Genomic DNA, 115,343 nt, shown 5'->3' on the forward strand with positions numbered 1-115,343 from the left:
TATTTCACGCTGACCTTCGACCTGCACCTGGAGCCGCTGACGCCGTACGCGCTGGCCGCCTCCATGCTGGACGAGGCCGCCATGACCCGCCTGGACACGCTGGAACCCACCCGGTTCGCCGGGTAGGCGCGCCGGACAAGGACATACGATGAGCGACACCCCCTATCTCGGCCAGACCACCGACGTGATCCTGGGCCAGGAATTCCTGACCTGGCTGTGGTACCGCAGCGAAACCGCGCCCGGCTCGTTCCGCATGCCGGACGGCAGCCCCTTCGGCGTGCACATGGAGCAGCGCATTTCGGTGCAGGGCGGCGAGGGCGAAAGCCTGGAAACCGCCACCGTCTCCGGCTCCATGTCCCCCCTGCGCGAGGCGCGCATGGGCCTGACCACCGGCAAGAAGGTGACCCGCGCCCTGCTGCGCTTCGAGCGCGAGGCCGATTCGTGGCAGGTAAGCCTGCGGGCAGAGGACTTTTCCCTCAACAGCCTGAAGACCCCCACGGTGGAGAAAGACGGCGAGGGCGGCGACGACGACCCCGACGCCCGCCTGCTGGAAAATATCTACCTGATCGAAACCTGCCTTGGCTTCCTTGACGAGGTGTACCGCCAGTTCATGGAAGTGCGCCTTTCGAAGGGCTGGGCAGAGGAAGTGCGCGACCTGCGCGGGTGGATGGAGCACGAGGCGTAGGGCGCCCCCTGGCCCCCGCCTCCACAAGGCTTTGAGGACATCGACGCCGTGACCAGCGACCCTCGCGATATACCGCCACCAGCGCCCGCCACCGGAGACACTCCGGTGGATGGCGCCGCGCCTTCGACGGAGGCGCTCGCCGCTACCCACGGCCAGCCCGCCGGGGGCGTCAATTCCGCCAATTCCCCCAGTCCCGGAGATCCCGCCAGTCCCGGCGCTTTTTCCGACGACGACGGTGCCAGCCACACCGCGCAGCAGCCCAGCCGCATGGCCGCCCTGCTGCGCCGCATGGCCCGCAAGCTGGCGTGGATGCTCTTCGTGTTCTGGGGCATCACGATCATCAGCTTCTGGGTCATCCATCTGGCCCCCGGCTCGCCCACGGACATGCAGACCACCATGAACCCGCTGGCCGGGGCGGAAACCCGCAAGCGGCTGGAAGCCCTGTACGGCCTCGACAAGCCGCTGCACGTGCAGTACGTGCAGTGGCTGGGGCGCCTGGCCCGGCTGGACTTCGGCAATTCCATGTCCAGCGACGCGCGCCCGGTGTGGGACAAGATCAAGGAACGCCTGCCGCTTACCGTGGGCATGAACGCGGCCTCGCTGGTGCTCACCCTGCTGTGCGCCATCCCCATCGGGGTGGCCTCCGCCCATTGGCAGGGCAGGCTGTTCGACCGGGCCATGACGGTGCTGGTGTTCATAGGCTTTGCCATGCCCGGCTTCTGGCTGGCCCTGCTGCTGATGCTGCTGTTCGGCATCCATCTGCAATGGCTGCCGCTTTCCGGCCTGACATCACTGGACCACGCCGCCATGTCGCCGTTGGGCAGGGCCTGGGACATTCTGGCGCATCTGGCCATGCCCATCTTCATCTATACCTTCGGGAGCCTGGCCGGGCTTTCGCGGTTCATGCGCGCTTCCATGCTGGAAGTGCTGCGGCAGGATTACATCCTTACCGCGCAGGCCAAGGGACTGCCGGTGCGCACGGTCATCTTCCGCCACGCGCTGCGCAACGCGCTGCTGCCGGTCATCACCATCCTGGGATTGTCGCTGCCAGGCCTCATCGGCGGCAGCGTGATCATCGAATCCATCTTTGCCCTGCCCGGCCTGGGGCAGCTGTTCTACCAGGCGGTCATGGCCCGTGATTACCCGCTGATCATGGGCAATCTGGTGCTGGGCGCGGTGCTGACACTGGTCGGCAACCTGCTGGCAGACCTGTGCTACGGCCTGGCCGACCCGCGCATCCGGCTCACCGGGGGCTCGGGCGGCGACGGCGGAAATGGGGGGGACAACGCATGAGCGCGGCCACCCTGTTCTCTCCCCGCCACTGGCTGCATTTCTGGATGCGCCACCCCATGCTGGCCACCGGCCTTTCGCTGGTGCTGGCCATGTCGGCGGCGGCCCTGCTGGCCCCGTGGATAGCCCCGCACGACCCCACCGCGCTGGACCTGACGGCCATCCTGCAACCGCCGTCTTCCGCGCACCCGCTGGGCACCGACGCCCTGGGCCGCGACGTGTTCTCGCGCATGCTGCACGGGGCACGGGTGTCCTTGTGGGTGGGCTTCGTCTCGGTGGGCATCTCCGTTGCCATCGGCCTCGCGCTGGGGTTGGCGGCGGGCTACTTCGGCGGGCTGGCGGACGAACTGATCATGCGCTGCGTGGACATCATGCTGTGCTTCCCCTCGTTTTTCCTGATCCTTGCGGTCATCGCCTTCCTGGAGCCCAGCCTGCTGAACATCATGGCGGTGATCGGGCTCACCTCGTGGATGGGCGTGGCCCGGCTGGTGCGGGCGGAAACCCTGTCCCTGCGCGAACGCGACTTCATCGCCGCCGCCCGGCTGGCCGGGGCGGGACCGGTGCGCATCCTGTCGCTGCACGTGCTGCCCAACGCCGTGGCTCCGGTGCTGGTTTCCGCCACGCTGGGCGTGGCCGGGGCCATCCTGACCGAATCGGCCCTGAGCTTTCTGGGGCTTGGCGTGCAACCGCCCATGCCCAGTTGGGGCAACATGCTGCTGGAGGGCAAGGACGTGCTGGAGATCGCCCCGTGGCTGTCCGTCTTTCCGGGCTGCGCCATCCTGCTCACCGTGCTCGGCTACAATCTGCTGGGTGAAAGCCTGCGCGACCTGCTGGACCCGCGCCTGAAGCGCTAGGCCATGCGCATCGCCTGCGTCGGCACGCACCTGGCCGCCAGCCTCCGGCGCATGGGGCACGAGGTGCTGGACCTGCACCCCCACGGCGGCATCGTGGACATCGCCGCCCTGCTGGACGCCCAGGGCTTCGCCCCCGACCTGCTGGTGCAGCAGGAAACGCTGGGCGCGCGGGTGATCCTGGCCGGGCTGGAAACCCTGCGTTGCCGCAAGGCCTACTGGGCCATCGACAGCCACCTGAACATGCACTGGCACCGCCACTACGCGCGGCTGTTCGACGTGCTGTTCACCCCCCACCTTTCGCTGTTCCGGGCGCTGCCGCCGCAGTGGCGCCACCCGCAGGCCACGCATCTGCCCATGTACGGGCACGCCCGCCCGTGGCTACCGCACGCCGGGCGCGGGCACGACATCTCCATGGTGGGCGTGCTGGACAAGCACCGCCCCCTGCGCGGCTGGCTGGCCGAACTTCTGCGGGACCGGTTCGGCGTGCAGGCCCGACAGGGCGTACCCTTTGCCGACATGCTGCGCCTGTACGGCGACACGCGCATCATCCCCAACGAATCCATCGGGTTCGAGGTCAACTTCCGTCTCACGGAAGGGGCCTCGTGCGGGGCCTGCGTGCTCACGCCCGACGTGGGACCCGACCAGGACGCACTGTTCGACGACGGCCACGAAATGGTGGTCTACGCCGATGGGCTGGACATGCTGGAAAAACTGCGCTTCCTGCTGCGCAGGCCGGATGTGGCCGAACGCATCGGCCATGCCGCGTGGCAACGGGTGCAGACGCAGCATTTGCCGGACCACCGGGCGGCCACGGTGCTGGATGCCGTGGACACGGCATCGGGCCATGCCGCCACCGGCACGGCAGGCGCCGAGGCCCTGTGGCTGACGCTGTTCCACCGCATGCGCTCCGGCGTGCTGGATCTGCCGCCGGACGCGGTGTCCACCGCTCTGGACAACCTGCCCGAAACTTCGGCGAACATGGCCGCGCGGCTGCGCGTTGCGGCGGAGCCGCCCAAGGGCCAGCCCACCCTGCCGGTGCGCGAAACACCGGCCCTTGCCGACCTGCTCGACCGGCTGCTGGCCACCGGGGCCCACGCGGACGATGTGGACGTCAACGTGGCCGCCGCAGGGGCAGCGCTGGTGCGCGGCGACCTGAAGGCCGCCAAGCCCTTCTGGTACCGCCTGCACCAGGCGAGACGCCTGCGTGAACCGGAAAAACCGCAGTCGGTGTACCACGCCTGCCTGCTGTGGGCGGAACTGCTGCGCCGCGAAGGCCGCGACGCCCAGCCTGGCTTCACCTATGACCCGGAGCGCCACTGTCCCGAGGCCGCCTTCGAGATGCTGGTGCTGGCGCAACGTCACAATGGCAACGACCTTGAATGGATGCGGGGGGTTGAGCGCTTGACTTCGCGCCGCAAGGCGCTCACCTTTTACAGGCTCGGCATTCTGGCGCGCCTTGCGCTGGAACCCGGTGCGCCGTGGCGTACCCAGGCGGAATACGGCCTGGCCTGCCTGCGTGCCTACCGTGTCGAACAGGGGCTGCACGAACTGGCCGAAGCCGGGCGACGCGCCACGGCGGAAGACCAGGAACGGGCCTTCCTGCGGCTGCTGGACGGGAACGGCCCCGGCGGGCACCTGCGCCGGGGGCTGGATGTGGCGCCCACTGCGCCTTCCGCCCACCTGCGTGTGGCGAAACCAAACGCCGAAGCCGACATTTCACCGGACGCCACCGCCGCTCCCCCGGCGGACGACGGCGACCGGACCTGAGCAAGGACACCTCATGCTGGAATACCTGCGCATTCGGGATCTCGCGCTCATCGAGGACATGGAACTGGACTTCGCCCCCGGCCTCAACGCCCTTACCGGCGAGACAGGCGCGGGCAAAAGCTTCATCCTCAAGGCGCTCAATTTCCTCATCGGCGACCGGCTGACCGCCGACATGGTCCGCCCCGGCAAGGAAAAGGCCCATGTCGAGGCCCTGTTCGCCCTGGCCGACGGCGACATGGTGCTGCGCCGCGAACTGACGGCGGACACGGGTCGCAGCCGTCTGTTCATCAATGACCGGCTCAGTTCGCAGGACACGGTGCGCGACATGCGCGCCTCGCTGGTGGTGCACACCAGCCAGCACGGCCAGCAGAAGCTGCTGCAACCCGCCTTCCAGGCCCGATTGCTGGACGAATTCCTGAACCGGCCCGACCTGCTGACCGCCCGCGATGAGACGCTGAAAGGGTTGCGCGAGGTGGCCGCGAAACGCGAGGAACTGGCGGCCCGCGCCCGCTCGCTGGAAGACCGGCGCGACGTGCTGGAATTCCAGCAGCGCGAGATCGACAAGGTGGCCCCCGAAGCAGGAGAGGAGGACCGGCTGGAGGAACGCCGCCGCGCCCTGCGCGACGTGGAGTCTGCCCAGCAGGCCCAGGAGCGCGCCCTGGCCGTGCTGCGCGGCGAGGACGGCCCCGGCGTGGCCGAGGCGCTGGGCCTGCTGGAGCGGGCGCTGGACGGGCTTGCCCGGCTTGGCGTCACGGGAGACGGGTCCGGCTGGTCCGAGGATGTGGCCTCCATCTCCGCCTTCCGGCAGGGATTGGCCGACCTGGAACGCCGCCTGCGCCGCCGCCCCGCACCCGCCGCTTCCGCCACGTCCGATGATGACGACGACATGGACGTGGAGGCCATCGAAAAGCGGCTGTACGAACTGGCCCAGCTGAAACGCAAGCTGCGCCGCACCCTGGACGAGATCGTGGATATGCGCCGCGAGATCGAGGAGAATCTTTCGTTTCTCGATGCCTGCCGCCTGGACCTGCGCACCCTGGAGCGCGAGGAAGATGCCCTGAAGGAACAACTGTGCGCCGTGCTGGCGGAATTGAACCCCGCCCGGCACGAGGCCGCGGCCCGGCTGGCCCAGGCGCTGGAGGGCGAACTGGCGGGCCTGGGCTTTTCCGAGCACGTGCGCGTGGCCTTCGACTTCACCCCGTCCGAGCCGTGGCCCGGCTGCGTGGAAGACCGGGCGCGCCTGATGTGGGTGCCCAACCCCGGCCAGCCGCCGCAGCCGCTGGACCGCATTGCCTCCGGGGGCGAACTTTCGCGCTTTCTGCTGGCGGTGGTGGGGCTGATGGCCCGCGACGAAACCGCCACGCTGATCTTCGACGAAGTGGATTCCGGCGTGGGCGGGCTGACCCTGAACCGCGTCTCGGACCGCCTGGCCGCGCTGGCCGGGCGCAGACAGGTGATCCTGATCACCCACTGGCCGCAGTTGGCCGCCCGCGCGGGGCGGCACTTCCAGGTCAGCAAGGAAGTGGCGGACAACGCCACCTTCACCCTGTGCCGCAGGCTGGACGGCGAAGACATCCGCAAGGAACTGGCCCGCATGGCGGGAGGCGGCGGACAGGGTGATGCCATGGCACGAGAGCTGATTTCATGATATCGTACAGGAACTGACGTCATGATATCTGGTTGACAATTCGCCATTCAGCGGACAGAGACGTGGAGCGCCCCCATGTGCGAATGGGGGATTACACCCAGTTTCGCACCCGCAGAACGCCCCACGCAGGAACCTGCCATGACCGACGCGCGCAACCACGATCCGACGCAAGGCCCGCCGCCCGATGAACGTCTGGCCACCTATGTGGCCTGCCTTGCCGCCACCAAGGACCGCCGTGCCGTGCGCGAAGTGGTGGAGCGCGGGGTGCTGCTGTGCCTCATCCGCACCAACAGTGACCGCATCAACGAATATCCCCTGCTGGAAACGCAACAGCGGTCCATCATCGAAATCGTCGCCGCGCGCGGCGCGGTGGACCCGCTGCACGCGCACATCCGCAAGCTGGTGGGCGAATTCGTGGCCCAGTTGGGGCAATATGCCAAGCCCGGCGGGGGCGATTCCAGCCAGTTGCGCACCCGGCTGGTGAACACGGAAACCCTGCTGCTGAAGTGCGTGCAGGGCGTGGTGTACACCACCGCCCTGTGCACCGACAATTTCATCGAAACCCTGGTCCGTGCCTACGGCGAAGAAGCCCTTGGCCCCTCGGACGCGGTCACCGAATCCACCGAACTCGACGAGCAGTACTGGCGCAAGCACTTCGAGCACTTCGTGGTGCGCATGGTGGACGAGGCCTACGACGCCATCATGACGCAGGAAGCGTTCACCCTGTCCAAGGAACGCTCGCTGCTGGTCATCCGCTACCCCTTCGACGCCCTGCTGGAACGGCTGTGCCGCACGCCGAAGCCGCTGGACAAGACGCGGGTGCAGACCCTGTTCGAATTCGAGACGCGCGACTTCGCCAGCCGCAAGGCGCGCAAGCTGGTGCACGACATCCTGCTGGGCATGGCCGCCCGGCCCGACTACCCCTTTGCCTCGGGCGACATCGACTTCATCAGCCAGATCGTGTGCATCGACCCTGCCGCCAGGGAAATGGAAAAGCTGCAAACCCTGCTGCTCTCCGGCGGCCTGACGGGTGATACGGCGGGCGACGCTGCAAGCGCTCCCTCCGTCCAGACCGAGGACGCCGCCGCCGGGGCGGAAGCCGAAACCGTCGCGGCGCCCGCGCCCCCCGCGCCCCCCGCGCCGGAGGTCAACGCCGAGCAGGTGCAGTTCCTGCGTGAACAGGTGGTGGGCATGGCATGCAGCGTGGCCATCACCCTGAACCTGCTGCGCGAGGACTTCCTGCGGGCGCTGGACGGCTTTTCACCCAAGGAGACGGCCATCGTCCGCCGCACCCTTGGCGATTTTTCGCTGCCGTGCCTGGGCAGGGCCCTGCAATCACTGCTGGAATTCCAGTTCGTCACCCTGCTGCGCCGCCGCGCGGGCGAGGACATGGGCAAGATCCACATCCGCACCCGCAAGGAACGGCGCACCTCGGTGGCCGCCGTGGAGACACTGTTCGACTCCGGGCTGACGCGCATCCGGCGCAACAAGCTGTGGCAGCCGGACCCCGGCAGGGCCACCATGCAGTTGTTCCGCCCGCAGACGGCCACGGAACTGGAATCGCTGCTGCACCTGTTGCAGATAGAGCCGCAACTGGCCCGCGAAATCGGATCGTTGTGGACTGACGCCTCGTTCCGGGTGGAATTCGCGCTGTACATCAGCCTGGACCTGCTGTCGCGCTCCACCACCAACCTGAACCAGCGCCTGGCCGAACTGCTGTCGCGCTTCGGCATCACCCGGCTGTAGCCCGGGCACGGCGGCAAACCGCGCCCGGCACTGGTCCCGTTCCGCAGTTCCGCAACAAAACGCCGCCCCGGAGGATACCCTCCGGGGCGGCTGTTTTTTCATGTACCGGGTGCAAGGCGCGGCTAGGCCTCGCCACCACCACTGGTCTTTCCGGATTTCACGGCCTTGGCAGGCTTCGCCTGGTCCGGCTTGTCCCCCCCGGATATGGACGCCTTGGCCTTGGCGGGTTTGGCATCACCCGCCTTCTTCGGGGTGGCCTTGGCCGGGCCGCGCTTTTCGGATGCGACGGCCTTGCCGGAGTTGGCAGTCTTGTCGGCCTTGCCGGAATTGTCGGGCTCGACGGGCTTGGCCGGTGCGGCGGCCTTGCCGGAAGGCTTTCCCTTCGGGGCGGATTTGTCCTTGCCGGACCTTGCGTTGCCAGTCGTGCTTTCCTTCGACTTGGCGGAATTACCGGGTTTTGCGGATTTGGCGACCTTTTCCTCCCCGGCGTTCTGCGGGGCAGAGGCCTTTCTGGCGGACGGCTTCGGACCAGCAGCCTTCGGGGCAGCCCCCTTGCGGGTGGCGGGCTTGGAATCAGCCTTGCCGCCCCGCCCCTTGCGCGGCGCGTTCTCGAACGGTTCCGGCAGTTCCGTGGGCATGGGATCATCCCACCCCGCATCGGTGGTGGAACGCGCCCTGGCCTTGCGCGACGTGCGGTCGGCCTGGGCGGCGGCAGACGGAGCCGGTGCCGGTGCGCGGTCGCCGCGACTGATATCATCACGCGTACCGCGTTTGGCATCATCACGCGTACCGCGATTCGCGCGGGGGGCTTCGTCACGGCCATAGCCGCGCCCGCCGCGTGCGCCCCTGCCTCCACGACCTTCGCTACCGGCACGACCGGCATTCCAGTCCCGCCCGGCGGGCCGGGGCTTCTTCGCGCCCGTGGAGGCCACGGCATCCGGCCCGGCCAGCGCCAGGTTCACTTCCAGCCGGGCCACGTTGACCTCGGCCAGTCGCACCGTCACGGCCTGCCCAAGCCGGAAGCTGCGGCCCGTGCGCTCGCCCACCAGTTCCTGCCGCTCCGGCAGGTAGCCGTAATAATCGTCGTCCAGCGACGACAGGCGCACCATGCCCTCGGCCATCACCTCGTTGAATTCCACGAAGAAGCCGAAGTCGATGATGCCGGAAATGACCCCGGTGAATTCCTGTCCCACCCGTTCGGCCAGGAACAGCACGGTGATGCGCTTGAGTATCTCGCGCTCGGCCTCCATGGCCACGCGCTCGTTGGTGTTCAGGGTGTCGGCGATGGTCAGCAGCGCCCGTTCGCCCGGCAGCGGTCCGTTCACCGGCAGCCCCAGGGTGCGGCGCAGGGCGCGGTGCACGATGAGGTCGGCGTAGCGGCGGATGGGCGAGGTGAAGTGGCAGTAGCATTCCGAGGCCAGGCCGAAGTGCCCTTCATGGTCCGGCGCATAGCGGGCCTGCATCATGGTGCGCAAGGCCATGCGGTTGACCACGAATTCCTGATCGGTATCCTTGGCCGCCTGCAGCACGCCCTGCAGCGCCTTGGCCGACGCCTTGCCGGGCAGGTGCTGCGCCAGCGAGGTGCGCGCCAGCACCTTGAACAGCCCTTCCAGCTTTTCGGTGTCCGGCTCCGGGTGCACCCGGTACAGGAAGCGGGCGTTCTTTTCGGTCAGGAAGCGGGCCACCGCCTCGTTGGCGGCGATCATGAATTCCTCGATGATCTGGTGGCCGAAGTGGCGCACCTTGCGGCCAATGTCCACCGTCTCGCCGTAGATGTTGAAGATCACCTCCGGCTCGGGCAGGTCGAAATCCAGGCTGCCGCGCTCGTTGCGCTTGGCGTTCAGCAGGCGGGCCAGCGCTTCGGCGCGTTCCAGCAGGGGCAGCACCGGGGTGAGCAGACGGCGCTCCTTTTCGTCCTTCTCGATGATCGCCCGGTTGACCTGCCCGTAGGTCAGGCGGGCCTTGGACTCGATGATGGCCGCGTAGAACTTGCTGCGGCCGGGGGTCCCGTCGGCATAAAAGAAGGTTTCCGCCACCATGGCCAGCCTGGGCACGCGCGGATTCAGGCTGCACAGCCCGTTGGAAAGGGCCTCGGGCAGCATGGGTTCCACGGACTGCGGGAAATAGTACGAGTTGGACCGGGTCTGCGCCTCGCGGTCCATGGCCGAGCCGGGCCGCACGTAGTGGGCCACGTCGGCGATGGCCACCCACAGGCGATAGCCGGTGCCCTGCTCTTCCACGTACACGGCGTCGTCGAAGTCGCGGGCCTTGGCCCCGTCAATGGTGACGAACTCCAGGTGGCGCAGGTCGATGCGGCCTTCCATGTCGTCGCGGCTGGGCACGGCGGGCAGGTCGCGGGCTTCTTCCAGCACCTCGGGCGGAAAGTCGGTGGGCACGTCGTGGTTGATCTTCACCAGCCGTTCCTGCACCAGCACGTTGTCGTCCGCGCCCAGCACGGCAAGCCCGGTGGCCGCCCACAGGCCGTCCTCCACCTTTTCGCCGGGGGCGGCCACCACCAGGTCGCCCTTTTCGGCCTTTTCTTCCACGGCGCTCATGTCCACAACAAAGCTGACGGCCATGCGCGGGTCGGCCGGGCGGCACAGCAGGCTGTGCCTGCCCATGCGGCGCACCACGCGGGCGGGTATTTCCTTGCGGCCCCGCTCCAGCACGCGCACGATGCGTCCTTCCGGATTCTTGCCGTGGCGGCCCGGCAGCAGGGCCACCACCACCTTGTCGCCGTGCCAGGCGTCGCCCATCTGGTAGGGGTGCACGTAGATGTCGTCGCGCCCCTTTTCCTCGGGCAGCACGAAGCCCATGCCCGAACGCTGGATGGACAGGGTGCCCGTGACCAGCCGCAGCTGTTCCACAAGGCCCCAGGCCCCGCCGCGCAGGCGGATGATGCGGCCCTGCCGGACAAGGTCGTCCAGGCGGTCCTCCAGTTCGTTCTTCATGCGGCGGTGCAGGCCCAGCATGCGCATCAGCGCGTCGATCTTCAGCGGGCGGTGCGCCTCGCGGAACAGGGTAGCCAGGTCATTCGCGTCGGGCAGCACGTAGCTTTCGTCGCGTTTCTTCTTTGCCATTATGGATGTCCTTTCCGGCCATGCCGGAGTGAAAGATGTCGAATGCGGGCGGGCTGCCGGGGAAGGCCATCGGAGCGGGCCAGACGCCCCCGGCAAGGGGCGGTCAACCACGCGGGCCAGTTGCAGGCCAGGCCAGCCGGACGGCGAAAGCTCAGCCCCGCCGGGCCGCGGAAAGCCCCGCCCAGCGGGCGGCCCACCATTCGGGAAAATTGGTCGCGGACCACAATGCAGGTCCGAATTCTGTCGTCAGATCGAAGGCCCACAGGTCCGGTTGGTTGGCGTTCTCATGTCCGCCTCCCTCATGCCGGGCACCTTCGCCGCATAACGGCGCCAGTTTGACGGCGTCCTTGGGGGTGCACACCACCGCGCATCCCTCGCCCGCCAGCAGGCGCACATCGCCCGGGCCGTACGGGTGATGGTCGGGAAAGATGCGGTGGCGCAACGGCGGATAGCCGAAAAAACGCGTGGCCGTGGCGTGCACCTGCGCCGGGTCGCCCACGCCGGTGGCCAGCACGTAGGGTGCGCCGTCCAGGTGCGCACGGGTGGCCGCCCCCTGCTCCGCCGGGCGCGGGTCCAGCCCCCGGCCCACCCGCACAAGGCCGCGCGGCGCAAGGCGAAAGCTGAACACCGGCATGCCGTAGCCGATCAGGCGGCGTTCCAGTTGGGGGCCCAGCGCATCGAACATGTCCGGTTCCGCCTTCATGCAGAAGGCGTGCGCCCGGCCCAGCGCACTCGCGCCCTCGCGCCACGCCCCCGCCGGGATGGTCCGTCCCCATTGGCCGGTCAGGTCCGCCGGGCGCAGCACCACGATGTCCAGGTCGCGGCGCACCGCCAGGTGCTGAAACCCGTCGTCCAGCAGGTACAGGTGCGGGGCAAGATGCGCCTCTGCCCAGTGCCCCGCCCTGCGTCGCACCGGGTCCACCAGCACGGCGGCATCGGGGTTCTGGCGGGCCAGCATCAGCGGTTCGTCGCCCGCCTCCGCCGCCGTGTTCCCCGGCCGCACCAGCAAGGGACGTTGCGGCGGCCTTGCCCCGTAGCCGCGCGTGAGCACGGCGGCGGACAGGCCGTGCGCGCCGCACCAGCGGAGCAGCCAGTGCACCAGCGGGGTCTTGCCCGTGCCGCCCCAGCAGATGTTGCCCACCGAGACCACCGGACGCGGCGGGGCAAAGCGCGGCAGCACGCCCGCCTCGTACGCGGCGCGGCGCGCGGCCATGCACGCGGCGTAGGCCGCGCCCAACGGGCGCAGAAGAGGTGCGCAGGCCTTCTGCACGGCGGCGATGTTCATGACGCCACCCGGATCGATCGGGGAAAGGGCAACGATGTGCGCATGAAAGCGAGTCTACCATGCGCGGGCGCGCTTGTCGCCGGGGGAATGCGGACGGCGGGCCGGACGGCTCGGCAGCACGGCACGAACAAGACGGGCACGACAGGCGGGCAAAACACGGCAGGACAGGCCCGAATTGGGCCGAATTGGGCGGGCAGGGCACGGCGCGCAGCCGCCATGCAAAAAGAGGGGCTTGCGCCAGTCATGCAAAAGGGAGGCTTGCGCCAAGCATGCAGAAGGGGGGCTTGCGCCCCCCTGGCAGTCACTGTCGATCACGCAGGCGATGCCCGCGGCTAGTCGCGAGAAGAGCCGAACAGCCGCAGCAGCATCAGGAACAGGTTGATGAAGTCCAGGTACAGGGTCAGCGCGCCCAGAATGGTGCCGCGCCGGATGGCCGTGGCATCGTCCATGGGGGCGGTTTCGCCCATCATGCGCAGCTTCTGGCTGTCGTAGGCGGTCAGGCCCGTGAACACGATGACGCCGATGGCGCTGATGGCCAGCGACATGGCCGAACTGCCCACGAACATGTTCACCACGCTGGCGATGAGAATGCCGATGAGGCCCATGAACAGGAAGCTGCCCCACGAGGTGAGGTCCTTCTTGGTGGTCAGACCGTAGATGGACATGGCGCCGAACATGCCCGCCGCCGTGGCGAAGGCCTGAAACACCGTGCTCATGGTGTAGGCCAGCAGGACGGCGGAAAGGGTGATGCCGTTCAGCGCGCTGTACAGCACGAAAAGCCCGGTGGCCGCGCCGCCGGAAAGCCGTGCGATGCCCGCGCTGATGCCCATGACCAGGCCGAGTTCGGCAAGGATCAGGCCGATCAGCACGAAGCTGTTGCCGAACACCAGTTGCAGCATGGCCGGGCTCGACGCCGTGAACCACGCGGCGGCGGCCGTCACGGCAAGCCCCACGAACATCCAGTTGTATACACCGCGCATGAAGGCGTTGACGGTTTCAGCCCGCGCCCTCGTGGGTGCGGAGACCGTGCGTCCGAGCATGTCGAAACCTCCTGTAACGTTTGTGCGAAGCGGCCGTTCCGGCGGGGCCGGGAAAAGCATCCAGATAATAATACGCCGCTCCAGCCATGATAGGTAACAATCCTCTGGCACTCTGACAAGGGCGGCACCGCCATCTTTCCGCGAAGCACTTCACGCGCCGCACCCCGGAGGTCCGCCATGCCCCCTGCCCTTCCCCCTGCCGGTCAGACACCGGGCAACAATCCCCCGGCACGCCGCGAGCCCCCCGACGCAGACGCAGCCCCAGGCGCCGCCGTCTCGCCGGGCCCGCCGCCGCCCCCGGCAAGCCCCCTCGCTGCCAGCCATCATCGACCGGTGCGCGTATTGTTCGCCTGGTTCCTGCTGGCGTTCATCGCCTTTCAGTCGGCCTGGGCCTACTGGCTCACCCGCGTGCAGGCACGCGACACCATGGCCAGCCTGCGCGCCGAAACCCTGGCCGACGAAGCCACCGTGTACGCCGCCCTTGTGGACAGGTACCTGAACAACCGCAGCCAGATGCTGGACAGCTACGCGGCATTCCCGTCCCTGCGCCGCGCCCTGGAACCAGCGGCACAACAGGCCGGACAGGCACAACAGGCCGGACAGGAGCAATGGGGACAGGCGGGACACGCACCGCCACAGCTTGCGGAAACCATGGACCTGTTCGCCACCGTGGGGCGCGGGGCCTGCACGGCCCTGTACGGAGCCGACGGCAAGCCCGTTCTGGTCAACGGCGCGCCGTGCGACAAGGACGGCATTTCGCCGCCGTGGCTGGAACAGGCCCTTGCCGCGCCGCAGGCGGTACTCCTCCAAAGCGAGGTGCGCGACGGCGCGGGCGCCACGGTCGAAACCGGCGGGGCGAATCAGAAGGCCGCATACTGGCGGCTGGCCCGGGCGGTGCTGCGGGACGGCGTTCCAGTGGGCGTGCTGAGCGCGCTGCTGCCCGTGGACATCACCTTCCTGCCACACGACCCCACCGACCACAGGCTGCGCAAGGTGCTGCTGCGTGACGGACAACCGTTGGCCGTCATGGGGCCGGACATGCAGGTGGCCCTGCGCACGGAGCACGCCCTTTCCGTGCCGGGCATGCGCATTGCCCTCGAAACGGACGATTCGGGCATACAGGCGCGCTCGACGGGCCTGCTGCTGCGCATCCTGCCGCTGCTGCTGGCGGGCACGGCCGGGCTGGTGGTGGTGTTCCATCTGCTGGGGCACCGGCTGTTCGTGGCCCCGCAGGAGGCGCTGCAATCGCTGCGGCGTGAACTGGAAGACCGCAACCGCAAGCTGGAACGGGTAATCCAGGAGCAGCAGCAGGTGGATACGCTGCTGGAAACCAAATCGCGCCTGCTGGAAGAAAGCGAGGCCCTGCTTTCGGCCATCATCAGCGACCAGACGGAACTGATCTGCCGCTACCTGCCCGACGGCACCATCACCTTCGCCAACGACGCCTTCTGCGCGTTCTTCGGGGTGGAGCGTGAACAACTGGTCGGCACCGTATTCAGGGCGCGCACCGCTCCGGGGGCGGAGCGGGACCTTTTCACGGACGCACTCGATCCCGGCCCGCCGACCATCACCACCTTCGATCACTGGGTCATCGCCGGGTCGGGCGAAGAGCGTCGCCTGCAATGGACGCGGCGCCACCTGCACGACAACCGGGGGGCGCTGGTAGGGTTTCAGGGCGTGGGCCGCGACGTGACCACGGAATACGCGCTGGAAAAGGCCCTGCGCACCGCCAACGAGGAACTGGAGGCGCGCATCCGCGCCCGCACCCGAGACCTGGCGGAGCGCGAGGAACTGCTGTCGCGCATCTTCTCGGGGTTGCGGGCGGCCATCCTCATCGTCCGCCCCGGCGACTGCACCGTGGCCGAGGTCAACACCGTGGCCCGCGACCTGCTGGGCTGCGGCGACGATGGGGCAGGCTGCGCCGACCTGTACCGGCAGATCACCCAGGGAACCTGCCTGCTGCCCGGCGAGACCGGGTTCGCCCCGGCGCTGGACCGGGAACACGTGCTGCGCCGCCCCGACGGGCGCAACATTCCCGTGCGCTGGAGTCTGCTGCCCGTGCCCTGGCAGGGCGCGCCGCACCTTGCGCTGGTGTTCTTCGACGCCACGGCGCAAAAAACCATGGAACGCCGCCTGACCCAGGCCCAGAAGCTGGAATCCATCGGCCAGCTGGCGGCCGGGGTGGCGCACGAAATCAATACCCCCATCCAGTACGTGGGCGACAACCTGCGCTTTCTCGGCGGAGCCTTCGAGGATCTGCTGCGGCCCCTGGCCGAGTGCGGAGCCCTGGCCGGGACATCCGCGAAAACCGGGAATGCGCCGGAAAAGGAAGAAGAGAAGGAAAACGGGGACGGCCAGCCGGGCGGGGAGGACAGCGGAGACATGGGAACCGGCAGTTCGACCGCTGCCGGGCCGACCACGCCAGCACCGGACGCCGGAGAACGCCTTGCCCGCCTGCGCGATACCCTGGCCGCCTCGGATGTGGACTTCCTGGCCGACGAGGTGCCCCGCGCCATCACCCAGGCGCTGGAAGGGGTGGAACGCGTGGCCTCCATCGTGCTGGCCATGAAGAAGTTCTCGCACCCGGAAACGGCGGAAAAGCGCCCTGCCGACATCAATCAGCTGGTGCAGGACACGGTGACCGTGTCGCGCAACGAATGGAAATACGTGGCCGAGGTGGAGACGCGCCTTGCGCCCGACCTGCCGCTGATCCCCTGCCTGCCCGGCGATCTGGCGCAGGTGCTGCTGAACGTGGTGGTCAACGCTGCCCACGCCATCGCCGAGGCACGCCAGGCTGCCGAAGTGATGCACGGCGACGAGGCCGGGGCCACCGGGGTGGCGGACGGCACGCCACCGCCGCCGGGGCACATCACCATCACCACGCGCATGATGCCGGACAGCGACCCCACAAGCGCCCCCACCGGGCGCGGCCATGTGGAAATCCGCATCGCGGATACGGGCGCCGGCATCCCGGAAGCCCTGCGCGACAGAGTGTTCGACCCGTTCTTCACCACCAAGGAGGTGGGCAGGGGCACCGGACAGGGGCTGGCCATCGCCCACGACATCGTGGTCAAGAAGCACGGCGGCACCATCGATTTCACCAGCACTCCGGGCCGGGGCACCACCTTCACCATCACCCTGCCCGCATAGCCGGACGGGCCGGAAATGCCGGGCGGGGGAGTGGAGCGGATGGCGGACGGTGCGCGACGGATGCGCAGGTCAAAGGCAGGACGGCAGGGCGCGGCTACGGGGCCACCCGCACCGCCACACGTCGCTCCAGCACCGTGCGGGCCTTGGCCCCGCCGCAACTGGAGCGGGCCACCAGGGTCACCGTCAGGTCCAGTTCGTAGCGGCCCGGCGCGCTGAAGCGCACTTCGGAATCCGGGTACCCGGTGGTGGAAGACACCCGCCCGCCATCCGGCCCGGACACCTTGTCGATGTTCACCACCGGAAACACGCCGGAAGGCAGGAGCGGCCCTTCCAGCGCCACCACCACCGCAAGGGGCGCTCCCACGCGGGCCGAGGCGAAAGTGTCTTCCTGCGCCCCCTGTGTTCCTTGCCTTCCCTGCTCTCCCTGCCCTTTCGGTCCTCTCAAACCAGGCAAGGCGGGCGTCACCAGCCGGGCGGTGTGCTCCGGCGAGGTAAGCGGGCACGGCGCGCCCACGGGGGCGGTATCCCGCGCGGGGGCAACGGCGGGGGCAGCCGCATCGGCGGCCAGGGCCGGTGCCGCTCCCACCGGTCCGCACCACGTTCCTTCCAGTGCTCCGACCAACGCTCCGGCAATCACCGCCGCCAGCAGCCAGACGCACGGTCTCGGCGCGGCGGGCAATGGCCCACGGCCACGGCGCGCAAGCGGCCAGACCATCAAGGACCGGAACCACCCGACCGACCCGACTGGCCCGACCGGCCCGACCGGCCCGACTGGCCCGACTGGCCCGACTGGCCCGACTGGGCTGACCGGGCTGACCGGCGGGCATCCCGCCGCGTTCCCGGTCAATCCTCCGGCCCCTGCATGTTCCCCGCGTTTCTCCACCACGGCCTCCGCTCGCTTTCCGCCAGACACGCCCTTGTGTCCATGCGTGACTTGGGTAAAGAATAGCATACCCGCGCGGGGGCGCAACGCACCGGGTACCCATCGGGTATGCCCGTGCGGCCCGCTTCCGCTTCTCCCGCGCCAGTCGGCCTTCCCGTCATGCCCCCGTCATGCCCCCGTCAGGCCCCGTCGTGGCCCCGTCATTCCCCAACCATTCCCCCAACCAGTTCTGATGACTTCAAAACCGGACGCGCACCTTCCGGAGTTTCCATGACCACCCATCACACCCGTACCCCCGCCGCGCCCTCGGCCAAACCCGGAACCGACGCGGACATCGCCGACAAGGCGCTTTTCACGGCAGCCCGCCCCGTCCTTCTGGCCATCGAAGGGCAAATGGACCCCTTCCTGTCCCGCTGGTCCGAACGCATGCGCGAGGCGGGCTACCTGCGCCACACCACGGCCAAGCGGCAGGACTGCATCGATTCGCTGCTGGGATTTCTGCATCCCCTGCGCGATGCCCTGCACGCCGGGCTTGCCCCCACCTTTGGCGACCTGGTGCGTGAAATCGAAAAGGGTGCAGCCACCCACGCCCCGCGCGGCTGGGGCCATGAACTGCTGGCCTCTGCCCGACGCCACCGCATGCGCGGCGTTACCGAGGCCATGTTCCTGGGCTGCTTCCACACCCTCGTGCATGCGGTGCTGGACGTGGTGGAGGCCATGCCCGCGACCCGTCGCGCCCGCGATGCGGCCGCGCAGGTGGTGCGCCTGTACGGCGACGCCTTTTCGGTGCTGTTCACCCGCCACTGGGAATCCCGCCGGGCAGAGGTGGACACCACCCAGTTGGACGATGCCAACCGTCTGCTGACGCTGGAAAAATGCAAGGTGGAAAATTTTCTCGATTCCACCTCGGACATGGTGCTGGCCATCGACGCCGCGGGCATCATCACCAGCGTCAACCGCGCCGCGCACCAGCACCTGGCCGGACGCGCGGTGCCGGGGTTGCCCGTCTGGGCGGCGCTGGGGCTGGAGGGCGAAAGCATGCAGGATCTGCTGCGCTTCTACCCTTTGGGGGTCTCGTGCGAGATCACTCCCGCCGCGCACGATGACGCCGCCACCGCAGTGGGTAACGCTACCCCCGGTGCGCCCCGCAAGCGCGCAGGAACCGCGCGGTCCGAAGACGCCACGTCGGGCGTGGCGCTTCCCGCCGCCCCCAACCGTCCCGAAGTTGGGCCGCCCCACGCCGCGCAGGTCTTTCGCATGCGCATCTCGCCGCTCAACGCCGTCAGCCTGGCCAGCGACGGATACCTGGTCATGCTCACCGACGTGACCAGCCACGTGCACCAGCGCGAGGCGCTGGAACGGGTGGTGGCCGAACGCACCGAAGCCCTGCGCGAGGAAAAGACCCACCTGGAGGAAATGAACATCACCCTGCGCACGGTGTTGCGCAACATCGACGGCGAACGCGCCGAAATCAACCGAGAGGTGGCGCGCAAGGTGCACGCCATGCTGCTACCCGCGCTGGACCACCTGGAGGCGGACATGGAGCCGGAAGTGCGGCGCGGCTACCTGACCGTGATCCGCGACCAGTTGCTGCGCCTGGCCCCCGACGATGCCGGGCCGGACCCGCTGTTGCTGCGCCTGAGCCCGGCGGAAATGCGCATCTGCCAGTTCATCCAGGCGGGCAGCCCCACCAAGGACATCGCCAGCGCCCTCAACCTGTCCGTGGAAACGGTGCAGACCCACCGCAAGAACATCCGCCGCAAGCTGGGCCTGCATGGCAAGGACGCCAGCCTGTGCGCCTTCCTGCGCAGCGCCCCGGGGCCGCGCTCTCCCTCCGGCGCGGAGTGACGCGGGATGATTTTCTTGCGGCGGACATGATTTTTCCGCCACGGCCCGGCAGCCGCCAGGCCCGGCAATTCCCCCTTGCGACCGGCGTGGCACGCCGCCCCCCATGCCGCCGCCCGACGATGCAGCCGCCCGAACTCCTGCACGCGCAACGGGTTGCCCCTTCCAGCCCGGCCACGGCCTTCGCCACTCCTCTCCCCATCTGGACGTTTCCGCTCTGCATCGGGTAGTACCCCCTACCCATTATCACCCCATTTCATAGCCTTGTGACAACAGCGCTCCCGGACTAGCCTGCATATGTCCAAAAACAGGCCACTGTCCGCATCCGCCTGCATCCGCGTTGCGGCCCGGACAGATCGAGGAGACGCAATGGATCACATTTCCCCCACGCCCGGCGCGCCCGGGGTGCCCCTTCGGGGCGGGCAGTCCGGAAGGGGCAACCGGGCAGGCAAGGCTGACGGCACCGCCCGCGATGCATGCCTGTTGCGCGCCCTGCGCGACCTGTTTTCCGCGCGGGGTGCGGACGACCTGCGTGCGGCCTCGCTGGCGCTGGATGCGTGCCGCACCAGGTTCGGGTGCTCCCGTGCCACGCGCGGCGCTCCCCCCTGCACCCCATCCGGCTCCCCATCTGGCCCCTTATCTGGCCCCCCATCTGGCCCCCCATCTGGCCCAGACACCATAGATACCCCCGACCACTGGCGCGCTACCGAGTACGCCTTCAACCGGCTGTTCGTGGGCCCCATGGCCGTGCCCGCACCGCCCTACGCTTCTGCATGGCTGGAAACGGAGCCCCGCCTGATGGGTGAAGCCGCCATGGACATGCGGGCCTTGTACCACGCCCTGGGGCGCGCCGTACCCGGTGAAGGCGCCACGCCCGACGACCACCTGAGCTTCGAACTGGATGCGGCGCTTGCGCTGCTGGCCCTGCGAGAGGCGGCAGGCGCCGCGTCGCCATCTTCCGCTCCAGAGCCTTCCCCCTCCACACTCGCCACCGACACACAGGAAGCATGGCGCTGGCTTGTGGCCGAGCACATGGGGGCATGGGTGCCGCGCTTCGTGCAGCACGCCCTGGCCGAACCCGACGTGCCGCCCGCCATCGCCCGTGCGCTGGCCATGCTGCTGTGCTGGCAGGAAGACGCAGCCGCAGCCTGCGCCCCACCCCGCACGGAAGTGACAACCACCGGAACGCAAGACCGGCAGGACGCATAGTCAACGAACTTCCGCAAATCATGAACACCACGGAGGTCACCATGTCCGATTCCATCGGCGCCCCCTCGCGCGGAGCGCCATCCCGCGCGCCATCCTGTTCCATGACCAGACGCAGCTTCCTCAAGGGGCTCATCGCATCCGGCGCGCTGGCCACGCTGCCCTGCGGGCTGCTGCTGCCCCGCAGCGCATCCGCCGCACCCTTCAACAAGTCAGATTTCCAGATCTTCCGCAACGCCTGCCCGCGCAACTGTTACGACACGTGCAGCATCGTCACCTACGTCAAGGACGGGGTGGTCCAGTTCGTGGAAGGCGCGCCGGAATCCACCTACACGGCGGGCGGGCTGTGCGTGAAGGGCTATGCCTACCCCCGCCGCGTCTACAGTCCCGACCGCATCAAGTACCCCATGGTCCAGGACGGGCGCGGCAGCGGCAACTGGCGGCGCGTCTCGTGGGACGAAGCCATGGAGCGCATCGCTCGCAAGCTGTTGGAGATAAAGGAAAAGGACGGCAACCTGCTGGGGCTTGCCCTTACCAAGTATTCCGGCAACTTCGGCATCACCAACTACGGCGTGGAAGGCATGATGTCCTCGCTGGGCTACACCACCCGCCTCGTGGGCACGCCCTGCTGGCCCGCCGGCATCGACGCCCAGAACTACGACCTGGGCGACATGTGGTGCAACGACCCGGAAGACATGGAAAAATCGCGCTATGTCATCATCTGGGGGGCCAACCCCGCGTGGTGTTCGGTGCATTCCATGAAGTACGTCTACGCCGCCCGCGACCGGGGGGCCAAGATCGTGGTCATCGACCCGGTGCTGACCCAGACCGCCGCCAAGGGCGACGTGGCCTGGCAGCCGGAAACCGGCAGCGACGGCGCGCTGGCGCTGGGCATGGCCCGGCACGTGCTTGACCTGGGTCTGGTGGACCGCGACTTCGTGACCAACAACGCCGTGGGCTTCGAGGAATTCGCCGCCTACCTGCGCCAGAACGTCACCGTGGAATGGGCGGCGGAAAAGTCGGGCATTCCCGCCGACGAGATCCGCCGCGTGGCCGAGGAATTCGCCACCGCCAAGCCCGCCACCATCTGGATCGGCTACGGCATGCAGCGCCACGTCAACGGAGGGGCCGCCGTGCGCGCCATCGACGCGCTGGTGGCCATGACCGGCAACGTGGGCAAGGTGGGCGGCGGCGCGCGCTACGGCCACCTGCAGACCTGGGGCTTCAACTACCACGCCATGATCCAGAAGGCCCCGGAAGGCTCCATCGGCTTCGTGGGCAAGGCGGGCCCCAAGGGCGAATTCGACGTTACCGCCGGAGCGGCTGCCGCCACCGCCTACACCGACCGCGCCCTGAACATCAACAAGACCGCGCAGGAACTGCTGGACGCCCAGAACCCGCCGGTGCGCGTGCTGTGGTCGTCGTGCAAGAACCCCTTCGCGCAGGACTTCGACCGCAACAAGCTGGAAAAGGCCTTCAACAAGCTGGAAATGGCGGTCAGCGTCGAGCAGTTCTTTACCGAAACCGTGCGCCATTCCGACATCGTGCTGCCGGTGACCACCCTGTTCGAGGAATGGACAGTCAACGCATCCTACTGGCACTACTGGGTATCGCTGAACGAGCAGGCCATCGCCCCCATGCACGAGGCCAAGTCGAACATCGAGATCGCGGCGCTGCTCTCCAGGCACATGAACCGCCTGTCGCCCGGTTCCTGCACCTATCCGCAGGACATCGACACCAGGGAATGGATGGAGAAGGAGTTCAACAAGGGCGTGTACGACCTTTTGGGCATCACCCACTGGCAGGACCTGCGCAAGGGACCGGCCAAGGCCAGGATGCCGTCGTCCGCCTCGTGGAGCGACCACAAGTTCAAGACGCCGTCGGGCAAGTACGAGTTCCGGTCCGACCTGTGCGCCAGCCACGGGCACAAGGCCCTGCCGGAGTACAAGGAAGGCCGCAAGGCCTACGCTCCCTATCGCCTGCTGACCCCGCACAGCAAGTTCGCCATCCATTCGCAGTTCGCCAACCTGGACTGGATGGAGGAGTTCCAGAAGGAACCCTTCGTCTACCTGAACCCCGTGCTGGCCAAGGCCAAGGGCATCGCCGACCAGGACACCGTGCGGGTGTTCAACCCCACCGGCGAGGTGAAGCTGCGCGCCAAGATCACCAATACGGTGCCCGGCGACTGCCTGCTGGTGTACGAGGCCTGGTTCCGCAAGCTGAACTTCAACGTGCAGAACCTTGTGGATGACGAATCGGCCGACATGGGCGCCTACAAGACCGGCGCGCCCGGCGTGGCCATTCACGACCAGTTCGCCGACGTGGCGAGAGCATAGGAGGCGGACCATGACCGCACAACAGACATCCCTTCCCCGGCAGCGCGCATTTCTTGTCGACGTGGAGCGCTGCATCGGCTGCTTCACCTGCGCCATGGCGTGCAAGAACTACTACCATCAGGAAACCGGCGTGGTCTGGCGGCAGCTGTACCCGCTGGACGAAGCCATCTACCCCCACCGCGAGCGGGCCTTTTTCTCGCTGGCCTGCAACCACTGCGAAAACCCGGCCTGCCTCAACGCCTGCCCGGTAAAGGCCTACGAAAAGCGCGAGGACGGCGTGGTGGTGCACCACCAGGACCGCTGCATCGGCTGCGGCAACTGCATCCGTTCCTGTCCCTACGGCGCGCCGCGCTACAACCCGGTGCTGCAAAAGGCGGAAAAGTGCAGCCTGTGCCACGAACGGCTGGACGCCGGGGAACAGCCCGCCTGCGTGCAGAGCTGTCCGGTGCGGGCGCTGCGGCTGGTGGACATTACCGCCATGACCACCGCCGATGCCGCCAACGCCGTGCAATACCCGGCAGGGTACCCGGAAATGCCGCAGGTCAACCCGTCCACCCGCTTCATCATGCCCAGAACACCCCGTGTGGTGAGGAGGTAACCATGCAGAACATCGAACTTCCCCTGGTGCTGTTCACCGTGCTGTCGCAAGCCGCCGTGGGCATGGCCCTGCTGCTGGCCGTGCGTTCGTGCGGTTGCGCGGGTGGCGCCTGCGCTGGCGCACCCGGCACGGCCACAGCGGGTGACACCTCCGGCAACCGCACGGAATGGCTGACCGCCACCATCATCATGGGCGTGGCCCTGTTGGTTTCGCTGTTCCATCTGGGGCATCCGGAAGGGGCGGTGCGCACCCTGGCCCATCTGGAAAAGGCCTGGCTGAGCCGGGAGATTCTGGCCTTTGGCGCGTTCGCCGCGCTGCTGGCCGTGGCCGCCCTTACCGGCAAGGCGGGCGCGGGTCTGCGCGCCGCAGCCGCGCTGGTGGGCCTGGCTGCCCTGTATACCTCGGGCATGACGTATGCCCCGCCTGCCATGCCCGCCCTGCACAACGCCGCGCCGCTGGGGTTCTTTCTGCTGTCGGCGCTGCTGCTTGGGGCCTCGTTCGGCAGCTGGTTCGCGGGCGAGGGCAGCCAGCCCACGCTGCGCGCCATACTGCTCGGCAGTCTGGCGGCGGCGCTTGCTGTGTATGTCATCGTGCCCTGCGTGTGGGCATCGGGCGGTACGGTCATGCAGATGACCGCCCGCGCGTGGCTGGCGTCGCCCCTGTACTGGGCGCGGCTGGTGCTGGGCATCCTCGTGCCGCTGGTGGTGATGATCCGCAGCCCGCGCATCCCCCGCTGGATGGGGCCGCTGGTACTGCTGGGCGAACTGGCGGGCCGGGCGGTGTTCTTCGGGGCCACCGTGCATGCGGCCATGAATCTGGGCGCACCGTATTAGGGGCGTCCCCGAATTCCCTGTCGCCTTCACCTGAATGAAAACGGGGCGGTGTTCTTCCAACACCGCCCCGTACCATTTTCATGAACCGCAATACCCTTGCAGCTAATAGCCTTCCACACCGTCGGTCAATGCCTCCGGCACGTCGCACGGGTCGTTCAGCAGAAGTTCCTGCGGCATGTCCATGGGGTGCCCCACCTCACGGCCCTTGCGCACGGCGATGATGGCGCGCAACTGCTGCCCTTCCTCCAGCCGGGGGTTCAGGCTCAGGGCACGGCACAGAAAGCCGTTGGCCTTCTCGTAGTCGCCGGACTCGAACAGGGTACGGGCGATGTTGTACAGCAGGTGGTCGTCCTTGGGGGCCAGCTGCGCGGCGCGGGCGTAGAAGCGCAGCGCCTCTCCGAACATACGGCTCTTGCGCAGCTTGATGCCGAAATCGTTGAACATGTGCTTGTGACGCGGGTCAAAGGCGCCGGGCAGGGCAATGAGCCGCTGGAACACTTCGCGCGCCTTGTCCAGGTCTTCGCGGGCAAGGTAGGTCAGCCCCAGCCCGAAGGTGGCGCGCACATTCTGCTCGTCGATGGCCAGGGCGTTCTGGAACTCGAACTCGGCGCTCCAGGTCTCGCCACGTTCGCGGTGGCGTTCGCCACGCGCGATGTGCCCGGCCAGTTCGCGCATGGCCGGATACACCTTCTCGTGATAGATGGCGGGTTCGGGGATGTAGTCCAGCACCAGATCCTCGTAGGTGAGGATGGTGGTCTCGCCGGTGGGCACGTGATTGTCGTTCAGCGCCTGGGCGTCGTAGCGGCCGTCCTCGCGCTGGTTCACGTAGATCATCACGTTCTGCTGCACGGTACGCCGCGTTCCGCCGAAACCGATTTTCATATCGGCCGTCGTGGAAAAGACCCCGCGCCTGGGTTTTTCACCCAGCACGGGGAAATCTTTCACCATTTCCGTATCGACGTTCACGGCGAACCCCCGGTTGTCTACGGCATGATGATAGCCTTGCATCGTGCCCCCGTAAACCCTGCTTGTGCCCCCATAGTCGGGTTGGGCACCTTTCCCCGTTGCGCAGGGCGGTGTATCCTGCCGGAAACCAGGAGGTCCCCATGCCCCGCAGCCTGTGCATTCACGGCCATTTCTATCAGCCCCCGCGCGAGGATCCGTGGCTGGATGATATTTTGCCTGAAGGCAGCGCAGCCCCCGCCCCAGACTGGAACACCCGCATCCTGCGCGAAAGTTACGCACCGCTGGGGTGGGCGCGCCGCCTGGACCGCGAGGGGCGCATCGGCGACATCCTGAACTGCTACGAATGGACCAGCTTCAACGCCGGGCCCACCCTGCTGCGCTGGATGGACCGCCACGCCCCGGACACCCTGCGCCGCATGGTGGAAGGCGACCGGGTCAGCGCGGCGCGCTGGGGGCACGGCAACGCCATGGCCCAGGTGTATCATCACGTCATCATGCCCCTGGCCACACCGCTGGACCGCGAGGTGGAAACCGCGTGGGCCGTGGCCGACTTTGCCGCCCGGTTTGGCCGCGCGCCCGAAGGCATGTGGCTGCCCGAGGCCGCCGTGGACACCCCCACGCTGGAAACGCTGGCGGCGGCGGGCATCGCCTTTACCGTGCTGGCTCCGCGCCAGGCCCGCGCCGTGGCCGCGCTGGACGGCATCGACCAAGCCAATGCCGCATGGCAGCCGGTGCACGAAGGCTCGCTGGACATCGGCCTGCCCTACCGGGCGGAACTGCCCTCCGGCCGGAGCATCGACATCTTTTTCTACGACGGCCCCATCTCGCGGGCCGTGGCGTTCGAGCAACTTTTGCGCGACGGCGAAGTCTTCTGGCGCAGGCTGGCCGATGCGGCCCGCACCCTGCCCGTGCCCCCCGGCGAGGAACAGGGCGGAGACGCCGGAAACGCAGGCAACGTGGATCGCCTGCTGGCCGTGTGCACCGACGGCGAAACCTACGGCCACCACTTCACCTTCGGCGAAATGGCCCTGGCCCACGTGCTGGCCCAGGGCTACGCCGGGCGCGACGGGGTGTCCCTGACCAACTTCGCCGCGTTCCGCCACCGCAACCCGCCGCGCATGCGGGTGCTGCTGCACGAACCGTCGTCGTGGAGCTGCGCCCACGGCGTGGAGCGCTGGCGCTCCGACTGCGGCTGCACCGACGGCGGGCACCCCGGCTGGAACCAGCGCTGGCGCGGCCCCCTGCGCCAGGGGCTGGACGCCGTCAAGCAGGGGCTGGACGCCCATTTCGCCGCCGTTGGAGCCGCGCTGTTCCGCGATCCCAAGGCCGCCCTGCTGGCCTACGGCCAGGTGCTGGCTGCTCCCGGGGACATCGAGGTACGCGAGGCCTTTGCCGCCGCGCATCTGGCCCCCGGCATCGCCGGGCGGCAGGCAGATGCGGCCTGGAAGCTGCTGGCCATGCAGGAGGCGGGTCTGGCGTCCTTTGCCAGCTGCGCCTGGTTCTTCGACGAAATTTCGCGCATCGAACCGGTGAACGCCATGACCTATGCCTTGCGCGCGCTGGACCTGTGCACCGCCACCGGCGGGCCGGACCTGTTGCCGCACCTGACGGAGCATCTGGCCCACGCCGTTTCCAACAAGCCGGAGGAAGGCGCCGGGGCGGACATCCTGTCCCGCACCGTGCTGCCCCGGCGCGGCACCGACGCCAGCCTGGTGCTGCAGGCCCTGTGGCGACTGCGCGCGGAACACGGACTGCCCGCCCCCGGAGCCATGGCAACCCACGCCTGGCCGGGCGCCGAAGTGGACGTGACCCTTGATGCACGTGATGCCCATTCCGCGCCCGAGGGAGCTGACGGATCTGGCGGAGCTGACGGATCTGGCAAAACTGGCGGATCTGACCCGGACAGCATTGCCGGCACTGCCGCCCTGCGCCTGCCGCTGGAAACGGAAGGCCGCGCCGTGCGCTTCACCTGGCAGCCGCCAGGACCATCCACGTCCGCCCGTGCCTCGCGCATCACCGTTCGCCCCGTGACGGAGCCCGATGCCGCCGCAACGTCCCTGTCCGTGGCCGACCTGCCGCTGAACGCCCGCCAGGCCCTGCTGCTGTCCCTGCTGCACGGCGAGGAACGGAGCCAGGCCCCACGGCGCGCGGCGCTGGCCCGTCAGACCCTGGCGCTTGTGGACCCGTGGGAAGAGGCCCAGCACGACATGCCCGCCAGCCACCTGTGGGCCGACCTGGCCCCGCAACTGGGGCTGGCGCTGGTGACGGAGCCCCCGGCAACCGACGTGCCCGGCGGCGAATCGTCCGGCAGGGAATCCCCCGGCAAGGCCGCATGGCGACAAGGGCTGGAACTGCTGCGTTCCCTGCAACCATCCCCCCGGCAACGGGACGGGCTGCATCAACTGCTGCGAAATCACCTGCTGGAACTGCTGGCCGCACCCGCGCCGGACTGGGCCGGGCTGTGCGGTGCCGTGGAACGCACCCGCGAGGTAGCGCCCGACTTCGACTGGTGGGCCGTGCAGAACCGCATGTGGGAACGGTTGCAAACCAGCGGCGCAATGGCCGAGGCATCAACCCGGCATTGCGCAACCCTGCTGGGTTTTCGGGTGTAACGCTTCCTGCTCTGAAAACGGAAAAGACCCCGGGCACACCATGTGCCTGAGGCCTTTTTCATCACAACGATAACGAATGTCAATCGCAGAAAAACACGGCAGGTTCGAAAAAGGCCTCGCCAGAGCCGCATGAGGACGGGACGGCAAAAAAATGGGCGGGGCGGGCTATACGGAAGTCTGGATCATGGGCGTGCCATGCACCAGGGAGGCGGAGCGGGCATAGGCGCGGGCGCCTGCGGCGGGGGTACGGGTGGGGGGTGCCTCTCCGGTCAACGCAGCCTGGGGGTTCCGGGCGGCAACATCCGGATTGCCGCCGAGCGATGTCGTAGCACCGGAATCGCCGTCCGGCGCGGTTTGCGCGGGAGCCAGTTCCGCCAGCAGCTGCTGCGTCTGCAGGCTGTCGGCGAAGTTGAAGGCCCGCATGCGTTGCAGCGATTCGGCGGCCTGTACGGCGGCGTCCTGCGCCGTGGGGGCGGTTTCGGTCTCGTAGCTGACCGTCAGCGGGCCGAGGGAAAAGGCCGTCTTCGTTCGCTTGGCGGAAAGCAGCCCCAGCGCATCGCCCGCATCGCGGGTCAGTGCGCGGCTGTACGCGGCAAGGCCGCGTGACGAGGTTGCGTCGCCGATGTCCATGGCCGATCCCTGGCTATGGGTTCTGCATATGCGCCGCGCCGGTGCGTCGGCCTTGCGGACCTTGCCGCGAGAGAGCCGGAAGCGTCACCGCCCACCGGACTTTCGGACTACGCCCGTGTGCACCATATGCAACCGCTGGTCTGATACAATAACTTACATACGGATCGCCAACCGCGCAACCCGCATTTTTCTTGCATTGAGCGGGCGCAGAACTTACGAAGGTCGCTGACCGTTCAACCGGTTGCGGCCATTTTCCCATGGCCCCCGGCAACCGTCGTCCGCCCGGCGCGGCCCGTACCTGCATGCCATACCGCAGACTTTGCGTCGGCACTGGCAGACATCACCGGGCGGACAGCCAATCCCCGCAAGGAAGGAAGCACGCGCATGCCCTGCAAGATACTGGAAAAAGAGCGCCTGATCCCCGGCCAGACCAGCAAGCTGGTCATTGACGCGCCGCACATCGCCAAAAAGGCGCAGCCGGGCAACTTCGTCATCCTGCGCGTCTGCGACAAGGGCGAGCGCATCCCGCTCACCATCGCCGACGCCGATCCCGAACGCGGCACCATCACCATCGTCTATCTGGTCATGGGCAAGTCCACCGCCCTGCTGGAAACCCTGGACGCGGGCGATTCCATCCTCGATGTGTGCGGCCCGCTGGGCAAGCCCACCCACATCGAAAAGGCGGGCACGGTCATCTGCGTGGGCGGCGGCACGGGCATCGCGGCCATGCACCACATCGCCAAGGGGCACCACAGGGCGGGCAACCACGTGGTGGCCGTCATCGGCGCGCGCAGCAAGGACCTGCTGCTCTTTTACGACGAACTTTCGTCCTTCTGCCCCGAAGTGCTGGTGTCCACCGACGACGGCAGCTTCGGCCACAAGGGCCTGGTCACCGACCTGCTGCGCCAGCGGCTGGAAACGGACAAGACCGTGTCCGAGGTGGTGGCCGTGGGCCCCGTGCCCATGATGGCCGCGGTGGCGAAGACCACCGAACCTTTCGGCGTGAAAACCACGGTCAGCCTGAACTCCATCATGGTGGACGGCATCGGCATGTGCGGCGCCTGCCGCGTGAGCGTGGGCGGCGAAACCCGCTTCGCCTGCGTGGACGGCCCCGAATTCGACGGCCACAAGGTGGACTTCAACGAACTGCGCCAGCGCCTTGCCGCCTTCAAGCCGCAGGAGAAGGCATCGTACGATCACCACTGCAAGTGTACCTGCGCGGGGGAGAAGTAAGACCATGACCGCCACCGCCGAACGCAAGCCCGCCGGGGGCCGCAAGATCGCCCCGCGCGTGGACATGCCCTGCCAGCCCGCCGGGGAGCGCATCCGCAACTTCGAAGAAGTGGCCCTGGGCTACACGCAGCAGATGGCCACGGAAGAGGCCCGGCGCTGCCTGCAATGCAAGAACCCCAAGTGCGTCAAGGGCTGCCCCGTTGAAGTGCCCATCAGGGACTTCATCGGCCAGCTTGCCAAGGGTGACCTGGAAGGCGCGTACCGCACCATCAAGTCCACCAACAGCCTGCCCGGCGTATGCGGCCGGGTGTGCCCGCAGGAAAACCAGTGCGAGGGCGCCTGCGTGCTGAACGCCAAGGGCCAGCCCGTGGCCATTGGCCGTCTGGAACGCTACGTGGCCGACACCTACATGGCCCTCGACGCCTGCGACCATCTTTCCGCCAGGCTGACCTGCCCGGCGGTGGACCCGGAACTGCGCGTGGCCTGCATCGGCAGCGGCCCGGCCAGCCTGACCGTGGCGGGGTACCTGTCCTCGCGCGGGATCAAGGTGACCGTGTACGAGGCGCTGCACGAGGTGGGCGGGGTGCTGGTGTACGGCATTCCCGAATTCCGCCTGCCGAAATCGGCCATCGTGGAAAAGGAAGTGCAGGCCCTGCGCACCCAGGAAGTGGACTTCGTCACCAACTGGGTGGGGGGCCGCACCTTTTCGATCGACGACCTGTTCGCGGAAGGCTACCGCGCCGTGTTCATCGGCGTGGGCGCGGGGCTGCCGCGCTTTCTCGGCGTGCCCGGCGAGAACCTGACCGGCGTTTTTTCCGCCAACGAATACCTTACCCGCGTCAACCTGGGCCGGGCCTACGCCTTTCCCGACTACGACACCCCGGTCTACCAGGGCCGCAACGTGACGGTATACGGCGGCGGCAACGTGGCCATGGACGCGGCCCGCACGGCGCTGCGCCTGGGTGCGGAATCGGTGCGCATCGTCTATCGCCGCACCCGCGACGAACTGCCCGCCCGGCACGAGGAACTGGAACACGCCGAGGAAGAAGGCGTGATCCTGGAACTGCTGGCCAACCCCGTGGCCTTCCACGGCGACGAGATGGGCCGCCTGACCGGCGTCACCCTGCAACGCATGCAGCTTGGCGAGCCGGACGCATCGGGCCGCCGCAGCCCGGTGCCGGTGGAAGGCGACACCTACGAACTGCCCACCGACCTTGCCGTCATCGCCGTGGGCACCCGGCCCAACCCCATCCTGCTGGAAGCAACGCCGCAGCTGAAGCTGAACCGGCGCGGCTACATCGAGGTGGACGAGACCACCGGCGAAACCTCCATCCCCAACGTGTTCGCCGGGGGGGACATCGTTACCGGCGCGGCCACGGTCATTCTGGCCATGGGCGCGGGCCGCAGGGCGGCCAAGGAAATCCGCAACCGCCTGAAGGGCGGGGAGTAACGGGAAACGGCGCGGACACGGCAGGCGGAACGCTGCATGATGCCGCAAGGCGGAAAGTGAGCGCCGCACCGCCTCCACGCTCTCAACGGCACGCGCATCCCCCCATAGACGCCCCCCCCGCAGGCGCATCGAACGCATGCCGCCGTCCTTTCGCCCGCACGGGCCGAAGGGGCGGCGGTTTCGCATTGCGGCAGAGCCACGCGCGCTTGCGACCAGCCCGCGCCGTTGCTATGTTCCTGAGAGCGGCATGTGCCGCCCGCATGGCGAGGAATCGCGCGCACGATGAAAGCCGCGCCCGCCATCAGACACCATCCCCCACCGAGGAGGCCCGCCCATGGCGCCCAGAAGCGAGAAGTACCGCATCGGCGACATCGACCTGACCGACATCCGCAACCGCAACGAACAGCGGGTCATCAAGGCCATCGAACAGGTCCTGCGCGAGCCCCCGGTGTACACCCCCGACCCCAAGGACATTCAGGACATCTACGCGCTGGCGTTGAACAACCTCACCCCGCGCTATGCCCAGACCGGCACCATCGTGCTGCGCGACCCGGTGCGCGACGACCAGATCGTCGAATCCGTGCGCAACGCCTTCGTGCGGGTCATGGAACGTCCCAAGGAATAACCGCGCCCGCGCGGGCCGAACGGATCAACCGCCAGCCCCGTATGTCCGGCCTGTCTGCCCGACCTGTCTGGGCCGCGCGCCGCCTTTCACAGCAACCCGCCCCGCCACCACGGGGCGGCCATGGACACACCGCCGTGATCACCGTCGATCTGCACACCCACACCAGCCACTCCCACGGGCAGGCCACCGTGGAAGAAATGTTCGCCAGCGCCATGGATCGCGGCATGGAAGTCTTCGGCTTTTCCGAACACTCGCCCCGTCCCCTCGCCTATTCCTATCCCAAGGACTACCGCGAGAAGCTGACGGCGGGCTTTCCCCGTTACGTGGACGAGGTGCGCGCCCTGTCCGATGGACGGCAGGACGGCAAGACCGTGCTGCTGGGCCTGGAAATGGACTGGCTGCCGGGGCAAGAGCCCTTCACGGCGGAAACCATCCACCGCTACCCGTTCGACTACATCATCGGGGGCATCCACTTTCTGGGCACCTGGGGCTTCGACTGCACCGTGGACGACTGGAAAGACCTTGCGCCGGAACAGGCCAACGACGCCTTCGAGCGTTACTTCGACAGCCTGCGCCGCATGGGGGCATCGGGCATGTTCAACATCGCCGCCCACCCGGACATCATCAAGATATTCGCGGTGGATGCCTTCCACGAGTGGCTGGACCGCCCGGAATCGCGCCAGCGGGTGCGCGACGCGCTGGCCACCCTGCGCGCGGCGGGCATGGCCATGGAGATATCCTCTGCCGGGTTGCGCAAGCTGTGCAAGGAAATCTACCCCTGCCCCACCATCATGGAAATGGCCCGCGAACTGGAACTGCCCATCACCTTCGGCTCGGACGCGCACTGCACCTCCACCGTGGCCTGGGGCTTTGACCAACTGGAAGAATACGCCCGCCGCTTCGGCTACACGCACAGCGTGTGGTTTCAGAAGGGTGTGATGCATCAACGGCCCTTCTAGGGGGCAAGGACACGTTCCGCCCGTAGCGCCGGGGTGCCCTGAGCCCCGGCGTGCGTTTTTCATCCTCCAGCATCAGGCCGATGACGCCGCCATTCCCCCATCATGCCCACCACACCTACCCACCATACCGACCACGCCGCCCCGCTGGCGGTGCTGGACAACGTCCGCGTCAGCTTCGGCGGACGCCGCGCCCTGGACGGCGCAAGCTGGACCCTGCGCGCCGGGGAATGCTGGGCCGTGCTCGGTCGCAACGGCGCGGGCAAGTCCACCCTGTTGCGCGTGGTGCGCGGCACCACCCGGCCCGACCAGATCGACGGCGGTCAGGTGACCTGGTACCCGCCCGTGAGCAGGGATGAAAGCACACCACACGGCGAGGCATCCCCCGGAGAAACCTCTGCACTGACCGGGCGCGCCCTGTGCGCCAGCGTTTCCTCGGCCCAGCAGGAACGCTACATGCGCCAGGGCTGGCTGCTCACCGGCGAGGAACTGCTGCTTACCGGCTATTACGACACCCCCCTGCTCTACGAAGACCCCGGCGCGGAGCGCATCGCTGCCGCGCGCGACCTGGCGCGCCGCCTGGGGGCCGCGCACCTGCTGGACGTCAAGGTGCCCGCCATGTCGCAGGGCCAGCTGCGCCTGCTGCTGGTGGCCCGCGCCCTGGTGCGCCAGCCCGCCGTGCTGCTGCTGGACGAGGTGTGCGAAGGGCTGGACGCCACGGCCCGTGCCGCCGTGCTGGGAGCCGTGGACCACGCCGCCGCGCTGGGGGTGACCGTGCTGTTCGCCACCCACCGCACCGACCAGTTGCCTGCCTGCCTCACCCGCGCCCTGCTGGTGCAGGGCGGGCGCATCATGGCGGAAGGCCCGCTGGATGAAGTCATGTCCAACCTGCCCGCCGACTCCGGCGTGTGCGGGGGGGATGGACTGGACATTCCGGATGTCGGCATGCCCGGCCTGAACGGCCAGAGTACATTGGACGGCAGCGCCGCCCCGGCCCGCCAGCCCCGCGACCCGGTCCCGGCTTTGGCCCCCGTACTGGCCCGCATCGAGCGCGCCGACGTGTACGTGGAGCGCACGCATGTGCTGCACGCCATCGACTGGACCATCCGGCGCGGCGAGAACTGGTGCGTCATCGGCCCCAACGGCTCCGGCAAGTCCACCCTGCTGCGTCTGCTGCACGGCGAGGAAAACGTGGCCGTGGGCGGCGACATCGTATGGTTTGCGGACGAGGCATCCTGCGGGGTGGCCCGGCGCGAACCGCCCCAACAGGCATCCCTGCGCGACCTGCCCCTGCTGCACCGCCGCGTGGCCCTGGTGTCCGACCAGTTGCAGGCCACCTACGGGTACGACCTGACCGCCGAGGAACTGGTGCTCACCGGTTTTTCCGGCACCATCGGCCTGTACGACGAGCCGGACGACGACCAGCGGGCAGAGGCCGCCCACTGGCTGCGCATGCTGGGCGCGGCGGGCCTTGCCGGGCAGCGCATCCGCACCCTGTCCACCGGACAGTTGCGCCGAGTGCTTCTGGCCCGTGCCCTTGCGGGCGCACCGGATCTGCTGCTGCTGGACGAACCCTGCTCCGGGCTGGACCCGGCCAGCCGTGCCGCCTTCCTGAGCCTGCTGGGGCAACTGGCCCGCGCGGGCGTGCAGATGGTGCTGGTCACCCATCACGAGGACGACCTGATTCCGGAAATCAGCCACGTGCTGCGCCTGGCCGATGGCCGCGTCACCGAATGCGGCCCGCGCAACGGCAGCGGCAACGTGGAGCAGGGCGCGCCCGCGTGACCGGTTCCACGCATTTCGCTGCGCCCCGGTTGGAGCACGGCGCGCCCTTTGCCGGGCTGATCCAGGTGGCGGGCGTGCACGACATGGCCGAGGCCCTGACCCTGCGCGAAGCCGGGGTGCACGCCATGGGCCTGCCCCTGCGCCTGCCGGTGAACGCGGAAGACCTGACCGAGGCCGAGGCCGCCCGGCTGGTGGCCGCTGTGGAACGTCTGCCCGCGCCGCCCCTGCTGCCCGTGGGCATCACCTACATCGCCGATGGGGCCGAGGCGGCGGAATTCTGCCGCGCGCTCGGGCTGCGCCGCCTGCAATTGCATGGCCCGGTGGCAGCCTGTGAACTGGCCCGGCTGCGGCGCGCGATTCCGGACCTGTTCCTGATCAAGAGCCTGGTGGTGCGGGCAGACGGCAACCTGCCGGAACTGCTGGACACCGTGCGCGAACTGGCCCCGCTGGCCGATGCCTTCATCACCGACACCCACAACCCCGCCACCGGTGCGGACGGCGCCACCGGCCTTACTCACGATTGGTCCGTGAGCGCGGAACTGGTGCGGCGCTCGCCCCGCCCGGTGATCCTTGCTGGCGGCCTGACCCCGGACAACGTGCGCACGGCCATCCTGCGGGTGCGCCCGGCAGGGGTGGATGCGCACACCGGCGTGGAAGGCCCGGATGGCCGCAAGTGCCCGGACCGGCTGCGCCGCTTCGTGGCCGAGGCCCGGCAGGGTTTTGCGGAGGCGAGGCCGGGCCAAGCCCAGACGTGGCCTGATCGGGCCGGGGCCTGACGGGGTTTCCGCGTCTTCGGAGACTTCCGGCGGCCCTCTGCGTCCGGCCAGCCTCCCAGCCCCGATGCCCGGCGCTTGCCACATCCCATTTGGCACATCCCACCTGGCGCATTGCACCGGCACATCCCACCCGGCGCGTGCCGCCGGTCGCGCATCCCCTCCCCCCTCCTGCGGCAAGCCCCTTGAACTTCCTGATTCTTTCCGCTACACCTCGGATTGAGGATTGGGAAATTGCGCACAACCCGCGCGCGTTCCGCGCCGGGGCACCAGAAGGAGGCTGTCATGGATTTCGCATGGTTCATCGCGGGTATTCTGGGCGTTGCCATCGCGCTGCGCTACATCAAGTGCACTACCCCCAACGACGCGCATCACCACTAGGATACGGTTTTTGCCCATACGGGCATGCGGCCTGCGCCAGGTTCACACCCGGCCACGGCCCGCGCAGGAAACGGACGGCCCCGGCCGTCCGTTTCGCATTTTTCCGGCGCGCCTCTCTCCCGCATATACCGTCCTGTGACGCATCCTCCTGCGCTGCCCGAACCATTGCTGTCGGGCCATGGCTGCCGGACCATGACTGCCGGGCCATGCCGTTCAGCCTTGCCCGACATGGCGGTTTTCGCCGCCGTTACGGCATGGACGCACCGCCACGCGTGATGCACCGTGACCCACGTCACGGACGGGGCCGCCACCACGGATCATGGTGGCGACAGGCGCGCCGCCGTCGCCTTTGCGCTGCGCAGCCTTCACTCCCTTGCGTATCCGGACTGCCTGCCGCAATTGTCGGCTGCCCGACGGACACCCCCGTCCACAGGGTGCAGAACCGCCGCATGGGGCACTGTTTTCCGCAGCCGGACCGCAGTTGCACGCGGCAGATCGGACAGGCTCCGGCCCCGCCCGGCTGCCCGGCGCGCGCCGCACCGCAAACCGTCCGCCAGTCAAACCCTCGGCCATTTTCGCCAGCTTCAGTCCCAAGGAGCATTCCGTGTCGCATTCCCCGTTCCGCCTGCTGTCCCCCGCCCGTGTCCGCCTTGGCGTGCAGGCCGCCTATGCCCTGTTCCTGCTGTATGCCGGTTGGCGCTTTTTTCTCTACGTGCGCTGGGCCATGGGCGAATCCGAAGACTTCGTGCCCAAGCCCCCGTCCGTGGAAGGATTTCTGCCCATCAGCGCGCTGATCGCCTTCAAGCGGCTGCTGTTCACCGGCCAGTGGGACCCGGTGCACCCCGCCGGGCTGTTCATCTTCATCGCCGTGCTGGGCATGGCCCTGCTGCTGCGCAAGGGCTTTTGCGGATACATCTGTCCCGTGGGTTTCGTCTCCTCCTTGCTGGCCCGGCTGGGCACGCGGCTGGGCATCGCCCGGCGCACCGGGCCGCGCGCAGCGCGCCTGCTCTCGCTGCCCAAGTACCTGCTGCTGGCGCAGTTCGCCTGGATTTCCGTGGTGTCCATGGATGTGAAATCCATAGAAGGCTTCCTGCTTTCGCCCTACAACTTCGTGGCGGACACCCGGATGCTCCAGTTCTTTCTGGCCCCCAGCAACACCGCGCTGACCGTGTTCGCCGTGCTGGGCGTGGGGTCGCTGGTGCTGCCCTACTTCTGGTGCCGGGTGCTGTGTCCGTACGGCGCGCTGCTTTCGCTGCTGGCGCGCCTTTCTCCGGTGGCGGTACGGCGCGACCCGGCCACCTGCGTGGACTGCGGACGCTGTTCGCGCGCCTGCCCCGCAGCCCTGCCCGTGCAGCGGCTGGAACGCGTCTCGTCCGGCGAATGCGTGGGCTGCACCGAATGCATCGCCGCCTGCCCCGTGGATGGCTGCCTGTCGGTTACCCTGCCCGGCAAGCGCCGCCTGCCCGCATGGTCCATCGCCGCAGGGTGCGTGCTGATGCTGCTGGCGGCCTGGGGCGTGGCGCAGGCATTGGGCATGTGGGATTCTCCCTTGCCGCAGTCCATGGCGCGCCGCTTCCACATGATGCTGCGGGTTGGCATGATCACCCATTAGGCAATCCACTGCGGATTCGCCCTGCCTGCACTTTTGCGTTGTGCAAGTCCGCGACGCTCCATTCGCAACGCATCCCGGCATTCCTTCACGGTGGCCGGGATGCACGCATTGGGCATTCATCCCCCGGCCTGCACGCCGCCGCACCCCGTCCATGGCGAAACCACAGGGTACGGCGCACGCCGACATTCCTTCCCCCCCCCGTCGCACGACGAAAGCTCCACCCTCTTTCTCCCCAGCCCCCTGCCGCAGTATTGCGGCGTCGCCCCCCTTGTCATCTCCCGCAGCGATATTACATAGTTGCGCAGGCGGACAGGCGACCAGATGGCAAGACGACCAGACGTTACGACGTGCCCCATGGCCATGCGGCCCGGCACGCCCCATCCGCCGCACATCCAACCGCGCGGTCCATCCCGCGCCTACCCCACGCAAGGAGCACAGACCGTGACCAGTCAGATCAAGACCGCCATGCTGCTTGCCCTTCTTTCGGGCATCATCATCGTCCTTGGCGGGGCCATGGGCGGCAAGACGGGCATCATGATCGCACTGATCCTGGCCCTGGTGATGAACGTCGGCAGCTACTGGTATTCCGACAAGATCGTCCTTTCCATGTACGGCGCGCAGGAAGTGGCCCCCCAGGACGCCCCCATGCTGCACGCCATGGTGGAAGAACTGGCCGCGCGCGCGGGCATTCCCAAGCCGCGCGTGTGCGTCATCCCCGAAGACGCCCCCAATGCCTTCGCCACCGGGCGCGACCCGGCCCACGGCGTGGTGGCGGTAACACACGGCATCATGCGCATCCTCTCGCCCGAGGAACTCAAGGGTGTGCTGGCCCACGAGATCGGGCACATCGCCAACCGCGACATCCTGGTGCAGACCGTGGCCGGGGTGCTGGCCTCGGTCATCGTGTCCATCGCCAACATGATGCAGTGGGCGGCCATCTTCGGCTTTGGCCGCAGCGACGATGAAGAAGGCGGCACGAGCCCGCTGGTGGCCATCCTGATGGCCATCGTGGCGCCCATCGCCGCCTCGCTGATCCAGTTCGCCATCTCGCGCTCGCGCGAGTATCTGGCCGACGAGACGGGGGCATCGCTGTCCGGCAACCCGCTGTACCTGGCCGGAGCCCTGGCCAAGTTGCAGGCATGGTCGCAGAAGGTGCCCATGCAGCACGGCAGCCAGGCCACCGCGCACATGTTCATCGTCAACCCGTTCAGCGGGGCCAGCATGGCCAGCCTGTTCAGCACCCACCCGCCCATGGAAGAGCGTATCGCCCGCCTGCAGGCCATGGCCGCGCGCCGCTGAACGGACTCCGCATTCGGCCTGAACGGCCAGATCCGATAAATCGGCCAGATCAGGTAAACCGGGCAAACAGGCAACCCGGGCAACGCGGGCCGGAGCGCCAGCGCAAGATCGAAACGCGCAGCCGGGCCGTTGCCTGCAACTCCCCCAACAGCGCCGCCACCAGTGGCGCGCATGACACACATCGGCTATACAAAGGGGCGGGGCAATGTTCCCCGCCCCTTTTGCATGCACTACACCAGGAGGCTCCGTGAGCACCGTCCATGAAGACCTTGTCGCCTTCGTCGAACAGCACGTGGACTGGCACCGCCACCTGGGCATCCGGGTGGAGGAGGTGCGCACCGGCTACGCCCGGCTGCGCCTGCCCTTCCGCGAGGAATTCGCGGGCAACAAGTCACGCGGGGCGCTGCACGGCGGGGTCATCTCCACCCTGGCGGACATTTGCGGCAACGTGGCCCTGTGGACCCACTTCGGCCCCAACGACATGGTTTCCACCGTGGACATGCGCGTGGACTTCCTGCGCCCCGCGCCCTTCGCCGACCTGATAGCCGAGGCCGACGTGCGCTTGCAGGGCTACCGCATCGGCAATATCTTCGTGCGCATCGCGTCCGAATCCACGCCCGGCGTGGCCGTGGCCGAAGGCCGCATCGTCTGCTACGTGAAGCGCGCGGAATAAGCCCGCCCGTGCGGGAGTAAGCCTCTGGAGCCGTCAACGGCTCCATTCCATGTCCGGCCGCTAGCGCGCCCGCTCCTATCGCGCTTACGCACCGCGCATCGGCACGGCCCTGCCTCACACTTCCCTTCTCCCGATACCGTTCGCACTCCTCCCGCCTGCCGGATCCTGCCACACAGGGTCTGACTTTTTCGCATCCCTGATCGGACGCAGTTTTCATTTCTTGCAGAGCAAAACCTCCATATACATTTCATAATGGAGAAATATTTATCGTTGATTTTTTCCCATGACTTGCCTTATTCACAAAAAGCGACATATTTCGAACAACTACGAAGAAAGCATATATTTATGAATCGAAATATATGTACTGCGCCGCAACATCCACAAAACACAAAAATATACAGGTACAAGGAGATGGCAAATGTCTGCTTTCAGATCAATGAGCATTTTCTCAAAATTGGCTGTCTCTTTTTCGATCATCATCGTTATAATGATCTTCATAAGCATGTTCGGCGTAACAAGGATAGACAGCGTCAACAGCATATCTACAGAAATGAACGCCATATATACTCCATCTATACGATATGTTAACAGGATGATCCAGGATATTGCGATATTCCGTCAGCTTCAGTTTCAGCACAACATTTCCATCGACGCTAACGCCATGCGCACTGCGGAAGATGAAATGAAGGGAACTTCCGAGGCCTTTGAAAAGAGCATGCGGGATTATGAAAAACTGCCGCGGGTCATGGTGGAACAGGAGAATTATGCACTGCTGAAAGCCGATTGGTCCCGTTACCTTTCGCTGCACGAAAGCTTTCTGCAACTTTCGCGCGCCAACAAGAATGAAGAGGCCCTGGCACTGCTGGGCGGAGAAATGCTGCCCCTGTACCGCAAGATGATCACCACCGCCCGCACGACCATCGAGGCCAACAACACAAAGTCCACCGCCGCCAGCGACGAAGGCGACCGCACATACACCATGTCACGCAACGTCATGTACGGCCTGACCATCGGCGCCACCCTGGTGGCTGCCGCCATAGCCCTGTACATGGGCCGCCTGATCGCCCGCCCCGTGACCGAACTGGCGTCTTCGGCAGAACGCATCGCCGGCGGCGCCTATGACACCCCCCTGCCGCCCGACGCCCTCTTTCATGGCGAACTGGTGACCCTGCACCGCGCCTTTGGCGAAATGGTCAGCAGGATCGTGGCCGCGCTGAAGGGCGCGGAGCAGAAGTCACGCGAGGCCGAGCAGGAGGCGGAACGGGCCCGCAAGGCCATGGCCGAGGCGGAAGTGGCCCGCAAGGACGCGGAGGCCAAGGGCGGGGCCATCCTGGCCGCCGTATCCCGTCTGGAGGTGGTCATGGAACAGCTTTCCAGTTCGTCCACCGAACTGGCCGCCCAGGTCGAGCAGGCCAGCCGGGGGGCCGAGGAACAGACCCGCCGCGTGAGCGAGACGGCCACCGCCATGGAAGAAATGAACGCCACGGTGCTCGAGGTGGCCCGCAACGCCACCGAGGCGTCGGACAACTCCCGCACCGCGCGGGCCAAGGCGGAATCGGGCGCGCAGGTGGTCAACAAGGCGGTGCACGCCATCGACGCGGTGCGCCGCCAGGCGGAATCGCTGAAGGACGACATGGGCCGCCTGGGCAGCCAGGCCGAATCCATCGGCCAGATCATGAACGTGATCACCGATATCGCCGACCAGACCAACCTGCTGGCGCTGAACGCGGCCATCGAGGCGGCCCGCGCCGGGGATGCCGGGCGCGGTTTTGCCGTCGTCGCCGACGAGGTCCGCAAACTGGCCGAAAAGACCATGAACGCCACCAAGGAAGTGGGCGACTCCATCCGGGCCATTCAGGAAAGCGCCCGCGCCAGCATGCAGAGCGTGGACGGGGCGGTGAACACCATCGGCGAGGCAACGGCGCTGTCGGGCGAATCCGGGTCGGCCCTTGGCGAAATCGTCAACCTCGTGCAGGTGGCGGCGGACCAGGTCAACGCCATCGCCACCGCATCGTCGCAGCAGTCCACGGCCAGTGACGAGATCAACCGGTCCATAGAGGACATCAGCCGCATTTCCAGCGAGACCTCGCAGGCCATGCAGCACTCGGCGCAGGCCATCGGCGAACTGGCCCAGCAGACCCAGGAACTGGAAAACCTGGTGCGCGCGCTGCGCAACGGCTGATTCGCGGCGAGGCGGGGTGTACGGGGTCGCAAGGGCCCGCCTTCCCGCCCGCAGCAACCACCGGACATGGAAAGGGCGTCCCTGCCGGATGACGGCGTGGACGCCCCTTTTCATGGACGAACGAGCAATGCACAGACAACGTGCGGAAGTTGCGGGCGGCCCGCATCCCGATCGTCAGCGGTCGTCGCCCCGGTCGCGTTCCAGAATGCCGAGCATCCGGGTAATCTCACGGCGCTTCACCTGTTCCGGCACGGCGTCCATCCGGACGATGTCCTTCCCCTTGGCCCAGTCGCCGCCGGGCCGTTCCAGGCGGAAGGCCTGTTCCGCCCGCGCCTCGAAGGCCGCCAGTGCGGCAGGATCGTCCAGCACCGCCGGGCGGCCGAAACGCGGCGCATCATCCGCACCTTTCCCGTCACCGCCAGGCAATGGTTCCCGGTACTCCACCACAAGCTTCACGTGACGCATTTCCGCAAGCCCGGTGAACCGACGCACCAGCGCGCCGGAACGCCATGGCGCGGGGTCGTCCCCAAAGGCCGGGGCCAGCGCGTCCCGGTCCGTAGGCAGCGCGAAGGTGGCGGCGTGCACGGTCATGCCCGCCAGTTGACCGGTGGCGCTACGCGCCCCGACCACCATCACGTCGGGCCCCGGCGCCACATCCAGTGGCCAGCGGTATTCGCTGGAAGCTTCCGCCAGCAAGGCCGCCAGGCGGACCGGAGTGCCGCCGCTCCCTCCGCGCGTGGGGCTGGCATGCAACGCGTAGTACACCCGGGCCGAGCCGGTGGCGCTGGCCGTATCCGGCGCGATATCGGCCACACCCGCACCCGCGGGCGCCAATGCGGACGCCGGGCGCACCAGCAACGCGGGCCGCGCCGACGAGGCCAGCATGTCCCCCGCAAGGCCCCTCCGGACAGGGTTGCGGTGCATGAGGGCGTAGATGAAACCGGCCAGCAGCACGACAAGGGCAAGGACAATCAGCTTGGGCATGGGTCACCTGCAGTTGAGGGGGATACGCGCCGCATGGGCTGCGCCGTACGAGATGCCGGAGCAAGGGATGTACGCTCCCGAGTACGCGGGGGCTGACCGGGTACCCAGGTCAGCCCCCGCGCTCGCGGATGTCCGCTGCTATCTGTCGTCACTGGGCAGATTGCGGATGGGTTCCATGCGCCCGGCCATGCCAGCCAGGTTGCGCACGTGCACCCGGCTGGCATCATACACGAAGTTTTCCGCCGTCACCCCACCGTCCGGATAGGTCACCACCGAGAACGCCGCGCGCGACCGCGCCTCGAACTCTCCCAGCAGGGCGGCTGCGCGTCCGGAAGGCTGCTGCCCCGCGTCCAGCGCGTCGGCCAGTTGTTCCCCCACCCCGGCGGGTATGGGCTCGCGGTATTCCACCACCAGCTTCACCGCCCGGAAGTCGGACAGTTGCGTGTAGCGCCGCACCAGCCAGCGCCATTCACCCTCGTCAGCCTGCAGCGTGGGCGGCGCGGGCAGCATGGTTGCGAACGGGTCGGCGGAAGCGGGCATCAGAAAGGTCGCACCGGCGAAACGGGCGGGGCCGGAGGCGTACACGCCGCGCCGCACCTCGCGCCAGGGGCTGGAAACGTCCAGTTCCCACTGCCAGCCGTCTGGCGCTTCGCTCAACAGCACGGCCAGTTGGCGTTCGCGCGTGGCATCGGCGTAGAAGGCCCAGCCCACGTCGGCATGGCGCAGCCCCAACTCGGTATCCAGCATGGGTGAGGCGGCGCCGCTGCCCAGCAGGTCGAACCCGGCAGCCGGGCGTACCAGCAGCGGCGGGCGCGACGACGACACGACGGCATCACCGCTCAGGCCGCGCGTAAGCGGCGCGCAGGCGGCCGCAAGAAACGCCAGCAGAACCAGCGAAAGAAACAGTGAATACCGAGATCCTGTGGGAGTGGAGTCCACCCCGAAACGACGCAACGTCACCATGGTTGTCTCCTTTGCGGACCACGCCACCAACGGCAGCACCGCGCATATGCACAGGCGGCCGCATCGTTCCTGCTGCCGGATTGCCACTCCGGCGTGCACGCGCACGCTTGGGGTTTTCACGGTTCTCTATACGGCAGGCACGCTTGCAGCGTGCAGTCACGCACGGCATACAGCGTAACCACTGCCACGAAAAAATCCAGCCCCGCAAACGAGAAAAGGCCACCCCCTTGGGGGCGGCCCTCCCGTAAACCGTGCCGGGATGGAGAGGCGTCTTCTTCGTCCCGAGCGCGGGGTCTATCGTGCGCGCATGGCGCGTGGAACCCGGTACCTGCGGTGTACCCCCCCGGTTGTACGCCGGTTCCGCAGGGACGGGGGCCGCGTTCGTCCTGCCGCGTGGGCAGGAAGGGAATGCGGCCTGGCTTCCGTCCGCTAGTCCGCCTGCTTGCGGATGAAGGACGGAATCTCGAACTCGTCCTCGTCGAAGATGAAGTCTTCTTCGCCGGGGGCGTGGGTGTTGATGCGGTTCACCGTGGCCTGCACCTGGCCCTGCTTGCGCAGGTAGGCGGGAATGTTGCGGTCGTCGTCGGAGAAACCGCCAAGGCCGCGCGGCTGCGCCTGTTGCGGGGCGGGCTTGGCCTGCTGCACCTGCTCGGCGCGCGGCTGCGCGGCAGATCGGGGAGCGGGCTGGGCCTGACCCATGGAACCGCCCTTGCGGAACGGGGTGACGGTGCCCGACTTGCCAGCGCCTTCAACGCCCACCATATCTGCGTCGATGCCGGTGGCAATGACGGTGATGCGCATTTCCTCGCCCGCCGCGTCGTCGAACACTGTGCCGAAGAAGATGCGCGCGTCTTCGTGCGCGGCTTCCTGAATGATGCCCGCGGCTTCACTGACTTCGTCGATGGTCAGGTCGGGCCCGCAGGTGATGTTCATGAGCACGCCGCGCGCGCCGTCGATGGACACGTCTTCCAGCAGCGGGCTGGTGATGGCCTTCATGGCGGCCTCGCGGGCGCGCGATTCGCCGCGTGCGATGCCCGCACCCATCATGGCCAGCCCCGATTCACCCATCACCGCCTTCACGTCCGCGAAGTCCAGGTTGATGAGGCCGGGCACCATGATCAGGTCGGAAATGCCCTTCACCGCGAAGTACAGCACTTCGTCGGCCTTCTTCAGCATTTCCACGAAGGTGGCCTTCTTGGGCGCAAGCGACAGCAGGCGGTCGTTGGGAATGGTGATCAGGCTGTCCACGTGCTCGCGGAATTCGGAGATGCCCACTTCGGCCGCTTCAAGGCGCTTCTTGCCTTCGAAGAAGAACGGCTTGGTGACCACGCCCACGGTCAGCGCGCCCAGTTCCTTGGCAGCCTGCGCGATGACGGGGGCCGCGCCGGTGCCGGTGCCGCCGCCCATGCCCGCGGTGACGAAGACCATGTCGGCCTCGCCGATGGCGTCCTTGATGGCGCCCATGCTTTCAAGGGCGGCATCGCGACCGATGCCCGGGTTGGCGCCAGCGCCAAGGCCCTTGGTCAGCTTGTCGCCGAGCTGGATCTTGAGTTCGGCGGAAGACCGGCTGAGGGCCTGGATATCGGTGTTCGCCGCGATGAAGGTAACGCCCTTCAGCGCGGAGGATATCATGTTCTGGACCGCGTTGCCGCCACCGCCGCCGACGCCGATGACCTTGATCTTTGCAGTGCTTTCGGCATCGATCTCGTGAAATTCCATACGCCTCTCCTTGTCCGAATGACTATTCCGTTGGACCCACGGTTTACGAGATGTCGGAGAACCATTTGCGCATGCGCGACAGTACGCGGTTGAACACGTTTCCGTCGCGGATGCGGAACTTGAGTTCAAGGCCCTCCTTTTCGGCGCCGTAGCGCAAAAGCCCCACGGCGGTGGCGAACTTCGGGCTGTTCACCACGTCACGCAGCCCGCCCACATTCCGGGGGTAACCGATGCGGGTAGGCATGTTGAAAATCTGCTCGCCAAGTTCCTGGCACCCTTCGATGAGGGCCGTGCCGCCGGTCAGCACCACGCCCGCCCCGATCATGCTCTTGAAGCCGGAGCGGACGAGTTCCTGGTCCACCAGCGACAGGATTTCCTCCATGCGGGGTTCGCAGATTTCGGCAAGCACCTGGCGCGACAGGCGGCGCGGATCGCGCCCGCCCACGCTCGGCACCTCGATGAGGTCGTCGTTGCGCACAAGGTCGGCCATGGCGCAGCCATACTTGACCTTGATCTTTTCGGCCGAAACCATGGGGGTGCGCAACCCGAAGGCGATGTCGTTGGTCAGGTTCTGGCCGCCCAGCGCAAGCACGCCCGTGTGCTTGATGGAATCGTTGGAGAACACGGCGATGTCGGTGGTGCCGCCGCCAAGGTCGACAAGGGCGACGCCAATCTCCCTTTCTTCCTCGGTCAGTACGGCCTTGCTGGAGGCCAGCGCCTCGAGCACGATGTCCGACACGTCGAGCCCGCTCCTGTGGCAGGAACGCACGATGTTCTGGGCGGACGTCACGGCGCCCGTCACGATGTGCACCTTGACCTCGAGCCGCACGCCCGCCATGCCGAGGGGATCGGCAATGCCGCGCTGGTCGTCCACGATGTATTCCTGCGGAAGGATATGGATGACCTCGCGGTCCAGCGGAATGGCCACGGCTTTCGCCGCGTCCAGCGCGCGCTCTACGTCTTTCGGGCCCACCTCGCCGCCTTTGACGGCGATGACGCCATGACTGTTGAAGCCCTTGATGTGGCTGCCCGCGATACCCGCATAGACCGAACGGATTTCGCAGCCGGCCATCAGCTCGGCTTCTTCGAGAGCTTTCTTGATGGACTGGACGGTCTGCTCGATATTGACCACCACGCCCTTGCGCAGGCCGGTGGAGGGACTGGTGCCGATGCCGACGATATCGACCCCGTCGGGCGTGGCTTCTCCCACGACCGCGCAGATTTTGGTGGTACCGATATCAAGGCCGACAATCAGATCCGACTTGGGCATCTGCTACTCCTGTTTACGCGATGCCGAACGGGTGCCATGGGGCTGCCCGTGCGGTTTCGCACTGCCGGGTCAGCCGCCGAGGGCGGCGTCCTTCTGTACCCAGACGTTGACGCCCCCCGCCTTTACCTCGCGCACCTGCTTCAGTTCGCCCCGACGGGCAAGGTCGTCGAGCACCTTACCCAGCCTGTCGAGGTTGCCGCGCCAGTCTTCCAGCGCGATGCTGAGCCGCAGGTCGCTGTTTTCCAGATACAGTTCCACGCCCTTGCCGGGGCTGAGGCGTACCCACGAAACCAGCGCGATGTCCACGGGCAGCCTGGCCCGCTTCAGGTCGCCGGTTATCTCGGGCAGCCGCTCCAGCGCTTCCTCCGCCCCTGCTTCCACTTCCAGCGTGGGCAGCGAGGTGAACCGGCCCGCCCCCACCGGGGCGATGATGTTGCCGTGTTCGTCGGCGTAGAGCAGCTCTGCGCCGCGCTGTACCCAGAACTTCGGTTCCCGTTCAGCGACTTTTATCGCAAATCCGGCAGGAAGCAACCTTTTTACGGACACTTCCGTAATCCATGGATTGCGCAGCAGCCCCGACTCCATGTCCGCGATGTTTACCGCAAGGCTGTTCGTGCCGGGGGCAATGCCTGCCAATCCCAGGATTTCCTCTTGTCTTAACCTCAAATTGCCGGAGACTTCAATAGTCTTGACTGCAAAATATTCAGATTGTGTCGCATACCTGTAGATATACAACAAACCTATGCTTACACCAACAAGCAGAGAAACGGAAATGATCATGGTGAACATCCACTTGGCGAATGACAGCAGCCCGTTACCGGGATCCAGCGTGCTTTTCTGTGGCTTCACGCTTTTTCTGCTGTACGCATTCTTCGCGCCTTTTTTTCCGCGCGACAACGCTATCGCCATGACCAGACCTTCACTTCCAGTTCGAGATCGATTCCAAAACGTTCACTCACGGCAACTCTTGCAAACTGCAATAAACTGAAAGCATCTTTTGCAACACCATAACCTTCATTGATCATGAAGTTGGCATGCAGAGTCGAGAACGCCATATCACCAATGCGGTATCCCTTCAGGCCTGCCGCGTCCAGCAGCTTGCCCGCAGGATTCATGGGCGACGGATTGCGGAATACGCACCCCGCGCTGTGGGACAGCACAGGTTGTGTCGCTTTCTTCTTCAGGTAGTTACCGCGCATGGCGGCATGCACCACCGCGCTGTCGCACCGCGTCAGGGCAAAGGTGGCGGCGGTGACCAGATACCAGCCGCCCAGCGGCGCTCCAGCCTCGTCCAGCACCTCGAAGTGCCGGTAGCCGTAGCGGAACCGGTCGCGGCCCAGGGTCATATGCCCCAGCGCGGGCGAAAACACGGAAACGGCATGCAACGCGGCGCCGCTTTCGCAACCGTATGAACCCGCGTTCATGGCCACCGCGCCGCCCACCGCGCCGGGTATCCCCGCCAGCCCCTCCATGCCGCACAGCCCCCATGCCGACAGGCGCGACACCAGACGCGGCAGCCGCTGTGCCGCGCCCACGCGCACCAGCACGCGGCCGTCTTCCGTTTCGCCGGTCACTTCCGGGATGGCATCGAAGGGGCCGCCGCCTTCCAGCGCCACCACCACCACGGGCAGTTCGCCGTCGTCGGCAAGGATGTTGCTGCCGCAGCCCAGCATGCGCGGTTCGCCGCCAAGGCGGTCCAGCGCACCGGGCAGTTCGTCCAGGTCCTGCGGCCCGGCCGCGCGCACCTCTGCCAGCGCCCTGCCGCCAAGGCGGAGCGTGGTACGGTGCGCAAGCACGGGGCCGTCGAGAACCTTGAGCATGCTATTCCCTTTCCAGGTAGCGGGGGCCGATGGTGGTCACGTTGCCAGCGCCCAGCGTCAGCAGCAGGTCGCCTGGTTGCAGCACCTCGGGCAGTGCCGCCAGCACGGAATCGAAATCCTGGTGGTAGGTCACGTCGGTCTTGGACACCTGACGGATGCCCTGGGCAAGGCTTTGCCCGCTCACGCCGGGAATGGGCTTTTCCGACGCCGGGTAGATTTCCGTCAGCAGCAGCTTGTCCACCCCGTCGAACACCTTGCAGAATTCGCCGAACAGGGCCTGCGTGCGGCTGAACCGGTGCGGCTGGAACACCACCACCAGCCGCCGGTGCGGAAAGCACTGGCGCGCCGTGGCCAGCGTTGCCGCGATTTCCGCCGGATGGTGCCCGTAGTCGTCCACCACCAGCACGCCGTCGCGCTCGCCCTTGCGCTCGAAGCGCCGCCCCACCCCGCCGAACCGTGCCAGGCCCGACACGATCTTCTCGGGCGCGATGTCGCATTCCAGCGCCACGCCGATGGCGGCCAGGGCGTTCAGGATGTTGTGGCGGCCCGGCTGGGCCAGGCGCACCTGCCCGATGTCGTCGCCGTCGACGATGACGTTGAACAGGCTGGTATCCGCGCAGGCCAGCACCTCTGCCCTGATGGCGTTGCCCTCGCCGAAGCCGTAGGTGACCACCGGGCGCTTCACGCGGGGCAGCAGCCGCCGCACGCCGGGGTCGTCGCCGCAGACCACGTTCATGCCGTAGAACGGCACCTTGTTCATGAAGTCCACGAAGGCGTCGTCGATGGCCTGCTGCGAGGGGTAGTGGTCCATGTGGTCCATGTCCACGTTGGTGACCACGGTGACGATGGGGAACAGGCACAGGAACGAGCCGTCCGATTCGTCGGCCTCTGCGATCAGGTAGGCGCCGTCGCCCAGGCGCGCGTTGGCGCCATAGGCGTTCAGCCGCCCGCCGATGATCACCGTGGGGTCGGTGCCCGCCTCGTCGAAGATGGCCGCGGCCAGCGAGGTGGTGGTGGTCTTGCCGTGCGTGCCCGCAATGGCGATGCCCGTGCGCAGGCGCATCAGCTCCGCCAGCATCTCGGCACGCGGAATGATAGGAATGCCGCGCCTGCGCGCCGCCGCCACCTCGGGGTTCTCGTCGCCGATGGCCGTGGACTTCACCAGCACCTGAGCGTCCGTCAGGTTGCCCTCGCCATGGCCGATGTAGATCTCGGCACCCAGCTTGCGCAGGCGGCGCACCACCGTGCCGTCGGACATGTCCGAACCGCACACCTCGTACCCCAGGTTCAGCAGCACCTCGGCAATGCCGCTCATGCCCGAGCCGCCGATGCCGACCATGTGTATTTTCTTGATCTTGTTGTTATTCATAACTTTTACGTCGCATTTCGCTGTGTTGCATTCACTGACTGCGGCACACAAAAAACTTCAGCCTACCTGCGCCCCGCGAGAATCGCTTCCATGCCATCCACCACGGCGGCGGCGGCCTGCGGGCGCCCCATGGCGCGTGCGGCGCGGCCCATGTCGGCCAGACGCGCGCGGTCAGCCAGCAGTTCGACCAGCACGCGGTCCAATGACACGGGCGCCACGGCAGGCTGGCCGTCGTGGCTGCCAGCACCGGGGGTGATGTCCTTCTGTTCCACCACCAGCGCCGCCCCGGCGTCGGCAACGTGCCGGGCGTTGTGCAACTGATGGTTGTGGGTGGCGAACGGAAACGGCACCAGCACCGAGGGCTTGCCCGCCACGGCCAGCTCGGCCACGGAAGTGGCCCCGGCGCGGCACAGGACAAGGTCGGCCCAGGTGTAGGCGCTGGCCACATCGTCGATGAACGCCTCGACGCGGGCCTCGGAGATTCCGGCCTGCTTGTAGCCCGCGCGCACGCGCTCCCAGTCGGCCACGCCGGTCTGGTGCCACAGTTCCACACCGGCATCGCGCAGGGCAGGCAATGCGGCCACCACAGCCTCATTGATGGCCCGTGCGCCAAGGCTGCCGCCCATGACCAGCAAACGTCGCGAATGGGCGGAACGCAAAGCGCCGCCCCCCTCCGCCGCCCCGGCGTCGACAGTCGCCCCTGCCGCCACGATGGCCGCGCGCACCGGGTTGCCGGTGGCCACGCAGCGCCGCGCGGGGAACACGCCCGCCGTATCCGGCAGGGACAGGAACACCCGCTGCACCATGTGGCCCAGCAGGCGGTTGGTCAGCCCGGGAATGGCGTTCTGCTCGTGGATGGCGGCAGGCCTGCCGCACAGCCGGGCGGCCAGCACACCGGCAAAGGCAGCATAGCCGCCGAAGCCCACGGCGATGTCCGGGTCGAACCGGCGCACCACGGATACCGCGCGCCACACGCCAAGGCCCATGGCCCCGGCGGCGGCCACGGCACGCAGGCCGCGCCCCATCACCCCGCGCACCGGCAGGCCCACATACTCAAGCCCGGCGCGGGCCGCAAGGTCGGCTTCCGGCCCGTACTGCCCGCCCAAAAACAGGATGCGGGCCTTGGGGTACCGGCGGGTGATCTCCTCGGCCACGGCCAGCGCCGGGAAGATGTGCCCCCCGGTTCCGCCCGTGGTGAGGATGACGCGGCGCATGGTGTTTCCTCCGGTGTCTTGAACGGTGGCAGAAACGTGCGAAGGCACGCCGTCAGCGTGCCGTCCGCGAATAGTTCAGCAGCAGCCCCACGCAGGTCAGGGTGGTCAGCAGGCTGCTGCCCCCGTAACTCAGGAAGGGCATGGGCACGCCCTTGGGGGGCGCCACGCCCATGACCACGGCCATGTTCAGCACGGCGCCCAGCAGCAGCACCAGGGTCACCCCGAAGGCGGTGAACCGGTCGCGCAGGTCCTCCTGCCGGGCGGCGATACGAAAGCTCCGCCAGAACAGCATGCCCATCAGCACGAAGACCAGCGACATGCCGATGAAGCCCAGTTCCTCGCCCAGCACGGCGATGATGAAGTCGTTGTGCGCTTCCGGCAGATAGAACAGCTTCTGGCGGCTGGCGCCGATGCCCACGCCGGTGATGCCCCCGGAGCCCAGCGCGAACAGCGACTGCACCAGCTGATAGCCGGAATCCTGCGCATCGGCGAAGGGGTCGAGAAAGGCGGTGAACCGGCGGAAGCGATACGGCGAATGCACCACCAGCATGATGGCCCCGGCCACTGCCGCAGCGCCGGACACGGCCAGATAGAAGAACCGTGTGCCGCCCACCAGACACATGAAGAACAGGATCATGGCCAGCACCGCCGCCCCGCCGAAGTCGGGCTGGCGCAGCAGCAGCAGGCAGAACACCCCGGTCACGGCAAAGGGCGGAATGACCCCCCGGCTGAAGGTCTTGATGATGTCCTGCTTGGTGCTCATGAAGTAGGCCAGGTACAGGGCCAGGGCGATCTTGGTGAACTCCATGGGCTGCAGGGCCACCGGCCCCACCTGGATCCACCGGCGCGCGCCGTTGACCTTGTTGCCCAGCGGAGTCAGCACCAGGACGAGCATGGCCAGCACCCCGAACAGGATGGGGTACTGCAGCTTGTACAGCAGGTTGCGCGGCACCACGGCGGCGGTGAACATGGCCACCCCGCCCACGCAGGCAAAGATCAGCTGGCGCTTGAAGAAGTAGTACTTGTCGCCGTTGAAGCGCTCGGCCACGATGCCGCTGGCGGACAGCACCATCAGCAGGCCGATGCCCAGCAGGGTCAGGGCGATGGCGAACAGCCACCAGTCCACGCCGCCCTGCTGGCCGTGGTCGCCATGGGCGATGCCGCCGAAGCTGCCGCCGTGGCGCAGGTCCGCCAGTGCGGCGGAAGGATGGGCGTCCGCGTGCGCGCCGAACCTCATGGCAGGGCCTCCACCGCGCGGCGGAAGGCGTGGCCGCGCTCCTTGTAGTTGGCGAAGAGGTCGAAGCTGGAAGTGGCCGGGGCCATCACCACCGCGTCGCCCGGCTGGGCCAGCGCGGCGGCCTGGGCCACGGCGGGGTCCAGCGTGTCATGCCAGGACAGGCTGAAGCGGTGGCCCGGCAGGGGCAGCCCCGCCTCGGTGTCCCTGGCGTTCGCAGGGCAACCGGCGTGGCATTGCCATGCGGCCTCGAAATATTCACGGCTTTTGCCAAAGCCCACCACGGCCCTCACACGCCCGTGCATCAGGGGCAGCAGCGACGCAAGGTCGCCTCCCTTGAACTTACCGCCCACCATCAGCACCACGGGACGGTCGAAGGCTTGCAGGGCCACGCGCAGGGCTTCCACCGTGGTGCACTTGGAATCGTTCACCCACAGCACGCCGTTGCGCTCTGCCACGGCCTCCAGCCGGTGTTCCAGCGGGGCGAAGTCCGCCACGGCCCTTTCCGCCGCCTCCGGCGTCACGCCGAACTCGCGGCAGGCCTGCCATGCGGCCTCGATGTTGGCCTGATTGTGCCCGCCCAGCAGGCGGGTATGCGGAAAGCGCCGCGCCGCCGCGTCGAAGAACAGCGTGCGGGGCTTCAGCTCGCGCGCGGCCACCAGGTCGCGCACGCCCTGGCCGAAGATGGCCAGATCGCCTTCGTCCATGCAGCGGAACAGCCGGAACTTGGCGTCGATGTATTCCGCCATGTCGGCGTGGTAGTCGAGATGGTTCTCGCTGATGTTCAGCAGCATGGCCACGCGCGGGCGAAAGGTGGTGCAGGCTTGCAACTGGAAGCTGGAAATTTCGATGACCAGCACATCGGCCCTGGGGCTGCCATTCGCCCCACCATGCGCTACGGACAGCACGTACTCGCTGAGGGGGGTGCCGATGTTGCCGCCCAGAAACACGGAAAGCCCCTGCGCGCGCAGCATGGCCGCGCACAGCGAAACCGTGGTGGTCTTGCCGCTGGTGCCGGTGACGGCCAGTACCGGCTCGCCGTCCAGCTGTCGCCAGGCAAGCTCCATTTCGGCCAGTATCTCGGGGGCGTCCGGCCCCTGCGGCAACAGCGGGCGCAGCGTGGCCACGGCCATGCCGGGGCTGGGCACCACGGCCCGCGCACCCTCGAACTGCGCCGGCGCATGGTCGCCAGTGGCGATTTCCACACCGGCATCGGCGGCCCAGCGCACAAAGTCGGCGGGCACCCCATCGGCGTTGCGTTCCAGCAGGCGCACGCGCGCGCCCATGCGGTGCAGCAGCCGCGCGGCAGCCATGCCGGAGCGGCCCGCGCCCACAACCACCACAAGGTCGCCCTTGCCGATGGTTTGCGCCGTGTGCTTGTCGCAGGTCATTGCCGTATCCTTCCGTCCTCAGGGCGCTGCTTCCGAAGCAGGATTTTCGTTCGCTGGCAAGGAAAACAAGCCCGCCATGAGGGAGTATACTCTTATGGTATTCGACCGTAATGGCTGGCGCAGTTTGACGCCGCCAGCGGACGAAAAGACAATTCGGAGCCAGCGTCCTAGCGGAGCTTGAGGACAGACAGCGCCATCAACCCCAGCAGCGCCGACATGATCCAGAACCTGATGATGATCTTCGACTCGGGAATGCCCTGCAATTCGAAGTGATGGTGCAGCGGGGCCATGCGGAAGATGCGCTTGCCCCCCGTGAACTTGAAGTAGCCCACCTGCAGGATCACCGACAGGGTTTCCACCACGAACAGCCCGCCCACGACGAGCAGCAGCAGTTCCTGCTTGCACAGCACGGCCAGAAAGCCCAGCGCGCCGCCAAGGGCCAGCGAGCCCACGTCGCCCATGAACACCTGGGCCGGGTAGGCGTTGAACCACAGAAAGCCCAGGCTCGCGCCCACCAGCGCCCCGCAGAACACGGTGACCTCGCCCACGCCGGGCACGTAGGGCACTTGCAGGTAATTGGACATCTGCACGTTGCCCGCCACGTAGATGAACACGGCAAAGACCATGCCCGCGATGATGGTGGGGCCGATGGCCAGGCCGTCCAGCCCGTCCGTAAGGTTCACCCCGTTGGACGAACCCACCATCACCGTCACGGCGAAGGGGATGTACAGCCAGCCGAGGTCGGGCGCGAGGCCCTTGAAGAACGGAAACGCGAGGCGCGTGGAATACACCGGTTCGCTGACCACCATGTACATGGCCACGGCGGCCACAATCACCTGCCCCAGAAACTTGGCGCGTGCGGACAGCCCCTTGTTGTTGCGGCGCCGTACCTTGATGTAGTCGTCCAGAAAGCCCACCAGGCCGAAGCCGAGAAAGATGAGCATGGTCAGCCAGACGTACTTGTTGGTCAGGTCGGCCCACAGCAGCACGCTGATGGACAGCGAAAAGGCGATGAGCAGGCCGCCCATGGTGGGTGTGCCCGCCTTCTGCATGTGGCAGGTGACGTCCTCGTGAATCTGCTGGCCGCACTTGATGCGTTGCAGCCATTCAATGAACCGGGGCCCCATGAGGATGGACAGCAGCAGCGCCGTCAGCAGCGCCCACACTGACCGGAAGGTGATGTAACGAAAGACGTTGAGGACCGTGAATTCGGCACTGAGGGGATACAGCAGGTTATACAGCATGGCGCGCCCCGGTGTCGTGCCCCGTCATGCGCGCGCCAGGAACGGCACGGCGGAACACGGATATCCCGGCAATGCCGCCGGTCGTGAAGGATGCGGCGCGGCCCCGCGCGGCGTGGCGCATGGCGGTGAACATCAATTGCACCCCAGTATCTCCCGAATGACCTGCTGGTCGCTGTACGGCACCTTGCGGTCGCCGATCTGCTGGTAACTTTCGTGCCCCTTGCCCGCCACCAGCAACACGTCGCCCGGCTGCAGCAACGCCAGGGCCTTGCCGATGGCCCTGGCCCGGTCGGGGTCGCTGACCACTTCGCGCGCCCCGGCAAGGCCGGGCAGCACGTCGGCCATGATGGCCTCCGGGTCCTCGTGGCGGGGGTTGTCGGACGTGAGCACGGCCACGTCGGCATGCCGTGCCACCGCCTGCCCCATCAGCGGGCGCTTGGTGCGGTCGCGGTTGCCGCCGCAGCCGAACACGGTGACGATGCGCGAAAAGCCCACCGCACGCAGCGCGCGCAGCACGTTTTCGAGCGCGTCGGGGGTATGGGCGTAATCGACGAAAATGTCCAGCCCCCGCGGATTCACGATGCGCTCCAGCCGCCCCGGCACGCCGGTGAAGTCGGCCAGGCTGGCGAAATCCTGCGGCGCAAGGCCCATGCCCAGGCATACCGCCTGCACGGCCAGCAGGTTGGAGGCGTTGTGCACGCCGACGAGATGCGAGGAAAGCTCCCACTGCCGCCCCTCGAAGGTCATGCGCAGCGTGAGGCCCGAGGTGGCGTTGCGCACCATCTCGCCGTGCAGGTACCGACGGCCCTGAACGGCGTTTGCCGCATCCAGCCCGAAACCGATGGCGTGCGGAACCTCGCCCAGCAGGCGGCGGCCCCAGGCGTCGTCGGCATTGACGGCGCAGGCCTTGTCCGCGTCGGGCAGTTCGGTGAACAGGCGGGCCTTGGCGGCATAGTAGTGTTCCATGTCGCCGTGGTAATCCAGATGATCCTGCGTCAGGTTGGTCAGGATGGCCCCGGCAAAGCGGATGCCCGCCACCCGGCGCTGATCCAGCGCGTGGGACGAGACTTCCATCAGCGCCACGTCCACCCCGGCGTCGCGCATGCGGGCCAGCATGGCGTGGGTTTCGATGCAATCGGGGGTGGTCAGGGGCGCGTCCATGGCAAAGCCCGGCCAGCGGTAGCTGACGGTGCCCAGCACCCCGGCCCGGCGGCCAAGGGCGGAAAACACGTGCTCCAGCAGATAGGTGATGGTGGTCTTGCCGTTGGTGCCGGTAACGGCCACCACCGGAAAAGGCAACGCATCGGTGCCGTGGCGGGCCTGACCCAGCAGGCCGATGGCCGCGCGCGGATCGTCGTGGGCGGCCACCACCGCGCCTGCGGGGGCGTCGGCAAGAGCCGCTTCCACCCGGTCGGGCAGGCAGACCACCGCACCGGCTCCGGCTGCCCACGCCTTGGGGACGAAGTCCGCGCCGTCCACGCCCGCGCCACCGTTGGCGGCAACACCGGGCACGGCCACGAACACGTCGCCCCGGCCCACCTTGCGCGAGTCGGTACGGATTTCCGGCGTGTTGGCACGAACACGGACCAGAAGTTCATCAAAAGATATACGGGTCATCTGCCGATGCTCCTAGGAATTCTCGGAAAGCCACAGGACGCACTGCCCCGTGGGCTGGCCCTTGGGCCATTCGGTACCCGGTTCCGGCGTCTGACGGACCACGGTCTGCCCCGCGCCCTTGAGCACGGGCACCATGCCTTGCCGGGCAAACACCTCCACGGCCCGGCGCACCGACTTGCCCACCACGTTGGGCACCCCGTCGGGGGCCTCGCGCACGGCCTCGGCCACCTCGCGACGCACTTCCACCGGGCCGGTCTTGCCCATGGGCGTGGCGTAGGTGGGGGCCTCGGGGTCGGGCGCATCGGGCAGCAGGCCATGGTAGGCCATGGTGCGCATGGCCACGTGCTTGAACACGGGCGCCGCGACCACGCCGCCGTACGAATTTTTCTGGGGTTCGTCCACCATGACCAAAATCAGGTACTTGGGTCTGTCGATGGGCGCAAAACCCACGAAGGAAGCCAGTCGTTCGTGCCCGTAACGGCCCGTTTCGTCAGCCTTTTGCGCAGTGCCGGTCTTGCCGCCCACCATGATGCCGGGGATGCGCGCGCGCGTGCCGGTGCCATCTTCCTCCACCACTTCGCGCAGCATGGAGATGACCTGCTTCACCGTCGTGTCGTTGTACACCTTCTGGCTGGCCGAATTGGCCGGGGTGTCGTCGCCGGAATCCACGATCAGCCGCAGCGGCTTGCGTTCGCCGCCGTTGGCCAGGGTCAGGTAGGCCTGGGCCATCTGCACGCCGGTGGCGGCTATGGACTGGCCGAACGAGGTGGTGATCAGGTCCGGCTCGGACCAGTGGCGCGGGTCACGCAGAATGCCCTTGCTCTCGGTGATGGGCAGGCCGGTGCGTTCGCCGAAGCCCAGCTGGTTCAGGTATTCCCAATACCGCTTGGCTCCCAGTTCCAGGCCTATCTTGGCCATGCCGATGTTGCTGGAATAGCGCAGCACCTTGTTCACCGGCAGCACGTCGTAGCTGTGCGTATCGCGAATGGTGATGTAGCGGGTCTTCCAGCGGCCCTTTTCGCAATTGAAGGTGGTGTCGCCCTTGACCGCCCCTTCCTGCAGGGCGGCAGCCACCAGGAAGGGCTTCAGCGTGGAGCCGGGCTCCAGCGCGTCGGCGGCCAGGCGGTTGCGCCAGCGTTCGGGCTTGTAGTCGCGGTAGGCGTTGGGGTTGAAGAACGGGTACTGCGCCCAGGCCAGGATGTCGCCCGAATCCACGTCCACCACAAGGCAGCCGCCCCAGGTGGCGTCGAACTGGTCCACCGAGCGGGCCAGGGCTTCTTCGGCGAAGAACTGCACCTGGGTGTCGATGGTCAGGCGCACGTCGTGACCGCGCAGGGACGCGCGCCCTCCGCCGCCGTCCATGTCCAGACGGCGTCCGGCAGCGTCGCGCTGCACCACGTTGCGGGCGGAATCGCCGCTCAGCACATCCTCGAAGGTCAGTTCAAGCCCTTCAAGGCCCTTGTTCTCCATGCCCACGAAGCCGAGCAGTTGCCCGGCCATCTGCTTGAAGGGATAGATGCGCTCGTACTCGCTGCTCAGGTACACGCCGGACAGCCCGGCCTTGCGCACGTTTTCGGCGGCCAGATCATCCACCTTGCGGGCCACCCATGCAAAGCCGCGCTTGGAGGTGACGGCCTCTCGCACCTGCTTGGCAGGGGCTTCCAGCGCCGTGGCAAGGGCGTTGACGGTGGCGTCAACGTCGCGCACCCCGCCGGGGCGGACGTAGACGGAGCGCACTTCCACGCTGCGGGCCAGTATCTGCCCGTTGCGGTCCAGGATAGCGCCGCGCCTGCCGGACACGGTCTCCGCAGCCATGTGCTGGCGGCGGGCAAGACCGGCCAGCCGGTCGCCGTCGTAGACCTGCACGTACCAGGCGCGCGACCACAACAGCAGCCACAGCAGCGCGAACACGCAGCCCACGCTGTACAGGCGCACCTTGCTCCAGTCCGTCTCGCCAAAGCGGGCAAAGGGATTGAAGCGCATGCCGCCCCCGAACGATGTGCCGGGGGCCTTCTTGTTGCGCAGGGCACGCGCGGCACGGGGGGCGCGCGCTTCGAAAGAGGGACGCGCGTCGCGCGCGGTGCGCGGCGCGGGCCTGCCGAGTATGCGTGACTTCCTGTCTGCTCGCAGCATGATGTTCCGGGGCGCTAGCGCCCCGCCTCCTCGATGCGGCGGATCTGCCCCGGGCGTGCCCCCCGCATGCCCATGGCCTCCGCCTTCCTTCCCAGTTCATACGGCGACATCAGCCGGTCCCGCTCCACTTCCAGCTTGGCGGTCAGGGCCGCCCTTCCGTCCAGTTCGCCCTGCAGCTTGCGCAGGTTGTAGGCCATGTCCATGCGTTCGATGTTCAGCCACACCAGCGACAATCCCAGCACCAGGCTGGTCAGCACCGACAGGATCATGGCCAGCACCCAGCTTCCCACGCCGTGGCTCATGATGCGCTCCCTTCCGCCGTATCGCGGCCTTCCGGGGCGTACTTGTTGCGCCGCCGGGGGCGCGGGGCCTGCCCTTCCGCCAGCCGCTGGGCCGCGCGCAGCTTGGCGCTGGAGGCGCGGGAATTGCGGGCCAGTTCCGCCTCGCTTGCGGTGACCGGCTTTCTGGTCAGCACGTCCACGCGGGCCTTGTGGCCGCATTCGCAGCGGGACACGCTGCGCGGGCACACACAGCCCTGCGATTCGTCCCGCAGGCGGTGCTTGACGATGCGGTCTTCCAGCGAATGGAAGGTGATCACCGCCAGCCGTCCGCCGGGGTTCAGCCGGTCCAGGATGCGGTCGAGAAAGCGTTCCAGCTGGCCCAGTTCGTCGTTGACGGCCATGCGCAGGGCCTGGAAGGTCCGGGTGGCCGGATGGTTGCGCGAGGTGGCGCGCCACTTGGCCGGGTAGGCCCGGTCCACGATGGCCACGAGCTGGGCCGTGGTCTCGATGGGGCCAGTCGCGCGGGCATCCACGATGGCGCGGGCGATGCGCCCGGCCATGGGGTCTTCGCCGTAGCGCAGGATGATGTCCTTGAGCACGTCCGCGGTGGCCCGGTTCACCAGCTTCGAAGCCGGGTCCTCGTCGCCGTCCCGGTCCATGCGCATGTCCAGCGGGCCGTCGGCATGAAAGCTGAAACCCCGGTCGGCCATGTCGATCTGCATGGACGACACGCCGATGTCGATGAGCGCGCCATCCACCTTGTCCCAGCCCAGTTGGTCCAGCGCTGCCTCGAAGTCCGCGTAGCGGGTATGGAAGAAATGCACGCGCCCTGCCCACGGGGCCAGACGCTGGCGGGCCAGTTCCAGTGCCGTGGTGTCACGGTCGAGGCAGCACAGTTCGCCGTCCGGGCCGATGCGTTCCATGATGGCGGCGGAATGGCCGCCAAGGCCCACGGTGCCGTCCAGGTACCTGCCGCCGGGGTGGGGGGCCAGCGCCTCCAGCACCTCGTCCAGCAACACGGGCACGTGCAGCGTGGCGGCGCGAGCCCCTTCCGTGGAAGCGGAGGCGGCCTGCGGTGTGGTGGAGTCGGGTGCGCCGGTCATTGCGTTGTCCTGTTGCTCTTAAGGGACTGTGCCCTGCCGGGCCTAAAGGGAAAGCTCTATGCCGCTGTCAGCCAGCTCTGCTGCCACGTCGTCGAAGTCCTGCGCCACGATGCCGTCAAAGCGCGACTGATCCCAGATTTCGAAGCGGCTGCCCTGGCCCAGCAGCACCACGTCCTTGGTGATGCCCGCGTAGTCCATGTGCGAACGCGAAATGCGCACCCGCCCCTGGCCGTCCAGTTCCATGAGTTCGGCGCTGCCGATGACCAGGCGGCGGAAGTCGCGCATCTTGCGCGAAGGATTCTTGAGGGTGGAGAACTTGCGCTCGAAGTCTTCCCAGTCGGGCAGGGGGTAGCCCATGACGCAGTCGTCGAAGCTGGTCAGCACCAGCTTGCCGCCGTCGGCACGCGACACGAGGATGTCGCGGAAATCCGGCGGCAGCATCAGTCGGCCCTTGGGGTCGAGACTGCGGTGGGAACGGCCTCTGAACAACATGGGAACACCACTTGCCTGTCATCTTGCGCTGTTGCGCAAGGCGTCGAAACTGCAAACCCTGCTTCCACCGTTTCCCCCGCGTGCCGCACGAAGGCTTTCTGATCGGAAGGAAGGGGCCTTTTCTGGGAGACTCTACCACCTTTTACCACAATTTCCCACTTTCTCTATGATATGTTTGGCACTGTCAAGCCGTGGACTCCGGCAGAGTCTAGAAAATTTCTAACGGTGGTTCCCCCGCGCGAGACGCATGACAAATAGTACATTATTATACTGTATTAGACTTGGTGGCACGAAAGACGAAAAACCACATCGGGCCACCCGCACGGAACCTGTCCGTGCGCTGGCGCACGGCATTTCGACGCGCCCGATGGCCCGCGACCTGCCCCTTGCGATGCGAACCACCGGCCTGCGCTGATATTTTTGCGGAACACATGGGGACACAAAGGGTGTCGGCACGATATACGAGGGTATTCGCCACGCGCCGCCGCATGGCCGACGCAACCTCTCGCGACGCACAAACGGCTTGACAAGATACAACTTATTGCACAGGGGTGGATCATGAGAACGAAGATAATCGCCACCATAGGTCCGGCATCGCGCTCGCGCGAGGTGCTTTCGCGCCTCATCGCCGCGGGAGTGCGCATCTTTCGCCTCAACTTTTCCCACGGCAGCGCACCCATGTTCGTGGATCTGGTGCGCCTGCTGCGCGAACTGGAAGCCGAATGCGGCAGCCCGGTGACCATCCTGCAGGACCTGTCCGGCCCCAAGATCCGCATCGGTGAAATTCCGGACGGCGCCATCTCCGTGGGCAAGGGCGACCGTGTGCTGCTGGGCCCCAAGGCCCCTGCCGACGCCGTGCTGCCGTTCCTCCCCTTCACCAATCAGGCCGTGCTGAACGGACTGGAAGCCGGTGACCGGATGGTGCTGTCCGACGGCGGGTTGCAGTTCCGCGTGCTGGGCACCGCGCCCGAGGGGTGCTTTGAACTGGAGGCCGACAACAGCGGCATCATCACCTCGCGCAAGGGCCTGGCCCTGCCCGGCAAGTCGGTGCGGCTGCCCGCCCTGACCGAAAAGGACCGCAAGGACCTAGCCGACGGCCTGGAACTGGGCGTGGACGCCGTGGCCCTGTCCTTCGTGCAGACGCCGGAAGACATCCGCGACGCCAAGGAAATCATCGCGGCCAGCGGCCGCAAGCACATCCCCGTCATCGCCAAGCTGGAACGCCAGAACGCCGTGGACCGGCTTGACGACATCCTGGCCGAGGCCGACGTGATCATGGTGGCCCGAGGCGACCTGGGCGTGGAATGCCCCCTGCCCGCCCTGCCCGCCATGCAGAAGCGCATCATCCGCGCCTGCAACCGCGCGGCAAAGCCGGTCATCGTGGCCACCCAGATGCTGCTGTCCATGGTCAACAGTCCCTCGCCCACCCGCGCGGAAACCACCGACGTGGCCAACGCCGTGCTGGACGGGGCCGACTGCGTGATGCTTTCCGAAGAAACGGCCATGGGCAACTTTCCCGTGGAGACCGTGGAATTCATGAAGGAAATCGCCGCCAAGGCGGAAGAACTGCACTTCGAGACGCAGCGCCTTGCCGAACCGGCGGACGAAAAGGGCACGGCGGACTTCCTGGCCTACGCGGCCTGCCTGCTGGCGGAAAAGACCGGGGCCAGGGGCATCGTCTCGCACAGCATGACCGGCGCCTCGGCCCGGCTCATTTCGTCGCGCCGCCCGCGCCAGATGGTCTGGGCGCTGACGCCCGACCAGGCCGCCCTGCGCGCCCTGAACTTCTCGTGGGGCATCGTGCCGCAGGGCATCACGCTGGACATCCCCGGCCACCTGACACGGGCGGAACGCTTCGTGGATACCGCGCCCGACTTCGAAAAGGGCGACAACGTGGTCATCACCGCCGGGCAGCCCAAGACGGGCCGCAAGCCGCGCGGCACCAACATGGTGAAAATATACAGGAAGTAACGGCAGGCGGCGTCCGGCCCCGCCACGGAGCCACGCGAGCGGACCGGACGCCACGGCACCAGCCGCGCATGCCACGCGGACCATGCGGACCATGCGGATCATGCAGACTATGCGGACCATGCGGACCACGCGAGCACCACAAGGGAGCTACCCACGGTGAAGGCAACCATCCCCGACAACATCTCCGAGGAATACTACCAGATCAGCACGGAGATCCTGTCGAGCTTTCCCAAATACCGTCCCCCGGTGGACCTGTTCCGCTTCCGCGAGGACATCGCGCAGTTGCAGCCGTACACCCGCAAGGGGGCGCGGCTCACCAACGAGCAGGTGGAAGAAGTGCAGCGCATGTGCGAGGCGGGCGACCTGTTCGTCTCGCGCTCCGACCACCCCATCTATTCGCAGCACATCGTGCACCAGCTTGACCTGGTGCTGGTGGACAAGAACCTGAAGGAAGGCGAGGTCGCCGACATCTTCCAGCAGGCCCTGGCCCTGCGGGTGAACGAGTTCATCGACCAGCCGGTGAAGCCGGTGTTCGAGGTGCTGTACCGCGACGTGATGGTGCTGACCGAATACCTGTGGCAGGACAAGCACCGGGTGAAACAGTTCATGCGCCGCCTGCACCGGGAACATTCGCTGGCCAAGCACTCGCTGAACACCCTGTCGGTGGGGCTGTGGCTGCTGGTCGCCGCCATGGGCGACAACCTGAAGCGCCGCGACCTGGACCGGGCCGCGCTGGCCCTTCTGCTGCACGACCTGGGCATGGCCAAGGTGCCCGCGTTCATCCTGTCCAAGGCCACCCCGCTGAAGCCCGACGAAAAGGACAAGATTCCCCTGCACCCGCTGGTGGGGGCCAAGATCATGCACAAGATGGGGCTGGCCTTCGACGAGTTGCGCCAGTGCACCCTGGAACACCACGAGCGGTTGGACGGTTCCGGCTATCCGCAGAAACTCAAGGGTGAACAGATCAGCCGGTTGGGGCGCATCTGCGCCGTGGCCGATTCGTTCTCGGCCATGATCAGCGCGCGCCCCCACGCCCCGGCCAAGGAACTGGTGCCCGCCGTTCAGGAACTGGCGGCGGACAAGGCGCGCTACGACGCCCGCTATACCTCGCTGCTGCTCAATGCGCTGGTCACCAACGCCTTCGGCACCACCGGAAAGCCCAAGGGCGAACCGAAGCCCGAAGGGGCCTCCTGATCGCCCGCCGCCGGGCGCACGCCTGCTCCGCCATACAAGCAAAACGGGCCGCCCCTTTCGGGAGCGGCCCTTTTCTTCGTCGGAATGCCATGGATGGCAGCGGAAGACGTACGAACCGGGCGCGGCGCGAAGCCCACCCCGGCACGGCACAGGCCGTACTGGTCAGGCGCGGCTGATGATCTCGCCACTGATCTCGCGGAACACGTCGTTGATCATGATGACGCCCAGCACCTTGCCCGCCTCGGTGACCACGGCGTAGCTGCGGCCCTTCTTCACGAAGCTTTCCAGCACCACCAGCAGCGGATCGTCGGGGGCCACCTGGGTCATGTCGCGGTCCATGACGTCGCGCACCTTGGTGGAACCGGCCACCTTGCAGGCATTGCGATAGATGCGGTCGAAGCCGTCTTCCTCTATGCCGCGCAACGAACCGCTGCGCAGCAGCGAATCTTCCATGAAGCGCACGGTGTCCCACACCGAAAGCGCACCGCGCAGCATGTCGCGCTCGTCATACACCAGGGCGCACAGGCATCCGGCCCCGCCCCCGCTGTCGGGCCCCACGCAGGAACTGAGCTTGCGCATGGCCTCGGCCAGCGAATCGTCCTCGCGCAGCTTGGGGAATTCTTCCCGCACGATGTCCCAGGCACGCTTTCGCAACAGCATCGGCACTCTCCTCGCAGTGTGTTCATGGACATCAGGCCGACCGGAGCACCAGCGGAGCATTCGCGAAGTTTCCGGGGCCGCCCCGGCCTCTCGACGGAATCAGGCCGGGATAGGGCATGGCGTCATCGTTATCAAAACTCGCCCCGCTTGTCTTCTCTTTCACAAGCCCTGCGGGCGGATGTGGGGCGGGATCGTCACCACACTCCGCACATCCGGCGCGGCTTCATGCCGCATGCCTGAAGGAAGCCGTTACGGTACGGGCGACCAAGGAGTGTCGGCGCAGGAACACATTTTGGCTTCTGCCGAGGAAAAACACGACTTGATACACCATGAAAGGACGCACCGGCCAAGCCCGCGCCACAGGCGAGGCCTGTGCAGGTGGGGATATTTTACCCCGGCACGCGCCGGACGGTTGCGGCACAAGAGGGAATTTTGGACTCTGCCAAGGAAGAGCGTCCTTTTCATGAAGGGAGTGCCTCAGCCGTTGGGTAAGCGGAGCGAACCTTACGGATGAGGACCGCAACGCGCACTCTTGCGTGCTCGACCGGAATGAAAAGGCGCTCTGACCGCTCTGCGCACGATGCCCGTAAGGCTCGCACGCTCGCCTAACGGGCACGCTTCGCGCCCTTCGGGTCGGAGGCAGAGGGCAAAAGCCCCCATGCACGGGCCTCGCCTAGTCGAAGTCGGCGAAAAGCGCCCCAACATGCAGCGGCCCCAGCGTCACCCGCCGGTACTCGGCGCGCAACCGGGCGATGGCCTCTTGCAGGTGGCTTGACGTCACGCCGTTGCGCACCGAGGTATGCGCCTCGATGAACGCGGCCAGGGTGTCGCAGGCCTTGACCAGGCGGCCGTCCTTGGGATCCAGCGCATCCATGTTGCAGGCGTTCTGCAATTCCTCGAAGGTAACCTTGCGGACCACTTTCGAAGTGCCATCGGGGCCGGGTTCGCGCACGGTCTCATCGAATTCCGAGCCGGTTTCCAGCCCCAGGAAGTAGCCCAACCGGCGGGCCACGTCGCCGTAGCCCGCCTTGTCCAGCAGCGAGAACACCCGCTCCTGCATTTCCTGCTCTTCATATTGACGGATGAGTTCCGGCAACTGCTTCACGGAACGCTTCACCGGCGAGATGATGTCGCGGGTCAACACTTCCGGCAGGTCGTGGAACAGGCCGCAGAAAAAGTTGTTCAGCCTTCGGGCGGGGCAGGCGCCCACGGCGATGCTGAAGAAATAGGCGTAGCAGGCCACGATGAACATATGCCCGATGACCGAGGTTTCGGGAATGCGCGGGGTCTGCGACCAACGCTTCTGAAAGCGCAGTTGCCCGCACAGGTTGGCGAAGCGCCCCAGCGCGTTGCTGGAACCGCCGATGAGTTCGGGCACCCCGGCCAGGTCGGCCATGGCGGTCAGGCGGGTCTGGAACGATCCGTCGATGTCCGGCATTTCGTCGTCGAACCCGTTCAGCGGCTTGATGAGGTTGAATTCCCAGCCGCTGGCGTAAAGGTGCGCGGCGGTCAGGATGCGGTCAGGCAGGGTATTCTTTTCGCGGCGGCGGATGTAGGTCAGCAGCCGCTGCCAGAAATCCTCGTCCAGCGGGCGCACGATGTGTTCCAGTTCTTCCGCCACCCACTCTGTAAGCTCGCTGTAGTGCGCCTCGTTCTCTTTTATACGGTAGAACACCGGCGGCTTGATGTCGGTGATGACCAGCCGGTAGAAATAGTCGAACAGGCAGCCTTCCACCACTTCTGCCCCAAGGCGCAGCCGTTCTTCGGCGGGCAGGCCGCGGGTGTTCAGTTGCAGCAGCAGCCAGGCCACGATCATCTTGTGGGCCTGCTTGTCCACCTCCATCAGTTCCACGGGCCGCAGCTTGTCGTTCCACCGCTTCATGTACGCACCGGAAAAGACGAACTGGAGCAGGCTCTTGCGAATGCTGGGCATGGGTCCTCCCGAGGGGGTTCAAGAAAATCTCTTGGCAATGTATGCGGTCATGGTGTAAAGCTCAAGAGTTTGAAGCGATACGCTTCGGGTTCACGCCATCCAAGCCCTCCGGACGGTCCAAGCCAACCTTCCGGCAGAATCCTTGCAGCGCCTGCCCGGTGCCGCCCCGTCCGCCGCTTTCGGCGCACAGCGCGGGGCCAGTCGCCCGCTCCCCAGGCCAGCCGCCCCGTTAGGCGCGCCAGTGGGAACCGAAGTGTGGACGACCGCCAGGCGAACCCCGCGTTTCCGCGACATGCACCGGGATTGCCAGCATCAAGCCTGACCGCAGGCCAGGTGGCGCCCCGGCCAGCCCGGTTCAAACCGGTACGGCAAGCATCGCACGCATGATGCCCCCCTGCGGGGCGGCGTCGTCCGTCGCGCGTTTCTACGCCCTTTTTCTGTTGACAAGGGGCGGGGAACCCAATACATAGACCGTTCTTTCGAGCTCGCACAGGAGTACGCTCTGATGAAAACGTTCAGCCCCACGCCCGAGAACATCAACCGCGAATGGTTCGTGGTCGATGCCTCCGACCTGGTTCTCGGTCGCCTTGCCACCCAGATCACGCATCGCCTGCGTGGCAAGCACAAGCCCGAGTTCGCCCCGCACATGGACAACGGCGACTTCATCGTCGTGGTCAACTGCGAAAAGATCAAGGTCACCGGCAACAAGCTTGCCGACAAGAAATACTACCGTCACTCCGGGTATGTCGGCGGTCTTCACGAGATCACCCTCGAGAAGCTGCTCGCCTCCCATCCGGAACGCGTGCTGATGAACGCCGTGCGGGGCATGCTGCCCAAGAACCGGCTTGGCCGCGCCATGCTGAAGAAGCTCAAGGTCTACGCTGGCCCCGAGCATCCGCATGCCGCCCAGAACCCGCAGCCGCTCGCCATCAAGTACTAACCAGATCGAGCCGGAGAGAATCATGGCCAACGAATTCAACTACGGTACCGGTCGCCGCAAGACCGCCACGGCCCGTACCCGTCTGTATGCCGGTTCCGGTCAGATCGTGGTGAACGGTCGTCCCTTCGAAGACTACTTCCCGCGCAAGTCGCTGCAGATGATCATCCGCCAGCCCCTGGTGCTGACCAAGAACGTCGAACGCTTCGACATCAAGGTCAACGTCTGCGGCGGTGGTGTGACCGGTCAGGCCGAAGCGGTGCGCCACGGCATTTCCCGCGCCCTGCTCGAAGTCGAGCCGGAACTGCGCGGCGCCCTGAAGCGCGCCGGTTTCCTGACCCGCGATGCCCGCAAGAAGGAACGCAAGAAGTACGGCCAGCGCGCTGCCCGCGCCCGGTACCAGTACTCCAAGCGTTAATCGCTTCCTACGCTGCCTTTCGGGCAGGTCCGCCTTGGCGGGCCTGCCCTTTTTGCGTTGGGGCGTCCACCGGCACGGGCACGACGCCAGTTGACACCGCACGCCGCCGCCGACTACACAGTCAGTCGCGCCGGGCCTGCGCCGCAAGGATTTTCCGGCCATGGCGCCCCGCCCTCATTCGCCCGGACCGCGCACAGGATTCGCCACAGGACTTCACATGACCACTCCCGATCCGCTCCTCTCCCTTGACCCCGCCCGCATTGCCCCTGACGGGTGCGTCAGCATCATCGGCATGGCCGGTGCAGGCAAGACCACCGTGGGCCGCGAACTGGCCCTTCAGCTGGGCTGGGCCCACGTGGACACCGACAACCTCATCGAGGCAACCTATGGCACCCGGCTGCAGGACGTGGCCGATGCCATGGACAAGGAACGCTTCCTGGACGTGGAGGCGGGCGTCATCCGCCGCATCGGCGCACGGCGCACCGTGCTGTCCACCGGCGGCAGCGTGGTGTACCGCCACGAAGCCATGGCCCACCTGGCCGCGCTGGGGCCGCTGGTCTACCTGGAAGTTTCCCTGCCGCTGATCCTGGAGCGCATCGCCATGAACCCGGAACGGGGGCTGGCCATCGCGCCGGGGCAGACCATCGAGGACCTGTACAACGAGCGCATCGCGCTGTACCGCCGCTATGCCAGCTTCACCGTGGCCGCCGATGCGCTGTCGCCAGGCGGGTGTGCCGCATACATCGTGGCCTGGCTGACCGGCGGGGAGGCGTGATGTCCGCGCATCAGTCCGGGCGCAAGCCTGCCCCCCTCGTGTCGTCGAAAATCGCCGCCGCCCTGAATGCGGCAAGCCGCGACGCAACAGCGCAAGGCGCCGCTGCTCCCTCCCGGCCAGGCCAACCGGCACCCAAAGGGGGCCGCAAGGGCCCCGGCGTCTTCGCCCGTCTTGCGGAACTGTACGCCGACATGGAGCGGGCCTACGCGGAAACCGCCCATGCCGCCGGGCTGACCTGTGCGGGCTGCGAGGACAACTGCTGCCGCACGCATTTTCAGCATCACACCCACGTGGAGTGGGCCTATCTGTGGAAGGGCATGCTGGCCCTGCCAGAGGCGCGCCGCGCCGACTACCTGCGCCGCGCCAGCGACGTGGTGACCCAGTGCGAAGCCGCACGGGCCGCAGGCGTGGTGCCGCGCGTGATGTGCCCCGTCAACGACGACGGACTGTGCGGCCTGTACGCCCACCGGCTGATGATCTGCCGCATGCACGGCACCCGCAACGTGCTGTTGCGCCCCGACGGGCAGCGCCAGCTGTTTCGCGGCTGCCACCGCTTCTGCGGCCTGACTGACGGCCAGCCGGACGAGGCGGTGCCCACGCTGGACCGCACCCCTTTCTACCGACGCCTGGCGGAACTGGAAATGGAGCACTGTACCAAGGGCGCGGGCAAGGGCGGCGCCCCCCGCGTTGCTCCCCGGGTTTCCTTGACGCTGGCGGAAATGCTGGTCTATGGTCCGCCCAAGTCATAAACTCCGTTGAACGCGACATATCGCGTCGACCACGCCCTCCGCGCGGCGGGGTCCAGCCTGCTTGCCGCAGCGCATTCCCCTTGCGGCGCAACCGCACGTTTCCCAACCGCCGGAGATGCCATGCCCGTGCTTTCCCCCTTGCTTCCCCCCATTTGCAACGAGACCACCCGTTCCGTCCGTTCAGCCGGGTTCCGGATACTGGCCGCGCTGGCCGTGTTCACGGTCTGCGCGGGCCTGCTCGCGGGCTGCGGCAAACAGACCGTGGGGCATCTTGCCCGCACCCAGTTGCAGCCCGATACCCCGCAGACCGTTTCCATGCAGTACCTGCGCTTTACCTACCGCGTGGTGCCGTTGCGCGAATCGGTGGGTGTGCGCGGGCAGGCCAGCCTTGTCCCAGGCGCCCTGCCCGCCTGGGCCAGGTGGTACGAACAGCTCACGGTGATGGTCTACCTCAGCGATGCCTCGGGCCGGGTGCTCGACGCGGAGGAATACGACTACCTGCCCCGCGCCGTGGGCGACGAGGGCGCCCTTCCCTTCGAAACGCGCTTCTATCTGGATCCCGACGATCAGGGACCGTTGTACGTCAGTTTCGGCTACCGCATGGTGGCCACGGAGCATGCACCCAACACAGATGGCACCGACGACGGTGGCCGTTCGCTCATCGTAGGCGAAGGCGCGCTGGACAACTGACCCGCCGCTCGCATCATCACATCCTGCATATTCTCAGAACCGCCCGTAAGGGCGGTTCGTCGTTTCCTGGCCCGATACGCACAGCACAGGAACAAGGCATGGCAGAACCTGCCACGCGCCTGGTCTACCCCATGCAGTGGCGCATGCAGTGCCGCCTTGCGGTGTATGCAAACAACGGCAAAGGCCGCCCTGCATTTGCAGGACGGCCTTTTTTCCGTCGCGAATTCTCGGCGGTGCCGCCGCAACAAGCGGCCCTCCCGAGGCTCTCCGGCATGCAGCCGGCGCCCCCCGCCTAGGAAGCGTGCTTGCGCCGCTTCTCCCAAAGCTTCATGTCCTTCATCTTCTTGCGCCGTTCACGCTGCAGCGCCTTGCACACCAGCGGGGTGCTCTTCTTGAGGCCCCACTTCTCGCGGTAGGCGACGGCGTCAAGGCCGTGCGACGCAAGATGCTTGCGGGTAAGAATCTTGAACGACTTGCCGCACTCAAGGCAGGTGATGGACTTTTCCTTCACGGCCTTGCGCGGGTCGCCGCAGGCTTCGCACGCTTCTTCAGGCTCTGCTTCGCCAAGGCTGATGGCACGAATGCCATTGGCAAGCTTCTGCACCATGGAGGTGATCTCGTCCTCCGTCATGGTCCGGACACTGGCCTGAGCCTTCACGATTTCCAGGGCTTCCTTCAAAAAGTCATCCATATGGACCTCCGCGGGAATTGAACGACGGGGCCGAAACAACGACGCCGAAACACCGACGCCAGTCACGGCACTTCGCCGCTCTTACATCCGCAACTACAGCAAGTCAACAACAGCGTAGCGGAAAACCGAAAACAAGAACGCAAAATGAACGCAGCACCACGCACCCCTGCTGCACGCTGCTCGAAAAACCTTCGTCAGTGGCCGCTTCCCCCCGGTTCAGGTCCCGGCGGCGCGCGCATGGTACGCACGTTGCGAAACACGTTGCGACAACGTATCGGACATGCCCGCGACGCCGATGCAATGCAACGGCAGGAGCACCTTCACTCGCCCCACCGGCCCGTCCCCGCTCCGTGCATGCCCGCATCCGAAGGATACGGAGCGTCGGTTGAACGTCCATGCCGCATCCCCATGCATTGACGCGGCGTGAAACATCAACGGCGCGCCCCGTTACCGATGGCATTGGCCACCATGGTAACGGAAACGCGCCGCGTGAAACACAGGGGCCAGGCCGGTACACCCACGGGGTTGCCCGCATGCACCAGCGCTGTACCCTACCGGTTGCTACCCTTTGGCGGAACGTTCCTCCAGCACCGCCACGGCAGGCAGGGTCTTGCCTTCCAGAAACTCCAGGAAGGCCCCGCCACCAGTGGACATGTACGAAATGCGGTCCACCACGCCATACTTTTCGATGGCGGCCACGGTGTCGCCGCCGCCCGCCAGCGAAAAGGCCGGGCTGTCGGCCACGGCCATGCACAGGGCCCTGGTGCCCTGGCCGAACTGTTCCACCTCGAAGGCCCCCACCGGGCCGTTCCAGACGATGGTGCCCGCCTGCATCAGGATGTCGCGGTACAGCTTTGCCGTTTCGGGGCCAATGTCCAGGATCATCTCGTCCGGCTTCACTTCCGACACCTTGCGCACCGTGGCCGGGGCGGAATCCGCGAATTCCGGCCCCACCACCACGTCCACCGGCACGGGAATCTCACCGCCAGCGGCTCTGGCTGCGGCCATCAGGCGGGCGGCTTCATCCACCAGTTCCGGCTCGTACAGCGAACGGCCCACCTCGTGCCCGGCGGCCTTGATGAAGTTGTTGGCGATGCCGCCGCCCACAATGAGCCGGTCCACCTTTTTGGACAGGGTATCCAGCAGGGTCAGCTTGGTGGATACCTTGGAGCCACCGATGATGCCCACCATGGGCTTGGCAGGTGCGTCCAGCGCGCGAGACAGGGCGTCCAGCTCCGCCGCCAGCAGGGGACCGGCGCAGGCCACCTTGGCGAAGCGCACGGCGGCATGGGTGGAGGCTTGGGCGCGGTGCGCCGCCCCGAAGGCGTCCATGACGAAGATGTCGCACAGGGCGGCCAACTTGCGGCCCAGGGCTTCGTCGTCCTTCTTTTCGCCCTTCAGAAAGCGCACGTTCTCGCACAGCACGCACTGGCCTTCCGCAACCTCGATACCGTCGATGTAGTCACGCACCAGCGGCACCTGAAATCCCAGTGCGTTGGAAAGGTGCTCGGCCACCGGGGCCAGCGAGAAGGCGGGGTCGAATTCCCCTTCCGTGGGGCGGCCCAGGTGCGACACCAGCAGCACGCGGGCGCCAGCCTTGAGGGCCATTTCGATGGACGGCAGCGCGGCGCGGATGCGCTTGTCGCTGGTTATCTTGCCGTCCTTCAGGGGTACGTTGAGGTCTTCGCGCAAAAGGACGCGCTTCCCCTTCAGATCAAGGTCGGTCATCTTCAGTACGGCCATGGATATACCTCTGCTGCTCGATTGGCTTGATTTGGTTGGCAAAAGAAAAGGCGCGAACGTGGTTTTCGCATCCTACCACGTTCGCGCCCGGTGTCCAGACTGGGGGGCTGGGGTCGCCTCCCGTGCAGTGCGGCTCTCTTTAGATAAGAGACTCCACAGCTTCGATGACCTTCCCGGTGGTGATGCCGAAGTACTCGAACAGCACCTTGCCGGGGGCCGATTCGCCAAAGCCGGTCATGCCCACGGCCTTGCCGTCCAGGCCCAGGTACTTCCACCAGCCGTCCACGGTGGCGGCTTCCACGGCCACGCGCGCCCGCACGGCGGACGGCAGCACCGATTCGCGGTACGCGGCGTCCTGGCGGTCGAACTGGGTGGACGACGGCATGGACACCACGCGCACCTTGCGACCCTTGGCGGCCAGCGCATCGGCGGCGGCAAGGGCCAGCTGCACTTCCGAGCCGGTGGCCATGACGATGGCTTCCGGCGTGCCCGCGCAGTCACGCAGCACATAGCCGCCGCGCATGATGTTGGCGCGCTGCTCGGCGGTGCGTTCCACGAAGGGCACGTCCTGCCGGGTCAGCGAGATGCAGGTGGGGCCGGTGGCGCACTCGGCGGCGAACTTCCACGCGGACAGGGTTTCCACGGTGTCGCAGGGACGCCACACCTGCACGTTGGGGGTCAGGCGCAGACCGGCCAGTTGTTCCACCGGCTGGTGGGTGGGGCCGTCTTCGCCCACGCCGATGGAGTCGTGCGTAAGCACCCAGACCACCCGCGCACCCATCAGGGCGGACAGGCGGATGGCGTTCTTGGCGTAGTCGGAAAAGATCAGGAAGGTGCCCGCGTAGGGCAGGAACCCGCCATGCAGAGCCATGCCGTTCATGATGGCGCCCATGGCGAATTCGCGCACCCCGTAGGAGATGTAGTTGCCGGACCAGTCGGCGGGGGTGACCAGCTTGGAATCCTTGTGCCAGGTGCCCACGGAGCCGGTAAGGTCCGCCGAGCCGCCCATCATTTCGGGCAGCAGCGGGGCCACCGCGTTCAGCGCGTTGCGCGAGGCGATGCGGGTGGCCAGGGTTTCCTTTGCCCCATCGGTGGCGGCAAGCGCGGCGGCCACGCCTGCCTGCCAGTCGGCGGGCAGGTCGCCCGACATGCGACGCACGAATTCGGCGGCCAGTTCGGGGTGGGCGGCGCGGTAGCGGGCGAACAGGTCGTTCCAGGCGGCCTCGGCGGCGGCGCCGCGCGGGCGGGCGTCCCACCCGGCGTAGATGTCCGCCGGAATTTCGAAGGCCGGGTACGGCCAGTTCATGCCTTCGCGTGCGGCGGCGATTTCGGTCGCACCCAGGGGCGAACCGTGGCAGTTGTGGCTGCCCGCCTTGGTGGGCGCGCCCTGACCGATGCGAGTCTTGCAGCAGATCAGGCTGGGCTTGCCGGACACCACGCGGGCGGCTTTCAGCGCAGCGGCAATGGCTTCGCCGTCGTGGCCGTCCACGTTGCGCACCACGTGCCAGCCGTAGGCTTCGAAGCGGGCCGGGGTATCGTCGGCGAACCACCCGGCAATGTCACCGTCGATGGAGATGCCGTTGTCGTCATAGAAAGCGGTCAGCTTGCCGAGGCCCAGGGTGCCCGCCAGCGAGCACGCCTCGTGCGAGATGCCTTCCATCATGCAGCCGTCGCCCAGGAATACGTATGTGGCATGATCCACCACATCGTAGCCGGGGCGGTTGAACTGCTGGGCCATGAGCTTTTCTGCCATGGCCATGCCCACGGCGGTGGCGATGCCCTGCCCCAGCGGGCCGGTGGTGGTTTCCACGCCGGGGGTAATGCCGTATTCGGGGTGGCCGGGGGTCTTGGAATGCAGCTGACGGAAGTTGCGGATGTCGTCCATGCTCACATCGTACCCGGAAAGATGCAGCAGCGAGTAGATGAGCATGGAGCCGTGCCCGTTGGACAGCACGAAGCGGTCGCGGTCGGCCCATTTGGGATTGGCGGGGTTGTGCTTCAGGCAATCGTTCCAGAGCACTTCGGCGATGTCCGCCATGCCCATGGGCGCACCGGGGTGCCCGGACTTGGCCTTTTCCACGGCGTCCATGCTGAGCACGCGGATGGCGTTGGCGAGTTCCTTGCGAGACGGCATTGCAACCTCCAGCGGGGTTCTGTGCGGCGGCGGGCGGGCGCCCTGCGCCGTTGGCTATGCAGCGGTACGGCGCGGTGCGCCGGGAAATACACGAATGGCGGACGCGAGCGCCCTGCCGCAACGATCATGCTCGTGGCAGCCCAGGCCGCACACACGAGAGGTGGGCACTGCCTTGCGGCGGCGCCCACACCCGACTAGTCCGTTCCGCGCCATCTGGCAACGGGAAAATGAAGTGAGCGGATACGCCATGGCGCTACCGCCACGGAAGCTCCGGTCCATCTCCGGCGCATACCCTACAGGACGGAGTTCGCAGCCGCCTCGAACGCCTTCAGCCGCTCGGCATAGGGCGGAAACTTGAAGAAGGCCGAGCCGGAAACCAGCACGTCCGCACCGCTACGCACCAGTTGCCCTGTATTGGACGGGTCCACCCCGCCGTCCACCTGAATGAGCGTGGACAGGCCGCGCGCGTTGATCATGGCGCGCAAGTCGCTGATCTTGCGGTAGCTGGCGGGCAGGAACGACTGGCCGCCGAAGCCGGGGTTGACGGTCATGATCAGCACCATGTCCGCATCGTCCAGCACGTAGTCCAGCACCGAAAGCGGGGTGTGGGGGTTCAGCGCCACGCCCGCCTTGACGCCCAGACGGCGGATTTCGGCCAGGGCACGCTGCACATGGGGGGTCGCCTCGGCGTGGACCACCAGCATGTCGGCCCCGGCGTCCACGAATTCGTGCAGGTAGCGCTCCGGGCGTTCCACCATCAGGTGCACGTCGAAGAACAGGCGGCTCTGCTTGCGCAAATGGGCAATGACCGGCTGGCCGTAGGTGATGTTGGGCACGAAGGTGCCGTCCATGACGTCCCAATGCACCCAGGACAGCCCGGCGGCTTCCAGGGCGGCCAGTTCGTCGGCCAGGCGACCGAAATCGGAGGACAGCAGCGAAGGGGAAAGGATCATGCGGTGCTCGTGGCGCGGATGCGCGGTTGCGGGAAAAACACCCCCGTTGCGCAGTGACGCATGATGCCGGGTCGGTTCTGCCCCGGTACACGGCATGCGAACGGGAAAGGCGGAGGCGGCGACGTAATTACTGAAAGGGGCAGCAGGCGCCCCGGACCGGAAAGACGGCGGAATCAGTCCGCGCCAGCCAGCAGGCGGCGCATGGCTTCCAGTTCCGCTATGATCTCGCGCACCGTGCCGGGTGCGGCGCCGCCGGACACAGGACCGTCTGCTGAAAGGCCGGGGCTGACGCCATCCGGGGAGCCAGCCTGCCCGCTGTGAGGGTCCTTTTGCGCTGCGTCGCCGTCATCGGGCAGCAGCAGGCCGTGCAGGTACTGGTCCCACGCCTGCACACGCGAGGCGGCAGCAGACAGGGCACGTCCCTGAGGACCGGACGCCGCCGGGACGTCGTCGTCAAGACCAGCGGCTTCGTCGTCACCCTGTGCGTCATCATCCTGCACGTCTGAAGCGGAGATGTCGTCCGGGTCGTCATCGCCAAAGCCCACCAGCCCGGCCACCCCGGCAGTCAAAGAATCCCCCGGATACGGCATGTCCGCATCGGGCATGCCGGTGCCCGGCGGGGCGCCGCGCTCGGCCAGCATGCGGCGCGCGCCTTCGATGGTCAGCCCACGCTCGTGCAGCAGGAAACGGATGCGCCGCAGCAGGGCCAGATCCGCCTCGGTGTAGAGGCGCTGGCCCTTTTCGGTGCGCAGCGGAACCAACTGGGGAAACTCCGTTTCCCAGAACCTGAGGACATAGGTCTTCAGGTTCAGCAGCGATGCCGCCTCGCCAATCCGATATGTCCGCTCCGCCATGCCGTCTCCCGGTTTGTTCGCGCTACTCCCGCCCGCCCTCGCAAGCGTGCAAAAGAGGAGTTTCGTTCGTTGGCGCGGAAAACGAGCCTGCCATAAGGGAGTATGCGGCAGCCGTTATGCGAGTCCTCGAGCATTACGGATGGCGACCGCATCGGCTCTTATCGTATTCGACCGCTATGGCAGGCGAAGTTTGACAACGCCAACGGACGAAAGACCCTTTTGCAGGTTACAACCGTACGGGGAGTGCCTGCTGGAGGGAACTTGCCACTTTCTCGCGTTCCTTGTCCACTTCGGCGTCCTTCAGGGTGCGCCCGGCATGGCGGAAGGTCATGCGGAAGGTCAGGTTGCGTTCCTCGCGGTCTTCGGGGGCAAACACGTCAATGAGTTCAATGCCTTCCAGCAGCGGCAGCTTCATGCCGCGCACATGGTCCAGCACCGCACCGGCCTGCAGCGCGGCAGGGGCCATGACCGTGATGTCACGGCGTACCGGCGGGTACACCGGCAACGCGGCAAAGCGTACCGTCACCGCATCGTGCATCTGGCGGGCCGCATCCAGGTCGATGTCGGCCAACCACACGTCCTTGCGGGCATGGTAGGCATCGGCAAGGTCGGGCTTTACCCGGCCCATGACGCCCAGCACCCTGCCCTGCACCGTCACGGAAACGCACGGAGCCAGGAAGGGATGCGGCGCATCGGCTATGGCGCAGAGCGGCTGCCCCAGGTGCAGGAACGCGGCAAAGTGCTCCACCACGCCCTTCAGGTCCTGATAGTCCGCATCGGCTTCCGGATTGGGCCAGGCGCTGTCGTGGCGGGCGCCGTACATCAGGATACCGAGGCGCCCGCGTTCGCAGGCGGTGGTTTCCGAATTTTCGTCCGCCGTGAAGATGCGCGCCAGTTCGAACAGCCGCAGCCCCGCGTTGCCTTGCGCAATGTTGTGGCGCAGGTTGTTCAGCAGGCCGGGGGCCAGCGCCGTGCGCAGCACGTTCTGGTCTTCCGACAGCGGGTTCATGATCGGGATGCGCCCTTCGTCGGGCAGACCCAGATGATCCAGGTCCTTCTGGCCCACGAAGCTGTAATTGATGGCTTCGTTCAGGCCAAGGCCACGGCCCCAGCCCTTGATGCGCCTCCAGAAATCGTACTCCGACTCGGGCGCGCCCGCCTGGTCCAGCGGACGCATGACCTTGGGCAGCACCGGCGGAATGGCGTCCAGGCCGTACACGCGGCCCACTTCCTCGATCAGGTCGGCCTCGCGCTCGAAGTCCAGACGGTGGCTGGGGGCGGAAACCTTCCAGTCGGCGGGGTCAGTCTTGTCCGCCACGCAGCCGAGGCTGGTCAGGGTATCGGCGCAGAAGCCGTCGCCAATGGTGTCTTCGCCCATGCCCAGCAGCATGCGGGCGCGTGCCGGGCGGAAGCGCAACGCGGGGCTGGCCCACGGATGCGGTTCTGCCTTGCACACGCCGGGGCGCAGGTGCGCACCGGAAAGTTCGGCCATCAACTGCACGGCTCGGTGCAGGGCAAAGAGCGAACCGGGCTGGTCCAGCCCGCGCTCCATGCGGTACGAGGCCTCGCTGGACAGGCCCAACCGGCGCGAAGTGCGACGGATGGTGCCGGGCCGAAACACGGCGCTTTCCAGCAGCACGCGGGTGGTCGCGTCGGAAACTTCGGTATTGGCCCCGCCCATGACGCCTGCCAGGGCCACGGGCTTCACGCCGTCGCGGATCAGCAGGTCGCCGGGAGTCAGCACGCGGTCCTGGCCGTCCAGGGTCACGATGCGCTCACCCGCCACCGCTGGAGACACCACGATGCGCCCGCCTTCCAGCAGGTCCAGGTCAAAGGCGTGCAGCGGCTGGCCCAGTTCCATCATCACGTAGTTGGATACATCCACGATGTTGGAAATGGGGCGCACGCCGATGGCAGTGAGGCGATGGCGAATGCGCGCCGGGCTCTTGCCCACGCGAACATTTTCAAGGATGCGCCCCTGATAGACCGGGCACAGGGCCGGGTCGGGAATTTCGATGGCCACCTCGCCGGAGCAGTCCGGGCCGTCTTCCACCAGGTTCAGGCTGGGCAGGGTCAGCGGCAGGCCGAAGCCCAGTGCCACTTCACGCGCAAGGCCCAGCACCGAAAGGCAGTCGGCACGGTTGGGCGTGATGGAGATGTCGCACACCTCCATGTCCAGTTGCAGCTCGTCCACCAGCAGCCTGCCCACCGTGAAGTGCTCCGGCAGGACCATGATGCCTTCGTGGTCGTCGCTGAGGCCCAGTTCGCGCTCGGAGCAGATCATGCCGTGCGAGGGCTGGCCGCGCAGCTTGGCCTTCTTGATGACCATGCCGCCGGGCATGGTGGTGCCCACCAGGGCCACCGGCACCTTCTGACCGGCGGCCACGTTGGGCGCACCGCACACGATGTCCAGCAGTTCGCCCTGGCCCGCGTCCACCTTGCACACCGACAGCTTGTCGGCCTCCGGGTGCTTGGCGCGCTCCACCACGTGGCCCACCACGATGGTGCGGATGTCGTCGAACGGACGGCGGATTTCTTCCAGCTCCAGGCCGAGCATGGTCAGACGGTCGCCGAGTTGTTCGGCGGTGCCTTCGAAGGGAACGAATTCGCGCAGCCAGGCAAGGGACAGCAGCATGGGGCTACTCCATGAGAAAGTTTGCGAAGGGGCGGAGTCGTCAGGCGTTCTTTACGCCTCCGGCGGGCAGGGGAAGCTGTCCCCTGCACCCCCTTCAGGTAAGTTCCCGACCCGAATGAAACGTTTTGGAGAGATGGGGTGGGGGGCTCCGGGGGGCGGGGAAGGGAACCTTTTGGAAAAGGTTCCCTTCCCCGCCCCCCGGAATCCGAAATCACTTACCTGAACTGGGACAGGAACCGCACATCATTCTCGAAGAACATGCGCAGGTCACCAATGCCGTATTTGAGCATGGCCACGCGTTCGACGCCGAGGCCGAAGGCGAAGCCGGTGTATTCTTCGGGATCATAACCCACGGCGGTGAACACGGCGGGGTCCACCATGCCGCAGCCCAGGATCTCGACCCAGCCGGTGGTCTTGCACACCCGGCAGGGTTCGTTGCCCACGTGCCCTTTGCCGCCACAGATGCAGCACGAGATGTCCACCTCGGCGCTGGGCTCGGTGAAGGGAAAGAAGCTGGGGCGGAAGCGGACCTTGGTATCGCCGCCGAACACGGTACGCAGGAACGAGGTGAGCGTGCCGCGCAGGTCGGCCATGCTCACGCCCTTGTCCACCATCAGACCTTCGATCTGATGGAACATGGGGGTGTGCGTGATGTCCGAGTCGCGACGATAGACCTTGCCGGGGGCGATGATGGCCACCGGGGGCTTGCGCGCCAGCATGGTGCGCACCTGCAACGGCGAGGTGTGGGTGCGCATCAGGATGGACTCGGTGACGTACAGGGTGTCCTGCATGTCGCGCGCCGGGTGTTCGGCGGGCATGTTCAGCGCTTCGAAGTTGTAGTGGTCCATCTCCACTTCCGGCCCGGTCACGATGTCGTAACCAAGCCCCCGGAACACGGAGCAGATTTCCTCCATGACCAGGGTATCGGGGTGGAGCGAACCACGCCACGGCGCGCGACCGGGCAGGGTCGGGTCGAAGCGGGAAAGCGCGGCGGCTTCACTGGCCGCTTCGAGGGAGGCCTTGCGGCCTTCGAAGCGTTCGGTGAGCGCCATTTTCACGCCGTTGGCGGCCTGCCCCAGGCGGGGCCGGTCCTCCGGCGAAAGTTCGGGCAAACGGCCCATGATCTGCGCAAGACGCCCCTTGCGACCAAGGAAGGCGACGCGCAGTTCCTCAAGCTCCGTCAACGACGAAGCCTGGTCCAGGCCTCTTTCGAGCTCCGGGACCAGGCTTTCCAGTTCCTTGAGAAGGTCCATGCGTAGAGACCCCGTATGGGGTTAGTTGAGTTTCGAGGCGGCGAGTTGCGCCAGCTTCGCGAAATCTTCCTTCTCGCGCACGGCAAGGTCGGCAAGCACCTTGCGGTTCAGGGAGATGCCGGCAAGGGTGAGGCCGTGCATGAACTTGCTGTAGGACAGACCGTGCATGCGGGCGCCGGCGTTGATGCGCAGGATCCACAGCTTGCGGAATTCGCGCTTCTTCACCTTGCGGTCGCGGAACGCGTACATCCACGAACGTTCCACAGCCTCGCGGGCGGTGCGGTACAGCTTGCTGCGGCCGCCACGGAAACCCTTGGCCGCGTCCAGATACTTCTTGTGACGCCTGTGGGAGGCGAGACCTCTCTTCACGCGCATGGAATACCTCCATCGTGATCTTGACTCCGCGAGGCGAGAGACCGGGCCAGCGGAGCGGATAATGTAAAGTGCGGGAGATGCGCCCTCCCCCTTGCGGGGGCGGGGCTGCCTTTCCGGGTGCTGTCCCGGCAAAGGCAATAACGCCGGACATGGGCGGCATTCAGGGAGATTTCGTTCTCCGGCAAGGAGGACGAACCTTTTGCGCAGGGAGTGTACTCTTTGGTACTCGACCGGAGCAAAAGGCGAGTCCGACGCCGCCGGAGGGCGAAAGAACCTGAATGGCGTCTATGTCCTAGGCGTAGGGCATCATCCGGCGCACAGCCTTCTCATTGGTGCTGTCCACGGTGGCGGACTGGCCGAGGCGCATGCGGCGCTTGGCGTTCTTCTTCGTGAGGATGTGGCGCAGGTTCTGCTTGCGACGCTTGAACTTGCCGCTGCCGGTCACGGAGAAGCGCTTGGCGGCGGAACGCCGGGTCTTCATCTTGGGCATTGGATACTCCTTGCCGTTCTCTGCTCGAGCCGAAGCCGCCAAGGCGGCAACGGACACATGACGAAGCCCCCCGCGCAAGGCGGAGGACCCGGTTTGCCTTCTCAAGGACTGGATCGTCGAAAATTCCCGGTCGGTTGCAGCGGCGCAAGCGACCGCACCCCCGGCGAGAGGGGGCATAATGCGATAAAAACGCGCCGGAAGCAAGAGCCGAAGCGGCCTATTTCTTCGGCAGCGGAGCGAGCATCATGAACAGGGTGCGGCCTTCGGCGCGGGCCTCCTGGTCCATCTTGGCGATGTCCTTGGTATCCTCGACGATACGGTCGAGAATGGACTGGCCGCGATCCTTGTGGACGATTTCGCGCCCGCGGAAGAAAACGGTGACCTTGCAGCGGTCGCCTTCCTCGATGAAGCGGCGGATGTGCCTGACCTTGGTGTCGTAGTCATGGTCATCCGTCTTGGGCCGGACCTTGATTTCCTTGATCTGAATCACGGTCTGGTTCTTCTTCGCCTCGGCCTTCTTCTTCTGCTGCTCGTACTTGAAGCGACCGTAGTCCATCACGCGGCACACGGGCGGATCGGCCGTGGCGGCCACCTCGACGAGGTCGAGGCCCAGCTCCTTTGCGTGCGCGATGGCGTCGTTGCGCGACAAGATGCCGAGCTGTTCGCCGTCCGCTCCGATGACCCGCACTTCGCGGGCACGGACCTGTTCATTGCGCCGCACGGTGTCCTGCGGGATATCGCGGCGCATCCTGTTGTTAGGAGAAGCTATAGCTCATTCCTCCACGTTTGAAGGGTTCCTGGCAGTCCGCCCTGATCATTTCCGCCACTTCGGCAAGGGTCTTGAGACCAAGGTTTTCGCCATTGCGCAGCCGCACGTTGACGCCCCCGGCCTCCACTTCCTTGTCCCCCACCACAAGAATGTAGGGGATCTTTTCCAACTGGGCTTCGCGGACCTTGTAGCCCAGCTTTTCGTTGCGCGTATCGGCCTCTGCCCGAAGGCCTGCGGCCATCAACTGGTCACGCGCACCCATGGCGAAATCGTTCTGGGCGTCGGTGACGGTCAGCAGGCGCGCCTGAACCGGGACTATCCACGTGGGGAAGGCCCCGGCAAAGTGCTCCGTAAGCACGCCGATGAAGCGTTCGAGTGAACCCAGGATGGCCCTGTGGACCATAACCGGGCGATGGCGCTCGCCATCCTGCCCGATGTACACCAAGTCGAATCTGTCAGGCAAGGTGAAATCGACCTGAATGGTGGACAGCTGCCACTCGCGCCCGATGGCGTCCGTGACCTTGATGTCGATCTTGGGACCGTAGAACGCGCCGTCACCCTCATTGATGGTGTACGACAGGCCCGCCGTGGCCACCGCGCCGATGAGCGCGTTGGTGGCGCGGTCCCAGTCCTCGTCCGAGCCGATGGACTTTTCCGGCCGGGTGGAGATGACGATGCGGTAGTCGAACCCGAACAGGCCCATCAGGTCGCGCACCAGCGCGATGACGCCGATGATCTCGGCTTCCAGCTGATCGGGGCGGCACAGGATGTGGGCATCGTCCTGGGTGAACTGGCGCACGCGCAACAGGCCGTGCAGCACGCCCGACTTTTCGTGGCGGTGCACCACGCCCAGTTCGAACATGCGGCGCGGCAGGTCGCGGTAGCTGCGCAGGTGGCTCTTGTAGATAAGCATGTGCGAGACGCAGTTCATGGGCTTCACGCCATAGGCGTTGTCGTCGATGACGGTGAAGTACATGTTCTCGCGATAGTTGTCGTAGTGGCCCGACTTTTCCCACACCTCGCGGCGCAGCAACTGCGGCCCCTGCACCAGTTCGTACCCGCGCTTCAGGTGTTCCTTGCGCAGGAAGTCCTCGAGGATGGTGCGCAGCAGCATGCCCTTGGGATGCCAGTAGACCATGCCGGGCGCGACGTCTTCGTGGAAGGCGAACAGGTCCAGCTGCTGGCCCAGCTTGCGGTGGTCGCGGCGCTTGGCTTCTTCGATCTGGTGCAGGTAGTCCTTCAGGGCCTTGGGGTCGGCGAAGGCGGTACCGTACACGCGCGAAAGCATGCGGTTCTTCTCGTCGCCGCGCCAGTAGGCGCCGGCCACGGAAAGCAGCTTGAACGCCTTCACGAAGCTGGTGTCGGGAATGTGCGGGCCGCGGCACAGGTCCACGAAGTCGCCGCTGCGGTACACGGACACCGTGTCCGCCGGGATGTCGCGCACGATCTCGACCTTGTAGGTCTCGCCCATGCCCTCGAACAGGGCCACGGCCTCGTCCTTGGTCATTTCGGTGCGGGAGAATGGATGCGCGGCAGCCACGATCTTCTGCATTTCCGCCTCGATGGCTTCGAGGTCGTCCACGGAGAAGGGGCGCTCGTAATCGAAATCGTAGTAGAACCCGCTGTCGATGGCCGGGCCGATGGTCACCTTCACGCCGGGGAAAAGCTTCTGCACCGCTTCCGCCATGATGTGCGCGGCGGAGTGGCGGATAAGCTCGATGCCTTCCGGCGAATCGGCGAAGACCGGTTCGATGGTGGTGGTGTCGGCGGGCACGGTGGCGGTAAGGTCGAGCGGGGTGCCGTTGCAGCGGCAGGCTACGACATTCTTGAATTTCTTCCCGCTCAGGGCGCCCTTGAGGGCGTCACGGCAGGAGACGCCGGACTGCACGTCGAACACCTGTCCTTCGATGGTCACGTTCACGCCGAATCTCCTCGGTGAGTTTGTTGTTGCCGCCGCGCGCACCATAACAAGAAAGGGAGGCCGGAACCTCCCTCTCTGGGCTTTCGGTGTGGTAGGCACGAGCAGATTTGAACTGCTGACCCCTTCCGTGTCAAGGAAGTGCTCTCCCCCTGAGCTACGCGCCTACACCTGCGAGGCAGGAGGGGTATCTACATGCGCACGCCGTCACCGTCAAGCGGTTTTCTTTCGCGATGCCCGAAAAAATGGAAAAAACGCCAGTCGTGCCAGTCGCCAAAGCCACCTCCACATCGGCTTCGCGCTGCGGGGCGGCTCTGCGGCAACGGCAAACGCCGCGCGCGCACGTTACATAATAAGCAGACGCCAGCCAATGGCAATGGCACATGCCTCCTGCCCCACCGTGGCACGCGCACGCCCCCTCCCTCGCTGCCCGCGACAACACATCCATCACCTGCCACAGCCTGACAACCCGCCCATGCCCTGTGATGCCGCCCGTCCCTGGCTTACGCGGCTGCCTCCCCCTTTGCCTTCTGTCCCACTCCCCCCTCCAGTCGGCCCATCCACCCGTAACGCCTTGCGGCACAGGGCATCCGCACCCCATTGACAGAGTGCACGTACAGGCGTAGCCCCTCGTCGAAATCGCCGAGTTCTGCCCTGGGGGCGGAAGCGGGGGACCCAACAACCGGTCACCCGGTACGGGGCGTATCGCCGCAAGGCGTAGGGCAATCTCTTCGGCCCGAGCCCGTCAGCTAACCTCGCAGGCGTCGAAGGGAGAGCACCCCTCCGAGCACCTTCCGTGCATCCGTCCGCTGCCATGCAGCGGCGGTCATTGCCGGGCGGACAGGCCTCGGGGTGGGGGAAGCTTTCCCCACCCTATTCGGAGGCCTCATGTCCACCGGTTCCGACCCGTTGGACGAAGCCGCGTCCGGCAGCATGCCGGACGGCACCGCGTGCGCCTCGCCGCGCAGCGATGCCGTTGCGACTTCGTCCGCCATTTCCTCCACCACAGGGCACACCGCCCCGCAAGCCTCCGCCACCGGGGGCGCATCGCCCGTGCCTTGCACCGGCTGTGCGCCTGTTGCCGGTCATGAGCACATGTCCACGCACGCATCCTTTTCCGCTTCTACCGTGTCTTCCGGCCCGACCGTCCCCCCCACTCCGTTCATCGAACCCGGCGCCACCCAACCCACCCACGCCGCCAATCGCTTGCTGCCGCTGACACTGGCCGCGCTGGGCGTGGTGTACGGCGACATCGGCACCAGCCCCCTGTACGCCATCAAGGAATGCTTCCACGGCCTGCACGCCCTGCCGATAACGCACACCAACATCCTGGGTGTGCTCTCACTGGTGTTCTGGGCCCTGACCGTGGTGGTCACCCTCAAGTACGTGCTGTTCATCATGCGCGCCGACAACGACGGCGAGGGCGGCATCTTCGCCCTGCTGGCCCTTTTGCGCGACGGCGCTCGCGACGGTGCCCGAAACGGCGCTGCCCGGCAGGCCCCCGGCAACGACGACACCACGGCCGGCGACGCGGCAAAACCCGCCCCCTCCCCGTCCATCTCGCGTTTTCGACGCCTGCTGCCGGTAGTCGGCATTTTCGGGGCCGCACTGCTGTATGGCGACGGGGTGATCACCCCGGCCATCTCGGTGCTGTCCGCCGTGGAAGGGCTGGAGGTGGCCACGGAAGCCGCCGCGCCCTTCGTGCTGCCCATCACCATCGGCGTGCTGGTGGGGCTGTTCATGGCCCAGCGGCACGGCACGGAACGCATCGGCAAGGTGTTCGGCCCGGTGATGGTGGTGTGGTTCGCGGCCATCGCCGCGCTGGGCCTTGTGGCCGCGCTGCGCAACCCGCAGGTGTTCGCCGCCATCAGCCCCGTCTATGCCGTGCGGTTCTTCATGGAAAACCACCTGCACGGCATCGTGGTGCTGGGGTCTGTGGTGCTGTGCATCACCGGTGGCGAGGCGCTGTACGCCGACATGGGGCACTTTGGCGCGCGGCCCATCCGCCTTTCATGGATGGCCGTGGTCTTTCCCGCGCTGATGTGCAACTACCTGGGCCAGGGCGCCATGCTGCTGGCCGATCCGGGGCTGTCCTTCAACCCGTTCTTCGCGCTGGTGCCGCGCCCGCTGCTGTACCCCATGGTGGCGCTGTCCACGGTGGCCACGGTCATCGCCTCGCAGGCCATGATATCCGGCGTGTACTCGCTGACGCAGCAGGGCATCCAGTTGGGCTTCGTGCCGCGCATGCGCATCATCCACACCTCGGAGGAAACGCGCGGGCAGATCTACCTGCCCGGCGTGAACTGGCTGCTGATGATCGCCTGCGTGGGGCTGGTGCTGGCCTTCCAGGAATCCAGCCGACTGGCCGGGGCCTACGGCATCGCCGTCACCGCCACCATGGGCATGACCTCGCTGCTCTACTACGCCGTGGCGCGCCAGCGCTGGGGCTGGCGAGCCTGGCAGGCCGTGCCGCTGGTGGCGCTGTTCCTGGCCTTCGACGCGGCGTTCCTGTCCGCCAACCTGCTCAAGATTCTGGATGGCGGCTGGTTCACCCTGCTGCTGGCCCTCGGCATCATGACCCTGATGCTTACCTGGCGCGATGGCCGGGCCGCCCTTTCCGTCCGCTTTGCCGCAGCCTCGGTGCCCTTCGGCACCTTTCTCGACGGGGTGCGCCGCACCAAGCCCCTGCGCGTGCCGGGCACGGCGGTGTTCATGTCCGTGAACCCCACGGGCACTCCGCTGCCCCTGCTGCACCACTACAAGCACAACCACACCCTGCACCAGACCGTGGTGCTGCTGACCATCGTGGCCGAGCCTTCACCCTTCGTGCCCCGGCCCGACCGGCTGGTGGTGCACAACCTGGGTGAAGGGTTCCACCGCATGGTGGCCCGCTACGGCTTCATGCAGACCCCGCGCGTGCCCGAACTGGTGCAGCTGGCCGCCGCGCGCGGCCTGCCCATGCGCATGGAGACCACCACCTTCTTCGTGGGCCGCGAAACGCTGCTCATCGGCAGCGGAAACCGGATGGCGGGCTGGCGCAAGGCGCTGTTCGCCTTCATGTCGCGCAACGCCTGGAACGCCACCACCTTCTTCGGCATCCCGCCGGGGCGGGTCATCGAAATCGGCGCGCAGGTGGAACTGTAGCGTCATAGCGGACAGAAAATCATGGGGTGCGGCGGTCCGCAACGCAACACCCCGCCGGGACGGGCACGACTGCGTGCACGACGCCCTTCCGCCGGAGGCATGCCGCTCCTTGCTTCCGTCGGGTGTCCGTCCCGGCCCCCCTCATCGCCCCCTCTGGACTCGTACCGCATGCGAAGCCCGAGGGGGTGATGTCGGTGGGCACGCCGTCAGGTACGCCGCACGGCACGGCAAAGGGGCCGCCCTTGCGGACGGCCCCCGTATCCATATGTTGCCCCGATCACGGGCAGATGCCCGCGCCGACGGCGTTTTCCGTGTCTACCCCACCATCTCCAGAAACGCCTCGATGCGCACCTTGAGCTGTTCGGCGTCGGCCTCGGAGTAGTCCGTCTCGATGTGCAGGCTGGGCAGGTCGAACTTGTCACGCAGGAAGTTGCGCACCTTGTACGCCTCCACGTTGTAGGTGTGGCAGGCCTGCCAGGTCAGGTCCACCACGCCGTGCGGCTTGAAGTCGGCCACCAGTTGCTCCAGCAGGTCGAAGCGGCCCTGGTTGGGCGCCATGACCGAACACGGCGTGGACAGGTAGCGCCGGGCCAGCGCGGTGAGCGGGTCGCCCGTCTCGTCCACCAGATCGGCCTTCTTGTAGCCGGTGCAGTTTTCCATGCACACCACCTGACCGCCGCATTCCTCGATAAGCCGCACCACCTTGTGCGAACCCATGCCCACCGGCACGCCGGTCAGCAGGATGCGCGGGCCGCCCTTGCGTTCGGGCAGGGTTCCGGCCTTGGCCGCGGCCTGCACTTCGCTGACCACGCCTTCGGCCAGTTCGATGATGGTTTCGCGGTCGGAGAAGAAGCCCAGTTTGAAGAGCATTTCCAGCATCTGCATGCCGGTCACCGGGGCCGGTTCCATCTGCGGCAGGTCCATCAGCGCCTTCAGCGCGCGGCGTTCGCGGTTGGCCAGCTTGATGGCGTCGGTCAGGTTCTGCTCGGTGATGGTCACCCCGAAGTCGTTCTCTACCCGCTTCACCAACCCTTCCAGTTGTCCGCGCCAGAATGGCAGCGCCTTCTCGTCCGGGGTGGAGGGCAGGTGCAGCAGGTGCACGGGCTTCATCTCACCCAGCAGTTCGAACATCTTCTTCTTGCCGTCACAGGTGGTATCCGCCACCACCAGGTCCGCCGCCGACAGGTACGGGCACGAACCTTCCATGGCAAACCCGAAGCTGCTCTTGATGAGCGGGCACAGGTTGCGCGGCAGCACCTGCTCGGCCGTGGCAATGGGGTCGTTGCGGGTGCCGCACAGCACCACCGGCACCGCGCCCGCCGCCAACGCGATTTCCGCCGGCGAGTACAGACAGTACAGCCCCACCACCTTGCGACCCGCCGCCTTGGCCTCGCTGATGGCCAGGGCATTGCGCTCCGCCGCCGTCTTCAGCCGCTCGATGCTCTCCCACGTCATGTGCCTGCTCCTTGATGAGTTACGGGATGAAAAGAGACCGGGGAGGGGACCTTTTGGAAAAGGTCTCCCTCCCCGGACCCCTCCCCCCAAAACTTTTCAATCGGGCCGCCTCGTTGCCCAAAACATTCCAGCATCCCCACTTCGATCAGCAGGACCGACCATCACGCGCAACACCCCATAATTGAAAAGTTTAGGGGGAAGGGGATGGGGGGTCCGGGGGGAAGGGAAACCCCCTTTTTCAAAAGGGGGTTTCCCCTTCCCCCCGGCAGGAATTCCCGCCACCACTACCCTCCTGCCCCGCCAACCGCCACATCATGCGCCGCGATGAGGGCAGCGCCAAGGGCGCCGGTGGCCTGGGGCATGTCGGACACGGTGACGGCAAGGCCGAGGGTATCGGAAAAGATGCGGGCAAAGGCGGGGTTGGTGGCCAGGCCGCCGGTAAAGGCACAGCCGGGCACCAGGGGCACGCGCCCGGTCAGGGCTTTCAGGCGGCGGGCCACGGAGGCCACGATGGAGGCGGCCAGATCGTCCTTGGAGACGCCCTGGGCGATGAGCCCGATGACTTCGGTTTCGGCAAACACGGCGCACATGCTGTTGAGGGGCATGGGGGTGCCGCGCAGGGCGGCGTCGCCCATCTCGTCCAGCGTCATGTCCAGCACGCCGGTCATGACCTGGAGAAAACGCCCGGTCCCGGCGGCGCACTTGTCGTTCATGACGAAGTCGCGCACGTTGCCGCGCTCGTCCACGGCCACCACCTTGCTGTCCTGCCCGCCCACGTCGAGCACGGTGCGGGTATCGGGCGCAAGGTGGTGCGCGCCGCGCGCATGGCAGGTGATTTCGGTGACGGTGCGGTGCAGGAAGGGCAGGGAAATGCGGCCATAACCGGTGCCCACCACGCGGGCCACCCGGTCGATGCGGGTTCCGGCCTCGCGCAGGGCGGCGTCCAATACGGCCTGGCCGGTTTCACGGGGGTTCCAGCCGGTGGGGGTGACGGCCATGCCCAGCACGGCGCGCGAGGCGGTGTCGAGCACCACGGCCTTGGCGGCGGTGGAGCCCACGTCCACTCCGGCAACCAGACGGGCAACGGGCATGCGGCCTCCTGCGGAAAAGCTGCGCCACTCGCGGTGGCTTGCCACTGGATAGCCCACCTGCCAAGTTCCGGTAAAATCGATACTTTCTATCACTTGGCGACAAACACATAGACAACTGCACCACAACCGCCATCGTGCCGCATGCGGGCGCAAGGACGTTCCGGCGTCGGGCAGACCACACGAAGGCCAACGGGGCATCCATCTCCGCTCCGCCACCCACTGAAAAAATACTCTCGTTTGATGCATTCGGTGGTATCATGAAGGAGACACCCGCCTCGTTCCGTCAGCAGGGGGGAAGGACTGGGCAGGCCGGGGTTGCCCCCTACGAAAAAAAATCGCATTCCTCGCAAAATTCCCCGTGGTTTTGATGTCCGTCACATCGCGCTTCCGCCACCCGGACTATTGTGCACTCAACGACGGGGCAAATGGCCCGACAAAGATGCGCGTAAGACGGGCACGGAAACGCACCCGGCCCGACGACGCCGCCCCGCCGAACCACAACCACGACGGAGCGAGCCATGGTCCTTTCGAAGATTTTAGGCCTGTTCGGCCTGTCTGATCAGTCCGGCCACAAGAGCGAACCCCAGAAAAAGGAGAGCCCCATGTCCATGTTCTGCAACCAGTGTGAACAGACCGCCAAGGGTACCGGCTGCACCACCATCGGCGTGTGCGGCAAGCAGCCCGAAGTTTCCGCCCTTCAGGATCTGACCGTCTACTCCCTGCGCGGCCTGGCCCTGGTGGCCCTGGAAGCGCGCAAGAAGGGCATCGTCGATCCCGCCATCGACCACTACGGGGCCAAGGCCCTGTTCACCACCCTGACCAACGTCAACTTCGACCCGGCCCGCTTCCAGGCGTACATCAACGAGATCGTCAGGCACCGCCAGGCCCTGGCCGTCCGCGCCGGGGTCTCGTTCAGCACCGGCCCCGCCTCGTTCCAGCCCGCCGCCACCCTGGACGCCCTGGGCGCGCAGGCCGAAATCGCCGCTCTCACCGCCGACAAGAGCGATCCGGACATCGTCTCGCTGAAGCAGACCCTGCTCTACGGCATGAAGGGCCTTGCCGCCTACGCCGACCACGCCGCCGTGCTGGGCCAGACCGACCCCGAAGTGTTCGCCTTCCTGTTCAAGGGCCTGGCCGCCGGGTACGACGGCGTGCAGCGCGATCTTGGCCAGTGGGTGGAACTTGCGCTGGAATGCGGCAAGACCAACCTGCGCGCCATGGAACTGCTGGACGCGGGCAACACCGGCACCTACGGCCACCCCGTGCCCACCCAGGTGCCGCTGGGCCACCGCAAGAACAAGTGCATCCTCGTTTCCGGCCACGACCTGCGCGACCTGCACGAACTCTTGAAGCAGACCGAAGGCAAGGGCATCGACATCTACACCCACGGTGAAATGCTGCCGACCCACGGGTATCCGGAACTGAAGAAGTACCCCCACTTCCACGGCCACTTCGGCACCGCCTGGCAGAACCAGCACAAGGAATTCCCGGCCTTCCCCGGCGCCATCCTGTTCACCACCAACTGCATCCAGAAGCCGCAGGATTCGTACAAGGACCGCGTGTTCACCACCGGCCTCGTGGGCTGGCCCGGCCTTGTGCACTGCGAGAACTACGACTTCTCTGCCGTGATCAGAAAGGCGCTGGAAATGCCCGGCTTCACCGATGACGCGCCCGGCAAGAACGTGCTGGTGGGCTTTGGCCGCAACACCGTCATGAGCGTGGCCGGCCAGGTCATCGACGCGGTGAAGTCCGGCGCCATCCGCCACTTCTTTCTGGTGGGCGGCTGCGACGGCGCAAAGCCCGGCCGCAACTACTACACCGAGTTCGTGGAAAAGACCCCCAAGGACACCGTGGTGCTCACGCTGGCCTGCGGCAAGTTCCGCTTCTTCGACAAGGAACTGGGCGACATCGGCGGCATTCCGCGCCTGCTGGACGTGGGCCAGTGCAACGACGCCTACTCGGCCATCCAGATCGCCGTGGCCCTTGCCGGCGCCTTCGACTGCGGCGTGAACGACCTGCCCCTGTCGCTGGTGCTCTCGTGGTACGAGCAGAAGGCCGTGGTCATCCTGCTCACGCTGCTGGCCCTGGGTATCAAGGACATCCGCCTCGGACCGTCACTGCCCGCGTTCATCACCCCCAACGTGCTGAACTTCCTGGTGCAGAACTACAACATCAAGCCCATCACCACTCCGGATGAAGACCTGAAGGCCATTCTGGGGTAAGACGACCACACGCGGAAACAACGGGAATCGGGGGCGGCACTGGCCGCCCCCCTCCCGCCCCCAGCGCGAATACGGATTGCAACACCACCGCTGACCGCCCCGCGAATCCATCAGCCACGCCGTCCTGCCTCACCGGCCTCACCGGCCTCACCGACATCACCGATATGGCCCCCAACCGACACGGGGCCGCCCGCGCTCCAACCCGCAGGCAAGGATCACAGACATGAAGACCACCCGGAACATCCTGGAAATCGACGAGGAACGCTGCGACGGCTGCGGCGCCTGCGTGCTGGACTGCGCCGAAGGCGCCATCGCCATCGTGGACGGCAAGGCCAAGATCGTGTCCGACAGCTTTTGCGACGGCCTTGGCGCGTGCCTTGGCAGCTGTCCGCAGGGCGCGCTGCGCATCATCCAGCGCGATGCGGTGCCCTTCGACGAGGAAGCGGCCATGGAGCACGTGCGCACGCGCGACGGCGCGCAGCCCCGTAGCGGCGACCATCATTCCGCCCATGGCAGGCCCGACGGGCACGGCGTGCACGGCCACTACGGCCAGGCGCGCCAGGCCGGGCACGGGTCCGGGCACGGGTCCGGCCACGGCGGCGGCCACGGCGGCGGCCACGGCGGCTGTCCCGGCTCCATGATCCGCAGCTTCGCCAAGTCCGAGGGCCCCATGTTCGGGGTGGCGGAAGGCCCTGTTTCCGGCCCCGGCCACTGGCCGCTGAAGATCCGCCTGGTGCCGCCCACGGCCCCCTACCTGAAGGACGCCGACGTGCTGGTGGCGGCGGACTGCGCGGCGGCGGCATCGCCCCTGTTCCACAGCCACTTCGCCAAGGGCAAGGTGGTGCTCATCGGCTGCCCCAAGTTCGACGACACCGACGCCTACGCCCAGCGGCTGGCAGAAATACTGGCCACCAGCGGCATCCGGTCCATGACCGTGCTGCGCATGGAAGTGCCCTGCTGCCGAGGCCTTACCGCCGCGCTGGCCAAGGCCCGCGAATTGTCCGGCACCACCGTGCCGCTGAACGAAATGGTCATGACGTGCCAGGGCGCGCCAGCGCCCACACCGCTCGCTTGACGCGCCAGCGCCCACACCGCTCGCCTGACGCGCCAGCGCCCACACCGCTCGCCTGACGCGCCAGCGCCCACACCGCTCGCCTGACGCGCCAGCGCCTACTCCGCTCGCCTGACGCGCCAGCGCCCACACCGCTCGCCTGACGCGCCAGCGCCCCGGCGCCCCCCGGTTTTTCCGGTACGCCAGCCTGTTCCATAAGCCCGCCTCCACAACCACACGACGTACGGTCCGCCCGCGCGAACCGTACGTCGTTTCGCATTTGGTAAACCCTGCCCACAAAAAGGGTGACGAAACGGTCCCGGCTTGCATACAGTAGGAATACGGGGAAACACTTGCGGCGCTTTCGGGGAAAAGAGCGCCGCCCAGGGCGTCATCGGGGGCGTTCCATGAACGACTACGAACTGCGCAAATTCGTCGCGCCGGAATTCGTGTTCGGGTACGGCGCGGCCGGTCTGGCCGGGCGGCATGCCCGCAATCTTGGCGCATCACGTTGCCTCGTGGTGTCCGACCAGGGCGTGGCGGCTGCCGGGCACACCGAGGCGGTGGCCCGCACCCTGCGCGACGAAGGCATCGCCTGCGCGACCTTTCTGGGGGTTTCGGAAAACCCCCGCGATACCGAAGTGATGCAGGGCAGCGAGATGTTCCGCGCCGAAGGGTGCGACGCCATCGTTGCCGTGGGCGGCGGCAGTCCCATGGACTGCGCCAAGGGCATCGGCATCGTGGTGGCCAACGGCGGGCACATCCTGAATTACGAAGGGGTGGACGCCATCCCCAAGCCCATGCCGCCGCTGGTCTGCGTGCCCACCACGGCGGGCAGTTCCGCCGACGTCTCGCAGTTCGCCATCATCCGCGACACCCCGCGCAAGCTGAAAATCGCCATCGTCAGCAAGGCCAACGTGCCTGACGTGGCCCTGGTGGACCCGCTGACCACCCTGACCAAGCCGCGCGGCCTCACCGCCGCCACCGGGCTCGACGCCCTGACCCACGCCGTGGAGGCCTACGCCTCCAATGCGCACTCCCCCGTCACCGACATGTTCGCCCTGGAGGCCATCCGGGGCATCGGAACGGCCCTGTTCGACGTGCTGGAGGACCTTGGCAACCGCGATGCCAGGGCACGCATGGCCCTTGGCAGCATGAACGCGGGGCTGGCCTTTTCCAACGCCATCCTGGGGGCGGTGCACGCCCTGTCGCACAGTCTGGGTGGTCTGCTGGACCTGCCCCACGGCGAATGCAACGCCCTGCTGCTGCCCTTCGTGGTGCGCCGCAACTACGTGGCCGCGCCGCAGCGCTACCGCCGCGTGGCCGATGCGCTGGGCGTGGCCGATGCCCTTGCCGCCCCGGACGACGCAGTGCGCGACGCCCTGTTCGTCCGCCTTGGCGAGATGCGCCGCAAGGCCGGGTTCGACAAGGGGCTTGCCCAGTACGGGGTCACCCGTGACCAGTTGGCGGAACTGGCGCGCCTGGCCCTGGAGGACCCCTGCCTTTCCACCAACCCGGTCCCGCTCGACGCGCGCGAACTGGAAGAACTGTATGCCGAAGCGCTCTGACGACCTGCGGGAAAAACTCATCGGGCTCGGGCAGGCCTCCACGCGCAAGAGCTACTACCCGGAACTGAAAGAACGGCTCCAGCAACTGGAGCTGTTCCGCGCCCTGCTGGAAAGCGCGGGCGACGGCGTGCTGCTGCTGGCCGCCCAGACCCTGGTGGTGCTGGACGCCAACGGCGCTGCCTGCCGCTTCGCCGGACTGCCGTGGGAAGCCCTGACCGGTCGCCCGCTGGCGGTGGCGTTTCCCGAACTGGCCGGGTGGAAACCGCGCCTCGCGGGCAACGCCGAAGGCACGGCCCCGCAGGACGGCCCACGCTCCGGCGCCTGGCACATGGCCGACGCCGCACCACCGGCGGGCGGCGAAGAACGCCGCCTGATCCGCCAGCCCTCGCACGGGGCCGATCTGTGGCTGGAACTGGCCCTGAAGCGCCACGACATAGGCGGGGTGCCCTATGTCTCGTGCATTGCCCGCGACGTGTCGGAACGGCTGCGCGCCGAAGCGGAACTGCGCGAGAGCGAACGCAAGTACCGCGCGCTGTTCGAGGCGGCCAACGACGCCATCTTCCTGATCCGGGACGGCCTGGTGCGCGACGCCAACCGCAGGGCCTGCGAACTGTTCGGCAGGCCCCTGGACCAGTTGACCTCCATGGCCCCGCGCGACCTTTCGCCACCCGAGCAGCCCCGCTCCGGAGAAACCCGCCTGATCGAGGGCGTCCGCCTGGCCAACGCCCTGGCCGGAGAACCGCAATTCTTCGAATGGACGCATCTGCGTGCGGACGGCACCCCCTTCGACTGCGAGATTTCCCTCAGTCGCTTCACCCTGCGGGGCGAACCGTGGCTCATCGCCATCATCCGCGACGTGACCGAGCAGAAAAAGCTGCGCGAAATCATGGTCCAGACGGAAAAGATGATGTCGGTGGGGGGTGTGGCCGCGGGCATGGCGCACGAAATCAACAACCCCCTCTCGGCCATCACCCAGTCGGCGCAGAACCTGCAACGCCGCCTGACGCCCGGCGTGCCGGACAACGAGGCCGCCGCCCTGATGGCGGGCGTGGACCTGGAACGGGTGCAGCAGTACTTCGAGTTGCGCGGGCTGGTCAGGCTGGTGTCCAACATCCGCGAGGCCTGCGGCCGCGCGGCGGACATCGTGCGGCACATGCTGGATTTTGCGCGGCGCAGCGACGCCGAACGCGCCGAATGCGACCTTGCCGTGCTGCTGGACCGGGCCGTGGAACTGGCCGAGAACGATTACGACCTCAAGAAACGCCACGATTTCCGCAACATCCATATCGTCCGCGACTACGCGCCCGGCACGCCCATGACGGAATGCGCCGCCACCGAGATCGAACAGGTGCTGTTCAACCTGCTGAAAAACGCCTCGCAGGCCATTTCGCAAAAGATCTACCCGCAGGACGAGGCACCGCGCATCACCTTGCGCGTAGGCGCGCAGTGCCGCGCGCCGGGCCTGCCCGATGGTATCGGCGGCACGGGCGGCGTTCGGGGGGCAGGGAGCTTCGGCGAAGCCGGGGCACCGGTCGGCGGGGCAGCCCGCACGGAATACGTGTGCGTACAGGTGGAAGACAACGGCCCGGGCATGGACGAGCGGACGCGGGGGCGGGTGTTCGAGCCGTTCTACACCACCAAGCCACCGGGCGAAGGCACGGGGCTGGGCCTTTCGGTGTCGTACTTCATCATCAGCCGCAACCACGGCGGGCACATCATGGTGGAATCGCAGCCGGGGCAGTGGTGTCGCTTCACGGTGCTGCTGCCTGCCGTGCACCACGACGCCTGACCCCGCACCGCAGGCAGCGGTCCGTCCGGTGCAGAACCTCGCCCCAGTCGGGGCCGCCCTTTCGGCCCTTTCAGCCAGTCCTGCCCGATCAAGCAGGTCAGGCCAATCAAGCAAGCCTGGCCGGTCAGGCAGGCCAGTCGGGCCAGGTTAGTCGAGGCGCCCTGCCCGTTCTTCCCTGCCTGGCTCATCCTGCCGACCCGACGTTTTCGTGGGACCGGGCTTCACCATCCCGTGTATCCGGCATTCCTGCCCGTATTGGCCTGCCAGGTCGACGGGTACTGCGCATACGCTGCGATAGCCCGCCAACAGCAGAAACCCCGCCGTCTGCACCACCATTGCGGGCGGCCCCACCACGAAGGCTCCGTACGCCGCGAACTTCCAGATGAACACCGAGGACAGGGAATCCAGTCCTCCGGACGCCGCCGCCGCGCCACGGGCCACGGCAAACACGCCCGAAACCAGATTGCTGCCCGCGATCAACAGGGCGGGCCATGGGCTGCCCGTGCGAAAGGCCCGCCAGGCCACGCGCAGCAGGTCGCCGTAGACCGGCAGCATGTGCACGCTGAACACCAGCACCCGCGCGGGCACGCTGAAGCGCACCCAGGTGAACCACGAGGAAAGGCAGGCCAGCGACACCAGCATCACGGCAAAGACGCGCCACGGCACCCGCAGCCCCAGAAACTGCCGTAGCCCGGCAGCCAGCAGCACGCCGCCCGCCACGAGGCACAGGTTGGACCCCAGTATTGAAAGGGCGTAAGGCCACGAGCGCTGCATGATCGTCAGAAAGACGCCCAGTGACAGCACCCCGCCGCCCGCCGCCCAGGTGAGCATGCCGGGGTACCGGCGCATGCCCAGGGCAAAGATCAGAACGGCAAGGGCACACAGCCCAGCGCCACCATGAGCACCAGCGCCCAGGCATAGGCCTGCGGATGTGGCATCGTTCCCTCCGGAACGAATTCGCCGCGCAGGGCGAAGAAAAACGCCGGTCGTCCACTCCCCGCCAGGGCGGGGCGGCAACGGACGCGGACCGCGCGCCCCCGATTACAGTGTCTCGTCTCCGTCAGCCAGGGCCTGCAGATAGTCGCGATCGACGATGGTCACCTCGCGCCCGTCCACGGAAACGGCCCCTCGTTCGGCCAGCTTTCCGAGGCAGCGCGAAAGCGTCTCGCGCGCGGTGCCCAGCATGCCCGCCAGCACCCCCTTGGCCATGTCCAGCCGGAAGGTGTCGGCATCGCCCTTCAGTTCGCTGGCGTGCAACAGATAGGCGGCAAGGCGTTGCGGGGTTTCGTGCAGGGTCAGGGACTCGACCTTGGTCGTGAACACGCGCAGCTTGCGCGACAGCGCGGCCAGCATGTTCATGGCCAGGGTGGGGTCGCGGGTGATGCGGTCCACCAGCCCCTTGCGCGGCAGAAACAGCACGCGGGCGTTCTCCACGGCCATGGCGTGGGCGGGAAAGGTGCCGCCCTGGAACACCGCCACCTCGCCAAAGGTTTCGCCGGGGCCCATCACGTGCATCACGGCTTCGCGCCCGTCCGGCGCGGTCTTGAATATCTTCACGCGGCCCTCGGCCACCACGTAGAAGCCCTCTGCCGGAGAGGACTCGAAAAAGATCATCTGGCCCTTGTCCACGCGGCGGTCCACCACGATGCCCGCAAGCCCTTCCAGTTGGGTGTCGGAAAGCCCGTCGAAAAGGGGCAGGCGTTCGATGATGCGGCGGTTCTGCTGGGTCACTGGCGTACCTCTGGGTATGGCCGGGCAATGTGTGCCCTGTAGGCGCAGCATAGGCCACCTCGCCCCTGCGGGCAAGGACGGGCGCCGCCACAGCCCGCAACCGTGCACGACGTGCTCACCCCCTCGCATCCCTGTTGCGACCGGGGGCGGGGTGCGGTAAGCGGTGAATGACCACGGGCGCCAGCGCCCCATCCACAGGAGAAGATTCCATGAAATACGGCAGCAAGGTGGCGGCCCGCGTAGAGGAACTGCTGCGCGAGCAGTTGGAGGAACTGGGCGAAAACCCCGGCGCCATCGACGCCCACGATATCGCGGCGCACATGCGTTGCGAGATATGGTCCGACGACACCATGATCTACATCTGGAAGGAAACCCCCATCCTGCGCGTGTCGTCCGAGCAGCACGACGACGGCAGCGTGACCTGGCGCATGTTCACCCGCGACGACGATGGCGACGGCTTTGCCGCCGACCCGGCGGGCAGCCTGACCCGCGACGACGGCCCGCTGCTGGACATGGACCTGGCCTACCGCCCCGCCGGGGGTGCGGATGACCGCTTCGCCGACGACGATGACGATGACGACCTCGACGAAGACATCCTGTCCGCCCTGCTGGACGACGAGGATTCCGGCAACGACGACCTCGGCGACGAGGAAGATGAGGACGACGAGGACGACGGGGGGGACGGGGAAAATGGCGGCGACGAACGCCGCACCGGCGGTTATCCGGTGCAGTAGCGCGCAGGCAGGAATGGCCGGAACCGACAGGAACCGACAGGAACCGGTCCGAATCTGTCGGAACAGAAAAAAGCCGGAAGCGAAAGCAAATGCAAAGGGGGATGCCACATGGCGTCCCCCTTTGCTTGCCGACTCGCGCCCCGAGTGCCGCAATGCCCGTCCTCAGCGCCGGATATGGCGCGTGAACTTGCTGCGCGCCTTGCCCTGCGCGGCGGCCGCGGTATCGATGATGTCGTCCCGCCGCGACTCCAGCGTGGCCACCACGGCCTTGTCCAGCAGCCCCCGGCGCACCCCGTCGCCCAGCACGTCGATGATCTCGTCGCGGCGCATGCCCGTGCGGTAGGGCCGGTCTTCGGCCAGGGCGGTGCACATGTCGGCCACGGCCATGATCCGCGACCCGATGCTGAGCCCCCCCCGCCCCGATGCGGAACGGGTAGCCCGAACCGTCGAGCTTCTCGTGGTGAAAGGCCGCCCATTCGGCAATGCCGCCAAGCCCCTTCATGGAGTTGAGCACCAGATAGGTGTGGTAGGTGTGCTGGCGCATGATCGCGAACTCCGCGTCGGTGAGGGGCCCCGCCTTTTCCAGAATGGCGTTGGGCACCACCATCTTGCCGAGGTCGTGCAGATTGCCCGCGATCTCCAGCAGACGCGCCTCGGGCTCGGGCAGGCCGAAGGCCCGCGCCAGCGCCCCGGCGGATGCGGAAACCCCGGCGGAATGGGTGGCGGTGAACGGCGAGCGGAAATCGATGATCTCGCGCACCAGCAGCGACCAGGCGCGCACGCCGTCCAGATCCAGTTGCAGGCGGCGGCAGGGGTTGCGCTCGCTCAGAAAGGTGAACAGGCGCGGCGAAACAAGGTTCAGCCAGAATTCGTCCCGGCCGGAAACCAGCAGAAAGGCCTCCACCACCCGGCGGTCGATGGCGCAGCCCGACATGCGGCGAATTTCCGCGGTAAGGTCGTCGTGCTGGTGCAGCACGTAGATGCGCCTGTCCATGGACCGTTCCAGGGTGTCGGCCAGCAGGACGATCTGGGCCAGCAGGCCCACGCGCGGGTCAGGCCCGTGCGCCTCCAGTTCCGGCAGCGTGGCATGGTGCAGGCGCACCACCTCCGCCGCCTCGGCCAGGCCCGGCCCCTGCGCCAGCAAATCCGCGCCCACGGCGCAATGCTCGTCCATGTTTTCCACGCGGGAGGCGCGCACGTCCAGTTTGTCTTCCGGCGACAGCGCACCCACGTCATGCAGCAGCGCCGCGATGAACAGCGTCTCCTTGTCCTTCTGCGCAAGGTCCAGCGCCTCGGCCAGTTCCCACGCCACGAAGGCGACCCGCAACTGATGCTGCGACAACGAAGGGCTGGCAAGGTCAAGCGCCTCCGAAATGGACAACAGCATGTCCGACAGGTCGACCGAAATCCCCGAATACATGGCCCCCCCGGCACTGTCCCGCCAACGCCGGGCAACTCCGCACCCGCCGTCGTGCGTCCGGCCGCAGCGCCATGTTCCCCGACGGCGACCGACAACATTGATGATCACAGACTTTATCGACGAGCAAATGACGGTGTCAACAAGCAAATGACGCTTTACCGGATTCCCTGCCTTCCGGGGTGGGGTGCGGTCGTTGCCTGCCTTTTGTTCCGGCGGGGTGAAACAACGCGGGGCGACGGCGCAACGGTGCGTCCCGGCAGGCATTCCACGCAGTTGGCGTGCCTGCATGCGCGGCAACGCAAAGAGGCCGGAAGCAATGCTTCCGGCCTCTGATGCGGCGTCATTTGATGGGCGGCGCGGCGCGCCATTTTCGTTGCGGGCGCCGTACGCGGGAAAACCGAGGCATGCGGCATGCCGCGCGACATCACGGCACAGGTCGCGGCCGCGCCCCAGACGGGACACAGATGGGACACGGACGCAGCGCGGGCACGGCCAGCCCCGGCCATTGCAGTGCCGCCACGGCGGCGGCGCCGCGGGCGCGGACGCTACGCCAGCGTTGCCGCCCGGTCGAGGCGGGCCAGGGTTTCGACCCGGCCCAGCACTTCCATGATCTCGGGCAGGCCGGGGCCGCCCAGCGAACCCGCCAGGGCCACGCGCAGCGGCGGGCCAACCTGCTTGAACTTCAGGCCGCCCTGCTCCACGTAGTCGTGCACCACCTTTTCCAGCGTGGCCTTGTCGAAGGGCTCCGCCTTCTCCAGCAGCCCGCGCAGGGTCGCCACATGGGCCTTGCCCTCGGCAGTCAGGGCCTTGGCCACGGCGGCGGGGTCGTATTCCAGCGCGGCGGCGTCCACCAGCATGAAGCGCATCACCCTGGCCAGATCGGCCAGGTTCGAGGCGCGCTCGCGGAACAGGGGCGCAAGCGCGGCCAACCGTTCCGGGGCCACGTCGAAGCCTTCCGCCTTCACGAAGGGGGCAGCCAGCCGGGCCAGTTCGTCCACCGGGGTCTCGCGCAGGTAGTGGGCGTTCAGCCACTGCAGTTTGTCCGGGTCGAAGGCGGCGGGGGCGCTGTTCAGGTTGTCGGTGGTGAACTTTTCCACCAGTTCCTGCAGCGCGAAGATTTCCTGATCGCCGAACGACCAGCCAAGGCGCACCAGATAGTTCACCAGCGCCTGGGGCAACAGGCCGTCCTGCTCGTACTCGATGACCGCGCGGGCGCCGTGACGCTTGGACAGCTTCTTCTTGTCCGGGCCAAGGATCATGGGCACGTGGCCGAACACCGGCAGCGGCAGCCCCAGCGCCTGGTAGATCAGCACCTGCTTGGGCGTGTTGGACACGTGGTCGTCGCCGCGCAGCACGTGGGTGACGCCCATGGTGGCGTCGTCCACCACCACGGCCATGTTGTAGGTGGGCGTGCCGTCGGAACGGCGCAGCACCATGTCGTCCAGTTCCGCCGCGTCGAAGGCCAGGGTGCCCTTCACCACGTCCTCGAACACCACGCGCCCGGTCAGCGGGGCCTTCAGGCGCACCACCCGACCGGGGCCGGGGCCAAGACCGCGTTCGCGGCAGCGCCCGTCGTACTTGGGCTTCAGGCCGCGCGCGCGCGCCGTTTCGCGCATCTGCTCCACTTCTTCGGGCGAGCATTCGCACCAGTAGGCGTGACCGGTTTCCAGCATGCGGTCGATGTAGCCGTTGTAGATGTCGAAACGCCTGCTCTGGCAGATGAGGTCGCCGTCCCAGTCCAGGCCCAGCCAGCGCATGGAGGCCAGGATGGAGTCGGTGTACTCCTGCAGCGAGCGTTCCTGGTCGGTGTCTTCGATGCGCAGCAGAAAGGTGCCGCCAAAGTGACGGGCCAACAGCCAGTTGAAGATGGCGGTGCGCGCGCCGCCGATGTGCAGGTGCCCGGTGGGGCTCGGCGCGAAGCGCGTGACGACCTTGGTCATGATGTTCTCCCCGTTCTTCGGGTGTCGGTATGGCGTGAAAACGTGCACCCGCTGGCCGGACCGGGTCTGGACCGGCAGGTTTCCGGATGATGTCGGCGTGACGCGGGCGGCGTGCCGGAAGAAAACTGCGCGCCCCCGAAACACGAGCGCGCCCAGTGTAAAAAAGTGCGGAAAAAATGCGGGAAAGATGCGGAAGAATCGCGGAAAACGGCGCGCGGCGCGGAGGCTACACGGCCTCGACGCGCTTCACCTCGGCCACTTCCTTCAGCACCATGCGCTCCACGCCGCCCTTCAGGGTCTGCTGCGACATGGGGCAGCCCTTGCACGCGCCGGTCAGGCGCACGCGGACCACGCCGTCGGCGGTGATTTCCACCAGTTCGACGTCGCCGCCGTCGCCCTGCAGATAGGGACGGACCTTGTCGAGGGCGGCCTGCACCCTTTCATGAATGGCATCGGACATGGAAACCTCCTGAAGTTCCCCCACTATCAGGAGGGGGGACAAATGGCGCGCCGGGCAATGCCACGCCAGACAATGACACGTCTGAAAAGGGCGGCGAACGCCGCGCCCTTCTACTGCCTTCGGCGGCGGGGTGTCAAACCATGGGGGAATGGCAAAGATGCGGGGGCAGGGGACGGCAGCCGTTATGCGAATCCTGGAGCATTGCCCTGACCGTTAGGTGAGCGAAGCAAACCTTACGGATAGGGACCCAAAGCACGGATGGCGATCGCAGCGCGCAACAGCCCCCTGCCCGCCGGAGGCATGCAAAAAACCGCCCGCCCCCTACGCCGGGGCCACGTCCACCGCGAACTTTTTCAAAAAGCCCACGGGATTGTAGCTTTCCTTGGCCTGCCGCAGGCCCAGGTCGTCCAGATCCTGCTCACGGTTGATGTACCTGAAGCTCATGGCGTGCTCGCGTGCATACAGGTTGTTGATGGCCTGATACACGCCGCGATACTCCGGCTTGGCCTTCTCGAAATGCACCACCAGCGTCTCGTCGTCCAGCCGCTCGCCCACGGTGTAGGCGATCATCGTGCCGTCCACGTACAGCGACCCGCCGGAAAGCCCGGGAATCCTGTCCCAGTGCTCCAGCACCCGGCGCACGGCGGTGTTTTCCGCCACCAGCGCATGCGATTCGTCGCACTCGCGCCACTTGCACCATTCCTCCTGCATGTCCAGCACCGCCTCTATGCAGTCGGGCGTCATGGGATGGTACTCGTGCGGATAGGCCTTCAGAAAACCGTTCACATGGTTTTTCTTCTTGTGGAACCTGTTGCCCTTCAGTTCCGCCAGGTCCTGCGCGGCGTACAGGTAATCCCACTGGCCGCGCGCCTCGGTCAGCGTCACCCGGTCGCCCAGGGTCTGCTGCCAGTGCACGGCCAGCGATTCGGGCACGCGAATGAACCGGGCGCCCGCGCCCAGCAGGGCGCACTGGCGCCAGTCGGCATCCAGCCATGGGCCCACGGGCGCCCACCACACGGGTTCGGGCCGGGTCTGGCGCAGCCAGCACAGCCCGTGCGCAAAGGTCCATTCCAGGCCGTAGTATTCGGCCCAGCCCCAGACGTTGGTGAAACTGAAGTCCGACGCGTGCTGCGGCGTACGGGCGAAAAGGTCGAGGTACTCGGCCATGCGGTCGAGCGAGACGGGCCGGAACTCTCCGGGGGTCAACTCACTGTCGGTCATGCGAGGCAGCTCCTTGTGGCGCGGCCTTGCGGCCATTGCGCCTGATCATGCTGAACCGGCTCCAGTCACGCGTACAGAACAACCACAGCATGACAGAAGACTGGAACACCTGGGAAACGAACATGGCAAGAAATATCCCCGCCGCATCGCGCCACACCACATGGCCCATGACCCATGCCAGCGGCAGCCGCACGAACCAGGTGGCCGAACCGTACACCAGAAAGGAGTACAGGGTGGCGCCCGCGCCGGTCATGACCCCGCCAAGGGTCATGCTGGCCACGGTGAAGGGGATGGAGACAAGGTTGTAGCGCAGATAGCTCACGGTCTGCGCCGCCACGGCGGGCTCCGGGGCCAGCCAGGCGGCGATGTCTGCTGCCCATGGCCACAGCAGCGCCGCGAAGACGGTCATGGAGGCGCAGCCGATGCCCAGAAGGCGCAGGCTGACCCGGACGGCCTCCGGCTTGCGACCCGCGCCCAGCAGATGGCCCACCAGCACCGATGCGGTCATGTTAAAGGCGAAGGCAGGCAGAAAGATGATCGATTCCACGCGCATGCCCGCCGTCATGCCCGCAAGGGCCACCACGCTGCCCATGGGCAGCGAAGCGGTGATGGAAAACAGCACCAGGTAGCCGAGGTTCCACATGATCTGCAGCCCGGCAGCGGGGGCGGCCACCCGGAACAGGTAGGGCGCGCCGCACCGCATCCAGCGCAAGGGGGGAAACGAGGCACGTTGCAGCAGTTCGCGGTCGCGGGCCAGCATGGCCAGGTTCAGCACGGCCCCGGCGGTGACGGAAGCAAAGGTGGCCCAGGCCACCCCGACGTAGCCGTAGGCGGGCAGGCCCCACAGGCCAAGGCCGAAACCCAGGTCCGCCACGGCATTGACGGCGCACACCGCCACCATGGACAGCAGCGGCGCGATCATGCGCTTGCGGGCGCGGAACACCGCCCCGGTGATGGTGAACAGGTAGTTGGCGGGCAGGCCCAGCAGGTACACCTTCCAGAAGTACGCGGTGACCGGCATGATCTGCTCTGGCACCTGCAGCAGGCGCAGGAAGGATTCGCTGGTGGCGAAGCCCAGCAGCATGATGCCCACGCCCACCGTACAGCCCCCAGCCAGCACCATGCCCACGTAGCGCCGGGCACGGGGCAGCAGGCCCGCCCCCAGCGCCTGGCTGACGGCGGCCACCCCGGCGCTGGCGCCGGCCACCGCCACCACCAGCAGAAAGAACAGACACTGCGAGACAAGGCCGATGGCGGCCTGCACGTCGGCATGGATGCGCCCTGCCACCCACACGTCGGTGAACCCGATGAGGAAGTGGAAGAGCATCATCAGCATCTGGGGCCATGTCAGCCGCCAGATGCCGCCATAGGAAGCGTCGTCGCCCTGCGGGCGCGCGTGTTGCGACATCTCGTGCCGTCCGTTCGGTTCGGTGGTGGGCGTCGCACCCGCCCGCAGGCATGATCCGGCGCAGGGCACGGGACGCCTCGCACGCTGGTGCGGGTGGCAGGCTCCGTGGCCGGGCGCGCGAAAACCCCGGCCTGCCGGAAAAACCGGCAGGTCGACGGCAAGGCGCGCCGCGCGCCCGGCACCGGTGGGTCACACCGGCAGGGCGCGGCCCCGAAGAGATAGGTGCTTACGGCCTGCTGTCAATGACATCACCCGCATGCAGGCGATGTTCGCGCCCCTCGGCGTCCACCAGGCGCAGCAGACCATCGGGATCGACATCGGCCACCAACCCCTCCACCACGCCGTGCGGCGTGCCCACCCGCAAGGGGGTGCCGACGATGGCGGAAAGCTCCTTCCAGCGGGCGATGACCGGGCCGGGGTCGCCCTCGCGCAGGGCGGCGTACCAGTGCTCCGCGCGCTCCAGAAAGGCGCGCAGCACTTCCACCCGCGACACGGTGCGGCCCAGCTCCGCCGCCAGTGAGGTGGACTTGCCGCGCAGGTCTTCGGGCAGATCCTCCACACGGGTATTCACGTTGATGCCCGCGCCGGTGACCACGTGGGACACCGTGTCGGCCACCAGCGCCACCTCGGTCAGGTTGCCCGACACCTTGCGGCCATGCAGCAGCACGTCGTTGGGCCATTTGGCGCGCGGGGCAAGGCCGGTGACCTCGGCCACCGCCTCGGCCACGGCCACGGCGGTCATCAGGGTGACCAGCGGCGCGGCCTGCGGGGCAAGGCGGGGTCGCAGCACCAGCGAAACGTACACCCCCACCCCGGCGGGCGATGCCCAGGCCCGACCGGCGCGACCGCGACCGGCGGTCTGGGCCGATGCCGCCACCACGGCGCCTTCGGCGGCCCCGCTCAAAGCCAGCAATGCGGCCTCGCGGTTGGTGGAGCCGGTGATTTCGTGCAGGACAAAATCGCCCTGCCCGAAACAACGGGTGCGCAGCCCCTGGCGGACCCCGTCGACGGTCAGCACGTCCGCCTCGGCCAGCATCCGGTAGCCCCGGCGGGTCATGGCCTCGATCTGGTGCCCTTCACCGCGCAGCGTCCGCACGTGCTTGGCCACGGCGGCCCGGCTGACGCCAAGCTGCCGCGAAAGATCCTCTCCCGAACGCCAGTTGCCGCCCGCTTCGCGCAACATGGCGAACACACGCCCCTTCGTGGTCGTCCTGTCTGTGTCCACGGCGATTGTAAACCATCAGGCAATTGCTTGGTTGACAAAAAGGAACACGCCCGCTACTCGCCCTGAACTGCCATTCAACAGGAGCGATACCGAAACATGAACCCCCTGCTGGAACGTCTGTGCGCGCGCCTTTCGGACACCATTCCCCCCGGAACGGAAACTCCGTACGCATCGCCAGGCCACGCCCGAACGACGGAAGCCCTCCTGCCCGGCATCACCGGAGAAGAGGCGCTCGCCGTGGCGCGGCTGCCCGCGTCCGACATCCTGGACATCCTGGCCGTGGCGCAGGCAGTGCGTTCGGCCCGCAAGGGGCCGCTGGCGACCACCTGCGGCATCGTCAACGCAAAGTCGGGCCGGTGCGGCGAGGATTGCGCCTTCTGCGCCCAGTCGTCGCACCACGACACGGGCGCTCCGGTGCATGCACTGCTCGGCCCCGACGCGTTGCTGCGCCATGCGGAGGAACTGGCCCGCGCGGGGGTGCGCCGCTTCGGCATCGTGACCAGCGGCAACGCCCTTACGGAACGGGAGTTCGACGCGGTCTGCCTGGCGGCGCGCCTGTTGCGCGACCGTGTGGACATCGGCCTGTGCGCCTCTCTGGGGCAACTCGTCTCCGGCGCCGCCAAGAGCGAAAACCGGGGAGAACGAGCCCGCCGCCTGAAGGACGCAGGCATTTCCAGCTACCACCACAATCTTGAAACGGCCAGAAGTTTTTTCCCGCAGGTATGTACCACGCACCCTTACGACGACGACATCGCCACCGTGCGTGAAGCCGCAGGGGCAGGGCTGCGCACCTGTTGCGGCGGCATCCTTGGCCTTGGCGAAACGTGGGAACACCGCGTGGAACTGGCCCTGACCCTGCGTGAACTGGACGTGGACTCCATCCCGCTGAACTTCCTGCATCCCATTCCGGGCACACGGATGGGACACCGCAGTCCGTTGCCGCCCATGGAGGCCTTGCGGGCCATCTCCATATTCCGGCTGCTGCACCCGCAACGGGACATCCTGGTGTGCGGCGGGCGCGAGACGACCCTGGGCCAATGGCAATCGTGGGTGTTCGCCGCCGGGGCCAACGGCCTGATGGTGGGCAATTACCTGACCACGGCGGGCCGGGCCCTTGCCGACGACATGGACATGCTGACCACGCTGGGCGTGGGTAAAACTGCCGACAACGACGGGGAGGTGCGGGCATGAGCGAACGGACGACGGATACCGGCGCGCCCGAAGCGGCCAGCACCGCCCCCGCCCCAACGGACGCCACCCTGCGCCTGCGCGCGCTGGACAAGGCCCACGTGTGGCATCCCTTCACCCAGATGCGCGACTGGCTGGCGGCGGACCCGCTGATCATCGCCGCCGCCGAGGGCAACCGGCTCATGGACACCGACGGCGCATCCTACCTGGACGGCGTATCCTCGCTGTGGACCAACGTGCATGGTCATCGTCACCCCCGGCTGGACGCGGCCGTCCGGGCGCAGTTGGACAAGGTGGCCCACACCACCCTGCTGGGCCTTGGCAGCGAACCGTCCATAGAACTGGCGGCACGCCTTGCCGCCATCGCCCCGCAGGGGCTGACGCGGGTGTTCTATTCCGACAGCGGGTCGACATCAGTAGAAGTCGCGCTGAAGATCGCCTTCCAGTTCCACCGCCAGGCCCCGTCGCAACTGGGCGGCGACGCCCGGCGCACCCGCTTTCTCAGCCTGCGCAATGCCTACCACGGCGACACAGTGGGGGCCGTGGCCCTGGGCGGCATGGCCCTGTTCCATTCCATCTACGCGCCCCTGCTGTTCGACACGGTGAAGGCAGAAAGTCCGCACTGCTACCGCTGCCCCTTCGGGCGGCAGGCCGGGGCGTGCGAGCGGGAATGCATCACCCACATGGAAACGCTGTTCGCCCGGCACGGCCACGAACTGTGCGCCGCCGTGGTGGAACCGCTGGTGCAGGGCGCGGCGGGCATGCTGTTGCAGCCGCCCGGCTGGCTGCGCCGGGTGCGCGAACTGTGCGACGAGTACGGGGTATTCCTGGTGGCGGACGAGGTGGCCGTGGGCTTCGGCAAGACCGGCACCCTGTTCGCCTGCGAGCAGGAAGGGGTGACGCCGGACTTCCTGTGCCTGGCCAAGGGCATTTCCGGCGGCTATCTGCCGCTGGCCGCCACCCTGGCCACCGAGCGGGTGCACGACGGATTTCTGGCCCGCCACGAGGAATTGCGCACCTTCTTCCACGGCCACACATACACCGGCAACCCTCTGGCCTGCGCGGCGGCCATCGCCTCGCTGGACGTATTCGAGGAAGAACGGGTGATGGAACGGCTGCAACCGAAAATCGCCCGGCTGGCCGCGCGGCTGGAAACGTTGCGCGACCTGCCCCACGTGGGGGACATCCGCCAGCGCGGGGTCATGACCGGCATCGAGATGGTGCGGAACCGCGATACGAAGGAAAGTTACGACCTGGCCCAACGCATTGGTCATCGGGTGACCCTGGAGGCACGGCGGCGCGGGGTGATCATCCGCCCGCTGGGCGACGTGATGGTGCTCATGCCGCCGCTGTCCATCACCGAGGACGAGATCGACCTGCTGGTGGATGTCACGGGCGAGGCCATCCGCGCGGTGACCGAACGCAGGGCGACAGGCGGACTGGGTGGACTGGGTGGACTGGACGGGCTGAACGGGCTGGATATGCCGGATGGACCGGGCGGGCTGCCGCCCTTGCCGGGGGTGGCATGACCGGCATGACCGGCATGACCGGCACGGGCGGCACGCAAGGCACCGTGCGTTGCGGGGTGTTCCGGTTCGCTCCGGACCACCCGCTGTTCGCGGATCATTTCCCCGGCGCCCCCGTGGTGCCGGGGTCGTGCATCGTGCAGGCCTTTGCGGACGAAGCGTCGCGCTGGGCCCACGAACACGCTCGGGGGGGCGGGCAGGATAGCATCCTGTCAAGTGAGGCACGTGCCGTGCCTGCCATGCGCCCCATATGCCCGATACGTGAAATACGCGGGTTCCGCTTCCGGCGCTTCGTGACGCCGGGGGACTACGCCTTCCGCATGGAATGCACGGACGCCGGACTGCGCTGCTCGCTGCACGCCCTGCCCGGTGAACTGGCCGGTGCGGCAGGGCATGGGGCAACCGGGGCGGGCGCACCGGACGGACCGGACGCCACGGCAGGCCCCACCATTCCCCCCTTGGTCACCGGGGTGCTGGCATGGTAGCCGCCGCCGGATTCCCCTCTCCCCTGCGCGGCCCCGTGCTCATCGCCGGCGGCTCGTGCGAACTGGGGTTGGCCCTCGGGGCGACGCTGACCGCCGACGGCATGGCCGTGGCCCTCACCGCGCGCGATGCCCCGGGCGCGGCGCGCATCCGCGCGGCCCTGCCGGAAGCGACGATACTGCGCCTGCAGGCGCGCGGGCCGGAACGGGACGCCGCCGGACGGGATTTCAGCACGCCGCCTGCACTCGAAGGTGCGGACGCCGAAGACGACACCCCGGAAACCCTGCCCGAACGCGCCCGTGCCGCGCTGGGGGAAGCGCCCCGGCTGTTCGTGGACCTGCTGCACTCGCGCTTCGAATGCCTGCTGGCCGGGGCGGACCCCGCTGACATCGACCTGTGGGCAGCGCGCGACATCGCCTTCCGCGCCCGACTGCTGCGGGCCGTCAGCCGTTCCATGCTGGCCGCGCGCGACGGGCGGTGCGTGTTCGTCTCGTCCTCCGCCGCAGAGCGGGCTGCACCGGGGCAGGGATACTACGCCGCCGCCAAGCTGGCGGGGGAGGCCCTGTACCGCGCCGTGGGCGTGGAACTGGCCCCGCGCGGGGTCACCGCCTGTTCCCTGCGCCTGGGCTGGCTGGAGGCGGGCCGGGGCGGGCCCTTCCTGCGCGCGCGCCCTGCCGACGCCACCCTGCCGCCCACCGGGCGCACCGTAACGGTTGCCGAGGCCGTGCATACCCTGCGCTTTCTGCTGTCCGCCCCGGCCACGGCCATCAACGCCACCACCCTGACCTGCGACGGCGGTTTCGGCGCGCTGAAGCCGGGCTGCTGAATCCTCATCGACCTCATTCCCACAGGAACATCACAGGAACATCATGCCTTCCCACGATACCGCAGACGCACGGGACATGCCCGCCATCGCATCGGAAATTGCCGCGCTGGTGGCCCCCATCTTCGACGTGGACGCCGCCACCCTGTCGCCAGACACCCGGCTGATGGCCGACCTGCCCTGCGAGTCCATCGACCTGCTGGAAATCGGCGCGGGGCTGAACCGCCGCTTCGCCATTCCGGTGCGCGACGCCGCAGCCTTTCTTACCGACCTGCGCATCCACGTGCTGGAGGCCGAGCGTAACGGCGAAGCACCCGAAGCCCGACTGGCGCGGGAATACCCGCACCTGTCCGACGCGCGCGTGGCAGAGGTGCTGGCAGCCGTGCGCGTGCCCGGCGCGCCCCCGGTGCTGACCATCGGCGACGTGGCGGCGTACGTGGCGTGGTCCCTGACGCGGAACGCGCGACGTTAGCCAAATGGTCTTTTCGCCCGTTGGCTGACCGACCCGAAGGGCGCATAGCGTGCACGTTAAGCGAGTCAGCGAGCTTTACGGGCATCGAGCGCAACGCGGTCGAACGTCACTTGCCAACGAACGAAAATCCTCATTTGTTCATCTCCCGGTTCTCCCATGTACCCACTTGATCCAATTCCCTTTCCTCCCCGCCGCGTGGTCATCACCGGCGCGGGCGCATTCACCCCACTGGGGCACACCCCGCAGGACATGGCAAACGCCATCCGCGAGGGGCACAGTCCGTTCCGCCATGCCACGGCCCTGCCCGGTACGGCCTGCACCCCGGTGCCGGACTTCGACGCCGCAGCGGCCACCGGACGCTGGCGGCACCGCCGCTATCTTTCGCGCGGAGGGCAACTGGCCCTTGCCGCCGCCCTGGTCGCCACCCGGCAGGCCGGGTACGCCTGTGACGACGGAACCGGAGAAACGGGGGTAACGGGCAACATCGACACGGCAACGGGCGACGGCGGCGCGCATCTCCCGCCCTGCCTTCCGGACGACACCGCACTGGTGGCCGCCAGTGGTCCCAACATGGACGTGGGGGCAGACTTTCCCGCCGCATGCGCACCGCGTTCAGTTGGTAACACCGCAACATCCGGCCCGAAACTCTCCGATCTGGAACATCCCGACCTGGACGCCCTGTGGATGCTGCGCTGGCTGCCCAACACCGCCGCCTCCGCCGTGGCCATGCGTTGCGGCGTCCGGGGCGAAGGGCTGGTGCTGGGCACGGCCTGCGCCGCCTCGTTGCAGGCCGTGGGCGAGGCCGCCCGGCGGGTGCGCTGGGGTCTTGCCCCGGCGGCGCTGGCCGTGGGCGGCGATTCGCGCCTGTCGGAGGGGGGACTGCTGGGCTACGCCCGCGCCGGGGCCATCCAGCGCGATCTGGACCCCGCCGACGCCGACGCCCCGCATGCAGCCTGCCGCCCCTTCGACATCACCCGGCGCGGCTTCGTCCCCGGCGAGGGGGGCGCGGCCTTCATGCTGGAACCGCTGGATACGGCACGGGCACGCGGAGCCACCCCGCTGGCCGAAGTGCTGGGCATGGGCGCCACGCTGGACGGCCATGCCCTGACCGCACCGGAACCCGACGCCCGCCGGGCCGAAGCCGCCGTGCGCGGTGCGCTGGCCGAGGCTGGCCTGACGCCCGCTGACGTGCACTGGGTCGCAGCCCACGGCACCGGCACCGCCCTCAACGACGCGGCGGAAATCCGCCTGCTGGAACGGGTGTTCGCCGACGCGGGGCACACGCCCGCCGTCACCGCCGTGAAGTCGTGGACCGGGCACTGCGCCTCGGCCTGCGGCGCGGTGGAACTGGCGGTGCTGCTGGCCTGCGCGGCGGACGGCTTTCTGCCGCCGGTGCGCAACCTGACCACGCCGGAAAGCGCGCGACTGGATTTCGTGCGTCAATCGCGTCCCCTGCCCACTTCCGGCAACAACCAGCACGCGGCGGGCCACCACGGCGGCTCCATCGGCCTGCTGCTCAATTTCGGCTTTGGCGGGCAGAACGCCGCACTGGTGGTGCGGCTGTGACCCTTTTCCGCCTCGCCCTTCCGAAGGAACCCCCCGCCCGCTTCCTGCTGCTGGACCGGGTGGACAGCTGTGACGAAACCGGGGCCACGGCCCTCTGCGCCTTCATCGCAGCCCCCGCGTGGCAGGGACTGGAGGCCATGGCCCAACTGGCCGCGCTGCACGCCCGCTGGACCGCCGACTTTGCCTTGCACGCCTTCCTGCTGACGGTGGAGGAATGCACCTGGCCGAACCGCCCACCGGCAGCCGACGTGCCCCACGGCATGCCAAATGACACATCGGACCACACACCTGGCGGTACACTGCACGGCATCCTGCACATTGGGGCCTGCCTGCTGGCCCAAAGCGACCGCGCGGCCACCTACGCGACCGCCATCACTCCCCTGCCGTCCTCATCCGGCGCGGACTCCGCGCCTGCGCCCCCGTGCATGGCCGCCACCCTGACCATAGGCCGCACGGCCTACGACACCCGCTTCAACGGCGACACACTCACCGCCCGTTATCGAGAGATATTTGCATGGCTGACCAGAACCGCCTGACCGACGCCCGCCTGACCGACGCCCGCCTGACCGACGCCCGCCTGACCGGCCCTGAACCGTCTGGCACTGACCTGTCTGGCGCTACGCCCGCCGCCGCGCCGCATCCGGCCCCTTCCGGCCTGCTGGCCGCACGTCTGGCACTGCGCGTTGAGGAACTGCACGCCGCAGGGCTTGGCCGCAGCGCACTGCAACTGGACGGACTGCCCGCCCCGGCGCGCGCGGCCACGCCCGGTTCCACTCACCGCACCAGCGCAGGGCAGTCGCCATCCCCGGCGCTGGTGCACGTGCAGGGCCGTCCGCTGCTCCATTTCGCGGGCAACGATTACCTCGGCCTTGCCGCCGACGAGGCGTGGCGGGCCACGGTGGCCGACTGCTTCGCGCGGCATGCGCCCTCGGGCACGGCCTCGCGCCTTGCCGCCGGGCACACCGCCCTGGCGGCGGAAGCCGAGGCCGCCTGGGCCGACTACTTCGGCTATGCCGAATGCCTGTTCCTGCCCAGCGGGTATCAGGCCAACCTGGCCCTGTTATGGGGCTTGCTGGGCCATGGCGATGCCGTGTTCCTGGACCGCCGGGTGCACGCCAGCATGGCCCACGCCCTGCCCCCCACCGGGGCGCGCCTGCATACCCACCGCCATGCGGACATGGGCGACCTGTCGCGCCGTCTGGCCGCGTGGCGGCACAACAGCGACAATGGCAGGGGCGGCAACGACGGCCCTCCCGCCTGCGGGACGGCCTGCGCGCCCCAGCCCGTGATCCTGGCCGAATCGTTGTACAGCATGGACGGTACCCTGCCGGACATGGCGCGCCTGAGCGTCGTGGCCCGCGAGCACGGGGCCTTTGTCGTCGTGGACGAGGCGCACGCCTTCGGCGCCCTGGGCACGGGCGGGCGCGGGCGGGCGCACGGCGTGGCCGACGTGGCCGTGGGCACGCTGGGCAAGGCGCTGGGGCTGTTCGGGGCGTTCCTGCTGCTGCCGCGCGGCACCCGGAACGCGCTGGAAAACCTGGCCTCGCCACTGATCCACTCCACCGCCCTGCCGGAGGCGCACGCCGCCTGCTGCCTGGCCCTGCTGGACCTGCTGCCCCGACTGGATGACCGCCGCCACCACCTTGCCGCACTGGGCGCGGCCCTGCGCACCGGATTGCGTGATGAAGGGGTGCCCGTACGCGAGGGCGCACATGTGGTCTGCGTGGACGTGGGCGACGAGGAACGCTGCACCCGCCTTGCGGCAAGGCTGCGCACTCCGGAGGACGACGGCCCCGGCGTGCTGGCCCTGGCGGCGCGCCATCCCACCGTGGGGCGTGGCGCAGCGATGTTGCGTCTGGGGCTTACCGCCCTGCATCGGGTGGACGACGTAGCCCGCTGCGTGGACCTGCTCGCCCGTGCGTGGAAGGAAGAAGAGGAAGGGAAGCGGGGCGCTGCACCGGACCCCGCTGCCCCCGATTCGGAGGCGAACACCGCTGGCAGCACGCCTGGAGAACAATCATGAACGCAATGAACATCCCCGCCTCCCGCGCCCTGTTCGTAGTGGGCACGGACACGGGTGTGGGCAAGACGGTGGTTTCGATGCTGCTGCTGCGCGAACTGTTTGCGCGGGGAGAGCGGCCCTTCTACGCCAAGCCCATGCAGACCGGGTGCAAGACCCCGTACGACACGGACAGCGATGCGGCCTTCGTGTACCGGCACGTTCCTGAACTGGCCGGGCGCGACCCGGCGGAAGCGGTGGGGTGGTGTTTTGCGGCGCCTAAGGCTCCGCTCCACGCCGCGCGGGACGAAATGCGCGGCGTGGAGACGGAAGACCTGGTGCGCAGTCTGGCATGTCTGCGCAGTGAACACGCCTCTCTGGTCCTCGAAGGCGCGGGCGGCCTGATGGTGCCGTTCACGCCGGAGGCCCTGTGCATCGACTGCATCCGGGCCGCCGACGCCCGTCCCGTGCTGGTGGCTCGGGCGGGACTGGGCACCGTGAACCACACGCTCCTCTCGGTGGAGGCGCTGGTCCGGAGAGGGATGGAACCGGCAGGGATCGTTTTCGTTCACACCAAGGAACGTTCCGCATCCCCGGACCTTGTGCAGGACAACATGGAGGCGGTAGCCATGCTGTCCGGTTTTCCGGTGAGCGGCATGGTGCCGCCCATCGAAAATCTGCTGCATCCGCCCGACGCCGCCTTTGCGCCCTTGCGGCGCATGCTCGACGTACTGGACGGGGTGGTAATTAGCTAACTCCCCTCTGCTACATTTCCTTGCACACCCTACTGGGGTGAAAGGCCGGATGAAGATTTTCGTTCGTTGGCAAGGAAAACGAGCCTGCCATGAGGGAGTGCCTCAGCCGTTATGCGAGTCTTCGAGCATTACGGATGAGGACCGCAACGCGTACTCTTCTCGTATTCGACCGAGCCTTAGCCGTTAGGTGAGCGAAGCGAACCTTACGGATAAGGACAGCAGAGCTATGGCAGGTGAAGTTTGACCGCGTTGCGCACGATGCCCGTAAGGCTCGCAAGCTCGCCTAACGGGCACGCTCCGCGCCCTTCTGGTCGGTCAGCCAACGGGCGAAAAGGCCATCCGGGCTACGCATCGGGGAAAAGGGCCATCAGATCCGAAAGCTCTTCCCGGCGGCGAATCAACCGGGGCTGGCCGTCAAGGCCGATCAGCACCTCGGCGGGGCGCAACCGCTGGTTGTACGTGGAACTCATGGCGTAGCCATAGGCCCCGGCATCCAGCACGCCCAGGATGTCGCCTTCCTGAATGGCGGGCAACTGCCGTTCCTTGGCCATGATGTCGCCGCTCTCGCAGATGTTGCCCACCACGGTCTGGGGGTACAGGGCCGCGTCCGGGCTGCCGCCCGCGCGGTACACCTCGATGTCGTGGTGCGCGTCGTACATCACCGGGCGGGCCA

At 67.2% G+C, this 115,343-nt stretch carries 91 protein-coding genes, 1 tRNA gene, 2 pseudogenes and 1 riboswitch (2 of these 95 only partly in view); of the genes and pseudogenes, 46 read left to right on the top strand and 48 right to left on the bottom strand.

Annotated features, from left to right (window positions below; genetic code table 11):
- The 7 genes from rdgC to DESTE_RS04935 form a co-directional block, all read left to right on the top strand.
- Positions 1 to 126, top strand: partial view of a recombination-associated protein RdgC gene (gene rdgC / locus DESTE_RS04905; protein WP_035065618.1) — the end only. 492 nt of this gene lie to the left of the window's left edge; 126 of the gene's 618 nt are visible here — the last part of the coding sequence; its start codon lies off the left edge, out of view; its stop codon occupies positions 124 to 126.
- 22 nt (positions 127 to 148) lie between these two features.
- A complete protein-coding gene (locus DESTE_RS04910; RefSeq protein WP_035065621.1) occupies positions 149 to 685 on the top strand; it encodes a hypothetical protein in 537 nt (178 codons plus the stop codon).
- 267 nt (positions 686 to 952) lie between these two features.
- A complete protein-coding gene (locus tag DESTE_RS04915) occupies positions 953 to 1,978 on the top strand; it encodes an ABC transporter permease (protein WP_035069755.1) in 1,026 nt (341 codons plus the stop codon).
- 44 nt (positions 1,979 to 2,022) lie between these two features.
- Positions 2,023 to 2,829, top strand: coding sequence for an ABC transporter permease (locus DESTE_RS04920; protein WP_425411703.1), 807 nt, complete (start codon positions 2,023 to 2,025; stop codon positions 2,827 to 2,829).
- A gap of 3 nt (positions 2,830 to 2,832) precedes the next feature.
- On the top strand, positions 2,833 to 4,596 hold the full coding sequence (locus DESTE_RS04925) for a glycosyltransferase family protein (protein ID WP_035065627.1): 1,764 nt from the start codon (positions 2,833 to 2,835) through the stop codon (positions 4,594 to 4,596).
- Positions 4,597 to 4,609: 13 nt separating this feature from the next.
- Entirely contained in the window at positions 4,610 to 6,244 is a 1,635-nt protein-coding gene (locus DESTE_RS04930; protein ID WP_035065630.1) for a DNA repair protein RecN, read from the top strand.
- Positions 6,245 to 6,382: 138 nt separating this feature from the next.
- Positions 6,383 to 7,990, top strand: a complete 1,608-nt coding sequence (locus DESTE_RS04935) for a hypothetical protein (protein WP_035065632.1) — start codon at positions 6,383 to 6,385, stop codon at positions 7,988 to 7,990.
- Between the two features lie 122 nt (positions 7,991 to 8,112).
- On the opposite strand, the gene rnr is transcribed toward DESTE_RS04935, so the two are convergent.
- The 3 genes from rnr to DESTE_RS04950 all read right to left on the bottom strand — a co-directional run bounded on the left by rnr (position 8,113) and on the right by DESTE_RS04950 (position 13,395).
- Positions 8,113 to 11,070, bottom strand: a complete 2,958-nt coding sequence (gene rnr / locus DESTE_RS04940; protein WP_035065635.1) for a ribonuclease R — start codon at positions 11,068 to 11,070, stop codon at positions 8,113 to 8,115.
- A gap of 151 nt (positions 11,071 to 11,221) precedes the next feature.
- Positions 11,222 to 12,355: a tetraacyldisaccharide 4'-kinase gene (gene lpxK, locus DESTE_RS04945; RefSeq protein WP_035065639.1), complete on the bottom strand. Its 1,134-nt coding sequence runs from the start codon at positions 12,353 to 12,355 to the stop codon at positions 11,222 to 11,224.
- 332 nt (positions 12,356 to 12,687) lie between these two features.
- The gene (locus DESTE_RS04950; RefSeq protein WP_035065642.1) at positions 12,688 to 13,395 is read right to left on the bottom strand and encodes a Bax inhibitor-1/YccA family protein; all 708 of its coding nucleotides are present in this window, start codon (positions 13,393 to 13,395) and stop codon (positions 12,688 to 12,690) included.
- Between the two features lie 342 nt (positions 13,396 to 13,737).
- Between DESTE_RS04950 and DESTE_RS17125 the strand changes: the two genes are divergently transcribed.
- Positions 13,738 to 16,545, top strand: coding sequence for a PAS domain-containing sensor histidine kinase (locus tag DESTE_RS17125; protein ID WP_051384320.1), 2,808 nt, complete (start codon positions 13,738 to 13,740; stop codon positions 16,543 to 16,545).
- Positions 16,546 to 16,639: 94 nt separating this feature from the next.
- Here the strand turns inward: DESTE_RS17125 and DESTE_RS04960 are convergent, their stop codons facing one another.
- Positions 16,640 to 17,131: a hypothetical protein gene (locus DESTE_RS04960; RefSeq protein ID WP_245590732.1), complete on the bottom strand. Its 492-nt coding sequence runs from the start codon at positions 17,129 to 17,131 to the stop codon at positions 16,640 to 16,642.
- A gap of 567 nt (positions 17,132 to 17,698) precedes the next feature.
- Between DESTE_RS04960 and DESTE_RS04965 the strand changes: the two genes are divergently transcribed.
- The 5 genes from DESTE_RS04965 to DESTE_RS04985 all read left to right on the top strand — a co-directional run bounded on the left by DESTE_RS04965 (position 17,699) and on the right by DESTE_RS04985 (position 24,246).
- On the top strand, positions 17,699 to 19,276 hold the full coding sequence (locus DESTE_RS04965; RefSeq protein WP_035065645.1) for a LuxR C-terminal-related transcriptional regulator: 1,578 nt from the start codon (positions 17,699 to 17,701) through the stop codon (positions 19,274 to 19,276).
- A gap of 366 nt (positions 19,277 to 19,642) precedes the next feature.
- Positions 19,643 to 20,482 carry a molecular chaperone TorD family protein gene (locus DESTE_RS17130; protein WP_084559363.1) on the top strand — a complete coding sequence of 280 codons (840 nt, stop codon included), beginning with the start codon at positions 19,643 to 19,645 and terminating at the stop codon, positions 20,480 to 20,482.
- A gap of 101 nt (positions 20,483 to 20,583) precedes the next feature.
- Entirely contained in the window at positions 20,584 to 22,815 is a 2,232-nt protein-coding gene (locus tag DESTE_RS04975) for a molybdopterin-dependent oxidoreductase (protein WP_035069765.1), read from the top strand.
- A gap of 10 nt (positions 22,816 to 22,825) precedes the next feature.
- Positions 22,826 to 23,413, top strand: a complete 588-nt coding sequence (locus tag DESTE_RS04980; protein WP_035065648.1) for a 4Fe-4S dicluster domain-containing protein — start codon at positions 22,826 to 22,828, stop codon at positions 23,411 to 23,413.
- Positions 23,414 to 23,415: 2 nt separating this feature from the next.
- Positions 23,416 to 24,246, top strand: a complete 831-nt coding sequence (locus DESTE_RS04985) for a DmsC/YnfH family molybdoenzyme membrane anchor subunit (RefSeq protein WP_035065652.1) — start codon at positions 23,416 to 23,418, stop codon at positions 24,244 to 24,246.
- Positions 24,247 to 24,348: 102 nt separating this feature from the next.
- On the opposite strand, the gene DESTE_RS04990 is transcribed toward DESTE_RS04985, so the two are convergent.
- Positions 24,349 to 25,128 (bottom strand): tetratricopeptide repeat protein, encoded by a 780-nt coding sequence (locus DESTE_RS04990; RefSeq protein ID WP_245590733.1) that lies wholly within the window; start codon positions 25,126 to 25,128, stop codon positions 24,349 to 24,351.
- A 224-nt stretch (positions 25,129 to 25,352) separates the two neighbouring features.
- Between DESTE_RS04990 and DESTE_RS04995 the strand changes: the two genes are divergently transcribed.
- Positions 25,353 to 27,824, top strand: a complete 2,472-nt coding sequence (locus DESTE_RS04995; protein WP_035065655.1) for a DUF3536 domain-containing protein — start codon at positions 25,353 to 25,355, stop codon at positions 27,822 to 27,824.
- Positions 27,825 to 27,989: 165 nt separating this feature from the next.
- Here the strand turns inward: DESTE_RS04995 and DESTE_RS05000 are convergent, their stop codons facing one another.
- Positions 27,990 to 28,454 (bottom strand): hypothetical protein, encoded by a 465-nt coding sequence (locus DESTE_RS05000; protein WP_035065658.1) that lies wholly within the window; start codon positions 28,452 to 28,454, stop codon positions 27,990 to 27,992.
- 384 nt (positions 28,455 to 28,838) lie between these two features.
- Between DESTE_RS05000 and DESTE_RS05005 the strand changes: the two genes are divergently transcribed.
- From DESTE_RS05005 to DESTE_RS05050, 10 genes are all read left to right on the top strand, one after another.
- The gene (locus DESTE_RS05005; protein WP_035065660.1) at positions 28,839 to 29,687 is read left to right on the top strand and encodes a sulfide/dihydroorotate dehydrogenase-like FAD/NAD-binding protein; all 849 of its coding nucleotides are present in this window, start codon (positions 28,839 to 28,841) and stop codon (positions 29,685 to 29,687) included.
- Positions 29,688 to 29,691: 4 nt separating this feature from the next.
- Positions 29,692 to 31,137 (top strand): NADPH-dependent glutamate synthase, encoded by a 1,446-nt coding sequence (gltA, locus tag DESTE_RS05010; protein ID WP_035065662.1) that lies wholly within the window; start codon positions 29,692 to 29,694, stop codon positions 31,135 to 31,137.
- Positions 31,138 to 31,471: 334 nt separating this feature from the next.
- Complete coding sequence (locus DESTE_RS05015) at positions 31,472 to 31,762, top strand: late competence development ComFB family protein (RefSeq protein WP_035065665.1); 291 nt, start codon at positions 31,472 to 31,474, stop codon at positions 31,760 to 31,762.
- Positions 31,763 to 31,896: 134 nt separating this feature from the next.
- The gene (locus DESTE_RS05020; RefSeq protein WP_035065667.1) at positions 31,897 to 32,721 is read left to right on the top strand and encodes a histidinol-phosphatase; all 825 of its coding nucleotides are present in this window, start codon (positions 31,897 to 31,899) and stop codon (positions 32,719 to 32,721) included.
- A 102-nt stretch (positions 32,722 to 32,823) separates the two neighbouring features.
- Complete coding sequence (locus tag DESTE_RS05025) at positions 32,824 to 34,503, top strand: ATP-binding cassette domain-containing protein (protein WP_051384322.1); 1,680 nt, start codon at positions 32,824 to 32,826, stop codon at positions 34,501 to 34,503.
- Positions 34,500 to 35,279 (top strand): phosphoribosylanthranilate isomerase, encoded by a 780-nt coding sequence (locus DESTE_RS05030; protein ID WP_051384323.1) that lies wholly within the window; start codon positions 34,500 to 34,502, stop codon positions 35,277 to 35,279. The genes DESTE_RS05025 and DESTE_RS05030 overlap by 4 nt, the downstream gene beginning before the upstream one ends.
- 982 nt (positions 35,280 to 36,261) lie before the next feature.
- Positions 36,262 to 37,269 (top strand): 4Fe-4S binding protein, encoded by a 1,008-nt coding sequence (locus tag DESTE_RS05035; protein WP_084559364.1) that lies wholly within the window; start codon positions 36,262 to 36,264, stop codon positions 37,267 to 37,269.
- 441 nt (positions 37,270 to 37,710) lie between these two features.
- Positions 37,711 to 38,568, top strand: a complete 858-nt coding sequence (locus tag DESTE_RS05040; RefSeq protein WP_035065669.1) for a zinc metalloprotease HtpX — start codon at positions 37,711 to 37,713, stop codon at positions 38,566 to 38,568.
- Between the two features lie 247 nt (positions 38,569 to 38,815).
- On the top strand, positions 38,816 to 39,241 hold the full coding sequence (locus tag DESTE_RS05045; protein ID WP_035065672.1) for a PaaI family thioesterase: 426 nt from the start codon (positions 38,816 to 38,818) through the stop codon (positions 39,239 to 39,241).
- A 436-nt stretch (positions 39,242 to 39,677) separates the two neighbouring features.
- On the top strand, positions 39,678 to 41,423 hold the full coding sequence (locus DESTE_RS05050; protein ID WP_281172066.1) for a methyl-accepting chemotaxis protein: 1,746 nt from the start codon (positions 39,678 to 39,680) through the stop codon (positions 41,421 to 41,423).
- Between the two features lie 174 nt (positions 41,424 to 41,597).
- Here DESTE_RS05050 and DESTE_RS05055 read toward each other — a convergent pair whose 3' ends face one another.
- The 16 genes from DESTE_RS05055 to mraZ all read right to left on the bottom strand — a co-directional run bounded on the left by DESTE_RS05055 (position 41,598) and on the right by mraZ (position 60,257).
- Positions 41,598 to 42,407 carry a DUF4851 domain-containing protein gene (locus DESTE_RS05055; protein ID WP_035065678.1) on the bottom strand — a complete coding sequence of 270 codons (810 nt, stop codon included), beginning with the start codon at positions 42,405 to 42,407 and terminating at the stop codon, positions 41,598 to 41,600.
- Positions 42,408 to 42,545: 138 nt separating this feature from the next.
- Positions 42,546 to 43,370 carry a DUF4851 domain-containing protein gene (locus DESTE_RS05060; protein WP_035065681.1) on the bottom strand — a complete coding sequence of 275 codons (825 nt, stop codon included), beginning with the start codon at positions 43,368 to 43,370 and terminating at the stop codon, positions 42,546 to 42,548.
- Positions 43,371 to 43,799: 429 nt separating this feature from the next.
- The gene (gene ftsZ, locus DESTE_RS05065) at positions 43,800 to 45,089 is read right to left on the bottom strand and encodes a cell division protein FtsZ (protein ID WP_035065684.1); all 1,290 of its coding nucleotides are present in this window, start codon (positions 45,087 to 45,089) and stop codon (positions 43,800 to 43,802) included.
- A 43-nt stretch (positions 45,090 to 45,132) separates the two neighbouring features.
- A complete protein-coding gene (ftsA, locus tag DESTE_RS05070) occupies positions 45,133 to 46,359 on the bottom strand; it encodes a cell division protein FtsA (protein ID WP_035065687.1) in 1,227 nt (408 codons plus the stop codon).
- 69 nt (positions 46,360 to 46,428) lie between these two features.
- Positions 46,429 to 47,268 (bottom strand): FtsQ-type POTRA domain-containing protein, encoded by an 840-nt coding sequence (locus DESTE_RS05075; protein ID WP_035065690.1) that lies wholly within the window; start codon positions 47,266 to 47,268, stop codon positions 46,429 to 46,431.
- Positions 47,259 to 48,179, bottom strand: a complete 921-nt coding sequence (murB, locus tag DESTE_RS05080; protein WP_035065693.1) for a UDP-N-acetylmuramate dehydrogenase — start codon at positions 48,177 to 48,179, stop codon at positions 47,259 to 47,261. The genes DESTE_RS05075 and murB overlap by 10 nt, the downstream gene beginning before the upstream one ends.
- Before the next feature lies 1 nt (position 48,180).
- Entirely contained in the window at positions 48,181 to 49,548 is a 1,368-nt protein-coding gene (murC, locus tag DESTE_RS05085) for a UDP-N-acetylmuramate--L-alanine ligase (RefSeq protein WP_035065696.1), read from the bottom strand.
- A 62-nt stretch (positions 49,549 to 49,610) separates the two neighbouring features.
- Positions 49,611 to 50,762: an undecaprenyldiphospho-muramoylpentapeptide beta-N-acetylglucosaminyltransferase gene (gene murG / locus DESTE_RS05090; protein ID WP_035065699.1), complete on the bottom strand. Its 1,152-nt coding sequence runs from the start codon at positions 50,760 to 50,762 to the stop codon at positions 49,611 to 49,613.
- 52 nt (positions 50,763 to 50,814) lie between these two features.
- Entirely contained in the window at positions 50,815 to 51,999 is a 1,185-nt protein-coding gene (ftsW, locus tag DESTE_RS05095; protein ID WP_035065702.1) for a putative lipid II flippase FtsW, read from the bottom strand.
- Positions 51,996 to 53,387 carry a UDP-N-acetylmuramoyl-L-alanine--D-glutamate ligase gene (gene murD / locus DESTE_RS05100; RefSeq protein ID WP_035065704.1) on the bottom strand — a complete coding sequence of 464 codons (1,392 nt, stop codon included), beginning with the start codon at positions 53,385 to 53,387 and terminating at the stop codon, positions 51,996 to 51,998. Before murD ends, ftsW begins: the two co-directional genes overlap by 4 nt.
- Positions 53,388 to 53,554: 167 nt before the next feature.
- Complete coding sequence (gene mraY, locus DESTE_RS05105) at positions 53,555 to 54,631, bottom strand: phospho-N-acetylmuramoyl-pentapeptide-transferase (protein WP_035065706.1); 1,077 nt, start codon at positions 54,629 to 54,631, stop codon at positions 53,555 to 53,557.
- Between the two features lie 132 nt (positions 54,632 to 54,763).
- Positions 54,764 to 56,248, bottom strand: a complete 1,485-nt coding sequence (locus DESTE_RS05110; protein WP_035065708.1) for a UDP-N-acetylmuramoyl-L-alanyl-D-glutamate--2,6-diaminopimelate ligase — start codon at positions 56,246 to 56,248, stop codon at positions 54,764 to 54,766.
- 12 nt (positions 56,249 to 56,260) lie between these two features.
- Positions 56,261 to 58,381 carry a penicillin-binding transpeptidase domain-containing protein gene (locus DESTE_RS05115; RefSeq protein WP_245590735.1) on the bottom strand — a complete coding sequence of 707 codons (2,121 nt, stop codon included), beginning with the start codon at positions 58,379 to 58,381 and terminating at the stop codon, positions 56,261 to 56,263.
- A 14-nt stretch (positions 58,382 to 58,395) separates the two neighbouring features.
- Positions 58,396 to 58,683, bottom strand: coding sequence for a hypothetical protein (locus DESTE_RS05120; RefSeq protein WP_035065710.1), 288 nt, complete (start codon positions 58,681 to 58,683; stop codon positions 58,396 to 58,398).
- Positions 58,680 to 59,765, bottom strand: coding sequence for a 16S rRNA (cytosine(1402)-N(4))-methyltransferase RsmH (gene rsmH, locus DESTE_RS05125; RefSeq protein WP_035065712.1), 1,086 nt, complete (start codon positions 59,763 to 59,765; stop codon positions 58,680 to 58,682). Before rsmH ends, DESTE_RS05120 begins: the two co-directional genes overlap by 4 nt.
- Positions 59,766 to 59,807: 42 nt before the next feature.
- The gene (mraZ, locus tag DESTE_RS05130; protein ID WP_035065715.1) at positions 59,808 to 60,257 is read right to left on the bottom strand and encodes a division/cell wall cluster transcriptional repressor MraZ; all 450 of its coding nucleotides are present in this window, start codon (positions 60,255 to 60,257) and stop codon (positions 59,808 to 59,810) included.
- Between the two features lie 558 nt (positions 60,258 to 60,815).
- On the opposite strand from mraZ, the gene pyk reads away from it, so the two are divergent.
- The gene (gene pyk, locus DESTE_RS05135) at positions 60,816 to 62,228 is read left to right on the top strand and encodes a pyruvate kinase (RefSeq protein WP_035065718.1); all 1,413 of its coding nucleotides are present in this window, start codon (positions 60,816 to 60,818) and stop codon (positions 62,226 to 62,228) included.
- Positions 62,229 to 62,384: 156 nt separating this feature from the next.
- Positions 62,385 to 63,422, top strand: a complete 1,038-nt coding sequence (locus tag DESTE_RS05140; protein WP_035065721.1) for an HD-GYP domain-containing protein — start codon at positions 62,385 to 62,387, stop codon at positions 63,420 to 63,422.
- Between the two features lie 162 nt (positions 63,423 to 63,584).
- On the opposite strand, the gene DESTE_RS05145 is transcribed toward DESTE_RS05140, so the two are convergent.
- Together DESTE_RS05145 and DESTE_RS05150 are read right to left on the bottom strand one after the other, a co-directional pair.
- Entirely contained in the window at positions 63,585 to 64,082 is a 498-nt protein-coding gene (locus tag DESTE_RS05145) for a CBS domain-containing protein (protein ID WP_035065724.1), read from the bottom strand.
- 673 nt (positions 64,083 to 64,755) lie between these two features.
- A complete protein-coding gene (locus DESTE_RS05150; protein ID WP_035065727.1) occupies positions 64,756 to 66,015 on the bottom strand; it encodes an HD domain-containing protein in 1,260 nt (419 codons plus the stop codon).
- A gap of 505 nt (positions 66,016 to 66,520) precedes the next feature.
- Between DESTE_RS05150 and rplM the strand changes: the two genes are divergently transcribed.
- The 5 genes from rplM (at position 66,521) to DESTE_RS05175 (ending at position 69,584) form a co-directional block, all read left to right on the top strand.
- On the top strand, positions 66,521 to 66,955 hold the full coding sequence (gene rplM / locus DESTE_RS05155) for a 50S ribosomal protein L13 (protein ID WP_012612114.1): 435 nt from the start codon (positions 66,521 to 66,523) through the stop codon (positions 66,953 to 66,955).
- A gap of 22 nt (positions 66,956 to 66,977) precedes the next feature.
- Complete coding sequence (gene rpsI, locus DESTE_RS05160; protein ID WP_007522928.1) at positions 66,978 to 67,370, top strand: 30S ribosomal protein S9; 393 nt, start codon at positions 66,978 to 66,980, stop codon at positions 67,368 to 67,370.
- Positions 67,371 to 67,587: 217 nt separating this feature from the next.
- Positions 67,588 to 68,145, top strand: coding sequence for a homoserine kinase (thrB, locus tag DESTE_RS05165; protein WP_035065735.1), 558 nt, complete (start codon positions 67,588 to 67,590; stop codon positions 68,143 to 68,145).
- The gene (locus DESTE_RS05170; protein WP_035065739.1) at positions 68,145 to 68,894 is read left to right on the top strand and encodes a hypothetical protein; all 750 of its coding nucleotides are present in this window, start codon (positions 68,145 to 68,147) and stop codon (positions 68,892 to 68,894) included. Before thrB ends, DESTE_RS05170 begins: the two co-directional genes overlap by 1 nt.
- Positions 68,895 to 69,014: 120 nt before the next feature.
- On the top strand, positions 69,015 to 69,584 hold the full coding sequence (locus DESTE_RS05175) for a hypothetical protein (protein ID WP_035065742.1): 570 nt from the start codon (positions 69,015 to 69,017) through the stop codon (positions 69,582 to 69,584).
- Positions 69,585 to 69,876: 292 nt separating this feature from the next.
- On the opposite strand, the gene DESTE_RS05185 is transcribed toward DESTE_RS05175, so the two are convergent.
- The 12 genes and pseudogenes from DESTE_RS05185 to DESTE_RS05240 all read right to left on the bottom strand — a co-directional run bounded on the left by DESTE_RS05185 (position 69,877) and on the right by DESTE_RS05240 (position 83,566).
- Positions 69,877 to 70,275 carry a Ros/MucR family transcriptional regulator gene (locus DESTE_RS05185; protein WP_035065748.1) on the bottom strand — a complete coding sequence of 133 codons (399 nt, stop codon included), beginning with the start codon at positions 70,273 to 70,275 and terminating at the stop codon, positions 69,877 to 69,879.
- 561 nt (positions 70,276 to 70,836) lie between these two features.
- Entirely contained in the window at positions 70,837 to 72,018 is a 1,182-nt protein-coding gene (locus DESTE_RS05190; RefSeq protein ID WP_035065751.1) for a phosphoglycerate kinase, read from the bottom strand.
- 139 nt (positions 72,019 to 72,157) lie between these two features.
- Positions 72,158 to 74,152 (bottom strand): transketolase, encoded by a 1,995-nt coding sequence (gene tkt, locus DESTE_RS05195; RefSeq protein ID WP_035065754.1) that lies wholly within the window; start codon positions 74,150 to 74,152, stop codon positions 72,158 to 72,160.
- Between the two features lie 293 nt (positions 74,153 to 74,445).
- On the bottom strand, positions 74,446 to 75,105 hold the full coding sequence (gene rpe, locus DESTE_RS05200; RefSeq protein WP_035065757.1) for a ribulose-phosphate 3-epimerase: 660 nt from the start codon (positions 75,103 to 75,105) through the stop codon (positions 74,446 to 74,448).
- A gap of 622 nt (positions 75,106 to 75,727) precedes the next feature.
- Positions 75,728 to 75,959 (bottom strand): annotated as a pseudogene (locus tag DESTE_RS18325) (MerR family transcriptional regulator); the annotation flags it as partial.
- A 226-nt stretch (positions 75,960 to 76,185) separates the two neighbouring features.
- Positions 76,186 to 78,594, bottom strand: a complete 2,409-nt coding sequence (gene pheT, locus DESTE_RS05210) for a phenylalanine--tRNA ligase subunit beta (RefSeq protein WP_035065763.1) — start codon at positions 78,592 to 78,594, stop codon at positions 76,186 to 76,188.
- Positions 78,595 to 78,809: 215 nt separating this feature from the next.
- Complete coding sequence (pheS, locus tag DESTE_RS05215) at positions 78,810 to 79,847, bottom strand: phenylalanine--tRNA ligase subunit alpha (protein WP_035065766.1); 1,038 nt, start codon at positions 79,845 to 79,847, stop codon at positions 78,810 to 78,812.
- Positions 79,848 to 79,868: 21 nt separating this feature from the next.
- Positions 79,869 to 80,222, bottom strand: coding sequence for a 50S ribosomal protein L20 (gene rplT, locus DESTE_RS05220; protein WP_007522954.1), 354 nt, complete (start codon positions 80,220 to 80,222; stop codon positions 79,869 to 79,871).
- Between the two features lie 292 nt (positions 80,223 to 80,514).
- Complete coding sequence (gene rpmI / locus DESTE_RS05225; protein WP_007522955.1) at positions 80,515 to 80,712, bottom strand: 50S ribosomal protein L35; 198 nt, start codon at positions 80,710 to 80,712, stop codon at positions 80,515 to 80,517.
- A 217-nt stretch (positions 80,713 to 80,929) separates the two neighbouring features.
- Positions 80,930 to 81,460 (bottom strand): translation initiation factor IF-3, encoded by a 531-nt coding sequence (gene infC, locus DESTE_RS05230; protein WP_012612127.1) that lies wholly within the window; start codon positions 81,458 to 81,460, stop codon positions 80,930 to 80,932.
- 7 nt (positions 81,461 to 81,467) lie between these two features.
- The gene (thrS, locus tag DESTE_RS05235; RefSeq protein WP_035065769.1) at positions 81,468 to 83,402 is read right to left on the bottom strand and encodes a threonine--tRNA ligase; all 1,935 of its coding nucleotides are present in this window, start codon (positions 83,400 to 83,402) and stop codon (positions 81,468 to 81,470) included.
- An 89-nt stretch (positions 83,403 to 83,491) separates the two neighbouring features.
- Positions 83,492 to 83,566 (bottom strand) — tRNA-Val (locus DESTE_RS05240).
- A gap of 463 nt (positions 83,567 to 84,029) precedes the next feature.
- Positions 84,030 to 84,178: riboswitch (cyclic di-AMP (ydaO/yuaA leader) on the top strand.
- Positions 84,179 to 84,494: 316 nt separating this feature from the next.
- Between DESTE_RS05240 and kup the strand changes: the two genes are divergently transcribed.
- Entirely contained in the window at positions 84,495 to 86,543 is a 2,049-nt protein-coding gene (gene kup, locus DESTE_RS05245; RefSeq protein WP_198015379.1) for a potassium uptake protein, read from the top strand.
- A 315-nt stretch (positions 86,544 to 86,858) separates the two neighbouring features.
- Here kup and DESTE_RS05250 read toward each other — a convergent pair whose 3' ends face one another.
- Both DESTE_RS05250 and DESTE_RS05255 read right to left on the bottom strand, forming a co-directional pair.
- A complete protein-coding gene (locus DESTE_RS05250; protein WP_035065772.1) occupies positions 86,859 to 87,998 on the bottom strand; it encodes a double-cubane-cluster-containing anaerobic reductase in 1,140 nt (379 codons plus the stop codon).
- Between the two features lie 284 nt (positions 87,999 to 88,282).
- Positions 88,283 to 89,089, bottom strand: a complete 807-nt coding sequence (locus DESTE_RS05255) for an acyl-CoA dehydratase activase (RefSeq protein ID WP_035065775.1) — start codon at positions 89,087 to 89,089, stop codon at positions 88,283 to 88,285.
- A 608-nt stretch (positions 89,090 to 89,697) separates the two neighbouring features.
- On the opposite strand from DESTE_RS05255, the gene hcp reads away from it, so the two are divergent.
- The 4 genes from hcp (at position 89,698) to DESTE_RS05275 (ending at position 95,719) form a co-directional block, all read left to right on the top strand.
- Positions 89,698 to 91,311, top strand: a complete 1,614-nt coding sequence (hcp, locus tag DESTE_RS05260; RefSeq protein ID WP_156925415.1) for a hydroxylamine reductase — start codon at positions 89,698 to 89,700, stop codon at positions 91,309 to 91,311.
- A 223-nt stretch (positions 91,312 to 91,534) separates the two neighbouring features.
- Positions 91,535 to 92,386: an ATP-binding protein gene (locus DESTE_RS05265; protein ID WP_035065779.1), complete on the top strand. Its 852-nt coding sequence runs from the start codon at positions 91,535 to 91,537 to the stop codon at positions 92,384 to 92,386.
- A 383-nt stretch (positions 92,387 to 92,769) separates the two neighbouring features.
- Complete coding sequence (gene ercA / locus DESTE_RS05270; RefSeq protein ID WP_035065781.1) at positions 92,770 to 93,930, top strand: alcohol dehydrogenase-like regulatory protein ErcA; 1,161 nt, start codon at positions 92,770 to 92,772, stop codon at positions 93,928 to 93,930.
- Positions 93,914 to 95,719 (top strand): PAS domain-containing sensor histidine kinase, encoded by a 1,806-nt coding sequence (locus DESTE_RS05275; RefSeq protein WP_035065783.1) that lies wholly within the window; start codon positions 93,914 to 93,916, stop codon positions 95,717 to 95,719. The genes ercA and DESTE_RS05275 overlap by 17 nt, the downstream gene beginning before the upstream one ends.
- Positions 95,720 to 95,866: 147 nt before the next feature.
- Here the strand turns inward: DESTE_RS05275 and DESTE_RS05280 are convergent, their stop codons facing one another.
- Both DESTE_RS05280 and DESTE_RS05285 read right to left on the bottom strand, forming a co-directional pair.
- Positions 95,867 to 96,550, bottom strand: a complete 684-nt coding sequence (locus DESTE_RS05280) for a hypothetical protein (RefSeq protein ID WP_198015329.1) — start codon at positions 96,548 to 96,550, stop codon at positions 95,867 to 95,869.
- A 210-nt stretch (positions 96,551 to 96,760) separates the two neighbouring features.
- Positions 96,761 to 97,450, bottom strand: coding sequence for a Crp/Fnr family transcriptional regulator (locus DESTE_RS05285; protein ID WP_035065785.1), 690 nt, complete (start codon positions 97,448 to 97,450; stop codon positions 96,761 to 96,763).
- A 209-nt stretch (positions 97,451 to 97,659) separates the two neighbouring features.
- On the opposite strand from DESTE_RS05285, the gene DESTE_RS05290 reads away from it, so the two are divergent.
- Positions 97,660 to 98,184, top strand: a complete 525-nt coding sequence (locus DESTE_RS05290) for a hypothetical protein (protein WP_035065792.1) — start codon at positions 97,660 to 97,662, stop codon at positions 98,182 to 98,184.
- A gap of 162 nt (positions 98,185 to 98,346) precedes the next feature.
- Here the strand turns inward: DESTE_RS05290 and DESTE_RS18330 are convergent, their stop codons facing one another.
- The 7 genes and pseudogenes from DESTE_RS18330 to DESTE_RS05320 form a co-directional block, all read right to left on the bottom strand.
- On the bottom strand, positions 98,347 to 98,565 hold the full coding sequence (locus DESTE_RS18330) for a hypothetical protein (protein WP_245590925.1): 219 nt from the start codon (positions 98,563 to 98,565) through the stop codon (positions 98,347 to 98,349).
- A 103-nt stretch (positions 98,566 to 98,668) separates the two neighbouring features.
- Positions 98,669 to 99,892 (bottom strand): annotated as a pseudogene (locus tag DESTE_RS05295) (HD-GYP domain-containing protein); the annotation flags it as partial.
- Positions 99,893 to 100,149: 257 nt separating this feature from the next.
- The gene (gltX, locus tag DESTE_RS05300) at positions 100,150 to 101,544 is read right to left on the bottom strand and encodes a glutamate--tRNA ligase (protein WP_035065796.1); all 1,395 of its coding nucleotides are present in this window, start codon (positions 101,542 to 101,544) and stop codon (positions 100,150 to 100,152) included.
- Positions 101,545 to 101,770: 226 nt separating this feature from the next.
- Positions 101,771 to 102,004: a NifU family protein gene (locus DESTE_RS05305; RefSeq protein ID WP_012612141.1), complete on the bottom strand. Its 234-nt coding sequence runs from the start codon at positions 102,002 to 102,004 to the stop codon at positions 101,771 to 101,773.
- Positions 102,005 to 102,325: 321 nt separating this feature from the next.
- Positions 102,326 to 103,225, bottom strand: coding sequence for a DUF2156 domain-containing protein (locus DESTE_RS05310; protein ID WP_035065799.1), 900 nt, complete (start codon positions 103,223 to 103,225; stop codon positions 102,326 to 102,328).
- Positions 103,212 to 104,633 (bottom strand): MATE family efflux transporter, encoded by a 1,422-nt coding sequence (locus DESTE_RS05315; RefSeq protein WP_035065801.1) that lies wholly within the window; start codon positions 104,631 to 104,633, stop codon positions 103,212 to 103,214. The genes DESTE_RS05310 and DESTE_RS05315 overlap by 14 nt, the downstream gene beginning before the upstream one ends.
- Positions 104,634 to 104,859: 226 nt before the next feature.
- Complete coding sequence (locus DESTE_RS05320) at positions 104,860 to 105,816, bottom strand: biotin--[acetyl-CoA-carboxylase] ligase (RefSeq protein WP_051384577.1); 957 nt, start codon at positions 105,814 to 105,816, stop codon at positions 104,860 to 104,862.
- A gap of 138 nt (positions 105,817 to 105,954) precedes the next feature.
- Between DESTE_RS05320 and bioB the strand changes: the two genes are divergently transcribed.
- The 9 genes from bioB (at position 105,955) to bioD (ending at position 114,670) form a co-directional block, all read left to right on the top strand.
- Positions 105,955 to 107,049 (top strand): biotin synthase BioB, encoded by a 1,095-nt coding sequence (gene bioB, locus DESTE_RS05325; RefSeq protein WP_084559365.1) that lies wholly within the window; start codon positions 105,955 to 105,957, stop codon positions 107,047 to 107,049.
- On the top strand, positions 107,046 to 108,575 hold the full coding sequence (bioA, locus tag DESTE_RS05330; RefSeq protein WP_051384327.1) for an adenosylmethionine--8-amino-7-oxononanoate transaminase: 1,530 nt from the start codon (positions 107,046 to 107,048) through the stop codon (positions 108,573 to 108,575). The genes bioB and bioA overlap by 4 nt, the downstream gene beginning before the upstream one ends.
- The gene (locus DESTE_RS05335; RefSeq protein WP_245590736.1) at positions 108,572 to 109,057 is read left to right on the top strand and encodes an ApeI family dehydratase; all 486 of its coding nucleotides are present in this window, start codon (positions 108,572 to 108,574) and stop codon (positions 109,055 to 109,057) included. The genes bioA and DESTE_RS05335 overlap by 4 nt, the downstream gene beginning before the upstream one ends.
- Entirely contained in the window at positions 109,051 to 109,881 is an 831-nt protein-coding gene (locus tag DESTE_RS05340) for an SDR family NAD(P)-dependent oxidoreductase (protein WP_035065807.1), read from the top strand. The genes DESTE_RS05335 and DESTE_RS05340 overlap by 7 nt, the downstream gene beginning before the upstream one ends.
- Positions 109,882 to 109,924: 43 nt before the next feature.
- Positions 109,925 to 110,350: an acyl carrier protein gene (locus tag DESTE_RS05345; protein ID WP_084559366.1), complete on the top strand. Its 426-nt coding sequence runs from the start codon at positions 109,925 to 109,927 to the stop codon at positions 110,348 to 110,350.
- A gap of 156 nt (positions 110,351 to 110,506) precedes the next feature.
- Positions 110,507 to 111,916: a beta-ketoacyl-[acyl-carrier-protein] synthase family protein gene (locus tag DESTE_RS05350; protein WP_051384328.1), complete on the top strand. Its 1,410-nt coding sequence runs from the start codon at positions 110,507 to 110,509 to the stop codon at positions 111,914 to 111,916.
- Positions 111,913 to 112,452 (top strand): hotdog family protein, encoded by a 540-nt coding sequence (locus DESTE_RS05355; protein ID WP_035065810.1) that lies wholly within the window; start codon positions 111,913 to 111,915, stop codon positions 112,450 to 112,452. The genes DESTE_RS05350 and DESTE_RS05355 overlap by 4 nt, the downstream gene beginning before the upstream one ends.
- Positions 112,431 to 113,939 carry an aminotransferase class I/II-fold pyridoxal phosphate-dependent enzyme gene (locus tag DESTE_RS05360; protein ID WP_245590737.1) on the top strand — a complete coding sequence of 503 codons (1,509 nt, stop codon included), beginning with the start codon at positions 112,431 to 112,433 and terminating at the stop codon, positions 113,937 to 113,939. The genes DESTE_RS05355 and DESTE_RS05360 overlap by 22 nt, the downstream gene beginning before the upstream one ends.
- A complete protein-coding gene (bioD, locus tag DESTE_RS05365; protein ID WP_051384329.1) occupies positions 113,936 to 114,670 on the top strand; it encodes a dethiobiotin synthase in 735 nt (244 codons plus the stop codon). The genes DESTE_RS05360 and bioD overlap by 4 nt, the downstream gene beginning before the upstream one ends.
- Positions 114,671 to 115,014: 344 nt before the next feature.
- Here bioD and lysA read toward each other — a convergent pair whose 3' ends face one another.
- Positions 115,015 to 115,343, bottom strand: partial view of a diaminopimelate decarboxylase gene (gene lysA / locus DESTE_RS05370; protein ID WP_035065812.1) — the 3' portion only. It continues 937 nt past the right edge of the window; the window shows 329 of its 1,266 coding nt (coding positions 938-1,266); its start codon lies beyond the right edge, outside the window; its stop codon occupies positions 115,015 to 115,017.

Origin of the sequence: Nitratidesulfovibrio termitidis HI1 (genome assembly GCF_000504305.1) — a bacterium.
GTDB lineage: Bacteria > Desulfobacterota > Desulfovibrionia > Desulfovibrionales > Desulfovibrionaceae > Cupidesulfovibrio > Cupidesulfovibrio termitidis.

What these genes read in the sequence shown, in the direction of transcription:
- DESTE_RS04910 (WP_035065621.1), top strand. Translation starts at nt 149, where the DNA reads ATGAGCGACACCCCCTATCTCGGCCAGACCACCGACGTGATCCTGGGC.
- DESTE_RS04915 (WP_035069755.1), top strand. Translation starts at nt 953, where the DNA reads ATGGCCGCCCTGCTGCGCCGCATGGCCCGCAAGCTGGCGTGGATGCTC.
- DESTE_RS04920 (WP_425411703.1), top strand. Translation starts at nt 2,023, where the DNA reads ATGCGCCACCCCATGCTGGCCACCGGCCTTTCGCTGGTGCTGGCCATG.
- DESTE_RS04925 (WP_035065627.1), top strand. Translation starts at nt 2,833, where the DNA reads ATGCGCATCGCCTGCGTCGGCACGCACCTGGCCGCCAGCCTCCGGCGC.
- DESTE_RS04930 (WP_035065630.1), top strand. Translation starts at nt 4,610, where the DNA reads ATGCTGGAATACCTGCGCATTCGGGATCTCGCGCTCATCGAGGACATG.
- DESTE_RS04935 (WP_035065632.1), top strand. Translation starts at nt 6,383, where the DNA reads ATGACCGACGCGCGCAACCACGATCCGACGCAAGGCCCGCCGCCCGAT.
- rnr (WP_035065635.1), bottom strand. Translation starts at nt 11,070, where the DNA reads ATGGCAAAGAAGAAACGCGACGAAAGCTACGTGCTGCCCGACGCGAAT.
- lpxK (WP_035065639.1), bottom strand. Translation starts at nt 12,355, where the DNA reads ATGAACATCGCCGCCGTGCAGAAGGCCTGCGCACCTCTTCTGCGCCCG.
- DESTE_RS04950 (WP_035065642.1), bottom strand. Translation starts at nt 13,395, where the DNA reads ATGCTCGGACGCACGGTCTCCGCACCCACGAGGGCGCGGGCTGAAACC.
- DESTE_RS04965 (WP_035065645.1), top strand. Translation starts at nt 17,699, where the DNA reads ATGACCACCCATCACACCCGTACCCCCGCCGCGCCCTCGGCCAAACCC.
- DESTE_RS17130 (WP_084559363.1), top strand. Translation starts at nt 19,643, where the DNA reads ATGGATCACATTTCCCCCACGCCCGGCGCGCCCGGGGTGCCCCTTCGG.
- DESTE_RS04975 (WP_035069765.1), top strand. Translation starts at nt 20,584, where the DNA reads ATGACCAGACGCAGCTTCCTCAAGGGGCTCATCGCATCCGGCGCGCTG.
- DESTE_RS04980 (WP_035065648.1), top strand. Translation starts at nt 22,826, where the DNA reads ATGACCGCACAACAGACATCCCTTCCCCGGCAGCGCGCATTTCTTGTC.
- DESTE_RS04985 (WP_035065652.1), top strand. Translation starts at nt 23,416, where the DNA reads ATGCAGAACATCGAACTTCCCCTGGTGCTGTTCACCGTGCTGTCGCAA.
- DESTE_RS04990 (WP_245590733.1), bottom strand. Translation starts at nt 25,128, where the DNA reads ATGAAAATCGGTTTCGGCGGAACGCGGCGTACCGTGCAGCAGAACGTG.
- DESTE_RS04995 (WP_035065655.1), top strand. Translation starts at nt 25,353, where the DNA reads ATGCCCCGCAGCCTGTGCATTCACGGCCATTTCTATCAGCCCCCGCGC.
- DESTE_RS05000 (WP_035065658.1), bottom strand. Translation starts at nt 28,454, where the DNA reads ATGGACATCGGCGACGCAACCTCGTCACGCGGCCTTGCCGCGTACAGC.
- DESTE_RS05005 (WP_035065660.1), top strand. Translation starts at nt 28,839, where the DNA reads ATGCCCTGCAAGATACTGGAAAAAGAGCGCCTGATCCCCGGCCAGACC.
- gltA (WP_035065662.1), top strand. Translation starts at nt 29,692, where the DNA reads ATGACCGCCACCGCCGAACGCAAGCCCGCCGGGGGCCGCAAGATCGCC.
- DESTE_RS05015 (WP_035065665.1), top strand. Translation starts at nt 31,472, where the DNA reads ATGGCGCCCAGAAGCGAGAAGTACCGCATCGGCGACATCGACCTGACC.
- DESTE_RS05025 (WP_051384322.1), top strand. Translation starts at nt 32,824, where the DNA reads ATGCCCACCACACCTACCCACCATACCGACCACGCCGCCCCGCTGGCG.
- DESTE_RS05050 (WP_281172066.1), top strand. Translation starts at nt 39,678, where the DNA reads ATGAGCATTTTCTCAAAATTGGCTGTCTCTTTTTCGATCATCATCGTT.
- DESTE_RS05055 (WP_035065678.1), bottom strand. Translation starts at nt 42,407, where the DNA reads ATGCCCAAGCTGATTGTCCTTGCCCTTGTCGTGCTGCTGGCCGGTTTC.
- DESTE_RS05060 (WP_035065681.1), bottom strand. Translation starts at nt 43,370, where the DNA reads ATGGTGACGTTGCGTCGTTTCGGGGTGGACTCCACTCCCACAGGATCT.
- ftsZ (WP_035065684.1), bottom strand. Translation starts at nt 45,089, where the DNA reads ATGGAATTTCACGAGATCGATGCCGAAAGCACTGCAAAGATCAAGGTC.
- ftsA (WP_035065687.1), bottom strand. Translation starts at nt 46,359, where the DNA reads ATGCCCAAGTCGGATCTGATTGTCGGCCTTGATATCGGTACCACCAAA.
- DESTE_RS05075 (WP_035065690.1), bottom strand. Translation starts at nt 47,268, where the DNA reads ATGGCGATAGCGTTGTCGCGCGGAAAAAAAGGCGCGAAGAATGCGTAC.
- murB (WP_035065693.1), bottom strand. Translation starts at nt 48,179, where the DNA reads ATGCTCAAGGTTCTCGACGGCCCCGTGCTTGCGCACCGTACCACGCTC.
- murC (WP_035065696.1), bottom strand. Translation starts at nt 49,548, where the DNA reads ATGAATAACAACAAGATCAAGAAAATACACATGGTCGGCATCGGCGGC.
- murG (WP_035065699.1), bottom strand. Translation starts at nt 50,762, where the DNA reads ATGCGCCGCGTCATCCTCACCACGGGCGGAACCGGGGGGCACATCTTC.
- ftsW (WP_035065702.1), bottom strand. Translation starts at nt 51,999, where the DNA reads ATGAGGTTCGGCGCGCACGCGGACGCCCATCCTTCCGCCGCACTGGCG.
- murD (WP_035065704.1), bottom strand. Translation starts at nt 53,387, where the DNA reads ATGACCTGCGACAAGCACACGGCGCAAACCATCGGCAAGGGCGACCTT.
- mraY (WP_035065706.1), bottom strand. Translation starts at nt 54,631, where the DNA reads ATGCTGTATAACCTGCTGTATCCCCTCAGTGCCGAATTCACGGTCCTC.
- DESTE_RS05110 (WP_035065708.1), bottom strand. Translation starts at nt 56,248, where the DNA reads ATGACCCGTATATCTTTTGATGAACTTCTGGTCCGTGTTCGTGCCAAC.
- DESTE_RS05115 (WP_245590735.1), bottom strand. Translation starts at nt 58,381, where the DNA reads ATGCTGCGAGCAGACAGGAAGTCACGCATACTCGGCAGGCCCGCGCCG.
- DESTE_RS05120 (WP_035065710.1), bottom strand. Translation starts at nt 58,683, where the DNA reads ATGAGCCACGGCGTGGGAAGCTGGGTGCTGGCCATGATCCTGTCGGTG.
- rsmH (WP_035065712.1), bottom strand. Translation starts at nt 59,765, where the DNA reads ATGACCGGCGCACCCGACTCCACCACACCGCAGGCCGCCTCCGCTTCC.
- mraZ (WP_035065715.1), bottom strand. Translation starts at nt 60,257, where the DNA reads ATGTTGTTCAGAGGCCGTTCCCACCGCAGTCTCGACCCCAAGGGCCGA.
- pyk (WP_035065718.1), top strand. Translation starts at nt 60,816, where the DNA reads ATGAGAACGAAGATAATCGCCACCATAGGTCCGGCATCGCGCTCGCGC.
- DESTE_RS05145 (WP_035065724.1), bottom strand. Translation starts at nt 64,082, where the DNA reads ATGCTGTTGCGAAAGCGTGCCTGGGACATCGTGCGGGAAGAATTCCCC.
- DESTE_RS05150 (WP_035065727.1), bottom strand. Translation starts at nt 66,015, where the DNA reads ATGCCCAGCATTCGCAAGAGCCTGCTCCAGTTCGTCTTTTCCGGTGCG.
- rplM (WP_012612114.1), top strand. Translation starts at nt 66,521, where the DNA reads ATGAAAACGTTCAGCCCCACGCCCGAGAACATCAACCGCGAATGGTTC.
- rpsI (WP_007522928.1), top strand. Translation starts at nt 66,978, where the DNA reads ATGGCCAACGAATTCAACTACGGTACCGGTCGCCGCAAGACCGCCACG.
- thrB (WP_035065735.1), top strand. Translation starts at nt 67,588, where the DNA reads ATGACCACTCCCGATCCGCTCCTCTCCCTTGACCCCGCCCGCATTGCC.
- DESTE_RS05170 (WP_035065739.1), top strand. Translation starts at nt 68,145, where the DNA reads ATGTCCGCGCATCAGTCCGGGCGCAAGCCTGCCCCCCTCGTGTCGTCG.
- DESTE_RS05175 (WP_035065742.1), top strand. Translation starts at nt 69,015, where the DNA reads ATGCCCGTGCTTTCCCCCTTGCTTCCCCCCATTTGCAACGAGACCACC.
- DESTE_RS05185 (WP_035065748.1), bottom strand. Translation starts at nt 70,275, where the DNA reads ATGGATGACTTTTTGAAGGAAGCCCTGGAAATCGTGAAGGCTCAGGCC.
- DESTE_RS05190 (WP_035065751.1), bottom strand. Translation starts at nt 72,018, where the DNA reads ATGGCCGTACTGAAGATGACCGACCTTGATCTGAAGGGGAAGCGCGTC.
- tkt (WP_035065754.1), bottom strand. Translation starts at nt 74,152, where the DNA reads ATGCCGTCTCGCAAGGAACTCGCCAACGCCATCCGCGTGCTCAGCATG.
- rpe (WP_035065757.1), bottom strand. Translation starts at nt 75,105, where the DNA reads ATGATCCTTTCCCCTTCGCTGCTGTCCTCCGATTTCGGTCGCCTGGCC.
- pheT (WP_035065763.1), bottom strand. Translation starts at nt 78,594, where the DNA reads ATGCTGCTGTCCCTTGCCTGGCTGCGCGAATTCGTTCCCTTCGAAGGC.
- pheS (WP_035065766.1), bottom strand. Translation starts at nt 79,847, where the DNA reads ATGGACCTTCTCAAGGAACTGGAAAGCCTGGTCCCGGAGCTCGAAAGA.
- rplT (WP_007522954.1), bottom strand. Translation starts at nt 80,222, where the DNA reads ATGCGCGTGAAGAGAGGTCTCGCCTCCCACAGGCGTCACAAGAAGTAT.
- rpmI (WP_007522955.1), bottom strand. Translation starts at nt 80,712, where the DNA reads ATGCCCAAGATGAAGACCCGGCGTTCCGCCGCCAAGCGCTTCTCCGTG.
- infC (WP_012612127.1), bottom strand. Translation starts at nt 81,460, where the DNA reads ATGCGCCGCGATATCCCGCAGGACACCGTGCGGCGCAATGAACAGGTC.
- kup (WP_198015379.1), top strand. Translation starts at nt 84,495, where the DNA reads ATGTCCACGCACGCATCCTTTTCCGCTTCTACCGTGTCTTCCGGCCCG.
- DESTE_RS05250 (WP_035065772.1), bottom strand. Translation starts at nt 87,998, where the DNA reads ATGACGTGGGAGAGCATCGAGCGGCTGAAGACGGCGGCGGAGCGCAAT.
- DESTE_RS05255 (WP_035065775.1), bottom strand. Translation starts at nt 89,089, where the DNA reads ATGCCCGTTGCCCGTCTGGTTGCCGGAGTGGACGTGGGCTCCACCGCC.
- hcp (WP_156925415.1), top strand. Translation starts at nt 89,698, where the DNA reads ATGTTCTGCAACCAGTGTGAACAGACCGCCAAGGGTACCGGCTGCACC.
- DESTE_RS05265 (WP_035065779.1), top strand. Translation starts at nt 91,535, where the DNA reads ATGAAGACCACCCGGAACATCCTGGAAATCGACGAGGAACGCTGCGAC.
- ercA (WP_035065781.1), top strand. Translation starts at nt 92,770, where the DNA reads ATGAACGACTACGAACTGCGCAAATTCGTCGCGCCGGAATTCGTGTTC.
- DESTE_RS05275 (WP_035065783.1), top strand. Translation starts at nt 93,914, where the DNA reads ATGCCGAAGCGCTCTGACGACCTGCGGGAAAAACTCATCGGGCTCGGG.
- DESTE_RS05280 (WP_198015329.1), bottom strand. Translation starts at nt 96,550, where the DNA reads ATGCTCACCTGGGCGGCGGGCGGCGGGGTGCTGTCACTGGGCGTCTTT.
- DESTE_RS05290 (WP_035065792.1), top strand. Translation starts at nt 97,660, where the DNA reads ATGAAATACGGCAGCAAGGTGGCGGCCCGCGTAGAGGAACTGCTGCGC.
- gltX (WP_035065796.1), bottom strand. Translation starts at nt 101,544, where the DNA reads ATGACCAAGGTCGTCACGCGCTTCGCGCCGAGCCCCACCGGGCACCTG.
- DESTE_RS05305 (WP_012612141.1), bottom strand. Translation starts at nt 102,004, where the DNA reads ATGTCCGATGCCATTCATGAAAGGGTGCAGGCCGCCCTCGACAAGGTC.
- DESTE_RS05310 (WP_035065799.1), bottom strand. Translation starts at nt 103,225, where the DNA reads ATGACCGACAGTGAGTTGACCCCCGGAGAGTTCCGGCCCGTCTCGCTC.
- DESTE_RS05315 (WP_035065801.1), bottom strand. Translation starts at nt 104,633, where the DNA reads ATGTCGCAACACGCGCGCCCGCAGGGCGACGACGCTTCCTATGGCGGC.
- DESTE_RS05320 (WP_051384577.1), bottom strand. Translation starts at nt 105,816, where the DNA reads ATGTTGCGCGAAGCGGGCGGCAACTGGCGTTCGGGAGAGGATCTTTCG.
- bioB (WP_084559365.1), top strand. Translation starts at nt 105,955, where the DNA reads ATGAACCCCCTGCTGGAACGTCTGTGCGCGCGCCTTTCGGACACCATT.
- bioA (WP_051384327.1), top strand. Translation starts at nt 107,046, where the DNA reads ATGAGCGAACGGACGACGGATACCGGCGCGCCCGAAGCGGCCAGCACC.
- DESTE_RS05335 (WP_245590736.1), top strand. Translation starts at nt 108,572, where the DNA reads ATGACCGGCATGACCGGCATGACCGGCACGGGCGGCACGCAAGGCACC.
- DESTE_RS05340 (WP_035065807.1), top strand. Translation starts at nt 109,051, where the DNA reads ATGGTAGCCGCCGCCGGATTCCCCTCTCCCCTGCGCGGCCCCGTGCTC.
- DESTE_RS05345 (WP_084559366.1), top strand. Translation starts at nt 109,925, where the DNA reads ATGCCTTCCCACGATACCGCAGACGCACGGGACATGCCCGCCATCGCA.
- DESTE_RS05350 (WP_051384328.1), top strand. Translation starts at nt 110,507, where the DNA reads ATGTACCCACTTGATCCAATTCCCTTTCCTCCCCGCCGCGTGGTCATC.
- DESTE_RS05360 (WP_245590737.1), top strand. Translation starts at nt 112,431, where the DNA reads ATGGCTGACCAGAACCGCCTGACCGACGCCCGCCTGACCGACGCCCGC.
- bioD (WP_051384329.1), top strand. Translation starts at nt 113,936, where the DNA reads ATGAACGCAATGAACATCCCCGCCTCCCGCGCCCTGTTCGTAGTGGGC.